Annotated in this window: 77 protein-coding genes (1 of these 77 running past the window's edge); 41 read left to right on the forward strand and 36 right to left on the reverse strand. The window is 34.5% G+C overall.

The features are described from left to right. Positions 1-16: 16 nt before the first annotated feature. From BOW57_RS06610 to BOW57_RS06640, 7 genes are all read right to left on the reverse strand, one after another. Positions 17-2,209: a GH92 family glycosyl hydrolase gene (locus BOW57_RS06610; protein WP_371413515.1), complete on the reverse strand. Its 2,193-nt coding sequence runs from the start codon at positions 2,207-2,209 to the stop codon at positions 17-19. A gap of 55 nt (positions 2,210-2,264) precedes the next feature. After that, positions 2,265-3,749: an alpha-L-fucosidase gene (locus BOW57_RS06615; RefSeq protein WP_129053467.1), complete on the reverse strand. Its 1,485-nt coding sequence runs from the start codon at positions 3,747-3,749 to the stop codon at positions 2,265-2,267. Positions 3,750-3,847: 98 nt separating this feature from the next. Continuing rightward, positions 3,848-6,169: a glycoside hydrolase family 20 protein gene (locus tag BOW57_RS06620; RefSeq protein WP_129053468.1), complete on the reverse strand. Its 2,322-nt coding sequence runs from the start codon at positions 6,167-6,169 to the stop codon at positions 3,848-3,850. 244 nt (positions 6,170-6,413) lie between these two features. Then, positions 6,414-7,493, reverse strand: coding sequence for a putative glycoside hydrolase (locus BOW57_RS06625; protein ID WP_129053469.1), 1,080 nt, complete (start codon positions 7,491-7,493; stop codon positions 6,414-6,416). A 6-nt stretch (positions 7,494-7,499) separates the two neighbouring features. Continuing rightward, the gene (locus BOW57_RS06630) at positions 7,500-8,567 is read right to left on the reverse strand and encodes a carbohydrate-binding family 9-like protein (protein WP_129053470.1); all 1,068 of its coding nucleotides are present in this window, start codon (positions 8,565-8,567) and stop codon (positions 7,500-7,502) included. A gap of 7 nt (positions 8,568-8,574) precedes the next feature. Next, positions 8,575-9,540, reverse strand: a complete 966-nt coding sequence (locus BOW57_RS06635) for a glycoside hydrolase family 130 protein (RefSeq protein WP_129053471.1) — start codon at positions 9,538-9,540, stop codon at positions 8,575-8,577. A gap of 216 nt (positions 9,541-9,756) precedes the next feature. Further along, complete coding sequence (locus BOW57_RS06640) at positions 9,757-11,634, reverse strand: sodium:solute symporter family protein (protein WP_129053472.1); 1,878 nt, start codon at positions 11,632-11,634, stop codon at positions 9,757-9,759. A 537-nt stretch (positions 11,635-12,171) separates the two neighbouring features. On the opposite strand from BOW57_RS06640, the gene BOW57_RS06645 reads away from it, so the two are divergent. Further along, the gene (locus BOW57_RS06645; protein ID WP_129053473.1) at positions 12,172-13,230 is read left to right on the forward strand and encodes a sensor histidine kinase; all 1,059 of its coding nucleotides are present in this window, start codon (positions 12,172-12,174) and stop codon (positions 13,228-13,230) included. Between the two features lie 64 nt (positions 13,231-13,294). Continuing rightward, on the forward strand, positions 13,295-14,008 hold the full coding sequence (locus BOW57_RS06650) for a LytTR family DNA-binding domain-containing protein (protein WP_129053474.1): 714 nt from the start codon (positions 13,295-13,297) through the stop codon (positions 14,006-14,008). Positions 14,009-14,018: 10 nt separating this feature from the next. Here the strand turns inward: BOW57_RS06650 and BOW57_RS06655 are convergent, their stop codons facing one another. After that, positions 14,019-14,351 carry a 2Fe-2S iron-sulfur cluster-binding protein gene (locus BOW57_RS06655; protein WP_129053475.1) on the reverse strand — a complete coding sequence of 111 codons (333 nt, stop codon included), beginning with the start codon at positions 14,349-14,351 and terminating at the stop codon, positions 14,019-14,021. Positions 14,352-14,359: 8 nt separating this feature from the next. Continuing rightward, the gene (locus tag BOW57_RS06660) at positions 14,360-14,713 is read right to left on the reverse strand and encodes a DUF488 domain-containing protein (protein ID WP_129053476.1); all 354 of its coding nucleotides are present in this window, start codon (positions 14,711-14,713) and stop codon (positions 14,360-14,362) included. Positions 14,714-14,979: 266 nt separating this feature from the next. Between BOW57_RS06660 and BOW57_RS06665 the strand changes: the two genes are divergently transcribed. From BOW57_RS06665 to BOW57_RS06715, 12 genes are all read left to right on the forward strand, one after another. After that, the gene (locus BOW57_RS06665) at positions 14,980-16,212 is read left to right on the forward strand and encodes an ROK family transcriptional regulator (RefSeq protein ID WP_129053477.1); all 1,233 of its coding nucleotides are present in this window, start codon (positions 14,980-14,982) and stop codon (positions 16,210-16,212) included. 474 nt (positions 16,213-16,686) lie between these two features. Then, positions 16,687-20,121 (forward strand): TonB-dependent receptor, encoded by a 3,435-nt coding sequence (locus tag BOW57_RS06670; RefSeq protein WP_129053478.1) that lies wholly within the window; start codon positions 16,687-16,689, stop codon positions 20,119-20,121. A gap of 17 nt (positions 20,122-20,138) precedes the next feature. Next, complete coding sequence (locus BOW57_RS06675) at positions 20,139-21,602, forward strand: RagB/SusD family nutrient uptake outer membrane protein (RefSeq protein ID WP_089054870.1); 1,464 nt, start codon at positions 20,139-20,141, stop codon at positions 21,600-21,602. 93 nt (positions 21,603-21,695) lie between these two features. Then, entirely contained in the window at positions 21,696-22,616 is a 921-nt protein-coding gene (locus BOW57_RS06680; RefSeq protein ID WP_129053479.1) for a dihydrodipicolinate synthase family protein, read from the forward strand. Positions 22,617-22,645: 29 nt separating this feature from the next. Beyond that, positions 22,646-22,912 (forward strand): hypothetical protein, encoded by a 267-nt coding sequence (locus tag BOW57_RS20775; protein ID WP_206734734.1) that lies wholly within the window; start codon positions 22,646-22,648, stop codon positions 22,910-22,912. 47 nt (positions 22,913-22,959) lie between these two features. Continuing rightward, positions 22,960-23,817: a galactose oxidase gene (locus BOW57_RS06685; RefSeq protein WP_206734735.1), complete on the forward strand. Its 858-nt coding sequence runs from the start codon at positions 22,960-22,962 to the stop codon at positions 23,815-23,817. A gap of 66 nt (positions 23,818-23,883) precedes the next feature. Beyond that, complete coding sequence (locus tag BOW57_RS06690) at positions 23,884-25,125, forward strand: MFS transporter (protein ID WP_129053480.1); 1,242 nt, start codon at positions 23,884-23,886, stop codon at positions 25,123-25,125. Positions 25,126-25,255: 130 nt separating this feature from the next. Further along, a complete protein-coding gene (locus BOW57_RS06695) occupies positions 25,256-27,361 on the forward strand; it encodes a GDSL-type esterase/lipase family protein (protein WP_129053481.1) in 2,106 nt (701 codons plus the stop codon). 108 nt (positions 27,362-27,469) lie between these two features. After that, positions 27,470-28,654, forward strand: coding sequence for an AGE family epimerase/isomerase (locus BOW57_RS06700; protein WP_129053482.1), 1,185 nt, complete (start codon positions 27,470-27,472; stop codon positions 28,652-28,654). Positions 28,655-28,737: 83 nt separating this feature from the next. Further along, entirely contained in the window at positions 28,738-29,880 is a 1,143-nt protein-coding gene (locus BOW57_RS06705) for an exo-alpha-sialidase (RefSeq protein WP_129053483.1), read from the forward strand. Positions 29,881-29,926: 46 nt separating this feature from the next. After that, positions 29,927-31,066: an N-acetylglucosamine-6-phosphate deacetylase gene (gene nagA, locus BOW57_RS06710; protein WP_129053484.1), complete on the forward strand. Its 1,140-nt coding sequence runs from the start codon at positions 29,927-29,929 to the stop codon at positions 31,064-31,066. 1 nt (position 31,067) lies between these two features. Beyond that, the gene (locus BOW57_RS06715; RefSeq protein WP_129053485.1) at positions 31,068-31,988 is read left to right on the forward strand and encodes a DMT family transporter; all 921 of its coding nucleotides are present in this window, start codon (positions 31,068-31,070) and stop codon (positions 31,986-31,988) included. A gap of 156 nt (positions 31,989-32,144) precedes the next feature. Here BOW57_RS06715 and BOW57_RS06720 read toward each other — a convergent pair whose 3' ends face one another. Continuing rightward, entirely contained in the window at positions 32,145-33,764 is a 1,620-nt protein-coding gene (locus BOW57_RS06720) for an arylsulfatase (RefSeq protein WP_129053486.1), read from the reverse strand. A gap of 539 nt (positions 33,765-34,303) precedes the next feature. Between BOW57_RS06720 and BOW57_RS06725 the strand changes: the two genes are divergently transcribed. From BOW57_RS06725 to BOW57_RS06735, 3 genes are read left to right on the forward strand one after another with little or no spacing between them, the layout of a single operon-like run. Next, the gene (locus BOW57_RS06725) at positions 34,304-44,716 is read left to right on the forward strand and encodes a gliding motility-associated C-terminal domain-containing protein (protein WP_129053487.1); all 10,413 of its coding nucleotides are present in this window, start codon (positions 34,304-34,306) and stop codon (positions 44,714-44,716) included. A gap of 28 nt (positions 44,717-44,744) precedes the next feature. Further along, on the forward strand, positions 44,745-45,668 hold the full coding sequence (locus BOW57_RS06730) for a type IX secretion system membrane protein PorP/SprF (protein ID WP_129053488.1): 924 nt from the start codon (positions 44,745-44,747) through the stop codon (positions 45,666-45,668). An 11-nt stretch (positions 45,669-45,679) separates the two neighbouring features. Continuing rightward, positions 45,680-47,608: an OmpA family protein gene (locus BOW57_RS06735; protein ID WP_129053489.1), complete on the forward strand. Its 1,929-nt coding sequence runs from the start codon at positions 45,680-45,682 to the stop codon at positions 47,606-47,608. 94 nt (positions 47,609-47,702) lie between these two features. On the opposite strand, the gene BOW57_RS06740 is transcribed toward BOW57_RS06735, so the two are convergent. After that, positions 47,703-48,104, reverse strand: coding sequence for a DoxX family protein (locus BOW57_RS06740; protein ID WP_129053490.1), 402 nt, complete (start codon positions 48,102-48,104; stop codon positions 47,703-47,705). Positions 48,105-48,328: 224 nt separating this feature from the next. Here BOW57_RS06740 and BOW57_RS06745 point away from each other — a divergent pair, with 224 nt between their 5' ends. From BOW57_RS06745 to BOW57_RS06760, 4 genes are all read left to right on the forward strand, one after another. After that, positions 48,329-48,922: a TetR/AcrR family transcriptional regulator gene (locus BOW57_RS06745; protein WP_206734736.1), complete on the forward strand. Its 594-nt coding sequence runs from the start codon at positions 48,329-48,331 to the stop codon at positions 48,920-48,922. A 12-nt stretch (positions 48,923-48,934) separates the two neighbouring features. After that, positions 48,935-49,144: a hypothetical protein gene (locus tag BOW57_RS06750; protein WP_129053491.1), complete on the forward strand. Its 210-nt coding sequence runs from the start codon at positions 48,935-48,937 to the stop codon at positions 49,142-49,144. A 4-nt stretch (positions 49,145-49,148) separates the two neighbouring features. Beyond that, positions 49,149-50,378: an MFS transporter gene (locus tag BOW57_RS06755; protein ID WP_129053492.1), complete on the forward strand. Its 1,230-nt coding sequence runs from the start codon at positions 49,149-49,151 to the stop codon at positions 50,376-50,378. Between the two features lie 421 nt (positions 50,379-50,799). Then, positions 50,800-51,396 (forward strand): Crp/Fnr family transcriptional regulator, encoded by a 597-nt coding sequence (locus BOW57_RS06760; protein WP_129053493.1) that lies wholly within the window; start codon positions 50,800-50,802, stop codon positions 51,394-51,396. Positions 51,397-51,548: 152 nt separating this feature from the next. Here the strand turns inward: BOW57_RS06760 and BOW57_RS06765 are convergent, their stop codons facing one another. The 7 genes from BOW57_RS06765 to BOW57_RS06795 all read right to left on the reverse strand — a co-directional run bounded on the left by BOW57_RS06765 (position 51,549) and on the right by BOW57_RS06795 (position 58,246). After that, positions 51,549-51,920 carry a group III truncated hemoglobin gene (locus BOW57_RS06765; protein WP_089054853.1) on the reverse strand — a complete coding sequence of 124 codons (372 nt, stop codon included), beginning with the start codon at positions 51,918-51,920 and terminating at the stop codon, positions 51,549-51,551. A 37-nt stretch (positions 51,921-51,957) separates the two neighbouring features. Beyond that, entirely contained in the window at positions 51,958-52,725 is a 768-nt protein-coding gene (locus tag BOW57_RS06770; RefSeq protein WP_129053494.1) for an ABC transporter permease subunit, read from the reverse strand. Next, positions 52,709-53,431, reverse strand: a complete 723-nt coding sequence (locus BOW57_RS06775; RefSeq protein WP_129053495.1) for an ABC transporter ATP-binding protein — start codon at positions 53,429-53,431, stop codon at positions 52,709-52,711. The genes BOW57_RS06770 and BOW57_RS06775 overlap by 17 nt, the downstream gene beginning before the upstream one ends. After that, entirely contained in the window at positions 53,428-54,660 is a 1,233-nt protein-coding gene (locus BOW57_RS06780; RefSeq protein ID WP_129053496.1) for a nitrous oxide reductase family maturation protein NosD, read from the reverse strand. Before BOW57_RS06780 ends, BOW57_RS06775 begins: the two co-directional genes overlap by 4 nt. 32 nt (positions 54,661-54,692) lie before the next feature. After that, positions 54,693-55,700: a nitrous oxide reductase accessory protein NosL gene (locus BOW57_RS06785; RefSeq protein ID WP_129053497.1), complete on the reverse strand. Its 1,008-nt coding sequence runs from the start codon at positions 55,698-55,700 to the stop codon at positions 54,693-54,695. Between the two features lie 61 nt (positions 55,701-55,761). Continuing rightward, positions 55,762-57,735: a Sec-dependent nitrous-oxide reductase gene (nosZ, locus tag BOW57_RS06790; RefSeq protein ID WP_129053498.1), complete on the reverse strand. Its 1,974-nt coding sequence runs from the start codon at positions 57,733-57,735 to the stop codon at positions 55,762-55,764. Positions 57,736-57,769: 34 nt separating this feature from the next. Next, positions 57,770-58,246: a cytochrome c family protein gene (locus tag BOW57_RS06795; protein WP_129023135.1), complete on the reverse strand. Its 477-nt coding sequence runs from the start codon at positions 58,244-58,246 to the stop codon at positions 57,770-57,772. Between the two features lie 124 nt (positions 58,247-58,370). Here BOW57_RS06795 and BOW57_RS06800 point away from each other — a divergent pair, with 124 nt between their 5' ends. The 10 genes from BOW57_RS06800 to BOW57_RS06845 all read left to right on the forward strand — a co-directional run bounded on the left by BOW57_RS06800 (position 58,371) and on the right by BOW57_RS06845 (position 68,648). Further along, positions 58,371-58,742, forward strand: coding sequence for a hypothetical protein (locus tag BOW57_RS06800; RefSeq protein ID WP_241687401.1), 372 nt, complete (start codon positions 58,371-58,373; stop codon positions 58,740-58,742). An 80-nt stretch (positions 58,743-58,822) separates the two neighbouring features. After that, a complete protein-coding gene (locus tag BOW57_RS06805; protein WP_129053499.1) occupies positions 58,823-59,674 on the forward strand; it encodes a FixH family protein in 852 nt (283 codons plus the stop codon). Positions 59,675-59,736: 62 nt separating this feature from the next. After that, positions 59,737-61,731, forward strand: a complete 1,995-nt coding sequence (locus BOW57_RS06810) for a TonB-dependent receptor domain-containing protein (RefSeq protein ID WP_129053500.1) — start codon at positions 59,737-59,739, stop codon at positions 61,729-61,731. A 246-nt stretch (positions 61,732-61,977) separates the two neighbouring features. After that, positions 61,978-62,910, forward strand: coding sequence for a quinolinate synthase NadA (gene nadA / locus BOW57_RS06815; protein ID WP_129053501.1), 933 nt, complete (start codon positions 61,978-61,980; stop codon positions 62,908-62,910). Between the two features lie 17 nt (positions 62,911-62,927). Continuing rightward, on the forward strand, positions 62,928-64,442 hold the full coding sequence (gene nadB / locus BOW57_RS06820) for an L-aspartate oxidase (protein ID WP_129053502.1): 1,515 nt from the start codon (positions 62,928-62,930) through the stop codon (positions 64,440-64,442). A gap of 23 nt (positions 64,443-64,465) precedes the next feature. Beyond that, entirely contained in the window at positions 64,466-65,197 is a 732-nt protein-coding gene (gene ric, locus BOW57_RS06825; RefSeq protein WP_129053503.1) for an iron-sulfur cluster repair di-iron protein, read from the forward strand. Positions 65,198-65,208: 11 nt separating this feature from the next. Further along, a complete protein-coding gene (locus BOW57_RS06830) occupies positions 65,209-67,332 on the forward strand; it encodes a ribonucleoside triphosphate reductase (RefSeq protein WP_129053504.1) in 2,124 nt (707 codons plus the stop codon). After that, the gene (gene nrdD, locus BOW57_RS21040; protein WP_123872374.1) at positions 67,313-67,480 is read left to right on the forward strand and encodes an anaerobic ribonucleoside-triphosphate reductase; all 168 of its coding nucleotides are present in this window, start codon (positions 67,313-67,315) and stop codon (positions 67,478-67,480) included. Before BOW57_RS06830 ends, nrdD begins: the two co-directional genes overlap by 20 nt. After that, positions 67,422-68,150, forward strand: a complete 729-nt coding sequence (locus tag BOW57_RS06840) for an anaerobic ribonucleoside-triphosphate reductase activating protein (protein ID WP_241687402.1) — start codon at positions 67,422-67,424, stop codon at positions 68,148-68,150. Before nrdD ends, BOW57_RS06840 begins: the two co-directional genes overlap by 59 nt. A gap of 51 nt (positions 68,151-68,201) precedes the next feature. Next, the gene (locus BOW57_RS06845) at positions 68,202-68,648 is read left to right on the forward strand and encodes a CopD family protein (RefSeq protein WP_129053505.1); all 447 of its coding nucleotides are present in this window, start codon (positions 68,202-68,204) and stop codon (positions 68,646-68,648) included. A 206-nt stretch (positions 68,649-68,854) separates the two neighbouring features. On the opposite strand, the gene BOW57_RS06850 is transcribed toward BOW57_RS06845, so the two are convergent. The 5 genes from BOW57_RS06850 to BOW57_RS06870 all read right to left on the reverse strand — a co-directional run bounded on the left by BOW57_RS06850 (position 68,855) and on the right by BOW57_RS06870 (position 74,128). Continuing rightward, entirely contained in the window at positions 68,855-69,454 is a 600-nt protein-coding gene (locus tag BOW57_RS06850; RefSeq protein WP_129053506.1) for a murein L,D-transpeptidase catalytic domain-containing protein, read from the reverse strand. A 239-nt stretch (positions 69,455-69,693) separates the two neighbouring features. After that, entirely contained in the window at positions 69,694-70,512 is an 819-nt protein-coding gene (metQ, locus tag BOW57_RS06855) for a methionine ABC transporter substrate-binding lipoprotein MetQ (protein WP_129053507.1), read from the reverse strand. A gap of 41 nt (positions 70,513-70,553) precedes the next feature. Beyond that, entirely contained in the window at positions 70,554-71,207 is a 654-nt protein-coding gene (metI, locus tag BOW57_RS06860; RefSeq protein ID WP_089054837.1) for a methionine ABC transporter permease MetI, read from the reverse strand. Next, a complete protein-coding gene (gene metN, locus BOW57_RS06865; RefSeq protein WP_129053508.1) occupies positions 71,200-72,231 on the reverse strand; it encodes a methionine ABC transporter ATP-binding protein MetN in 1,032 nt (343 codons plus the stop codon). Before metN ends, metI begins: the two co-directional genes overlap by 8 nt. A gap of 295 nt (positions 72,232-72,526) precedes the next feature. Continuing rightward, positions 72,527-74,128, reverse strand: a complete 1,602-nt coding sequence (locus BOW57_RS06870; protein WP_129053509.1) for a Na+/H+ antiporter — start codon at positions 74,126-74,128, stop codon at positions 72,527-72,529. A 307-nt stretch (positions 74,129-74,435) separates the two neighbouring features. Between BOW57_RS06870 and BOW57_RS06875 the strand changes: the two genes are divergently transcribed. The 3 genes from BOW57_RS06875 to BOW57_RS06885 all read left to right on the forward strand — a co-directional run bounded on the left by BOW57_RS06875 (position 74,436) and on the right by BOW57_RS06885 (position 78,195). Next, positions 74,436-76,787, forward strand: coding sequence for a TonB-dependent receptor (locus tag BOW57_RS06875; protein WP_129053510.1), 2,352 nt, complete (start codon positions 74,436-74,438; stop codon positions 76,785-76,787). A gap of 171 nt (positions 76,788-76,958) precedes the next feature. Next, complete coding sequence (ribB, locus tag BOW57_RS06880) at positions 76,959-77,621, forward strand: 3,4-dihydroxy-2-butanone-4-phosphate synthase (protein WP_129053511.1); 663 nt, start codon at positions 76,959-76,961, stop codon at positions 77,619-77,621. A 1-nt stretch (position 77,622) separates the two neighbouring features. Beyond that, positions 77,623-78,195, forward strand: coding sequence for a Crp/Fnr family transcriptional regulator (locus BOW57_RS06885; RefSeq protein ID WP_199170230.1), 573 nt, complete (start codon positions 77,623-77,625; stop codon positions 78,193-78,195). A 255-nt stretch (positions 78,196-78,450) separates the two neighbouring features. Here the strand turns inward: BOW57_RS06885 and BOW57_RS06890 are convergent, their stop codons facing one another. Next, complete coding sequence (locus tag BOW57_RS06890) at positions 78,451-80,148, reverse strand: ribonucleoside-diphosphate reductase subunit alpha (RefSeq protein ID WP_129023148.1); 1,698 nt, start codon at positions 80,146-80,148, stop codon at positions 78,451-78,453. A gap of 14 nt (positions 80,149-80,162) precedes the next feature. Beyond that, complete coding sequence (locus BOW57_RS06895) at positions 80,163-81,137, reverse strand: ribonucleotide-diphosphate reductase subunit beta (protein WP_129053512.1); 975 nt, start codon at positions 81,135-81,137, stop codon at positions 80,163-80,165. 724 nt (positions 81,138-81,861) lie between these two features. Here BOW57_RS06895 and BOW57_RS06900 point away from each other — a divergent pair. The 7 genes from BOW57_RS06900 to BOW57_RS06930 all read left to right on the forward strand — a co-directional run bounded on the left by BOW57_RS06900 (position 81,862) and on the right by BOW57_RS06930 (position 92,198). Continuing rightward, positions 81,862-83,361 carry an ankyrin repeat domain-containing protein gene (locus BOW57_RS06900; protein WP_129053513.1) on the forward strand — a complete coding sequence of 500 codons (1,500 nt, stop codon included), beginning with the start codon at positions 81,862-81,864 and terminating at the stop codon, positions 83,359-83,361. A 115-nt stretch (positions 83,362-83,476) separates the two neighbouring features. Then, positions 83,477-83,959 carry a DUF2271 domain-containing protein gene (locus tag BOW57_RS06905; RefSeq protein WP_129053514.1) on the forward strand — a complete coding sequence of 161 codons (483 nt, stop codon included), beginning with the start codon at positions 83,477-83,479 and terminating at the stop codon, positions 83,957-83,959. 102 nt (positions 83,960-84,061) lie between these two features. Then, entirely contained in the window at positions 84,062-86,245 is a 2,184-nt protein-coding gene (locus BOW57_RS06910) for a PepSY domain-containing protein (protein ID WP_129053515.1), read from the forward strand. Positions 86,246-86,335: 90 nt separating this feature from the next. Further along, positions 86,336-87,343 carry an FAD:protein FMN transferase gene (locus BOW57_RS06915; protein WP_129053516.1) on the forward strand — a complete coding sequence of 336 codons (1,008 nt, stop codon included), beginning with the start codon at positions 86,336-86,338 and terminating at the stop codon, positions 87,341-87,343. A gap of 318 nt (positions 87,344-87,661) precedes the next feature. Beyond that, positions 87,662-90,040, forward strand: coding sequence for a TonB-dependent receptor plug domain-containing protein (locus BOW57_RS06920; protein WP_129053517.1), 2,379 nt, complete (start codon positions 87,662-87,664; stop codon positions 90,038-90,040). A gap of 30 nt (positions 90,041-90,070) precedes the next feature. Further along, positions 90,071-91,405, forward strand: coding sequence for a hypothetical protein (locus tag BOW57_RS06925; protein WP_129053518.1), 1,335 nt, complete (start codon positions 90,071-90,073; stop codon positions 91,403-91,405). Between the two features lie 172 nt (positions 91,406-91,577). Beyond that, on the forward strand, positions 91,578-92,198 hold the full coding sequence (locus tag BOW57_RS06930; protein WP_129053519.1) for a hypothetical protein: 621 nt from the start codon (positions 91,578-91,580) through the stop codon (positions 92,196-92,198). 93 nt (positions 92,199-92,291) lie between these two features. Here BOW57_RS06930 and BOW57_RS06935 read toward each other — a convergent pair whose 3' ends face one another. The 11 genes from BOW57_RS06935 to BOW57_RS06985 all read right to left on the reverse strand — a co-directional run. Beyond that, positions 92,292-94,709 carry a sugar-binding domain-containing protein gene (locus BOW57_RS06935; RefSeq protein WP_129053520.1) on the reverse strand — a complete coding sequence of 806 codons (2,418 nt, stop codon included), beginning with the start codon at positions 94,707-94,709 and terminating at the stop codon, positions 92,292-92,294. A 192-nt stretch (positions 94,710-94,901) separates the two neighbouring features. Beyond that, on the reverse strand, positions 94,902-98,381 hold the full coding sequence (locus tag BOW57_RS06940; RefSeq protein WP_129053521.1) for a malectin domain-containing carbohydrate-binding protein: 3,480 nt from the start codon (positions 98,379-98,381) through the stop codon (positions 94,902-94,904). Between the two features lie 332 nt (positions 98,382-98,713). Beyond that, positions 98,714-101,443, reverse strand: coding sequence for a glycoside hydrolase family 20 zincin-like fold domain-containing protein (locus tag BOW57_RS06945; protein WP_129053522.1), 2,730 nt, complete (start codon positions 101,441-101,443; stop codon positions 98,714-98,716). Positions 101,444-101,602: 159 nt separating this feature from the next. After that, complete coding sequence (locus BOW57_RS06950) at positions 101,603-102,487, reverse strand: sugar phosphate isomerase/epimerase (RefSeq protein WP_129053523.1); 885 nt, start codon at positions 102,485-102,487, stop codon at positions 101,603-101,605. Positions 102,488-102,581: 94 nt separating this feature from the next. After that, positions 102,582-103,727 carry an exo-alpha-sialidase gene (locus BOW57_RS06955; RefSeq protein ID WP_129053524.1) on the reverse strand — a complete coding sequence of 382 codons (1,146 nt, stop codon included), beginning with the start codon at positions 103,725-103,727 and terminating at the stop codon, positions 102,582-102,584. A 143-nt stretch (positions 103,728-103,870) separates the two neighbouring features. Continuing rightward, complete coding sequence (locus BOW57_RS06960) at positions 103,871-106,621, reverse strand: glycoside hydrolase family 78 protein (protein WP_129053525.1); 2,751 nt, start codon at positions 106,619-106,621, stop codon at positions 103,871-103,873. 198 nt (positions 106,622-106,819) lie between these two features. Then, on the reverse strand, positions 106,820-107,443 hold the full coding sequence (locus BOW57_RS06965; RefSeq protein WP_129053526.1) for a HEAT repeat domain-containing protein: 624 nt from the start codon (positions 107,441-107,443) through the stop codon (positions 106,820-106,822). A gap of 19 nt (positions 107,444-107,462) precedes the next feature. Continuing rightward, positions 107,463-109,031 (reverse strand): glycosyl hydrolase family 65 protein, encoded by a 1,569-nt coding sequence (locus tag BOW57_RS06970; RefSeq protein WP_129053527.1) that lies wholly within the window; start codon positions 109,029-109,031, stop codon positions 107,463-107,465. A 191-nt stretch (positions 109,032-109,222) separates the two neighbouring features. Continuing rightward, positions 109,223-111,673 (reverse strand): glycoside hydrolase N-terminal domain-containing protein, encoded by a 2,451-nt coding sequence (locus BOW57_RS06975; RefSeq protein ID WP_129053528.1) that lies wholly within the window; start codon positions 111,671-111,673, stop codon positions 109,223-109,225. A gap of 180 nt (positions 111,674-111,853) precedes the next feature. Beyond that, complete coding sequence (locus tag BOW57_RS06980) at positions 111,854-113,272, reverse strand: acetylxylan esterase (RefSeq protein ID WP_129053529.1); 1,419 nt, start codon at positions 113,270-113,272, stop codon at positions 111,854-111,856. Between the two features lie 108 nt (positions 113,273-113,380). Beyond that, positions 113,381-115,343, reverse strand: the 3' portion of a protein-coding gene (locus tag BOW57_RS06985; protein ID WP_129053530.1) for a glycoside hydrolase family 78 protein. The gene runs 818 nt beyond the window's last position; only the last 1,963 of its 2,781 coding nucleotides appear in the window; the start codon falls outside the window, past its right edge; its stop codon occupies positions 113,381-113,383.

Raw genomic sequence — 115,343 nt, forward strand, 5'->3', positions numbered from 1 at the left:
GTGTTATTATTCTTAGTTATTCTTGAATCACTTTTAATGTAGTTCCATTTACAAAATCATCATGATTGATAAAAAAACTATTCAATGTTTTTCCGTTTAACTGAATTTCTTTTATTTTTCCATCACTGTTCATTGCCCTTTCAATTACTACATTTTCTTTATTGTAATACCTTGAATCTAGTTTAATTGTTACTTTATCAAACATTGGTGTTGTAACAGTATAAATTGGATCTCCTGGAGATATTGGATAAATTCCCATCATAGAATACACCAGCCAAGCCGACATCGTTCCTGTATCGTCATTTCCAGGTAATCCTTTTGGTTCGTTTCTAAAATATTCTCGAACCAATTTCTTAACCATTTCCTGACTCTTCCACTCCTCACCTTTTACATAATTAAATAAATAAGGATAAGCAATATCAGGTTCGTTTGCCATATCAAATTGTTTGATGTCAAAAATTTTCTGCAATTGATCAGAGAAAACCTTATCACCTCCCATTAATTTAATAAGTCCTTTTATATCATGCGATACCATAAAAGCATATTGCCATGCGTTACCTTCTATAAATCCAACATTTTCCTGAAAATTAGCTCCCGCATTAGGATCAAAAGGCTCATACCATTTTCCGTCAGCTGTTCGTGGGCGAAGTAATTTTAAATCTTTATCATATAATTTTTGATAGGATAAAGATCGTTTATAAAAACGCTTATAATCTTCTTTTTCTCCTAAAGCTTTTGCCATAAGCGCAATCGCATAATCTGAAGCATTATATTCTTCTGTTGTAGAAACTGACCCATGATAATTTGTAGACAAATATCCTTTTTGAAGGTATTCTTTAAGCCCCGGACGCAGCGGATTTTCTTCGATTTGATCTGCTCCTTTTAACATTGCATGATAAGCTTTATAAATATCAAAATCCTGAATTCCTTTTAAGCAGGCATCTGCTATAACTATACTCGCAGGATCTCCAACCATTGTAAATGTTTCCGTTGAATTTAATTCCCATTTAGGCAGCCAGCCGTTTTCATCGTACATTTGCAACATACTTTTTATCATATCAGATTGCTGCTTAGGATAAACTAAAGACGTTAAAGGATGCATATTTCGATAGGTATCCCATAAAGAAAATACGGTATATCGGGTACCCAATGTTTTTCCAATTTTGCTTCTTTTTATTTGAGGAAATTCTCCGTTAAGATCATTTAAAGTATTGGGATGAATTAAAGTATGATACAATGCCGTGTAAAAAATAACCTTATCTTGATAGGAACCGCCTTCGACCAAAATTTTAGAAAGTTCTTCGTTCCATTCGTTAAATGTTTCTTTATAAACATCATCAAATGATTTATATCCCGTTTCTTTTTCCAGATTCTCACGAGCGTTTTGAATACTTACATACGAAATTCCTATTTTTACTTCAACAGTTTCTTCTTTATCAAATTGATAGGTAAAATAAGTCCCAATACTATCTCCAACAACAGTTTTAATCGTGTTTTTCATCATTCGGGTTTTACCATTGTAACCCATCCATTGCGCTTCTGTACCTTCATATTTAGGGGTGTTTTTCCAAACGCCAAAATGATTTGCCGGTTTCGAAAACTTAGCTACAAAATATACAGGATAAGCATCTTCAGGACTATTATAGCAAAATGAACCTACAGAACGCATTCCTTCAATCTCTGTTGAAGAAACTACTTTTACCATCGCTCCTTCTTCATTTGTTAATCCTAAGCCAAGATTCAATAAAATATTAGACTGCCCTTTCGGAAAAGTGAATCTGCTTACTCCTACTCTTTTCGAAGCTGTAAATTCACCTTTAACTTTATATTTATCAATGTTTACACTATAATAAGCCGTTTTAGCCAATTCTTTAGAATAAGTAGAACCATATTTTAAATGATTGGTTTCGACCGCTCCTGTTGTTGGCATTAACAAAATAACACCTAAATCAGGGCAACCTACACCACTTAAATTTACTTGACTAAATCCGGTTAAAAATGTATTCTCGTTTACATAAGGATTCGACAACCATTGACTGTCTTTTTCTAAACTATTTTGTCGTCCAGCCACATTAAAAGGACTGATACTTGCCATTCCTCTTGGAGCAATCGGTCCGGGAAAAGTAGCTCCATAATTAGAAGTCCCTATAAGCGGATTTACAAAATCTGCGGGCTGCTGGGCAAAAGTATTTATGCTAAAAAACAGCATGCTGAAAAAACATGCTGCTTGTGTTATTTTACTATTAAAAATCATATTTAATTCTCTATCTGTTAATCGCTTCAATTTTTAAAGTCCAAGCTTCTTTACATGGTAAATTATTACGTAAATTTTCTGGAATTGTAACTTTAAATCCGTCCGCAAATTTAGTCCATTTCAATGGTATTTTCGAACCTAACATTGTAATTTTTGTTCCTTTTTTAGGATTGATCGATTTTAATGTAATCTCTGCAGGAATTTTATCTTCTCCTTCTTTTGCTAGATAAAACAAGTAAACACTTCCTGCTTTATTCTGTGTCATACAAATATTATCTTCCTTATAAGGTGCAATTGGTTTGGTGTCATAAATTGCAGTACTGTTTACTTTCATCCAATCTCCAAAAGAGGCTAATAAATCGTACGCTCCCTGCTGCCATTCTCCTTCTGGACTTGGAGCAACATTCAACAATAAATTACCGCCTTTTGCCACTACATCAATAAGCATATGAATCCCTTGTCTGCCTGTCATATATTTTGCATTTGGAGTGTATGACCAGCCTCCGCCAGAAGTAATACAAGATTCCCAAGGATAAGGAAGTGTTTTTTCAGGAACGCGGTTTTCAGGTGTTAAATAATTTTGATTTTTGCCATGAACTGCTCTGTCAACCACTATTAAACCAGGTTGTTTCTGACGCGCTTTTACTACCAATTCATCCATTTTAACATCTTGGCTGACAACTCTATGTTTTATAAATCCGTTTTTAGAAGTGTTTTCTAAAAACTTAGATTTATAGTGCTCGCTAATACTTTTTTGGTCTCCTTTTTCTACCCAGCCGCCATCAAGCCATAAAATATCAACTTTTCCGTAATTGGTTAAAATTTCTAAAATTTGATTGTGGGTAAAATCAACATATTTCTGCCATTTTTCAGGATATAGTGCTGGATCATAATTTACGTTTCTATCAAATGGAGGAAAATAAGGATCCCAATAGTTTTCGTTGTGCCAGTCTGGTTTTGAGAAATAGGCACCTGTAGAAATATTTTCATTTCTAAAGGCATTAAAAACTTCTTTCAAAGTATCCGCTTTTGGATTACTGCTGAAAGCACATTCTTTATCAGTTACCTTGTAATCTGTGTATTTAGAATCATACATCGAAAATCCGTCATGGTGTTTTGTGGTAAAAACCATGTATTTCATTCCTGCTGCTTTTGCCGCTTTTGCCCATTTTACAGGATCAAACTTTGTTGGGTTAAAGGTTTTCTTTAAACCTTCATACTCTTTTACATATTGACTGTAATTACCCGGATTACTGCCTTTTTTACGCTCGCACCATCCATAATCTTCAGGGCAAATCGACCATGATTCTACAATTCCCCACTGACTGTATGTTCCCCAGTGCATTAACAATCCAAACTTTTTGCCTTGCCATTGTTCTAAGTTTTTTAAAACTAATGGATCTGTTTCCGGTACATAACGCTCGTCTTCATAAATAGCCTGAGAGAACATTTGTGCAGAAAATAATACTGCGATTAATACTATTACTTTTTTCATCTTTGGTTTATTTTTTTTGGTTTGGTTTTACTGCAAAAATCTTATTTACGATGCTAAAATTTGTAAATCAAACTTTGTCAAAGTTTATTTCTTCTTGTTTAATTCACTAGAATCTCATCCACAAACAACCAAGAACTTTCGCCTCTTGGACTTTTCTTTAAGTTTGACCCAATTACTTTGATGAATCGAACATTCGTTTTTTCAAAATTGATTTTAAAATCTTTTAACTCTGAAGTTGGGTTAGATGCATATGGGCGTGATATTTTACCGACTTCTTTGTATTTGATACCGTCATTTGAAACTAAAACTTTTACTTGTATCGGGAAAAATATGCCTGCACCTTGACTTTCTAAAGTTCCAACAATTACTTCTTTTACACTTTCTTGTTTTTCTAGATCAATAACAAGTTCCATGTCGTTAACAAGCCAAGCCTGCCATTGTCCGTCATGAAAGTTCTTAGATCCACGAATTGTATTTACCATCGTAAAAGGACCGTCGCCTTTGTAACTGTTATTAAATGGTGTTAAGTAATTGACTTTATGTGCTACTGCTTTATGAAATACAATAGTGTCTGTAAACGTTTTTCCAACCGGTTTTTCGTTTTGAAATAAAGAAGCTTTTAAAACTGTTGTTTGATTAAACTGAATTGGATTTGTATATTTCAGAGCGTTTACATCCAAAGTTTTATCCCCTAATACATATCGAATATCTGGATTTGGAAATTCATTTTTCAAAGTCACATTAATTTGTTTCTTAGCAATATCTGCACTTGAAACTGCTGTAACTAAATAAGCACTTTTTGCATAATTGATTCCTAAATAATCGTAACGTTTTAATAACGGTGCTAATCTAGTTGTAAAGTCATTCCAATTACGGCTTTCTTTGGAGCTCCATAAAACTTCGGATAAAGCAGCTAATCTTGGAAAAATCATATACTCCGAATCTTTAGGCGCCGAAAGGAATTCTGCCCATAAATTAGCTTGTCCGCCCAAAACATGTGCAGCTTCTTGTGGTGTCATTCCAGTTACTACTGGATCAAACTCATAAACTTTATTTAAAGGATTGTAAGCATCAAAAGCTAATGGTTCTTCATTTTGAGGACCTTGGTAAAAATTAAAATAACAAGGAGATTCTGGAGTCATAATAACATCATGTCCTTGCTGTGCCGCTTCTGTTCCTCCTTTAGTTCCTCTCCAGCTCATTACGGTAGCTTCTGGAGCTAATCCGCCTTCTAAAATTTCATCCCAGCCAATAAGTTTTTTGCCTTTAGAATTGATGTATTTCTCCATTCTTTTTACAAAATAACTTTGCAGTTCATGAACATTTTTTAAGCCATGTTCTTTCATTCTTTTCTGGCAATGCGGACATTTTTCCCAATTTGTTTTTGTCGCTTCGTCACCGCCGATGTGAATATATTTTGAAGGGAATATTGTAATTACTTCATCAATTACGTTCTGAAGAAACTCAAATGTAGATTCTTTTCCTGCACAGTAAATATCCGTTATCGGCCATAATCCGCCAGATGGCACACCAATACGCTGATCAAAACACGCTAATTCTGGATATGCAGCAATTGCACTGCTTACGTGTGCCGGCATTTCGATTTCAGGAACAACTTCTACATTTTTTGTTGCAGCATATTTTACGATTTCTTTTAATTCTTCTTGTGTTAAAAATCCGCCGTAAGTACCTTTTTGATCAGGGTTTGTAAGCAATCTTGCATTCCATGCTAAATTTTCCTGATCGACTCTCCATGCACCAACTTCTGTTAGTTTTGGGTATTTTTTAATTTCGATTCTCCAGCCTTGATCGTCTACTAAATGCAAATGCAAAACGTTCATTTTGTGCATTGCCAAACGATCGATTGTTGCTAAAACATAATTTTTATCAAAGAAATGACGTGATAAATCCAACATTAAACCTCTCCATTGAAAACGAGGTTCATCCGTAATCGTTACATTCGGAATTTCCCATTTTGCAAGGTTTACAGCGTTTTTACTTTCGATCGCTGTTGGAAGCAATTGTCTAATGGTTTCTAATCCGTAGATAAAACCTGCATTCCCTTTTGCTGTAACAGTAATTGTATTATTATTGATTTCTAATTTGTAGGCTTCGTTGTGAAGATTTGAATCAACTTTAAACTGTATGTAATTATTCTTTGGCGCTTTTGTTCCAATAATTGGGCGCCAGCCTGCTGCAGCTCCAAATTTATTTATTAAAGCGTTCGAAATGTCTTTTTGAAAATCTGTTGTGGCAACAAATACGGTATTCTTAGAAAACTCAAATGATCCCGATTGTAAAACCAGCTGATTGGGTTTTGGAATGATTTGAATGTCTTTTTCTGTAAAAACTTTTTGACTGTAACCCGAACTTAAAAAGGCTAAAAATAGTAAGGTGAATAAGGGTTTTAATGTTCTCATAATTATTATTTTAAATAGGATATGATTTTAAACTACTGTATTTTTTTATCCTTCAAAAGATACTCTTTTTTAGAAAACGCTATGCATTTTTCTGTGTCATTGCAACATTCTTAAAAAACACAATAGGAAGCATTTATGGGCTCCCTATTATATTCCTTTATTTATTATTCTGCAAAACGTTTGGTATACGCTCGCAGCTATTATCGAAGTAATTTGTAACGATACTATGCTTTTGTTCTAAAGATTATTTTAAACTTGCTTTTGTTTCTTTAATTGTTTTAAAATTACTTTCAGACAAAGCATTTCCATCAAAGAAAGAAACTCCAACTGCTCCATTTTCTTTTGCATATAAAATTGCTTCTTTCAGCTCTTTATCTGTCTTTAAGCCTGGAACATAAATTCCTGTGTTGATTTTTGTTTTTTTATCTTTTAAATCAGCAACACCTTGTTTTGTAGCATAACCAACCCAGTCAATTTCTTCATCGTAAAAACTGTTGTAAATCATTGGATACACTTGGTCGATATTCCATTTGTCCCAACGCTGACGCACCATATGATCTGCCATTTCTGGATAAGGAAATACTGCTGCAGTTAGGTTTTTATTGTGTTTATGAACAATATCATAAGCATCATTTACTACAGCTTGAATAGCATTTAATCTAAAATTTTTCCACTCCATATCGATTGAAGTATTGTGGCTTTCTTTTGGATTTTTGTGATGGATCTTTTCGAATGCTTTTACACATTCATCACAGTAACAAAAATCAAATTGCGGCAATTCTACATCTTGAACTAAGTTGTATTTTGGCAATAAACTAATTGGTAAAAAGATGTCTGGGAAACGAATATAATCTAAGTGAACACTTTCGATTCCTTCCACTTTTGCTAATTCTTCCACTAATTTTAAAACATGCTCTCTAGATTCTTTTCTAGTTGGGCATAACCATTGGTAGTAATCTACATAAGGGCGTGTATCAAAGCATGATTTACCTTCTTTACTTACTTGATACCATTCTGGATGCTGCAATGCAATTGAGTCTCCAGGTCTGTTCATTGCCATAATCCAAGCGTGTACTTTTAAACCTTCTTTTGTAGCTAAAGGCACTAAGCGACTTAAAAGTTTTGGATCTGTCGAAGTGTTTATCAGCACTTCATCAATTCCTCCGTCTTTGTATTTTTTAAACTCTTTTGTATAATCTGCATCCGATTTTTTGGCATCGGCTGTTGTCCATACTCCAAATTTAAAAGTGGTTTGTTCTTCTTTTTTAGTACATGAAAAAATACTAAATGCTAATAAAAAAAGTAATAGTTTTGGTAGTTTCATAGTGGTTTATTTTGTGATTATTTTTCCATCCTGCCTTATCACAAATGTTGTATTGGTGAATGGACTTTTTACTAAAATATTATATCCTGATGAGTGATTTTCTATTGTTGGTTTTAAAACTTTACCATCAACAGTAATGCTTTTTGTGGTAAGATCTGCAATAGACTTTGTCCAAGTTTTATGTTTTTCAAAGTATCCTTTTTGAGCGCGGTATAGTGTATACAATTCCCATCTTACTTTTTCGTCTTGCGGAATTGTAAAGGTATCTTTTCCTTCTTTAGAGGAGAAATAAACATAACCCCATTTTTCTGGCTCATGCATGTTGATTACACCCATTGGCGACCAAACCCAGTTGTACTCAGGCAAAAATTTTCCTTCGGCATCTTTCTTTCGCTCGTAAGTTCCATTTTTAATGCTGTGCTGCCAGTTGACTCTCGAAAAATTGACTCTCCAAAATTTATCTGCTGGAACATTTTGATCAAAGAATGTGGTTTTGTAAGCTGCCCACGGAATGGCCATTTCTAAAACCCAGCCTTCATCTGTATCGTTCGGATTATTAAGTGTTCCGTTAACTTTTACTGCTGATTTTAAACCTGTAATATTCCAGTCGTTTGCCACGACAATATCGCTTTCTCTGTAGGGTTTTGTCAGAAACAAATCCCAAGCAGTATTTAAAGCGTTTATTTCTAATTCGTAATAGTTAAAGGTATCACTGTCTGGATCAACAAAAACTTCAAAATCATTGTTGTAAAAAATAATGGTATCGCGTTGTTTTAAATTTGCCCAAACGTGCGGTTCTTCCATTTTTGCTAATATATAGAAATTGGTTTCATCCCAAAGCATTTTTACTTTGGTTGCATACTTTGGTTTTACACCATTTTCAATATCTTCAAAAAGATCTGTCCAATCTGCTTTACTCCACGAAGCATCAGATTCGTCTCCGTCAATTACAATTGGTTTGGTTGTTTTTGCCGCAACATACGTTTTAGGAATAACCGGTTTCTTTGACTGTGAATATCCAGTTATCGAAATCAAGCCTAAAGCAACAGCAAGCCATTTAAGTTTTAAAACCATCTCTTTTTTATAAACTGTTATCTTTTGTAAACTGGACTACTTCACTTAATTTACCAAATGCAATGGCAACTACTGTATCAGCTGCACCGTAATAAACGGCTAATTTATCTTCTTCTGTATCATGCAACGCTGCACATGGAAAAACTACATTTGGTACATCTCCAACCATTTCATAAAGTTCTGCAGGTCCTAATAAATAAGGCTGTGTTCTGTATTTTACTTTGTCTGGAGAATCAACATCTAAAAGTGCTGAACCCATTGCATAACGGAAACCGTTGCAAGTATTAATAACTCCGTGGTAGATCATTAACCAGCCTTCGTTTGTAAGAATTGGAATTGGTCCTGCACCAATTTTGGTACACTGCCAAGCACTATCTTCAAAAGGAGTTGGTTTCATGACCAAACGGTGCTCTCCCCAATATTTCATATCCGGACTGTAACTAATCCAAATATCTCCAAAAGGTGTATGTCCGTTATCACTTGGACGACTTAACATAGCATATTTTCCGTTGATTTTTTGCGGGAACAAAACACCATTTCTGTTGAATGGCAAATAAGCATTTTCGCATTGAAAAAACTCTTTAAAATCAAATGTATATCCAATACCAATCGTTGGCCCGTTGTAACCATTACACCAAGTAATCCAGTAACGATCTTCGATAAAAACAACACGTGGATCATATTTGTAAGCAGATTCGATCATATCTGTATTACCTGCTTTCATTTCGATTGGTTCATGATTAATTTCCCAATCGATTCCGTTTTTACTAAAACCGGCAAAAATGTTCATTTGAACTGCTTTATTATCACAACGGAAAACTCCCGCAAACCCATCTCCAAAAGGAACTACAGCACTATTGAAAATACTGTTTGATGATGGTATAGCATATCTTTCAATAATAGGATTTTCAGTGTATCTCCACATTACATCATTACTGTTTTCGGGTCTGTCTTGCCAAGGAATAGTGCTCATTTTTATATTTTTTGTTTATTGTTTTTTTTCTGTTGTTTGTTGTAAAGACTTTATCAAAGCTTTCTATTTCTTAAACACATAGAAACATAGTTTTTAAAATCTAAAAAGTGGTTTTGGTTAGTTCAAAAGATGCAGCTATATGTGTGGAACCTTTCTTTTGTAATTTCTTCTTTTCTAATTATAAAAATCTATGTTTCTATCGTGTTTACTTTTTTCTTAATCCGTTATTTTTCGAACTTTATCCAGCCATGTGAATTTTAAAATTATCATTGTTACTAAAAATACCAATAACGCTGCAAACGCTTTTGGATAATCTCTGATAACAAAATAAATTGGAAGTAAAATCATGCTTGACTGCCACACAATTCCGATTACACAATTTAGCATATCTTTCCAGAAATCGTTGTTCTTTTCGAATTTTTGATCTTCTGCTTTTAATGTTTTATAAACTGGTCCCCACCATCCCCAAGGTCTAACATTAGTATAGAAAGATCTTAAAACTTCCATATCTGTAGGTTTGCTTAAAAACGTCCCTAAAAGACAACCTAAAATTGAGAATCCAAATATTGCTGGAAACAAGTAAATCGCCTGCACTTGTGATAAATCATACAAAAATGTTCCTTCGGCAAATGTTCCTTTATATTGTCCTAAAACAAATTGTAAAGAAGCTACGATTAAACCTGCAAACATTCCCCAGAAATATCCCCAGCCGTTAAAACGCCACCAAATCCATTTTAGAAAATTCGCTGCTACATAGCCTCCGTATAAAGCACTTGTAATCCATAAGGTTAAAGAATTAATCGATTCTGCGAAGAATCCCATGAAAACTCCTAAACCAACAACTACGAATGAAGAAATCTGACTTACTTTTATATAATGCGCATTTGATGCAACCGGCTTGAAGTACTTTTTGTAAATATCATTTACAATGTAAGCTGGTCCAGCATTTACAAAAGCAGAGAATCCAGACATAAAAGCAGCTAATAAACCAGCTAATAAAAGCCCTTTAATACCAACTGGAAGATATAAATTGACCACTTTTGGCATTAATAATTCTAAATCGGCTTCCGTTAAATTTAAATTAGCGTTTAATTCCGGCGCTAAATTTATCAAGGCAATTACAACAATTCCTGTAATTAATAAATATCTTGGAATGAATAAAATCAAGTTGGTAAAACCACTCATATAAGCAGCTTCTTTTACTGATTTTGTAGACAAAATTCTTTGTAAATCGTAGCTTGGCGTTGGTCCTGCAACACTGGCAAAGAAACCTTTAAACAATGTCATTCCGATAAAAGCGCCAAACATTTTATAACCCTCAGAATCAATTAAATTATTGAAAGTCTGAAACTTTTCACTCCACTGCGTTTCAAACTGCCAGCCAAAGAAGACGTTTTTCCATTCTTCCGTAATTACGGAGTTAATCTGAATATCGGTATAATTTACAAAGGCGTAACCTGCAATTAAAACACTGGCAATAATCATAATTAAATATTGTACAACTTCAGTTGCAACTACAGAGAACATCCCGCCTTTTACAGTATAAATTGTAGTTAAAAATATGATTATTAAAGCATAAGAACGCTCTGAGGTTAATAGAATTAAATCGCCAGAATGAAGCGTTAAATCCCAAGGAAGAATAATGGTTATAAATTTCCCAATTCCTTCAAAAAAGTAGGCAATGAAACCTATTGTAGAAATAATCGCAAAAATAGCGACAATAATATGAGATGCTTTTCCGGCTTTATCGTTTCCAAAACGAGTTAAAATCCATTCAGAGCCCGTCATTACTTTTGACCTTCGTATCCAAACGGCGAGAAACATCATTACAAAAATCTGATTCCAAATGGGCCAAAGCCACATAAACATAAAGCTTTTTACGCCATATAAAAACAATACTCCAATCATCCAGGAAGTTCCTGAAACATCAAACATTCCTGATCCGTTGCTTAAACCTAAAAAATACCATTTGATTGTTTTTCCGCCAAGGAAATAATCATCTAAACCTTTTGAAGCTTTTCTGGAAATCCAGATTCCTATTCCTACTGATAGCACAATGTATGCTATGATGATTGCTATGTCAATGATATTCATTAATTATTATATTGTTTTTAGGGGTTAGTTAAATTTATGTTGGTATTCCGTTTTTATTCGTAGCAATTTTAGACCAATAACATTGATCTATTATTTCGACTTTTATGACATAAACTACTATGTAAAGTCTCAGGTTTTGAAGATGTTAATCCTACATGGATTTTAGAATCTTTAAGAAAAACTTGGTAATAACACGGTATTGATCTTTTGTAAGCATGACTTGATATTTTATAATGTTGAGTGTTTTTCTTTGTTGCAAAAGCAAGTTTTTTTCCAGCGGTTTTAAATAAAAATTTTCTCAAATCACTAATTACTGTTTGTTGAACAAAGAAAGCTTGTTGACTATTATTTTTAATTTGCTTTATTTTACAGCTTACTTTTAGAATTACAACAAAACTTACAAGTAAGACCATTCATTAAAAAAATATAATTTAACTTTAAATTTATGCAAAATTGAATTTTACTTAAATTATTTTAGACAAACGACATCTAAACGAAGACAAACATCAAAAAAAGTCTCAAAACATACTTTGAATTATGAATTTCAGCACAAGCAAATTATATCGAATACCACTACAATATCATATCCTTTTTTGGCTTACTTATTTCTTGTTTAATACTTTTCGCTGGGGAATTTATTTTAATGATTACGGCTATTCTTTTAAGACTAATTTACTGGGCTTTCCTATTCATATGACCTTATGTTACTTGAATATTCTTGTCTTCATGCCTTATTTAGTTTATCGTAAAAAATACCTTTTATATATACTTGCTGTTTTGTCTTCGATATTTATAATGGTTATTATAAAATTCAATCTTACTTATTTGTTGATAAATCATGATGTTTGGCCGGAAGGACCTGAAACTATCGATAAACTTTCGCTCAATTACACGATTGATATGATGATTGGCGAATTGTATGTCATCACTTTTGTTACAGCTATTAAGATTACATTAGATTTCATGAAGGAGCAAAAACGTGTAACTGATCTTGAAAAATCACAATTAGAAACAGAATTATTGTTTTTGAAATCTCAAATATCGCCGCATTTTCTCTTTAATACACTTAATAATATTTATTCGCTGTCTGTCGAAAAGTCAAACAAAGCACCAAAAATTGTACTTAAACTTTCAGAGTTAATGCGTTATATGTTGTATGACACAAAAAGCACCAGACAATCGCTGGAAAATGAGATTTTATGTATTCAGAATTATCTTGATCTGGAGCGAATTAGGAACGACGATCGATTGATTATAAACATGTCTGTTTCGGGAGATATTCACGACAAAGAAATTGCTCCTATTATATTATTGACTTTTATAGAAAATGCTTTTAAACATGGTGTAAACAAAAACACTGGAAAAGTTGTAATTGATATAAATTTTAAGGTAAAAGGCAATTTCCTGCATTTTACAGTTTCGAACCCACAGCCTGAAACTACTGATCTTGAAGACAATTTTAATGTATCAAACGGTATAGGTATCGAGAATGTAAAAAAAAGGTTAGAACTAGGTTATAATAAAAACGAGTATAACCTTTCATTTAAAAAGAAAAAGAATATTTTTGTCGTAAAGCTTGTAATTAAAGTCACTTAGAACGACTTTTCTTATATTAAATTTATACGCTGGATTATTTTGCTTAAAAAGTAATAATAGAGAAATGAAAATAAATTGTTTGATTATAGATGACGAGCCATTGGCTATTAATGTTATTAAAAATTATTTAGAACCGCTTGAAAATTTTGAGGTTATAAATACTTTTAGTAATCCAATAGAAGGTTTAAATTTTGTAAAAAACAATAAAGTTGATGTTATTTTTCTAGACATTAATATGCCGGTTCTTGATGGTATTAATTTTATAAAAAGCCTGGAAGATCCGCCTTTACTAATTATTACTAGTGCGTACAGTCAATTTGCAATAGAAACTTACGAACTTGATGTTTTGGATTTCTTAGTAAAGCCTATCGAGTTTCCGAGGTTAATGAAGGCCTTGAACAAAATCAGTAAAAGACTGGAAAGTAAATCCAATCCTACTCCTGAAAATTCTGCTGAAAATCCTTTTATTTTTATCAAAATAGATAAGAAAAGAATGAAGAAGATTTTCCTGAATGAGATTTTGGTTATCGAAAGCTTGAAAGATTATCTAAAAATAAGCACCTTAACAGGTAAATACATTATACACAGCACCTTATCTGACTTTACCGATTTACTGCCGGAAAGAAATTTTTTAAGAATTCACAGATCATATACTGTCGCCATTGATAAGATCGACGCGGTTGAAGGAAACAGTGTAGAAATTGAAGGTTTAAGATATGTAATTGGCAGATCGTACATGGATCACGTAAAACAAAGAATTTTAAATTCTGCTAACTAACTTTTACAAACTACATTTCCATAATTTCAATCTGTGAATCTTCTAAATCAGTTGTAACATACAATTGACAGGAAAGCCGAATATTCTCAGCCGTATATCCTAATTTAGCTAATGTCGCTGGTTCGTTTCGATCTTTTTTTAACGCATTTTCTTTAATATCATTTAACTTGATAATACAAGTGGCACATCTGCCAACGCCGCCGCATTCGCCAAAATCATCTAAAAAAAGCTTATCTCGAAGCAAAAACATCAAATTGGGATATTCGTGTACATAAGTTTCAATTGTACGAATTGTACCGTTGTATATAACAGTAAAGCAAATACTCTTTCTATTTGTAATCAAAACTCAAGTTATTTATTGTTGAGCAAAAAATCTCTCAAAATTACTGCATGATTTATTATAGGATCTTTTGCGGCATATAATAATGTCAAAGATTTCTTTTCTGCCATATTTCTTAAACGTGCGATTTCTTCACTTTTTAAACTCAATTCTTGAATGTAACGTTTAGTAAATTCGGCGTAGCGCTCCTCTTTATGAGCAAACCATTTACGCAGTTCTGTCGATGGTGTAATTTCTTTAGCCCATTCATCAAAACTTAAATCTGTTTTACTAAGTCCGCGCGGCCATAATCGGTCAACAAGTATTCGGTACGTTCCATCACTTGTTTTATTATCATAAACCCTTTTTATAATTATAGTCTTCATTTTTATTAACTTCTTTTTGCAGCTGATTCTTTTAATTTATTAGAACCAAAATTCAAAAACAGCCACCATAACACCACATTCTATAAATTTACGAATTAATTGACAGTTTGAAAACATCATTTTATGGGTTCTTCATCTTTTATTAAAAAAGCCAGAAATTTAAAATACCTAAGTACTATTTTAAATAAATTTAATATTGTCTCCTATTTTTTAATTCTAATTTAAAAAATAAATTAAATTTGTGTCAACCCATAAAACACAAAGCAATGAGTTTAAAAGATTTATTAGACAATAGTAAAGACAAAAGTCTGTCAGAACAAAAGTGGCATATGTTAAGACAATTTATCACTAAACGTTTACTTACTGGCGGAAATGCAACCATTGCGGAATTAAGTGCTGAAATACAATCGAGCGTTCCTACGGTGACTAAAGCTGTTAACGAATTGCTGGCTGAAGGTTATGTTGTTGATATGGGAAAAATTACAAATAGCGGCGGCAGAAGACCTTCTTTGTTCAGTATTAATCCAACTTGTGCTTATTTTCTTGGTGTCGAAGTCGGATTGACAAGCATGTCTATAGGTCTTCAAAACATTAAAAATGAACTAGTAAGCATCGAACTTGGAACTTCATTTGCGTTAGAAAATACGCAAGAATCTTTACTAAATTTCTGTAACTTAATCAACTCTTTTATAGAAGACAGCTCTGTTGATAAAAAATTGATTGTAGGAGTCTGCATCAACTTTTCGGGGCGAATTAACTCAATGGAAGGTTTTAGCTATAATTACTTCTTTAGCGAAAACAGACCTTTAACCGAAATAATCTCTGAGCAGTTAGATCTTCCTGTTCATCTAGAAAATGATACTCGAGCAATGGCCTTTGGTGAATATTGTGAAGGAGTTGTCGACGATGAGCAAAACATAATTTTTGTAAACTACAGCTGGGGAGTTGCTATTGGGATGATTACCGATGGAAAGCTTTATTACGGTAAATCAGGCTATTCAGGCGAGTTTGGACATAGTACCATTTTTAATAATGAAATCATGTGTAAATGCGGAAAACTGGGTTGTTTAGAAACAGAAATATCGGGCTGGTCACTTGTAAACCAGTTTAAAGAAGCCGTAAAAGAAGGTAAACAATCTAAGGTAATTCTAGACGATTCTTCATCAGAACTGCAGCATCACGCTATTATAAAAGGCGCTGTAAATCTAGAAGACACTCTTTGTGTTGATCTCGTAACGCAGCAAAGCGAAAAAATGGGTCGTTATTTATCTATTTTACTTAACATCTTTAATCCTGACTTACTTGTAGTTGGAGGAGATTTCGCACAGTTAGGAGACTATTCATTATTACCGATTCAATCTGCATTAAAAAAATATTCACTTGGTTTAGTCAACCGTGATATGAAGCTTAAAAAATCTACTTTAGGCCGTCGCGCGGGCGTTATTGGCGCTTGCTGCGTCATAAAAGAAAAGATGTTATTTCCTCTAATCAACAACTAATTTAGAGATTCTTTTGTTAATTATTAAAATATTTTAATAACTAAACTTGTTATATTAAAATATTTTATATCTTTACTTCGTAATAATAAAATAATTTATTCATAAAGTTATCATAACCTTGGTTAAGCTGTTAAAATTTAATCAATCCATAATAACTTAAAAAATGAATAATGACTTATTATTACGAAGCGGCACACATTTATAAGTCATCTAACAAGAGGTTAATCAAATCCTCTTAAAAAAATACAGGAAGGAGAAAAAGGAGAATACAAATTTTATATACAATAACAATAGAATTAAAGATCATAGAGAATTATCAATAGAACCAATTGCATACCCTGTTTAATTTCTAATCATAAAAAAGCCAGCTAATGCTGGAAACATAGCTGGCCAAGTTCCATTTAGGAACAATGATTGGAGAATAAACACATAGACCTTTAACCAAGTTATTATTAACCTAACCATTACAAAAGTATGAAATTATTGCCTAAAAGTAAACCTAAAAATTGCAGGTTTACTCCTAAACACGTAAAAGTTATTAAATTAACGTCGACGTTACTTTTAGTTTTTACTATGCAGTTAGCTGCTGCAAAAACGGAAAGAAGTATTGTTTTTACAGATAAAAATGTAAAAAAGAACAACCCTATTCAAAAGAAAGTAACCGGAAAAGTGACCAACGAAAAAGGAGAATCACTGCCGGGTGTAAATATCGTTGCCAAAGGAACTAATGTAAGTACACAAACAGATTTTGACGGAAACTTTGCTTTTGAAGTTCCAGATAATGCTACAACTCTAATTGTTACGTATATCGGTTTACAAGATCAGGAAGTAACAATAACAGGAGGTTCTCTCAACATTGTTTTAAAAGAAATTGGACAGCAGATGAATGAGGTAATTGTTGTAGGATATGGTTCTCAGAACAGGAGAACTTTGAGTACTGCGGTTTCTAAACTAGACAAAAAAGTTTTAGAAAATGTTCCTTACTCAAACGTAACCCAGTCTTTGCAAGGAAGTGTAACAGGTTTGGTGGTTAAAACTTCATCTGGTCAACCCGGAAAAGCATCTAATGTGATAGTCCGAGGAGGTACATCTATCGACAACCCTTCTGGAGCAACACCTTTGTATATTGTTGATGGTGTAATTCGTACGCAGATTGATGATATAAATTCAGCAGATATTGCCTCGCTTCAAGTTTTAAAAGATGCTGCTGCTACCTCTATTTACGGTGCAAGAGCTTCCAATGGTGTAATTATCATTACTACTACAACAGGAAAAGCAGGCAAACTAAAAGTTACATATAATGCCTCTACACAAGTCAGCCATATTGCAAAAAAATATGATTTTATGGATGGCGGAGATTATATTAAATTTCAACGTCAGGGTTTATATAATGCTGCAGAACTTGCTGGACTTTCGACAACTACAGGTATTGCGCGATTAGGACAGTTAACAGGTGCTACGCCTGCAGGAACTGGAAATAATTTGCAGAATAATACTCCTTTTGCAACCTTACTAAAGTCTAATTTATCTGCCGATACCGTTAGTCAATTGCAAGCAAAAGGCTGGCAGGAAATTGCAGATCCATTAAATCCAAGTAATACTATTATCTACAAAAGCACAGATTGGAACGATGTTTTATTTCAAAGTGCTGTAACGCAAAATCATAATCTTGGTTTCAGCGGAGGTACTGATACCGGTGTTTTTGATTTGAGTCTTGGTTACTTAAAAGGCGATGGAATTACCATTTTTACAGGTTATCAAAGATTTACAAGTAAATTGAATGCATCATTAAAAGTTGCTGATAATTTTACTTTAAACGGACGTGTGTTATTTTCTAAATCGAGTAATAATCAAGTTGTTGCCAATAGTGTTGTTTTCAACAGATACTTAGGAAACTCACCTACAACAAAAATGTATTTAGAAGATGGTTCACTGGCTCCGGGGCAAAATAACATCAACGGAAATCCATTATATCAAATGGGTAAAGTAAAAGGAATTAACGAAAACAATAAACTGCAAATGAGTGTAGATGGTGAATTAAAACTGGCAACAGACTTTACCTTCACTCCTTCTATGTCTCTTTACAGTGAAAACGAAAACGACAATACTTTTCAACAGGCATTTTTAAGCGGAAGCAGCGGATTGGTAGACAATACACGTACTGCAACTCGATTAAGCAATCAAATTTATCAAGTACAATACGAAGGAGTTTTTGCTTATAAAAAAGGATGGGATGCGATTGGTGATTTTGATGCAAAATTGGGAGCTTCAAAATACGATCGAACAATTAAAGCTTTTAATGCTTCAGGAAAAGGAAGTCCTTCTGACTTAGCACAAACTTTAGACTCGTCTCCTGTTCCGGTTTCAGTTTACAGCAACAATACTAAATTAGTTTTAAACAGTGTATTTGGACGTTTAAACTATGATTATAAAAACAGATATTTTGCTACAGCTTCTTTCCGTTATGATGGTTCATCAAGTTTAGGACCAGACAATAGATATGGATTTTTCCCAGGAATCTCTGCTGGATGGAATATGCAGGAAGAAAAATTTTGGACAAAAGTAATGCCTAAATTCTTTTCATCTCTTAAACTTCGAGGGAGTTACGGTGTAAATGGTAACTTAGGAACTTTAGGCGATTTTCAGGCTGGCGGATTATATGCTGGTTCTACAAATGGTATAGCCAACAGTTACAACGGACAATCGGCAATTATTAATTCTCAAATTGCAAATCCAGGTTTAAAATGGGAACAATCTGAAACAATAAATGGTGGTTTTGATATCGGGTTTAATAACGATAAGATTAGAATTATTGGAGATTTCTACAACAAGTTAACTTCAGATTTATTAACGAATTTGACTTTACCTTCAAACAGTGGTTTCTCTACCGTTTTAACTAATTTAGGCGGATTAAGAAGTAAAGGTTTTGAGCTTGAAGTACAGGCAAATCTTTACAATCAAAACGATTGGAAAATCAATGTTGGAGCAAACGTTTCGCACAACACCAATACGGTTGAAAAGCTTCCATTTAATGGAAACACAAATAACAGAATTGGCGGAACTGAAATTTACGATGTAAAAAGCGGTACTTATAAATATGTAGGCGGATTACAGGAAGGTCAAAAAATTGGAGATTTCTATGCACACAAACAATTATACATTCTTTCGACTCAAGCAGAAGCCGATGCTTATAACTTAAAAGTTCAAGATACATATGTAACAAAAACAGCAGCAAACGGCGGAAACCCAACTGGTAAAAAATTTGCTGGAGATGCTGTATTTGAAGATACAGATAATAATGGTATAATCGACAGCCGAGACAGACAATACATGGGTAATATGTTCCCAACATTTGTAGGAGGATTTAATTTTGATGCAGCTTACAAAGGATTCTCTTTAACTGTAAGAACAGATTATTCGTTAGGAGCTACAATTTACAACGAAGCAAGAGCACGTTTCTTAGGTCAGTTTCAAGGAAACTATGGTTTATTAGCCGAAAGTGCACAAGCTTGGCAAAAAGAAGGTGATATTACAGATGTTCCTCGTTACCGTTGGGCAGATCAAACCAATCAAAATAATTTATTTAGATCAGAAGCGAGCGGTGCAGCTTACAACACAAACATGTTTCAAGGAAACAGCCGTTACTACGAAAGTGGAGATTACTTATGTATTAGAGAAATCACATTCAGTTACAACTTTCCAAAATCATTAGTTGAAAAAGCAAGATTATCATCACTTCGTATGTATGTAACAGGAAGTAACTTATACTACTTTACTAAATACAAAGGGTTAAGCCCTGAGGTGCAAGGTATCGACGGAGGATCTAGTTTAGGTTTAAACGCTGCAGGATCTACTGGTACTTATCCAGTACCTAGAAACATTATACTTGGTTTAAATATCAGTTTGTAAATTTTAATACTAAAATCATGAAAAAGAAATTTCTTTTATATACAATACTATTCGCTGGTCTTTCATTATTCACCTCGTGTCAGGATGAATTAGAACTAACCTCTGATAGTGTAATTACTTCTGATAGTTTTTGGAAAACAGAAGACGACGCAAAAGCTGGTGTAAACGGTATGTATGTTAACTTCAGAATCCAAACACAACAAAACTATTATCTTCTTGGAGGTGCAAGAAGTGCCGAAATAACTGGCGGAGTTCAATCTCCATTAACATTAGCAAATTATTACAATAACAATCTTACGCCGCAAAACATCGACGTAGATTGGGCAGGATTGTACACTACAATACATCAGGCAAATTTGATTTTAAAGTATGTACCGCAAATTCAATTTAGTCCAAGTACCGCAAAAGAGCAAAAAAGATACCTTGCACAAGCGTATACAATGCGTGCTTTATGCTACTTTATTATGGCGCGTTCGTGGGGCGGTGTTCCAATTGTTACAGAACCAACGGAAAACACAAATCAATCGCAATACATAATTCCTCGTAATACAATCCAAGAAACATTTGCATTTATTAAATCAGATCTAGACAAAGCAATTGCAAATTTTCCTGATACAGCGATTAACACAACGCAATTAGCAATGCCTTCAGTTCAAGCCTTAAAAGCTGATGTTTATTTGTGGACAGCGAAACAATTGGGCGGAGGAACGGCAGATTTAAATACAGCTTTAGCCGCTGTCAATGCAATACCAGGAACTCCAACTTTATTGCCTAACTTTAAAGATGTTTTTGCGTATGATAAAAAAGGAAATGCCGAAGTGCTTTTTGCTGTTCGTTATTCCCTAGCAGATTTACCATCTTCATTGTCTGACAACTGGAATCAATTTATGTTTGTTGGACCAAGTGATTTTGCTCCATTAACGGCAGCGCAGGCAACTGCAGTTTTTGGAACCTTAGGAACTGGAGCTGGTAATGCAGGAATCTCGAGAGTTCAACCTGATATTACAAGATTCAACTTTGCTGCTTCAGATACCAGAAAAGCAGCAACTTATTTAACTTTATACAATGGTACAACTCCTGTTGTTACAGGAATGGTTAAATATAATGGAACGGTTGACGGCACAATTAGACGATTTGTAAGTGATATTATTATATACCGCTGGGCTGATGTTTTATTAATGAAAGCTGAAATTAAAAACGCTTTAGGTCAAGATCCATCAACAGAAATGAATTTGGTTATGAAAAGAGCTGATGCAACGGCGTCTTTCACAAACGGTTCACAAACTGCAAATGATGATTTAATTTTAAAAGAACGTTTAAAAGAATTGGCTTTTGAAGGTAAATCATGGTGGGATTTAGTTCGTTTTAACAAAACAAGCTTAGTGCCATCTATGACAGCTGGTAAAGAAGTTCTGTTCCCAATCTCTCAGAATACCATTAATTTCAATCCAAAAATTGTTCAAAACCCGCTAAGTAAATAACATTTTAAAATACAAGTTTAAAATCAGGCTGAGAATCATAAAAGTTCACAGCCTGATTACAACAAAACACATCAATAATAAAAAAATACAATCATGAAAATTGAACATTTACAAGGTCTTATTGCTGCTCCTTTTACTCCGTTTGACGGCAGCGGAAAACTAGATTTAAGCTTGATTCCTCCTTATTACTCTTTCTTAAAAAGAAACGGAGTTACCGGCGCATTCATTATTGGTTCAACTGGAGAAGGTGTTTCTATTTCGCTTGAAGAAAAGAAAGCTGTTGCGCAGGCTTGGGCTGATTGCTCAAATCACGATGCTGATTTTAAAGTAATGGTTTTTCTTGGCGGAACTTCGCTTACGGACTGCATCGAATTAGCAAAACACTCTTATGAAATTGGTTTATATGCAGTTTCTATAACTGCACCATTTTATTTCAAACCATCAAGCGTTGATACCTTGGCAGAAATTTGTATTAAAGTTGGAGAAAGTGTTCCAAATATGCCTTTGTACTACTATCATATTCCAGTATTAACAGGAGTAAATATTGCAATGTATGATTTAGTTCGAGCCTTAGATGGAAAACTGCCAAACTTTGCGGGCGTGAAGTATACACATGAAGATTTCATGGATTTTCAAAGCTGTATGAGTTATGCTGATGGAAAGTTTGATATGCTTTGGGGACGTGACGAAAATATGCTTTCTGCATTAGTTTTAGGTGCAAAAGGTGCTGTAGGAAGTACTTTTAACTACGCTGCTCCATTATACTATGATTTAATCGACGCTTTTAATGCAAACGATTTGGTTAAGGCTCGCAAACTGCAGCAAAAATCTATTGATATGATTCGTTTCTTAGGGAAATACGGCGGAATTTCTGTTGGAAAAGCCTATATGAAATTGGTTGGACATAATTTAGGCGAATTTAGATTACCCGTTAAAAATATGAGCGCAGCACAATTTGAGTTATTCCTAAAAGATGTTGAAGGTTTAAATTTTGATGAATTTAAATCAAAATAATTAAGTTCGTTTTTCTAAAACAAGCCTTTATGAATACTATATTTTCTTCTCTAATTTTTACCTTTTTTATGATGTCAACAACAATAAGTTCTGCGCAAAAAACAACTATAAAAAGCGTCGAATGGCAAAAAGCCGCGCAATTACAAAATGAAGACGGAAGTTTGTCTCTAGGTTTTGCAGGTCCGATTAACGGAGTTTATAATGACGTTTTTATTACGGCTGGCGGAGCAAATTTTCCTGATAAAATGCCTTGGGAAGGAGGAAAAAAAAGTATTCGAAAAAAATTCATGTTTTAGAAAAAAGCAAAGATCAATATCAATGGAATAAGAAAAATTCCATTTCATTGCTAGAACCAATTGCTTATGCTGGAAGTACGTCAACAAGTCTTGGAATTGTGTATGTGGGAGGTGAAAACGAAAATGGACTTTCTAAAAAAGCATATCTTTTAAAATGGAACAGCAAACGAAATGAAATTGAACTAAAATCACTGCCCGATTTTCCAATCGCTGTAACCAATATTGCTCTGACTAATTTAGATAATGTAGTATATGCAATTGGTGGAGACGAAGCTTCAAAATCATCTGATTTAGTTTTTAGTATTGATTTAAATACTGCTGAACCACAATGGAAATCATTACCAAAATTGCCTTTTGCTTTAGCAAATGCAGTTGCAGTAGTTCAGAGAGATAAAAACGAAAATAACATTTATATCATTGGCGGAAGAACAAAAACACCATCAGGAATAAGTGATTTACACAATACTACATTGGCTTTTAATTTAAAAAGTCAAACTTGGAAAAGTAAAGCTATAATTACTGACGGTAAAAACACAACGAATTTTTCTGCAGGTGCTGGTGTCGCATTTGGGAATCAATACATTTTGATGACCGGCGGAGATAACGGAACTACTTTTCATAAAATCGAAACGTATTTATCGCAAATTTCAAAAGCTTCTTCAGAGGAAGAAAAATCAAAGCTTATTGCAGAAAAAAACATATTAAATACAACACATAAAGGTTTTTACAATGCTATTTTACTTTACAACACACAAACAAATAAATGGTCAAAAATTGGAGAACTTCCCTTTCTTGCACATGTAACCACACCGGCAGTGTTATGGAACAATAAAATTGTTTTATCAAATGGGGAAATCAAACCCGGAATACGCACGCCGGATGTTATGATAGGAAATATCAAATAATGTAACAATCTTAAAACCTATTAGATTTACCAAAACACAATCAAAAAATAAACCATATTAAAAGAAATGAAAAACTCTAAATATTATCCTTGGTTAGTAGTCGCCTTACTTTGGATTGTAGCCTTACTAAACTACATGGACAGGCAGATGCTTGCTACTATGAGACCATCGATGGAAAATGATATTCCAGAATTGGTGTCTGGTGAAAACTTTGGACGATTAATGGCTATTTTTCTTTGGATTTATGCTTTAATGAGTCCAATTTCAGGAATTATTGCTGATAAGTTAAACAGAAAATGGCTTATTATAGGCAGTTTGTTTGTTTGGTCTGCTGTAACATATGCAATGGGTTATGCCACAACCTACAATCAAATTTATTGGCTGCGAGCTCTTATGGGTGTGAGTGAAGCATTATACATTCCTGCTGGTTTATCTTTAATTGCCGATTTTCATCAGCAAAAAACGAGATCACTTGCCATTGGTATTCATATGACAGGTTTATATGTAGGTTCAGCATTGGGTGGTTTTGGTGCGACAATCGCCGCTAAATTCTCTTGGCACACTACTTTTCATCACTTTGGTATCGTGGGTATTGTTTATTCATTTCTATTAGTTTTTTTATTAAGTGAGAAAAAAGTCGAAACTAAAACTTTTGACCCTGAGTTTAATAAAACACATGAAAAAGATTCATTGTTCAAAGGTCTGGCGTTATTATTTACCAATATTTCGTTTTGGGTAATTCTGTTTTATTTTGCCATTATAAGTTTACCGGGTTGGGCAACTAAAAACTGGCTTCCTACCCTATTCTCGGACAACTTAGGTATTTCAATGGATCAGGCTGGACCTTTAGCAACAATTACCATTTCATTTTCATCATTATTAGGTGTTCTATTTGGAGGTATTTTATCAGACAAATGGGTTCAAAAAAATATAAAAGGAAGAGTTTATACCAGTGCCATAGGTTTAAGTTTAACAATTCCAGCATTAATGTTAATTGGTTTTGGACATTCTTTATGGCATGTGGTTGGGGCGGTTTTATGTTTTGGTATAGGATACGGAATGTTCGATGCTAATAATATGCCCATTATCTGTCAGTTTGTTTCTTCAAAACACAGAGCAACCGCTTATGGTGTTTTGAATATGACAGGAGTTGCCTGCGGTGCATTGGTTACGTCATTGTTAGGTAAATCAGCCGATACCGGCAGCTTAGGTTATGGTTTTTCCTTAATGGCCGGTGTCGTTCTGATTGCATTAATCGCTCAAATCAGTTTTTTACGCCCCAAAGTAAATGATTTTGCCGATGCCTAAAACGTAACGTAATCCCATAATTTATTTATCCTGAAAATTAATTAGTTGGCTTTTGGTTTTATAAGTCAGGGCGGAGCCTTGCGCTCTGCCCAGCTTATAATGTATTAAGTTTTAAAATTTTAGTTAGAAAATGAGAATACTAAATCGAAATTTACTCTTGCTCGCCTTGCTTTTTTTTGTGCTCGTTCACACTAAAATAAATGCGCAGCAAAATACTGTAAAAGTTGCCTGTATCGGAGATTCTGTTACAGCTGGATATCTTCTAGCCAATTCAAAAACAGAATCATATCCGTCGCAGCTCCAAATTTTGCTGGGTAATAAATTTGAAGTTCTAAATTTTGGACACAGCGGTGCAACACTCTTAAAAAAAGGCAGTAAACCTTATTACAAAACAGAAGAATGTGACAAAGCTATCGCTTACAAACCAGATATCGCCATTATTCATTTAGGTTTAAACGATACCGATCCTAGAAACTGGCCGAATTACAGAGAAGATTTTAATGCTGATTATTCTTGGATTATTGATACGTTAAAAAAACAAAATCCAAAAGTAAAAATTTACATCTGCCGCATGACACCCATTTTTAATGAACACAATCGTTTTAAATCGGGAACTCGAGATTGGTTTTGGCAGATTCAGGAACATATCTCTGAGATTGCAATCGCAAATAATGTAAAACTCATTGATCTACATGAAAAATTATACAATCGTCCAGATCTTTTTCCAGATGCTTTACATCCAACAAAAGAAGGCGCAGCAATCTTAGCGCAGACTGTTTATGAAAATATCTCTCAGAATTTTGGAGGTTTAAAACTTGGTCCCGTTTTTAGCGATAATATGATACTCCAACGTGAACAGCCAATTGTAATTTACGGAAACGCAAATGGAGGCAGTAAAGTTGAAGTACTTTTTGACAATCAAAAAGAAATCGTATCCACAAATGAATATGGAAAATGGAAAGCAGTTTTTCCTGCAATGAAATCTGGAGGAACACATCAAATTAAAATTTCATCAGAAAAGAAAAGTATTGTTTTAAAGAATATTTTAATTGGAGATATTTGGTTTTGCTCGGGACAATCGAATATGGCGTTTCCACTGAAAAACGCCGAAAACGGAACTTCAGTCATTAAAAATGCGCAAAACAATACCACATTACGTCTCTTAAATTTTGAAGTCCTTCGAGAAACAGATGAAAAAGCTTGGGACTCTACAGTTTTAGAAAAAACCAATCAATTGCAATACTTTTCAGGAAAATGGAAAGTCTGCGATTCTATAAGTGCTAAAAACTTCTCTGCAATTGCCTTTTATTTTGGTCAAAATATTACAAGAGAAGAAAATGTACCAATTGGCTTAATCGAAGTTGCAGTTGGCGGATCTCCTATAGAATCCTGGATAGACAGACATACTTTAGAACATGACGATAAAGTTGTAGATGTTTTGACCAATTGGCGAAAATCTGATTTTATAATGCCTTGGGTGAGATCACGTGCAGATGAAAATTTAAAAAATGCTGTAAACCCAAAACAACGTCATCCCTACGCACCAAGTTACAACTATGAGGCAGGAGTTGCACAATTTACAGAATTTCCCATAAAAGGATTTCTGTGGTATCAAGGTGAAAGCAACGCTCATAATATTGAATTATACCAACATTTAATGCCTGTAATGGTTCAAAGCTGGCGAAAAGCTTGGGGAGCTTCCCTGCCCTTTTATTACGTGCAATTATCAAGCATCGATCGTCCGTCTTGGCCCTCATTTAGAGATATGCAAAACAGAATTCAGAAAGAAATTCCAAACAGCGGTATGGCGGTGAGTATGGATTTTGGCGATTCGACAAATGTACATCCGATAAGGAAAAAACAAATTGGAGACAGACTGGCTCTTCTTGCCTTAAAATATACTTATGGAAAAAACATAATTGCGGAGGGTCCAGCTGTTTTAAAAGCGATACAAAAAGGAGATGTAATTCTAATTTCTTTTTCAAATGCAAAACAATTACAAACTGCAGAAAAAAAGGAATTAATCGGTTTTGAATTAGTAACCGAAAAAGGAAATAGAATGGAATGTAAAGCTGAAATAGTCAATAATCAAGTTGAAATTACTATTCCAAAAGCCGAAAAGATTAAAACAGTCTTATATGCTTGGAAACCTTATACAAAAGCCAATTTGGTAAATGAGGAAAATTTGCCTTGCTCGACTTTTCAAACAGAACTAATTTCTTCAAACACAAATTAGAATACATCTCCCACAATATATAAAACGTATCCAAAATACAGTACAAATAGTAAAACATAGTAAATCAAAGCCTAACGACATCGATGGGTATAAAAAAATACTTAAAAAATGAGCTATACAACAACAGACCTGATAGATTTAAAAGATTTTTATCAGAAGCAATTACTTAAAAACACAATTCCTTTCTGGTTTCCTCGCTCTATTGACGCTGTTCATGGCGGTTATTTGTTAATGCGAAATCAAACGGGTGAATTAATAGATGATGATAAATCGGTTTGGTTTCAAGGACGCACGGCTTGGCTACTTTCAACACTTTATAATACAATTGAACCTAAACAAGAATGGCTGAACGGTGCAAAATCTGGTATCGATTTTATAAACAAACATTGTTTTGATACGGATGGAAGAATGTTTTTTCATGTAACGCGCGATGGAAGTCCTATTCGTAAACGCCGTTATTATTTTTCTGAGACTTTCGCTGTTATCGCAATGAGTGCTTATGCAAAAGCCAGCGGTGATGAAAAAGTGGCTGAACAAGCACGTCATTTATTTGGAGAATGCATTAAATATGCCACTACACCGGGATTATTAGAACCTAAATATACTGCTGTACGTCCGGCAAAAGGAATTGGTTCTCCAATGATTATGATAAATACTGCACAACAGATAAGAGAAACAATTGGCGACCCTAGATGTGATGAATGGATTACTAAATGGATTGCTGAAATCGAAAATGATTTTGTCAAACACGATATTGAATGCGTGATGGAACAGGTTGCGCCAGACGGTTCTATTATTGATCATATTGACGGACGAACTTTGAATCCGGGACATGCTATTGAAGGTGCATGGTTTATCCTGCATGAAGCAAAATACAGAAATAATGATCCGCATTTAATTGAATTGGGATGTAAAATGCTTGATTATATGTGGGAACGTGGCTGGGATAAAGAACATGGAGGAATTTTGTATTTTCTTGATGTATATGGTAATCCTGTACAGGAATATTGGCAGGATATGAAATTCTGGTGGCCTCATAATGAAGTAATTATTGCCACGCTTCTCGCCTACACTATGACTGGAAATGAAAAATATGCAAAATGGCATAAAATGATCCATGACTACTCTTACAGTAAATTTCATGATAAAGAAAACGGAGAATGGTTTGGTTATCTGCATCGAGACGGAAGCGTTGCGCAAACTGCAAAAGGAAATCTTTATAAAGGACCTTTTCATTTACCACGTCAAGAATGGTACTGTCTGCAGCTTCTAAATGAAACTTTAAACCAATAATTTAGATATATTAGCAACAACAATTCGAATTAGATTGAATGTTTCTGAAATACAAAACCTAAAAATCTATTTTTATTTTAATTATGAAAAAATATTTCACATTACTATTATTAACTTCTGCAACAATTATTTATGCTCAGAAGGACACTTATAAAATTGCAGATGGCGTAATCACCAGTCAGGATTTATTTAATAAATCAATGGTAAAAGACGTTTCCTGTTTTCGGATTCCATCTATAGTTACGGCTCCAAATGGCGATTTAATTGCTGCTATTGACGAACGTGTTCCTTCGTGCGGCGATTTAAAATGGAGCAAAGACATTAATATCGTTATTCGCAGAAGCGCTGATAATGGAAAAACATGGTCGGAGATTGAAAAGGTAGCCGATTTTCCTTTCGGGCAATCTGCATCAGATCCTTCGATGATTGTTGACAAACAAACTAATGAAATCTTTTTGTTCTATAATTTTATGGATTTAGATAAGGAAAAAGATGTTTATTATCTGCATGTTGTAAAAAGCAGTGACAATGGTAAAACTTGGAGTAAAGCTCAAGATATTACGAGTCAAATTGCAAAACCAGAATGGCATAAGGATTTTAAGTTTATAACTTCTGGACGCGGAATACAAACAAAAAACGGAAAGTTATTACATACTTTAGTAAATTTAACAAGCGGCTTGTATATTTTTGGAAGTAATGATCATGGAAAAACATGGTTTTTTATTGACACACCTATAAAACCTGCTGACGAATCAAAAATTATAGAATTGGCTGATGGAAACTGGATGGTTAATGCAAGAGTAAATAAAGGCGGAATGCGATATGTCCATACTTCTACAGATGAGGGAAAAACATGGAGTACTAAACCAGAACCTAAATTAATAGATCCGGGCTGTAATGCCGAGATTATTCGATACACAGCTAAAGCTGATGGTTTTGATAAAAATAGAATTCTGTTTTCGAATGCTAAAATGGAAAAGGACAGAAAGAATTTAACGGTTCGTATTAGTTATGATGAAGGAAAAACATGGACAGAAGGAAAAACTATATATGGCGGCGGATCGGCTTATTCGTCTCTTACAATACTTGAAAATGGAGATATTGGGGTATTTTTTGAGAAAGATGATTATACTCAAAATACTTTTGTAAGCTTCTCATTAAAATGGCTTACAGATGGAAAAGACAATTATAAAAAACCTTCTAAAAAAGGAAAATTAAAGAAATAAGAAACTATTCAGAATTTATTGGGCAGTTTAATTTACAGATAAAACAATGAAACAAGCTATTGTTAATGCTATTGTGCATACGGGTGAGGAAATAATTGATAACGGAGTGATTATCGTAGAAAACGGAGTTATTCTTTCGGTTCAAAAGGAGATTCCTAACGATATACCTCAACTCGATTTAAAAGGAAAGCATATAGCAGCAGGATTTATAGATATTCAGATAAACGGAGGTGAAAAACTTTATTTCAGCCAGACGCCTACTGAAGAAACGATTCAGGATATTTATGATTCAAGTTTAAAATACGGTACAACTCATGTTTTACCTTGTTTAATTTCATCTTCTAAAGAAACTATTCTACAGGGAATTGAAGCGACTCGAAATTACATTAACAAACACAATAATGGTGTAATTGGAATGCATTTAGAAGGTCCGTTTCTAAATCCGTTAAAACGCGGCGCACACAGTATCGATCAGCTTCGTAAACCAACAAATAGTGAGCTTGAAGAAATTATTAGATACGGAAAAGATGTGATAAAAGTTATTACAATTGCACCTGAATGTTTTACTGACGAGCAATTGAATATGCTTTTAGAAAGCGGCATTACAATTTCGGCAGGGCATTCTACAATAGGTTATAAAGAAGCACAGCATTATTTTTCAAAAGGCATAAACCTTGTAACACATTTGTTTAATGCAATGACTCAATTTGGTCATCGCGAACCTGGATTAGTTGGTGCTGTTTTTGAGAATGAGAATGTTTATGCTCCCGTTATTTTAGACGGTGCACACTGTGATTATGCTGCTGCGAGATTAGCTTATAAACTAAAACAAGAGAAATTCTTTTTGATCAGTGATGCTACCTTTTTAGGACGAAAAGTAGAAAATTTTAAATGGGATAATTTTGATGCTCATCTTGAAAATGGCTTCTATAGAAATGACGAAGGTAATTTGGCTGGAGCTACAATCTCAATGTTAGAAGCAGTTCAAAATGCTTATAATCATTTAAATGTTTCTGTAGATGAAGCTGTAAAAATGGGAACGACACGTGTTGCAAATGCGATAGGTTTAGGAGATAAATTCGGAAAAATAAAAACGGGCTTTCCGGCAAGTTTTGTTCAATTCAATGCTGATTTATCCAATATAGAAACGCTTAATTTTTCTAAAACCTCAACGGCAGTTTTATAAAATGGTTAAAGAAAAACTGCTTCCGATTACTGCTAAAATCAAGGAATTTAAAATCATTTTTGCTGGAATATTATTTGCCTTTCTGTGGGCATCAGCATCGACCGCTACCAAAATAGGTCTTCATGCAGCACAGCCTTTTGTGATTTCAATTTTTAGATTTATAATAGCCGGAAGCATTATGCTTTTTATTTCTCATATTTTAATGGCGAAACGACTGCCTCAAAAAAAAGAGTGGATTCAAATTAGTATTTACGGTTTGTTTAATATTACTTTTTATTTAGGTTTATATGTTGTCGCCATGCAGAAAGTATCTGCCGGTTTAGGGAGTTTGGCTGTTGCGACTAATCCTGTTTTTATTGTTTTGATCTCGGCGATTTGGTTATCTCATAAAATTAAAATTAAAAACATACTTAGTTTGTTTCTTTGTTTTATTGGTGTGTTTTTAGCGGCATATCCATTATTGCAAAGCAGTTTTGCAACTCCCGGCGGCATACTTATTTTAGTTGCTAGTATGATTGCTTATTCATTAGGCACAATTTATTACTCTAAACAAAACTGGAACGGATTACACATTCTTACCATTAATGGGTGGCAAACCATTATTGGAGCTGTGTTTCTGATTCCAGTATTATGGATTACCTATCGATCTGATCAAAATGTTTTTAACAGTGATTTTTGGTTTTCGACTTCGTGGCTGGCCATTGCTGTTTCTATCGGAGCAGTTCAGTTTTGGTTGTATTTATTAAAAATTAATCCCATAAAAGCTTCTTACTGGCTATTTTTATGTCCTATTTTTGGTTTTCTAATTGCCTATTTTATGGTAAATGAACCGCTTACTTTGTATACTCTTTTTGGGGTAATCTTTGTAATAATAGGATTGTATACCAGCCTTTCTATCGATAGAAAAAAAACACATAAGTAAACTACAATTAAATTGATTTTTTGAAGAAGAGAAAAGCCTTTTTAGCCACAACTTTAAAGGCTTTCTTTTTTTACATATTGTCACGCAGTTGATTTTATTCCATAAAAAAAGCCCGACGTAAATCGGGCTTGGTAATATAAAGTAAGATAGAATTATTTAGTTTTTTGGATCGACACTCAAAGCCGGCATCGACAACTGCTTGCTATTTAGTAATTGCTTAGCCTGCTCAATAGTTCTGTATTTACCAATTTCCATTGGTCCTCCATACGAGCCGCTTTGTTGTGGTCTAGGAGGTATTGCAGCGTACGTTTTCATCAGTTCAAGAATAACTTGATCAAAAATTACCATTGTCCATGTTTTTTCTGTAAAACTGTTCATGAAAAGATCGTAACGTTCTTGAGGATCCTGCCATAAATCATATACAGCGGGAACAGTTGCTACATAAGTTTGATCTCCTCTCCAGCCTAGTTGTTGTCCCGGCATATCACTTCCTGCCTGCGCACCATTATCTCCACGTGTATTAAATACTGCTTTCCATTTTCCGATACGTGCGGCTCCAGGAGATAACTCGTTTTCTGTAAAATAAAACCATCTGTCACGAAGTGGTTTTCCTTTTTTGAATAAAACATTCGACATATCATAACTGTCAAAAACCATTGGTTTACCTTCTCTATCATTTTTAGGCAGTTCAACTCCTGCAAGACTTGCGAAGGTTGCCATCAAATCTAAACCTCCAACGATGTCATGACTTTGGCTTCCTGCTTCAATTTGACCCGGCCACCATGCAATTGCTGGAACTCGGCTTCCTCCTTCTCTATCAGTTCCTTTTGATCCTCTAAATGGCGTATATCCAGAATCTGGATGAACATCCTGCCATGCTCCGTTATCAACTGTATAAATTACAATGGTATTATCTGCAATTCCAAGCTGACGAATCTTATCCATAATTCGTCCAACATTATAATCCATTTCTACAACAGCGTCACCATATTTGCTTTTGGCTGGTGATTTTCCTTTAAATTGCTTAGAAGGTAAATTTGGCTGGTGATTTTTAGCAAAATTGATACACATAAAAAATGGATCTTTTGATTTTCCATATTCATCAAGCTGTTTTAGATTATTATCTACCATATTTATATCCAGTTCAGCAATATTTTCTTCTGTTACAGGACCTGTATCACGTGCTGGTTTTCCAGCTTCTCCCTCAAGAATACCTTTAGTCGCTTTTTTTATAAAATCAGAAATTTCAGGAGCCATATCTGGATTCCATGAAGGAAAACAATACGTATAAGCATTTAAGTGATATAAAACCACATTTTGCATTTTATCAAAACCATGCGCAATTGGCATCGCATAATCTGCTTCACCCAAATGCCATTTTCCAGAAAAGTATGTTTTGTAATTTGCCTTTTTCAAAATAGATGCCAATGTCCATTCAGCAGCAGGGAGCCCGCCTCCTTCACCTTGAAAAGCAACAGTCGTCATACCGCTTCTGTTTGGAATTCTACCAGTAATCATCGCAGCTCTTCCCGGAGTACAACTTGGCTGTCCATAAAACGACCAAAACTGCATGCCTTCCTTAGCCATCCTGTCTAAATTTGGAGTTGGCATTCCACGGCCAACACCGCCGCCATAAACTCCTAGATCTCCCCAGCCTGTATCATCAGAAATTACCATGATGATATTTGGCTTCTTTTTAGTTTGTGCTTGGATAACTCCAATCGAAGCTATGCAGAACAAACATGCAAAAAATATTCGTAAGGCATTTTTTTTCATAGTTTAAAATTTTAAAGGATTATAATTTATAAATGAAATTGTATGGGAATACGTTTTAATTATATGCGGAAGACTTTGTGCAGATAATTGATTCTCAAATTTAGATATTAATAAAAGTCTCTATAAGGAAATACTTCATAATAATGTTTCAAATTATAAAATGCAACCAATTTCTTAATTCACTTAAAAAAGTACACATAAATATCAGCCTTAAGCTGAGTTATAAATCAATCTTACACACAATTATAAAACACAAAAATACCAAAACACAACATATCAATTAATTACAAAACAAAAACAGTATTTATTATGAGTGTTTTCACTAAAAAAGATCTTTTTAAAAACTTAATTTATTCTGTTTTCTTGTTGCAAATTATAACTTGAAACATATAAATCAGCATCTTAAAGCTAACTTTTCATAAATTTGAGTACCCCCTATTTACAATTACCAATCATTCTTTTCGAAATTAACGAACAGCATAAATTTTAATTTAATGTGGTTATAAATTGTTCGTATCCACTTTGCAATCTCGAAGCCTATGGGACAATCTTTACAAATTAAGAAGTATTTTAAAAAACTTGTTCTGGCATTATTTATAGTTCTTTCTTACACTATAAATTCATATGCTCAAAATTGTACAGTTAACGCTGGAGTTTTAAATGTCACTATTTGTGAAACTGATGCTTTAGTTTTAGAAGGAAGTACTCCTTCGCCAATTACAGGTACAGTTTTGTGGTCTCAAATTTCAGGTCCTGCAGTTGTGATCAATTCTCCAAACAGCACAAGTACTACCGTATCTGGTTATACAGGAGGAAATACTTATATTTTTAGATATAGTGCCGTCTGCGGAGATGGAATTCTAACCTATCAAGATAAAGTTGTTAATGTTAAACCTATTACTGTGGCACAAGCAGGTGGAGACGTAGCAAGTTGTCCTAACAGCGCAGGAACGTTAACTATTACAGCAAATACACCTCAAAATACGGGAGAGACTGCTTATTGGGAAATTGTAGGCAATAATAATGCAGGGGTTGTAATTAATTTTCCCAACTTACCTACTTCAACCATAAATCTGCCCGCAACAAGCTGTGGAGTTACTACCTTACAATGGGTTATTGAAGGTCCAGAACTAGCTCCCGGAATTCGTTGCAGAACTACGTCGCAAATTACAGTGACTAATTATGGCGGTGTTAAACCTATTTCTGCAGGACCAAATCAAACATTAAGTAATTGTTACACTACTACACAAAGTACCAATTTAAGTGGTACATATGGTGGATGCGGATTAAACGGGCAAGGTGGATTATGGACATTTGTAAGCGGACCAAATACGCCAACGATAAACGATCCTACTTCAAATACTACTCAAATTTCAAATCTAACTGAAGGTACTTATACTTTTAGATGGACCGTAACAGGACCTTGTGCTTCTGGAAATGCTTCCGTTACTATTATAGTTCCTCCAGCAACACAAGATGTAACAACATTGCCTGGCGGTGCCGAAAATATATTTTTTTGTGACAATACCATCACTCAGGTTACACTAGTAGCTCAAACGCCATTGTATGCAGGTGAAACTGTACAATGGACACAAATTGCTGGGGATACTGGTGCTCAAATCATCTCACCTACAAATCCTACAACATTAGTTAAAAACATTTCTGATTCGGGAGATCCTTATACTTTCAGATACACTCTTACCAACGCTAATACAGGCTGTGTTTTTACTAAAGACTATAATGTACAGTATAATGGTGCAACGAGAACAATTGTTGCTAATAATGGCAATGATATTGTTGGCAGCTGTAATGCAACAGTTTTTACAATTCCGCTTACTGTAACTGGTACTGGAGTTAATCAATATAGAATCACCCATGGACCTGATAATTCTCCTTTAGCACCTTTCCCAACTGCGCTGAAAGATGTGGGTAATTCATTGACTTTAACACTCACTACTCCTGGAGATTATATTGTTGAATTTGTTAGAAGTCAAAATGGCTCACTAAATGTAGCATGTGATTATGGTTTTGACACTTTAAACATTCTTGTTTCAGGTGCGCCAACACCTTCTAATGCAGGATCAGATGTGAGTTTGCCTTGCGGCGATACCACCACGATGCTTTCTGGTGTTATGACGGACGACGGTTTGCATTTTTGGAGTCAGTTAAATGGTCCAAATGAAGCAATTATTGCAGATGTTTTTGCAACAGACACACAAGTAAGCGGTCTTATTCCCGGCACTTATGTTTTTCAATATATAACAAAAGGCGGCGGTGCTACCTGTGGTTTCTCAGTTTCAACTGTAACTATATATGTCTCTGGAAGTACATTAAGTAATACTGATGCCGGACCAGATCATGTTGTTTGTACAAAGTCTGATGTTCCTCTTACTGCCAAACCTGCAGAAAGTGGAGAAATAGGTGGATGGAGTCAAGTTTCAGGACCTGATACTTTAATATTTTCTAATGTACACGATCCTAATGCAATTGTTTCAGGATTATTGACTTCAAATGCTGTTTATGAGCTGAAATGGACCATTTCATATCTACATCCTGGACCAACATGTGGAGCCGATGTTTCAGATAACATGCTGATATATACTACTAATAGTATTGCTCCTACGAGTTCTGATGCTGGGCCAGATACTTGCTATCCTAATGGAACCAATACTTTTAACTTAAGCGGGAATACACCTGAGGGACAAGATTTTGGAACTTGGACAGTATCCCCCTCAGCAGGAGTTGTAATTGCAAATATTAATGATCCTAATACTTTGGTGACTGTTCCTAGTGATGGAACTTATACTTTTACCTGGGCAATAGCAAATAGACTGAGGATATGTATACCAAGTACAAGCAGTGTGAAAGTAACTATTGCAGGCACACCACCAGCAGCAGATGCTGGTCTTGATCAGGAAACTTGTGGCAGCGTAATAACTATGGCAGCCACAATAAGCAGCGGTGCGACTGGAACATGGACAAGAATATCTGGAGCTGGTAATTATACAATTAGTGACCCACATGATCCAAATGCTGTTTTCACATTTACATTCAGTGGCTACTATATTTTTAGATGGACAGTTAGTGCTGATATTTGCGGCGAAGCATTTGATGATATTAATTTAACTATCGGAATTCCGCCTCACGTTGCTGCAGCTGGACCAGATCAGAATGTTTGTAACAATACCACCGTAACAATGGCTGGAAATGCTTACGACAGTTTTTTCGAAGACGGACAGTGGTCTGTGCTTACTGGTGCACCAAATCAGCCTAATATTGTTAATCCATCTAACCCAAATACAGTTATTAATGGACTTGTAAAAGGAACTTATACTTTCAGATGGACAATTAATGCTAAAAGTGTGTTTTTATGTCCGCCAACATTTGATGATGTAATTGTAACTGTTCTGCCAGCAGCCAATGCTGGTCCTGATAAAACATACTGTGATGTAACCAGCATACAGCTTATAGGAAACGAAAACTCTACTGGAACTTGGACACTTACTACTACCTCCGGAAATGTTAATGATGTTGTTATTACCCAATCGCCTCCAAACAGTTATATTGCAAATGCTACAGTAGTTCCAGGAAATACATATGTTTTTACCTATACCATATCTTCTTCTGCCAATCCAGTTTGTCCTGGATCTTCAGATGATGTAAATATAGATGTGTTTAACGGTGCAAGTGTTGATCCTAATGCAGGAGCCGATCAAAATCTTTGTATTACTGATGTTACCGGCAAAACAATTTTGGACGGAAACCTTCCTCCTCCAGATGTTTCAAAAGCTGAATGGAGATTTGTTTATCAACCATCGGGAAGCGTTGCTGTTATTGAGACACCAACGGCACCAAAAAGTAATCTTTTAAACTTAACTGTTCCTGGACTTTATATTTTAGAATGGGTTTTTGAAAGTACCTCTTGTCGAACACTATCTGATATAGTTCGTATTGAAATGAATGCTCCGCCTAGTACTGCAGAAGCAGGACCAAATGATACTGCTGCATGTCAAACTACATACAAAACAGCCGCTTTGCCACCAGCAGTAGGTATTGGAACATGGTCTTTTGCTTTACCAGCAGATGATCCATCCAACGGATCTGTCGTAATAGACAATCCAAACAGCCCGGTTACGACTTTATCTAATATAACAACATTAGGAACTTACATATTAACATGGACAGTAACAAATGGTTCTTTTACAGATCCGTCGTCATGCCAGCCTTCTGTTGATAAAGTTTCGATAACCTTTAACGATATACCGCCTTCAAAAGCAGAAGCAGGACCTGATCAAGAATTATGTAATGTTGATTCTACTACCATGGCAGCAGTTCCTGTAACTTCTGGTATTGGTACTTGGACTAAGATGTCGGGACCTGCTGTCAATATTGGTGCTCCAAATGACCCTAATTCTATAATGCTTGGACTGCAGCCCGGAACTTATGAGTTTTTGTGGACGGTGACAACATTAAATAATAATGGTTGTATCTCTGAAGATTCAGTTATAGTTACCATTTACGACCAGCCTTCAACTGCTGACGCTGGACCAAATCAGATAGTTCCCCAATTCTCTCCCGTAAACATGAACGCCCTGCCTCCAACAGTGGGTACAGGAGAATGGACTCAAATAACAGGACCAAGTACTCTAGGTTTCGTTGACAGTAAATCGCCCACAACAGCCGTTAGTGGTACTATTGCTGGCACATATCAATTTCAATGGACGGTAAGTAATGGAAATTGTGCTGTCTCTTCTGATGTTATGACCCTTACAATACTTTCTGTTTCAGATCTTGAACTAACAAAATCTGTGTCTCCTACTCATGGAAGTGTGGGAGATGTAGTAACCTTTACAATTCAAATTTTTAATAACAATTCACTTGGAGGAACAGTAACCGCAACTGGTGTAGCTGTAAGAGATTATCTTCCTACTGGTTTTACCATAGTGCCGGGATCAGCCAATTTATCAGGACAATATAATGTAGGAGATAATACGTTGACTTGGTACAATCTTACAATCCCAAATGGAGGAAGACTAAATTTAACATTCAAAGCCACTATTAATACTGTTGGAAGCACATTAAATAAGGCTGAAATTGTAGAATCTGATCAATTTGATCCAGACAGTACACCAAACAACCAAATAGAAACTGAAGATGATCAGGATAGTGTATCTGTCTCAATAGACGTTGCCGATTTATCACTTCAAAAAACAGTTTCTCCAACTTCTGTAAGTATAAATGATAATGTAATATTTACGATTAGAGCAACTAACAGCGGTCCTAACAATGCCACAGGAGTAACAGTTTCAGACAAACTTCCTCCGGGTTATACGTATGTAAGTGACAATGGTTCTGGTAAATATAACAGTACTACTGGTATTTGGAATATAGGTAATCTAAACAATGGAAATTCAATCACATTACAAATTACCGCAAAGGTCAATGTTGCAACAGCAGCTAATTACAAAAACACGGCAGAAATACAAACTGCACGTCAATTTGACCCAGACAGTACACCTGGAAATGGTCTTCCTGAAGATGATATGGCGAGTGCTAATATTACACTTAAATCTGCAGATTTAGAGCTTACTAAAACGGTTACGCCAACATCTGCAGCGTCAGGTCAACAAGTAGATTTTATTCTTAATCTAATCAATAAAGGCCCTGGAAACGCTACAGGAATAGCCGTACAAGATGTTATTCCGGTAGGTTATACATTGATTCCCGGCTCTGTATCAATTGGAGGAACTTATCAAGTGGCAACAGCTACGCTTGAATGGAAAAATATAGCTTTAGCAAATGGTGCAAATACCAATTTAACTTTTAGTGCATTTGTAAATCCGTTAGGAAGTTATAAAAATGTAGCTCAAATCACCGCCAGTGATTTACCAGATCCTGACAGTACACCAAATAATGATGACGGTGATCAAAGCGAAGATGATGAATCTAATGCTGAAATTATCTATATTGGGCCTTCGGCAGATTTATCATTGGTCAAAAAAGTTGTTGCAGGAAATACTAGTCCAGTAGTAGGAAGTCAGATTTCATTTGAACTAATAATACAAAATGACGGACCAAATAGTGCAACTGGAATTGAGGTTAAAGATTTACTTCCAACAGGATATGAATTTGTAAATTACAGTTCCTCTGCTGGGCTTTATAACAATACTACTGGTATATGGAATGTTGGTACTGTTGATAAAGGAGTTGCAGAATCGCTTATTATTGATGTAAAAGTACTGCCTACGGGAGATTATAAAAATATTGCTCAAGTAACAGCCAGCAGTCTGCCTGATCCTGACAGTACACCAAATAACGATGATGGTGATCAAAGCGAAGATGACGAAGCCAATGCAATTGTTACCCCAATTCAACCAACTGCTGATTTATCACTTACTAAATCCGTAAACAGATCATCGCCTTTAATTGGCTCCAAAGTTACTTTTGAAATTATAGTTACCAATAATGGACCAAATGATAACACTGGCGTACAAGTAACCGATAAGCTGCCATCTGGCTATACCTATGATTCATTTACGGTATCTACTGGAACATATGACCCAGCAACAGGTGTTTGGATTATTGGAAATTTAGTAAATGGAAAATTTGAAACGCTTCAAGTTACTGCAGTCGTAAATCCAACAGGAGTTTATCTTAATTCTGCTGAGGTAACTGCCAGCGATCTTCCCGATCCAGATTCTACTCCAAATAACAAGGTGACTACAGAAGATGATTATGCCGAAATTTCAACAACTCCAGTAACAGCTGTGTCAGATTTATCTTTGACCAAAACAGTCAATAATACTAATCCAACAGTAGGTTCTCTTGTTACTTTTACAATTATTGTAACTAATGGCGGACCACAAGATAATACTGGTGTAGAAGTAACGGATTTATTGCCTTCTGGATATACATACAACAATTTTACACTTTCTACTGGTGCTTATAATCCAACTACAGGAGTTTGGACTGTAGGTAATTTAGTTAATGGGAAATTTGAAACACTGCAAATCACAGCTCGAGTAAATGCATCTGGTAATTACACGAATAGCACCGAAATAACAGCTGCTGATCTCCCTGATCCAGATTCAACTCCAAACAATGGAAATACAACTGAAGATGATTATTCAACAGCAACGACAGTTCCAATATATCAATCTTCTGATCTATCATTAACTAAAACCGTTAATAATGCCACTCCGCTTGTAGGTACATTAGTAACTTTTGAAGTAATTGTAACAAACAACGGCCCGCAAGATAATACAGGAGTTCAAGTAAAAGATTTATTACCTTCTGGATATATCTTAAATGGATATACAATTTCAACAGGAACTTACAATTCAACAACTGGTATTTGGAATGTAGGCAATTTGATAAATGGAAAATCTGAAACCTTACAGATAATTGCAATGGTAAACCCTGCGGGAGATTATACCAATATTGTAGAAATTACAGCAGCAGATCTTCCTGATTCTGATTCTACTCCAAATAATGGAATAACAACAGAAGATGATTACGCAGCTGTATCAACAACTCCAATAAATAAATCTTCAGATCTGTCATTATCTAAAATAGTAAATAATGCTACTCCTGTAGTCGGTTCAGTAGATACTTTTGAAATTGTAGTAACTAACAGCGGGCCACAAGATAACACAGGTGTTCAGGTAACTGATTTATTACCTTCTGGGTATACATACAGTGGATTCACTGTTTCAACTGGAACTTATAATCCGACCACAGGAATATGGAATATAGGGAACTTAAATAACGGAAAATCTGAAACTTTACAAATAACTGCAATTATAAATCCAACTGGAAATTATGTTAATTCTGCCGAAATAACAGCAGCAGATCTTCCAGATCCAGATTCAACTCCAAACAATGGAGTAACCACTGAAGATGATTATGATACTGCATTTACAGTCCCAATATTAAGAGGAACTGATTCAGACTTATCGCTGACAAAAAAAGTAAACAATGCCACTCCTTTAGTCGGGTCTCAAGTTATTTTTGAAATTATTATCAGTAATAATGGTCCATTAGATAATACCGGCGTTAAGGTTCGAGATTTGCTTCCAAGCGGATATACTTTTAATGGCTATTCCATCTCTACAGGAACTTATGATTCTACAACAGGAGTTTGGACTGTAGGCGGTTTGGTTAATGGAAAATCGGAAACTTTAGAGATAATGGCAACAGTAAATCCTAATGGAGATTATACTAATGTTGCAGAAGTGATAGCAGCAGATATTAAGGATCCTGATTCTACACCTAATAATGGAGTTGTTACCGAAGATGACTATTCAACTGCGACAACTACACCAATCAATCAAACCTCTGATTTATCTTTAACAAAAACTGTAGATAATGCAGCTCCGATAATAGACACAGAAGTCACTTTTGAAATCGTAATAACCAATAGCGGTCCACAGGATAATACTGGTGTTCAAGTAACTGATTTACTGCCAGTAGGTTTTACTTTTAACCGCTATACTGTTTCCACAGGAACATATAATGCAACTACAGGATTATGGAATGTAGGAAATTTAAGAAAAGGACAATCTGAAACACTTCAAATCAATGCAATAGCTAGTATAGTTGGAGAATTTGTGAATACTACTGAAGTAATTGCCGCCGATCTTCCTGATCCAGATTCAACACCAAATAATGGAATTACAACAGAGGATGATTTTGCTTCCGTTAAGATATTAATAGTAGACAAAACTCCGCCTCCACCTCCATTCTCTGATTTATCAATAACTAAATCTGTCAACAATGCAACTCCTCTTGTGGGCTCTCAAGTTACTTTTGAAGTTGTGGTGACTAATGGTGGAAAAGATACTAATACTAACGTGCAAATAACAGATTTACTCCCATCTGGGTATACTTATAATTCATTTACAATCTCTACGGGAACTTATAATCCGTCAACTGGATTATGGACTGTAGGAAATTTGATAAACGGTAAATCTGAAACACTGCAAGTAACTGCAACGGTAAATCCTGCAGGCAACTATACTAATATCGCTGAGGTAACGGCAGCAGATCTTCCTGATCCTGATTCAACTCCTAATAATGGGGTTACTACAGAGGATGATTATGCGACAGTTAGTACTACTCCAACAAATCAGGCATCAAATTTATCTTTAACCAAAACGGTTAATAATCCAACACCTTTAATTGGGGCACAAGTTACCTTTGAAATTGTTGTAACCAACAGCGGCCCGCAAAATACATCGGGAGTGCAGGTCAAAGATTTACTTCCGCCAGGTTATACTTTTAGCAGTTTTACCGCTACAAAAGGATCCTATAATAAAAATACAGGAATCTGGAATATCGGCTCTTTTGTAAATGGTGATTCACATACATTGCAAATCACCGCTATTGTTAACGCTGCAGGAAATTATCTCAATATTGCCGAAGTAACGGCGAGTAACATGCCTGATCCTAATTCAACTCCAAATAACGGAGTTGCCACAGAAGATGATTATGCAACTGCGTTTGTAACACCTTCAGTTCTTATGGCCGATTTATCGATCAGTAAAACTACACAAACGGGCAAAACAATTTATGAAATTGGTTCGACTGTTATTTTTAATATCACAGTAACAAATGATGGTCCCGGTGATGCAAGCGGTGTGAAAGTAAAAGACTTACTTCCAGCTGGATTTACTTATCTAACCAATTCGGCAACAAGCGGAATTTATAATTATGCTACGGGAATTTGGACTACTGGAACTGTTAACAATGGAGAAACTCAAACTTTAGATATTTACGCTAAAGTAAATCCGCCAACAGGTGCCGCTAATGAATATACAAATGAAACAGAAATTATTGCCAGTAATATGCCTGATCCTGATTCAACACCAAACAATGGAGTTAAAACAGAAGACGATTACGACAGCATTCAAATCAATGTTTCTATCGCTGATTTAAGTTTAGATAAAACAGTAAGTAATAAAAATCCAAATGTAGATGAGGTAATAACCTTTACCTTGCAGCTTAACAACGAAGGACCAAGTCAAGCAACTGGAGTCGCCGTTGATGATATAATTCCGTTAGGCTATCGAAATATTACTAATATCTCAAACGGAGGATTATTTAGAGGTAACATCATAAAATGGACTAATTTAACTGTTCCAGTTGGAGGTATTACTTTAACCTATCAAGTTACCGTTGCAAGTCCACATGGACTTGACGGTTACGATTATTTAAATGTTGCCCAAGTTACTGCAAGTGATCAATACGATCCTGACAGTAAGCCGAATAACGATAATGGCGATCAAAGCGAAGATGATGAAGACTCAGAATTCATCAACATTTCGTCAACAGATATTGCTATAAACAAAGAAGTTGACAAAACAGATGTGCCAATGTACAGCACCGTAACCTTTACTATTACAGCTGAAAATCTTGGAAACCTTACTGCTACAAATGTCGAAGTTCAAGATATACTTCCTAAAGGTTATAAACTAGATACATTCACCGTATCGTCTGGAGTATATAACAGTACAACAGGAACTTGGACAATTCCATCTGTAGCTGTAAAAGGTTCTCAAACTTTGACAATTACTGCAAAAGTGGTTGATTTTAATGACTATTTAAACACAGCTCATTTTGTTAAAATGGATCAAATTGACAGCAACTCGTCAAATAATCAAGACAGTGCAACCGTTGCTCCTAATTGTTTGAAAATTTTCAATGAATTTTCGCCAAATGATGATGGTCAAAATGATACTTTCTATATCGATTGTATCTCACAATATCCAGACAATCAGCTCGAGATCTTTAATCGCTGGGGTAATTTAGTGTATTACAAGAAAGGGTACAATAACACTTGGGACGGCAAGGCAGACGGATCTGCAAAAACACTTCCAGAAGGTACCTATTTCTATATTCTTGATCTAGGAAATGGTTCCCCAAAAACATCTGGATGGCTTTATTTAAAATAAAATAGCAATAACCAAAATAGAATTGGCTATGATTAAAAGTATAAAAAAGATTTTCACAATCCTTACAATGCTTTCTGTATTTGGTACGATGGCTCAGCAAGATCCCCAATACACACAGTATATGTATAATACGCTTAGTGTTAACTCTGCGTATGCCGGCTCATTAGGGCATTTAGCTATAACTGGTATATATAGAACACAATGGGTTGGACTTGAAGGGGCACCAAACACACAGTCTTTTACACTCGATACTCCACTTGGAAAAAACGTAGGTCTGGGATTATCCGTAGTAAGCGAAGAAATAGGCCCTTCGGAAGAGCAATATCTTGATGCTAACTTCTCTTACACCATTCCATCAGGACAAACCCATAAATTGTCTTTCGGAATTAAAGGAGGCGGGAGAGTAATAAATATTGACTGGACAAAAGGAAGTTATAGAGATCCAGATGTTCAGTTTCGTGAAAACATCACCAATAAATTCCTTCCGGTAGTTGGTGCGGGATTATATTGGCACGGCGAAAGAGATTATATCGGATTGGCTGTTCCAAATTTTATGACTAGAGAACGATACAATTATGATGATATTGCCGATGATCTAGTCAATGAACGAATGCATCTTTATCTTATTGGAGGAATTGTTTTTGATCTTTCAGCTCACACTAAGTTTAAACCAGCTGCAATGGTAAAATATGTAGCCGGAGCTCCATTAATTGCCGATTTCTCAGCTAATTTTATGTTTAATAATTGTGTAACTCTTGGTGTTTCTTATAGAACAGCAGATTCTGTAAGTGCTCTTGCATCGTTACAAATCACACCGCAATTCCTTGTAGGTTATGCATATGATTATACTACTACAGAATTACAAAACTACAATAGCGGCACACACGAAATTATGCTTCGATTTGAATTAGTATCACGCAAAAAGGGATTAAAATCTCCTAGATTCTTTTAATACTAGCAGTTATGGAAAAAAGAATTATTATACTCGCCTTGCTAATCATCCAAATGGTTAATGCGCAAACAAAGAACAAAACGGCCGATGCTCTTTTTGATAAAATGTATTATATAGATGCCGCAAAATCATATGAACTATCCGTAAAAAATGGCGATACTTCAAAAGAAATTTTGCAGCGTTTAGGAGATGCACACTATTTTAATACCCAAATGCAAGATGCCAGCAAATGGTACAGCAAATTGCTTGCTGATTATTCTGCCGAAGTTTCAGCAGAATATTACTTTCGTTATGCACAATCTTTACAGGGAATAAAGAATTATGATCTGGCAAAAAAATGGATGAAAAATTTCTCCGAGAAACAAAAATCATCTGATTCTAGAGCTAAAAACTTCTCTCTAAAAACCGTAACTCTCGAAGATATAAAGAAAATAAAACCACAGTTTATCCTAGAAAATCTAGAAATAAACTCCGATTACTCCGATTTCGCACCAATGTTCTATAAAGGCGACTTAGTTTACTCAACAACAGTAGATTCTTCCTTTTTAAAAACAGCAAAATACGGGTGGAACGATCAGCCCTATTTAAATATGCAGCTGGGAAAAATAAGTCCGACACAAACAAACGTAACTTTTAAGGAACGTTTCGCAAAAGAAATTACAACCCAATATCATGAGGCTTGTGTCGCTTTTTCTCCAGATGAAAAAACCATTTATTTTACTAGAAACAATTATAACGGCAAACTAAAAAGAGACGATAAAGGTGTAAATAATTTAAAATTATACTCTGCCAAAGCAGTAGAAAACAGCAATGGCACCGTTCGATGGGAAAATGTAAAAGAACTTCCGTTTAACAGTGACAACTATTCTGTTGGACAGCCAACTATAAGCAAAGACGGTAAAAAACTCTATTTTGTTTCTGATATGCCGGGAACAATTGGTTCTACCGATATTTTTATGGTAGACATTTTAGGCGAAGACCAATATTCGAACCCTAAAAACTTAGGCGAGAAAATAAATACCAGCGGACGCGAAATGTTTCCGTTTATAACAGACAAAGCCTTGTACTTTGCCTCCGATGGTTTTTTAGGTTTAGGCGGTCTTGACGTTTTTGAAAGCCGATTAAATAATGAAGTTTTTGATTCACCGGCTAATCTTGGTGCACCTTTAAACAGCAGTTTAGACGATTTTGGATATATTGTGAATGAAGAAACCAACAAAGGTTTCGTATGCTCAAATAGAAAAACAGGTAAAGGCGATGATGATATTTACTCTTTCGAAAGAAGCTGTACACAATCTATAGAAGGTTATGTTTTTGATGCCATTTCTAATAAAAAAATTCCAGGTGCCATAGTTACACTCAAAAACAATGAAAATCAGCAATTGCAGCAAACCGTTTCTAGAATGGATGGAAAATTTGAGTTTGAAGAAAATATCAATTGCAATACTCCTTACGCTATAGAAGCAGCTAAAGATAACTTTACAACCTCATCAAAAGCAATCGTTACTGCCGAGAATTCAGGAATAACCGAAGTACCAATTGGACTTGATCCAAGTCTTATAGAACGTAAAAATGGTATTCTAAAAATCAAAATCGGAATTATTTTCTTTGACCTCAACAAATCAGATATACGATATGATGCTGCAATAGAACTTAATAAAGTAGTTTTATTAATGAATCAATATCCTACGGTAGTCATTAAGATTGAATCTCACACAGATTCAAGAGCCAATGATCAATACAATCTTGAATTATCTGATCGAAGAGCAAAAGCAACCAGAGATTATATAGTTTCTCAAGGAATTGCTGCAGAACGAATTGAAAGCGCAATTGGTTACGGTGAAACCCAGCTTATCAATAATTGCTCAAACGGGGTTCCTTGTACTGAAGCACAGCATCAAATGAACAGACGAAGCGAATTCATTATTACAAAAATGTAAAAACCTTAAATTACAAAGTTTAAACTTTAGAATATGGAATAAAAAAAAACGGTATTAAACCGTTTTTTTTGTTTGAGTTCTTATCAAGAATATATTAATCCCAATTACTTTTTGTAGAAGCACTATACTTTCCTCCTCCAGTAAAAAATAAAACAAGTGCAGTAAAAAAGTACAAACCAAGCAATTCTAGAGCCCAGCCTCCATGCTCACCCATTTTAAATATGTCAGCACTATGAGCCATTAATGCAGCAACAAAACAATTAAAAGCGTAAATTAATGCTGCGATTCTGGTTCTAAAACCAACTATAATAGCAATTGGAGCTAGAATTTCTCCCACTAATACACCATACGAAAAGAAACCTGGAAGACCTTTTTCTACTAACATTCCCGAAATATAGTCTAAAGCTCCATTGAACTTTGCAAAACCATGCAAAAGCATTAATAATCCAATTGTAATACGAAGTATTAAAAGACCAAAATCATTGTTTTTTCTCATTTTTAAAGAATTAAATTAAGTCAGACAAACCAGTTTTATTCACAAAATTCACCATTTTGTACGATAACTGCTGTTAGTAAAAATAGCAAAAAAAACATACAATCTAAATTTGTAAAAAAATTTCTATTTTTTATTTTAAATAACGTTGGATATTTTTTTTATCATAAATAAGCAAACGTTCATTTATTATTATATCTTTGTTTTCAATTTAAATATCCTTTCATTTGAGAACTAGAGATAGTAATAAAGAAGAATTAGTTAAGCAAAAAACGATAGAAATGATTGTAAAGTATGGCATTGAAGGCTTTGCAATGAATCGTTTAGCAAAAGAATGCGGTATCTCTGTCGCGACCCTTTACATTTATTATGCAGATAAGGAGGATCTCATAAAAAAAATAGGGATTGAGATGGGAACATTCTTTTTTAAAAGCTCTTTAAAAGACTTTACTCCCGATATGCCTTTTGCAATAGGGCTTGCTAAGCAATGGGAAAATCGGTCTGCATTTATGATGAACAATACTGATAAACTGGTTTGCTGGGAAATTCTCCAAAATTCAAACTACGGTGATTTTATAGTAAATGAAAGCTTGATGGAGCTAAAAGAAATTATGACAAAGTTTCTAAATGGCGCCATCGAGAGAAAAGAAATCGTACCAGTTACAAAAGAAGTCTTTTGGAGTATCGCTTACGGTCCTTTATACAATTTACTGCGTTTTCATGAAAAAGGAAAAGGATTGGGCGGAACCACTCCGTTTAAATTAACAAACGATGTACAACAAGAAGCATTACGTTTAGTAATCAAAGCACTAACCCCCTAAAAATTAATAGCCATGAATGTCATGATATTTGCTACTAATATAAAAACAGAAACCAGCAAAAATAAAATTGCAGCATTCTTTAATACAAACAAATCAATCCTGCAATGGAGTATCGATCAAGAAGATATTGATTGTGTACTCAGAATTATAAGTAAAAATCTAAACGCAGATCAAATAATCGAAATGTTGAATTTTCTTGACTTTGACTGCAAAGAACTTTAAATAAATGAACGAAAAACAAACACTCGAAACAGGTTTCAACGGCTATCAAAAACTTGTTATATTTCTTTTAGCCCTTACACAATTTACAGTTGTGCTCGACTTTATGGTAATGTCGCCTCTTGGAGATATTATGATGAAAACACTAAAAATTACGGCATCACAATTTGGTATTGCCGTTTCGGCTTATGCCTTTAGTGCTGGAATTTCAGGACTATTTACAGCAGGATTTGCTGATAAATTTGATCGAAAAAAACTTTTACTATTCTTCTATATTGGCTTTACAATAGGAACTGTATTTTGTGCCATAGCACCAAACTTTATATTACTTGTTGCAGCGCGTATTTTCACCGGTATATTTGGCGGTGTAATTGGTTCTATTTCTATGGCAATTGTTGCCGATTTATTCAGCCTGAAACAAAGAGGAAAAGTAATGGGATTTATTCAAATGGGATTTGGAGTAAGTCAAGTTTTAGGAATTCCGATTGGGCTATACATTGCTAATGCTTGGGGCTGGCACGTACCTTTTTTATGGATTGCCGCTATGGCAGCGATTATAACTTTGGTTTTATCCTTTAAACTACAGCCAATCGTGGAGCATTTAAGTTTAAAACAAGAAAAAACACCTATTCAACATTTGTGGCATACTATTTCAAAACCACACTATCAAGTTGGTTTCTTGTCTACTGCCCTGCTCTCTATTGGAGGTTTTATGATGATGCCATTTGGAAGTGCCTTTGCTATAAACAACTTAAAAGTAACCACTGATGAGTTACCTTTACTTTTTATGATTACTGGTGTTGCAACATTAATTACTATGCCTATTGCAGGAAAATTAAGTGATAAATTCAGCAAATTTAAGCTTTTTGCTTTTGCTACTTTATTTGCTATAATTGTAATGAATGTTTATGCGCATTTTGCCGCTACTCCATTTTGGATTGTATTAGTAACTAACATCTTAATGATGATGGCCATTATGAGCAGAATGGTGCCTTCAACAACATTAACCTCAGCAATACCAGAACCTCAGGATCGAGGAGCATTTATGAGTATTAACTCTTCTTTACAGCAAATGGCAGGAGGTTTTGGTGCTATGATCGCTGGATTAATCATTGTACAAAAAGACAATTATGCACCATTAGAACATTATGATACTCTAGCAATGGTAGCTTCGGTTATTATGCTTATAAGTATTTATTTAGTCTCTCGCGTGAGTAAAATTGTTTACAAAAAGTGATAAAGTTGTAAGCTTTTTTAAAGCAAAATAAAACCTCAACTAAAAACTTTAAACTCCTGCATTATTTGTAGGAGTTTTTTATTTGTCTGTAGGGATAAAAACTAAAAAATAAGATTTTTTCTGTTTTTGGAAAACGAAAATGTCTTTAGAAAACACCTTACAGATTCATCAAATACAAAGAAAACCCACTATACCTGACTTCACATAAAAAACTAATAATTAACAAATTACAAATATTTTTAAATAATAAATTACTTCAAGAAACTAACAATTATCATGTTTTTACTATTGATGATTTCTTTCCTTTGTTAAGCTAAAACAATACCACAAACCAACCAAAACATAATGAATAAGAGTGTTAAACGTAGAATTAAAAAGGCAGAGCATATATCATTTATTAATAAATTAATTATTGATAAAAATGCACATTGATACTGATTTGCTCTATACGTGGGGAGCAATTGCAAAAAAAGTTCCCAAAAACGCAATCATTTTTTATGAGAATGATCCCGCGTTATCCTTTTTTCAAATTTTAGAAGGAACCGTAAAAATGAGCTACACTAACGAAGATGGTAAAGATCTTACTATTGGTGTATTTAATAAAGGGGATAGTTTTGGAGAACCGCCGTTAATTATTGGTGAGCCATATCCTGCATCGGCATTAGCTCAAACAGACTGTGTGATTTTAAAACTTTCTAGACTTAATTTTTTCTCTTTTCTTGAAGAAAATCCTGAAGCACAAAAGAAAATATTGAAATTATTTGCCTCAAGAATTTATAATAAAATTGTTTTCTCTAAAAATATTATTAACCATAAACCAGAACATCGCATACAATATTTTTTAGATAATTTTAAAAGACAGCATTGCACAAAATCGAATCAAAAAATAAAAATTCCATATACTCGTCAAGAAATTGCTGATTTTACAGGATTAAGAGTTGAAACCGTAATTAGAACTTTGACTCTCATGAAAAAGAATAAAAAAATTGAAATCATTGATCACAAATTATTCTACTAGAATGTCTAAAAAATTGCAGCAGTATGACTCAAATCATAATCTATGCTTCAAATATTCACGTCCTTTGAGAAAAGGTTAAATGATAAATTATTAATTCAAATTTCATAACGTTTTAAAGTAAAAAAGCGGGAACTTCAATAGTTCCCGCTTTTTTAACTTATTACTTTGTTCATCATTGCTTTTGAGATATTATCAGCCCTAATTTTGACTTCTCTAGCCTTTTCTCCTTCAAACAAATCATCGACCGTTTTTTTCCACAACTTTGTCCAGTGCTTAAAATGAGCCTCCGTCAAAAGGCTTTTCTGATTTAACATTCGGTGTTTCATCATCGGATTTCCATCAAAATTTCCCGTATGAAATAAAATATTATCCCAAAAATCATACATTATTGGAAGGTGTTTTTCCCAGTTTACCGCTGCTACTTCTGTAAACAAATAACCAATAGTAGGATCACTTCTAATTTTTAAATAAAAAGCATCTACTAAGATTATAATATCGTCTTTGTCTTTAATATCTGTTTTCATCTTTCAATTTATTTCTTCATTTGTGTTCAAAATATTTTTACAAATCTTTTTTATTAAACTTTTTAAGAGATATAAAAAACGGAATTACGATCCATAACAACAATAATAAAAAAGAGAGTATCAGTCCAATTGTTGTTCCAAAAAAATCTTTAAAAATCGCTCCTGTATACCCCATCATTGCCGATTGATCGAGATGCAGTAATATTTGAATACGTGCCAAATCTATAGGACTCAATGCGGTTACACCTACCATAGCTTTCTCTATAGGATATTCGGAAAACTGAAAAAGCAAAAACAATACTACGGCATCAAAAAGCATGGCAAAATACAGCCAGAACATTATGGCAACTCCAATTCCTTTTGCTTTGTCTCTTGCATAAATACAGCTTAAAAAAGCCAATGAAACAAAAACTACTGAGATAAGACAGCCCACCAAAAGCATCATAAATCCAACTACACCTGGCGCATTTATTATTAGCGGAATTCCAGCTCCAAGAAAAAACGCAGTAACCATTGCAATCGAAAGACCTGCAAATAAACTAATCCAGATTTTTTTCCTCTTTAAAGGCTGACTTAGTAAAAGTTCAATAAATTCGGCACTATTATAAAGATAAATCGTCGAAAACAATATCGATACTAAAGGTACTGTAAACAAAATTACATTCAATATAGTAAGAAGTCCTTTAGCTGAATTGTCTTCTAATCCAAAAGATCCCCAAGAAAGTAATGCTAAAATAATGGTGTAACTAACAACAATCTTATTTTTAAGTATATCGAGTAAAACAATTTTAATTATTCTGTTCATGATGTTTCTCTTTTAAGATTGCGGCTATGGCTTTTGAGATTTTGCTTTCGCCTGTATATTCAAGTAAATCGCTGATCGTTTTATGAAAATGTACTTTTCCATCCTGCATGAAAATAATCTGAGTAATCATATCATCGAGTTCACTTAATAAATGTGATGTTATTAAAATTAATTTTCCAGCGTCACGTTCTTTTAGAATCTTTTCTTTCAGAATTTCAGATGCTAATGGATCTAATCCAGCTGTAGGCTCATCAAGTATAAGAACATCAGGATTAAAAAGAAAAGCCAGTGCCGCACTCACTTTTTGAGTTGTTCCACCAGAAAGCGTGCGCATTTGTTTAGCATACATTTTGTCAAGATTAAAGGCTTTTATCAAATCTTCGTCTAAAACTGTTTTTGAATTTCTAATTTCTTTAATAATACTAATTATCTGGCCTATTTCCATATTGTCAGGATATCTCCCAATCTGCGGCATATATCCAATTTTATTTCTGTAATTAAACTCTTTTAAAATAGAATTTTCTTGAAACAAAATATCGCCGTTATCAGGAAGTACCATTCCAAGAATAGATTTAATGAGAGTTGTTTTTCCACATCCGTTAGGACCAATTAATGCAATACATTCTCCCTTTTTAAATTCAAGGTTTACATTTTCTAACACTTGAAGTTTTCCAAACTTTTTGCTTATATTTTTTATCGTAATCATAAAATGAGAGATTTCATAAATGGGGTTTCATCAATAAAATTATCAGGTGTAATACTTGGCAGTACTTTTTCCGATTTATCTAACAGCGTAATCATAAAACTCCTAAATAAAAGCATTGCCGAAGGATTATTCTCAGTAAGAACAGCGAAAAGGCTCAATGGATGAAAAGGCACATCGCCAATCCCGTCTTTATTAAGATCATATCCCTCATACTTATCCCAATAATTACTATTGAAATGATTTAAAACGAGACTTCCGTTAGTACTGATATCAAAAGTATTGGCAAGAAAGTTATTGAATGAAATTTCGTTATCCATACAACTTGCTTGAATTTTCATTCCCCAGCCATTGTCTTTAAATATATTATGATTAAGCATTACTCTGCTCGTGCCTTCCATATAGATTCCTGAAGTATTACGTATAAATTTGTTTCCAATAATATAACTGTCTGCAATCTCTTTCAGCAGTAAACCATAGGCAGCGTCTCCCCAGTTTTCTTCAAAATAATTGTTGAACATTTTTACATTTTTGGTAAACATTACTGCCACTCCTGCCCCATTGTTTTTAAATACATTTGAGATGTACGAATCGTCATTAGAAAACATAAAATGCAGTCCGTATCGAATATTTCCTTTAGAAATGTTTCTCCAGATAATCGAATTCGAAACAAACTCAAAATAAATACCATCACGATGTCCGGAAATTCTGTTCCCGATAATCTTCATACTATCGCTTTTCCAGCAATGAATACCGTTTCCTATGCGCTGTTCTTCTTTTTGATATGCTTTTATGGTGTTATTTTCAATTATGCAGCTACTCCCTTTTTGAGCGTAAATGCCAAAAAAGTTATTCTCCAGTATATTATTCTTTACCGTTACACCTATTTTATCATAAATTTTAATACCGCAAGGATCGTTAAGAGAACCGTAACCAGAATCTATTACCTTAAAACCAGATACAACAACACTATCAGCTTTGATAGAAACCACTTCATATTTTCTTTGTCCATCAAGAATTGGAAAATCCTTTCCTTGCAGCACAATTCTTTTATTGATCTCGATATTTCCCTCACGATACACTCCTTTATAAACCAAGATTGTATCGCCAGGGTTTGCCAGATCAATAGCTTTTTTTATACTTTTTATTACCTTGTTTTTCCCAACCTCAATAGTCTGAGACTGCAGATTGAAAAAAAACAGCGATAGAAAAAGACCTAGAAATAATTTCATATTTTTTAATTGTGTTTTGAATTGTTGTACTCTTATTTTTCAATAAAAGTGCTCCATTCCTTTTCTTGTCCGTGAGATTCTGCTTCAAATGCTTTGGCTTGACTTTTATTAGAAAATGCAGCAACATTTCCATTCATAGGACTTTTGATTACACCTCCAGAGACATAAAAAGCTTTTTCGGCAGGAATTAATTCATTTTCTAAAGTATAATCATGAACGTAATAACCTTTAACTTTTAACTCTGGGTTCTCTTTGGTATAATTTACCATGCAAGCCAAATCATCAAATTTATAAGCTCGGCCTTTTTCAGTAATAATCTCTGCTCCATGTTTTCCATCGGTAATTCCCATTTTGCAAAAATCGCAGTTGTCCGTATTCAATTTAATTGGAACAGGTTTATCATTTGAACATGAAGAAAATAGAACGGCTATTATTGCAATACTTAATACTGTTTTTGTTTTGAAAAAAAGCATTTTCTTTTCTTTTAGTACAGCCAGAAAAAGTAAAACTCCAGCAGTAATCAACATCCATCCGCCAATATCTGGAATCGAATAAGCACCAAAATTAAGCAGTTGTTTATAACCTAAAACAGGCGGCTGATATGCCATTCCGGGTACACGTATGGCTGCATTTGGATCAAGGTTGTGACCATATTCATAATTCCAACGGTAAAAATCAAGACCTGCAGCAATTCCAAAAAGGACAAAGGAGCCAAAGAGTGTAAATAAAATTTTCTTATTTTTATAAAATATACAGCCCAAAGCGATAACTCCAAAAAAACCTAGAATGATAGGGAGAATTGTAAACTCAATAAAATCTTCAGTATGCAAAGTTTTCATACCAATATAGTGATTAAGCCCATTGATAATGTCAACATCACCAGCAATTTTAGAAGCATGAAGTTTTAAAACCAATCCTTCAGGATATTGAGGTGCAGTTAATTCAATTTTCCACATGGGCACAAAAATGGATCCAATAAAAAGTAATCCTGATAACAAGAGAACTATTTTAGAAAATGTCGAAATTGTATTATTTCTCATAATAATTCAAAATAAAAAAGGGAACAAAGAATATGCTCTGTCCCCTTTACTTGGTTAGTAGTTATTCTTTTGGTAAATTAGTTCCCAGACTGTAGCTAATTGGAACGTTACTTCCTGCTGGTGAAACTCTAACATAACCCTGCATTTCTTGATGCAATGCACTGCAGAAATCTGTACAATAGAATGGGAATATTCCTTTTTTCTGAGGTGTCCATTTTAAAGTAAGTGTTTCTCCCGGCATAATCAGCAATTCAGCAGTATTAGCTCCTTTAATAGCAAATCCGTGAGGAACATCCCAATCCTGTTCAAGATTAGTAACATGGAAATAAACCTCATCTCCTACACGAATTCCTTCTATATTATCTGGAGCAAAATGAGAACGAATACACGTCATATAAATATGTACTTTATTTCCTTCTCTAACCACTTTAGTTTCTTTTTCACCTTTGGCTGCAAAAGGATGTTTGTTATCGGCCATTTTGTAAAACTTCAACTGTCCGTTGTTACGAATCTTATCTGCTGGAATTCCTTGTGCATAATGCGGTTCTCCGATTGTTGGAAAATCAAGGAGCAGTTTCATTTTGTCTCCGCTGATATCAAACAACTGTGCACTTTGTGCTAATTCAGGACCTGTTGGCAAGAAACGATCTTTTGTAATTTTATTATAAACTACCATATATTTCCCAAAAGGTTTTTCTGTATTACCACCTGGAACCATAAGGTGACCCGGAGAATAATAAGTCGCTTTTCTATCTAGAACTTTAAGATCTTTAATATTCCATTTTACAACCTCTGAAGAAACAAACATTGTTGTATATGCATTTCCTTTACCATCAAATTCAGTATGTAAAGGTCCTAATCCAGGTTTTTGAACTTCACCGTGCAGTGCAGCTTCATATTTCACTACTGGAATACCAGCATAAGATCCATCAAATTGTTTATTAGCAATCGCTGCTTTCAGTTTTGTAAAACTAAATACAGGAATCAAAGCTGCTAATTTTCCACTTCCAATAATGTATTCACCTGTTGGATCAATATCACAACCGTGAGGTGATTTTGGACAAGGAATCATATAGCAGATATCTTTAAGTTCTGCAGCATCAAGAATCAGCACCTCTTTTTTAATTTCAGATTTTGCCGTTTGTGTTTTTTCATCCCAAGTATTATGAGCATAGTTTGCAGGAACACGTTTTCCTTTTCCAGCTTTAATATATTCCTCTGCTTTTTTCCAGTTAACCGCCATGATAAAATCTTTATCATTTTTAGATGCATTTACCTCAAGTAATGTATTTGCTTGTTCAGTATTATAGCAAGAGAAAAAGAACCATCCGTGAGATTCTTTTTTACCTGGGTGGCTAAGATCAAAATTAACTCCAGGCGTTACAATTTGGAAAGCAAGATTTAACTCACCCTCTTTCCCAACTTTTACAAAGCTTAAGTGTCCTTTAAAGTTTTTCTTGTATGTATTGATAGGCACATCACCATTATCATTATCGGCAGGCACACTAAAACGGCTTGCTCCAACCACGTATTCTGTATTTTGAGTAATAAATGGTGAAGAGTGATTTCCTCCACAATTTGGAAGCTCGATAATTTCAGCCGTTTTAAAAGTTTTAAGGTCAATACGTGCAATTCTAGGCGTATTGTTTGCATTGGCAAAAAGCCAGCGTCCGTCTACCTCACCATTTGTCTGTGACAAATCAAGGTGATGCTGATCATCCCATGGCACATATCCGTGAGAAGTGTTTAACATTGGTTTTGTTTCCTCACTATAGCCGTAGCCGCTTTGAGGATCTTCAGAAAATACAGGCATTACTCTAAGCAGTCGCCCGCTTGGAAGCCCGTAAACACTCACTTGACCGCTGAATCCGCCAGAGACAAAGTTGTAAAACTCATCGTACTTACCGGGAGCAACATATACTTTACTGGCTACATCGCCGTCAACAGTATCTGAAGAGTCTTTGGGCTTGCAAGAAACAAAAAAAGCGCAGCCCAAAGTAATGGCAAAAACTGATTTTAAAAAGTTATTTTTCATAAGGTTATTATTTAGAATTCGATTATTTTGGTGTTTATTTTACCCCATCATTCTGACGCATATATTCTAGAATACTTCTAGCTTCATCATCACTTAAACCTTGATTAGGCATTCTAATCATGCAAAGCTCTAATTGAGCCTGCAATTCTGGATCTTTATCAATCATAGGATCAGGATTTGTGATAAAATTCATAATCCATTGTGGTGTTCTTCGTTCCGTTACACCTTTCCATCCCGGACCAACAAGTTTCTCATCTGTAGGTTTGTGGCATGAAGTACATTTTACTTCGGCTGCTTTAAGCCCTTTTTCTGCCATTGCTTTATCTAAGGAAGCTCCTAATTCTACAGTAGAGTATTTCCCGAGACCTCTTTGGGGATCGTATGATTCAGCTTCAGCAGTTTTTTCTGCTGGCGGCGGAGTCGAAAAATCTTCATCTGTTTTTGATTTATCCTTTCCGCAGGACACGAAAAAGAAAATGCCAAACATTGCTATTAAAAATAATTTGTTCATGTGTTTGCTTTTTTTATTTGTTAAACTACAGGTCAAAGTTCCACAACATGTATTTCTTAAATTATGATTACGATCATACTTTAAAGAAAAAGTTGATGATACCTTCGTACTCTAAAATAAACAGATGAAGTTTTTTGTTTACATATTTCTCTTTTCAGTGGTTTTTAGACCTGCGTTTCCATTTTTGGATTATGTAGTAAACTACCATTACATTGTTACCGAATTATGTGAAAACAAAAATGCTCCAGAACTAAGCTGTAATGGAAAATGTCATTTGAAAAAAGAGCTGGCAAAAGCGTATAAAAATGATGTTCCTGCGTCTAACGAGAAAAAAACAGAAACTGCTGAAACAATTGTACTTTTCATCGTAAACCTTCCAGTATTCTGTTTTGAAACAGAACATACAATCCACTCAAAAATAAACTCAGTCTATAAAAACCTATACTCCCATTTAGACGCAGTTTCTGTTTTTCGTCCTCCAGCTTTCAACTATTAATTTTTCAATGTTTTACACTTTATTTTCTCCGAAATCTATTTCGGCAGAAATCGTATTATCCTTATTTAAATTAATATTCTATGAAAACTTTAAAATACATTACCCTTTTCCTTTTAGCAATTACCTATATTTCATGTTCTTCTGATGATGATTCTTCAACTTCAATTCCTGCTGATGAAACACTTGGACTTCAAAAAATTCAAGAATTAACAAATGACAATCATGTTGTTGAACTGTACTCAAAAAAAGGCACTCTAATTCAAGGCTACAATACCATTACAATTAGAATAAAAGACAAAAAAAGCAGCGCCTATATTACAGATGCTAAAATTGATTGGACACCAATTATGCATATGACTTCGATGCAGCATTCTTGTCCAAAATCAGCTGTGACTAAAACGGCTGATAAAAAAACCTTATACTCAGGTGATATTATTTTTCAGATGGCACAAAACGATAAGGAATTTTGGGAACTTAAAATTAATTACACAATCAACAATGTTGTTTATACCGTTGCAGATACTATTGCTGTAACTGCATCGCCAAAACGCACTGTAACCTCATTTAAAGACAATAACGGCAATAAATATGTACTGGCTTATATCGCACCCGAAAATCCGAAAGTAGCCGTAAATGATGCTGCTGTTGGACTTTATAAAATGGATGATATGATGACGTTTACTGCAGTAAACAATTTTAAAATAAAAATAGATCCTAGAATGCCAAGTATGGGAAATCACGGATCACCAAATAACACCGATTTAGTACAATCTCAAGCGGGAGGTTTCTATAAAGGAAAACTTTCATTGACCATGACAGGATATTGGAAAATTAATATGCAGCTTTTAAATGCCTCAGATGAAGTCCTAAAAGGAGAACCTGTAACGACAGAAAATCCAGCAAGCAGTCTTTATTTTGAAATTGAATTTTAAGCATTTATTATTAACAAGGAAGAGGCAGTTCTAGTTGTCTCTTTCTTATAATTTATCTAGTGATGAAAAAGATAACAGCATGTATTCTAACTATTTTTTCAACAATCTGCTGGGGACAAGAACAACAAAAAGACAGTCTTTCGGCTCAAAATTTAAATGAAATTATTGTTATTGGAAAAAAAGCAGCTTTACATCAAAAACAGCCAAAATCATTGACTTCTGTAGAAGATTATCTGCAAAAATCTACAAAAGTAAATATGATAAAAAGAGGCGCTTATGCCTGGGAACCTACAATTAACAACATGTCTACAGAACGCACTGTTATTACTATTGATGGAATGCGCATTTTTGGAGCTTGTACTGATAAAATGGATCCTATAACCTCATATGTTGAAGTTTCAAATTTATCAGAAGCTGCAGTTGCCTCTGGTCAGCAGGCAAGCTGTCATGGTGCGGCAATTGGCGGTTCTATAGATCTAAAACGTTCTGTTTTTAGTCAAAATACTTTGGGGTGGACTGGCAGTTTTAACTCAGGTTATGAAAGTAACAATCAACAAAAAATTATTGGAGGTTCATTAGGCTACAATAACGAGAAGTTTTACGCTCATGCAGATTTTATGCATCGTGATGCTGAGAATTATAAAGCCGGCGGAAACCAAAAAATTAATTTTTCTCAATTTACAAAATACAACATTGCTGCAACTGCCGGATATCTTATAAATAAGAAAAATAATCTCGAAGCTTCACTAATTTATGATAACGCAACAAATGTAGGTTATCCCGCTCTGCCAATGGATGTTTCACTGGCAAAAGCCGAAATTGTGTCTCTAAGTTATCGTTATACACCCGATTCTGGTATTATTTCAAACTGGGAAACAAAGGTTTACGGAAACAGCATAACTCATAAAATGGATGATACTAAAAGACCATCAGTTCCAATTCATATGGATATGCCGGGCTGGTCTGACACCTATGGATTTTATTCTAAACTAAAAGGGAAATATAAAATACACGATTTTACGGCAGACTTAAATGCTTTCTACAACAAATCGATTGCCGAAATGACAATGTATCCTGCTGATCCCACAGAAAATTTAATGTTCATGTACACTTGGCCTGATGTACGAACTTTTTACAACGGCTTGTCTCTTGAAGATTATATTAAAATAGCATCAGAAACTACTTTGAGAATTGGAACTTCTGTTGGATTTCATTCAAATAATGTTGCAAATGATTTCGGATTACAGAGCCTTCGTATTTTTTATCCTGAAATGGAGGCTTCAAAAAATCGTTTCTTAAAAAGTTTCTCTGCAAACTTTACTCAAAAAAAAGGCAGATTTGAATATGGTTTTGGAGGTGCTTATGCTGAAAGGGCTCCTTCGGTTTCTGAAGGTTATGGTTTTTATCTTTACAACAGCAGTGATTTTTACGACTACATTGGAAATCCATTTTTAAAGAACGAAAAAGCCCTAGAAGCCAATCTTTTACTGGGTTATAAAACAAATCAATTAAGCACAAAAATTACAGCATCATACTTTCATATTAATGATTTTATTGTAGGTCAAATTGATCCTAATATTCTGCCTATGACAATTGGAGCGTCTGGTGTAAAAAAATACGAAGCTTTAAGCTATGCCTCTATCTTTAATGCTGATTTAAATTTAGAATATTCTCTATTTGAAAACTGGCTTTTAAAAACACAGCTGGTTTATAGTTTAGGCAAAGACAATCAAGGAAACAATCTTCCTTTTATAAGTCCAATACGATACAGTGCAGGAATTGACTATAAAAAGCAAAACTTAAATTTAGGAATTTCCGCTTTGGGAAATCTTGCTCAAAAAGAATTTGCAGCAACATACGGTCAAACAAAAACGCCGGATTATTTGATTTTTAATTTCAATGCTGGATATGTGTTTCATTTCAATCAAAATTTAATAAAACTGCAAACGGGTGTCGAAAATATTTTTGATAAATATTACACCACTTTTTCAGATTGGAATAAAATTCCGCGAATGGGACGCAACGTCTTTGTCAATCTTACTTTCAGCTTTAGATAAACCTTTTTTGAACTACATTTTTCCAGTTTTACGTTTGACTTTTAAAAACAGAACATAAAAAAATAAAAATAATACAGTATGACTGGAATCATAGTTTGAAAATTTTGATGGCAATATATTTACGATATCAAAATTTACAATCAAGCATCCTAAAAACTACCAAATTCTTTAAAATCTTCAGTCTTACCAACTGCAGTATTTCTTTAGTACAGCTTGATTTTTTTTCAAAAAAACAGATTAAAAAAAATGGATAAACAATTCTTGATACAGGAAATAAACCGCCTAAAACAGCAAAAAAATGCTGTCATTCTAGCTCATTATTATCAAAATGAAGACATTCAAGATATTGCAGATTTTGTTGGCGACAGTTTAGAATTATCCAAAAAAGCACAGGCAGCCAATGCTGATGTTATTGTTTTTGCCGGAGTTCATTTTATGGCAGAAACCGCAAAAATCCTTAATCCTTCAAAAAAAGTACTCGTTCCAGATTTAAACGCCGGCTGTTCACTTGCTGATGGCTGTGATCCGAAAGATTTTAAAATATTCAAAGAAAAATATCCGGATCATGTTGTGGTAACCTACATCAATTGTTCTGCCGAAATAAAAGCGATGAGCGATCTCGTTTGCACATCATCTAATGCAAAAAAAATAATAGGATCAATTCCTCACAACAAAAAGATAATTTTTGCTCCCGATCAAAATCTGGGAAATTATCTTAAAAAAGAAACTAGGCGTGATTTGGTTCTCTGGGAAGGTTCTTGTGTGGTTCATGAAGCCTTTTCATTAGACAAATTAATTGAAATTTATATAAAAAATCCAACGGCAAAAATTGCCGCTCACCCGGAGTCGGAAAGTCATATTTTGAAAACGGCGCATTATATTGGCTCTACTTCGGGTATTATTAACTTTATTAAAACGGATCCTGCTTCCGTTTTCATCGTGGCTACGGAGGCCGGCATTCTGCATCAACTTTCAAAAACTGTACCTGATAAGACGTTGATCCCGGCCCCATCCACAGAAGACAACAGCTGTGCCTGCAGTGAATGTGCTTTTATGAAAATTAATACACTTGAAAAACTCCTGCAATGCCTAAGTAGTGAAAGTCCAGAAATTAAAATATCTGAACCTTTAAGAGTTAAAGCTCTTAAGCCAATTGAAAGAATGCTTGAATTATCATAGAACCAAAAAATAACAAAATGCTTAAAACTGACATCTTAATAATTGGCTCAGGTATTTCGGGACTTTTTCTAGCTATGAAAACAGCTCAAAAAAGACCCGATTTGTCAATTGTAATTATGACCAAAGAAAGTGCTCAAAATACTAATACACAATTAGCACAAGGCGGTATTGCGGTTGTAACCGATTTGATAAAAGACAGCTTTGACCAGCACATTAAAGATACACTGCAAGCAGGCAACGGAAGCTGTGATGAAACTATTGTAAATATGGTAATTAAGCAGGCGCCCGAAAGGTTAAAAGAACTTTTAGACATTGGAACTTCCTTTGATAAAGATGAACTCGGACAATGGAATTTGGGTTTAGAAGGCGGTCATTCTAATCATCGCATATTGCATCATAAAGACAGTTCTGGTTTAGAAATTGAAAAAAAACTTCTAAGTATTATAAAAGAACTTTCAAACATACAGTTACTCGAAAACCATCAAGTTATTGATTTGAATACCGAAAAAATCGGAGAAGAAAATCTTTGCACTGGTGCTTTTTATTATGACAAAAAAAGCAACTCTGTAAAATACATACAAACCCGAACTATTATATTGAGTACAGGCGGCTGCGGCCAGCTTTTTGAGAACACAACCAATCCTGAAATTGCCACAGGTGACGGTATTGCAATGGCTGCCCGCGCTGGGATCGAAATTGAAGACCTCCAATACATCCAGTTTCATCCCACCGCCTTGTATGCCGGCAGTAAAAATCCGTTTTTTCTAATTTCAGAAGCAGTTCGTGGTTTTGGCGCTTATGTTGTTAATGAAGATCAAAAAAGATTCCTTTTTAAATACGATTCACGAGGCGAATTAGCAACACGTGATATCGTTTCTCATGCCATTAGCAGCGAAATGCTGCATACTAATAAAAAACACGTTTATCTTGATTGTCGCCACTTAGATCCAGTCGAGTTTTACAAAGAGTTTCCTGTAATTGCAAAACAATGCAATTTAGCAGGTATAAAGCCCGAAAAAGATTTAATTCCAATTGTACCGGCAGCTCATTATCAATGCGGCGGGATAAAAGTTGATCGCAACGGTTTAACGGCAATTCAAAATCTATATGCCATAGGAGAATGCGCAAGAACTGGATTACATGGCAAAAATCGTTTAGCCTCCAATTCGCTTTTAGAAGCCTTAGTTTTTGCACATCAAGCCTCACAACAAATAGATAAAACAATACAAAATTTTGCATTTTCATCAAAAATACCTCGCCCAAAGTTTTCCGAAACAGACACAAGCACATACGAAGCTTTTGCTATTCTAAAAAAAGAACTGCAAGTATTAATTACCCTTTTTTATACCAGCGAAAATCGTGATAAAGATCAGGCATTAGAAAAAATTAAAATGCTGAAAAATACAGCGGTTTCTCTAATCGAAAAAGACAAAATCACAATTCCTTTTATTGAATTCAGCAATATGCTTATCACAGCCCTAATTATCATTAAACAATGTAAAAAAATAAAAGAACCCATTCTAACTAATTGAATGACTAAAACCTCTCAAAGAAAATGGAAATAACACCAAAAAATACAATTGGCGAAATCGTGGCAGATGATTTCAGAACAGCAGCAACTTTCTCTAAATACAGTATTGATTTTTGTTGTAAAGGACACCGCACGATCGAAGAAGTATGCAAAAGAAGAGCTATTGATGAAGAGTTATTAATTGCAGAAATTGAAAGAACACGAACAAGCGAAGCAAATCAATCGTTTGATTATAAAACCTGGCCGCTTGACTTGCTTACCGATTATATCGAAAAAACGCATCATCGTTATGTAAAAGAAAAAACGCCCGTAATATTTCAGTTTTTAAACAAACTATGTAATGTTCACGGGGAAAGACATCCAGAATTATTCGATATTAATTCTCTTTTCTCTGCATCAGCCGCAGATCTTTCGGCACATATGAGAAAAGAAGAGGTTATACTTTTTCCTTTTATCCGAAAAATGAAAACGGCTCAAATAAAAGGTGATTTTCTTGAAATGCCGCACTTTGGAACTATCGAAAACCCAATAGCAATGATGAAACAAGAACATAATACAGAAGGTGATCGTTTTAAAAAAATTGCTGCTTTGACCAACAATTACTCACCTCCTGCTGATGCTTGCAATACCTACAAAGTAACATTTGCAATGCTGGAGGAATTTGAAAACGATCTGCACAAACACATTCATATGGAAAACAATATACTGTTTCCAAAAGCTATTAGTCTCGAGAAAAAATTTGAGAAAGTTTCTTAAACATACAAAACATGGAAAAATATGTGATCAAACGTAACGGCGATTACAAACCTTTTGAAGCCTATAAAATTAAAGATGCCATTGAAAAAGCATTTCAGAGCGTAAATCTGCCAGTTGACAAAAAGATATACAAACTGGTTTCTTTAGGTCTTGAATCAAAATACTCTTGGCCGGTAGAAGAAATTCAGGACATTATAGAAAGAGTTCTTTTTGAAAATGGTTATTTTAAAACCATGCGTTCTTTTATTATCTATCGCCATACCCGAAAACTGCAGCGAGAACATATTGATGGTTTCAATGACAGTACAACGTATGTCGACAGTACACAAACTATCGAAGAATATATCAACCAATCTGATTGGCGTATTAATGCCAATGCCAATACCTCTTATTCTAATGCAGGATTGGTTAATAATACCGCAGGAAAAATAATTGCGAATTACTGGCTGGATAAAATTTACAATAAAGAAGAAGGTTTTGCACATAGAAATGGCGATTTACACATTCATGATCTCGATTGTTTAACTGGTTACTGCGCTGGTTGGAGTCTGCGTGTTTTATTAAACGAAGGATTCAACGGCGTGCGCGGTCGTGTCGAAAGCAGACCTCCATCGCATTTTAGAGAAGCGCTTGGACAAATGGCTAACTTTTTAGGAATTTTGCAAAGCGAATGGGCTGGCGCTCAAGCTTTCAGTTCATTTGATACTTATCTTGCGCCTTACGTTTTTAAGGATCAGCTTAGTTACGAGCAGATTCTAAAAGCGATTCGAAGTTTTGTTTACAACCTAAATGTGCCTGCAAGATGGGGACAATCTCCTTTTACGAATATAACTTTAGATTGGACTGCTCCTGATGATTTAAAAGAACAGATTCCTACAAGAAATAACGAACATTTATTTCTTACTGCAAATGATCCAATCCTAATAAAAAAGGCAAATGAAAGAGGAGTTACAACTCTAACGAATTTAAAATATGCCGATTTTCAAGAGGAAATGAACTTGATTAATAAGGCTTATTATACCATCATGACCGAAGGCGATGCAAATGGTCAGCCTTTTACATTCCCAATTCCTACGGTTAATATAACAGAGGATTTTGACTGGGAGGGTAAAAATGTAGATTTACTGTTTGAAAATACAGCTAAAATTGGTTCTTCATACTTTCAAAATTTCATTGGAAGCCAGTATATATTAGATGAAAATGGCAACAGAATAGAAAATCCAGAAGCTTATAAACCAAATGCTGTTAGAAGTATGTGCTGCAGACTTCAGCTTGACTTACGCGAATTATTAAAACGAGGAAACGGTTTATTTGGAAGTGCCGAAATGACTGGAAGCATTGGCGTAGTAACAATCAATATGGCCCGTTTGGGATATTTACATAAAGGGAATATTATAAAACTATTTTATCATTTAGATGAACTGCTGCAGAAAGCAAAATCGACTTTGGAGAAAAAAAGAATCTTTATTCAAAAAATGTACGATCGCGGACTTTATCCTTATACGCAGCGTTATTTGGAACATTTCAGAAATCACTTTTCAACCATCGGCGTTAACGGAATGAACGAAATGGTACTTAATTTTACTGATGGAAAACAAGATATTACCACTAATTCCGGGATTCATTTTGCAACAGAAGTTTTAGATCATATTCGATCAAGAATGAAAGAGTTCCAAGAAGAAACAGGAAACTTATATAATCTAGAAGCTACTCCTGCAGAGGGAACTACTTATCGTTTTGCAAAAGAAGATAAAAAGCGTTTTCCAGAAATTTTGCAGGCAGGTCAAAACAATAATATCTATTATACTAACAGTTCACAAATTCCAGTAGATCATACCGAAGATCCGTTTGAGGCCTTATTACTTCAGGACGAATTACAATGTAAATATACCGGCGGAACAGTACTGCATCTTTACATGCGCGAAAAAATAAGCAGTCCCGAAGCCTGTAAAAACTTTGTAAAAAAGGTATTGACAAATTTTAAACTGCCTTATATAACTGTTACACCAATTTTCAGTATCTGCCCTATTCACGGATATCTTAATGGCGAACATGAATACTGCCCAAAATGCGACGAAATTTTACTCAGCGAGAATAATCAAAAATCCGAAATATATGAAAACACAATGTCATGAAATTCTAGCACAGCAGCAAGTTAAAAGAAGCAAATGTTTAGTTTACACAAGAGTAATGGGCTATCATAGACCCGTAGAAAGTTTTAATATTGGAAAAAAAGGCGAACATCAACAGCGTACCCATTTCAAGGAATCCACTATCCAATAAGGCAGTTTACAACATTACGCCCTTTACTTTATTAGATTATCCGGATAAGACAGCCTGCATTGTATGGCTTGCAGGCTGTAATATGCGGTGTTTATATTGTTACAATCCTGATATTGTTCTTGGTAAAGGAAATACTGATTTTGAAACTGTTCTTGCATTTCTAAAAACTCGTAAAGGATTATTAGACGGTGTAGTACTAAGCGGCGGAGAATGTACCATGCATCGAAGCATAATCACTTTTATAAAAGAAATAAAAACACTAGGTTTTAAAATCAAAGTTGATACTAATGGTTCGAAACCAAATGTTCTGAGAAAACTGATTTCTGAAAAACTGATCGATTATGTTGCTTTAGATTTTAAAAGCCTTCCAGATGCCTTTAAACAGATTACAAAATCAAATCTGTTCTCAGAATTTGAAGAAAGTTTATTACTTTTAATAGCCTCTTCAATTCAGTTTGAAGTGCGCACTACAATACATTCTAATCTTATCAATAAATCTGAATTATTAAAGATGAGAACCTATCTTGAAACTCAAAATTTTGAAGGAAACTATTATATCCAGCATTTTAGAAATAATGTGCCAACACTAACATCTCTAGGTCGTTCTGATCAAAAAATGAGTAGCACCGATTTTTCTGCATCAAAAGTAAAAATTGTTTTTAGAGAATAATTTCTAAAAAACTTCGCTCTTACCTTTTACCAATCTAAAACTAAATAACTCATGAAACTGCATCATTTTCTTTTGATAATTCACCTTATCTCCGCAACAATCTGGGTGGGCGGACATCTTGTTTTAAGTATTCGATACCTTCCTTTAGCTTTAAAGCAAAAAGACCCTGCAATTATTTTAAACTACGAGAAAAAATTTGAAGTGCTAGGCATGAGCTCTCTCCTTTTACTAATTATTACAGGAATCATGATGGCGTATGATTTTGGAGTTTCTTTTGATTCTTGGTTTAGTTTTTCCAGCGGAATCGAAAAGGTAGTTTCTATAAAACTCTTATTATTACTCTTTACTTTTTTACTGGCACTCATTGCTCAATTTAGTGTAATACCAAATCTCAGCAAACATAATATCAATAAAATGGCGGTATTAATCGTAAGTGTTACTTTAATAGGTCTAACAATGCTTATTCTTGGATCAAGCGTTCGATATGGAGGCATATAATACTTAGATGCAATTTAACTGGCTCTAACTATTTTATTTAAAAAGACTGCCTTGTCCCGAATTTTTGAAATCAGTATGGGTTTTCTTTTCAAAAAAAGTTAATTGAAAGAAACTATTTTCTAATACATAGTACTCAAAGTTTGTCATTTCAACGTAAGGAGAAATCACACACGAAATTCCGTAACAAAAAGCCTCAAAGCTTTCAATTAATAAAAAATATGCAAGATGATGTTCGATTTTGAGCCGTCGATAATCTTTTCTAATCTTTTAAAGAAAACCTCACTTACCATAGGGCATCCTTGACTATTGGATATATAGTAATCCTGTTCATCATTTGGAACAGCAGAATACGAATGTAAAACGACAGCTCTTTTAGCCGCGTTACTATTAGTTTCATCAAGACCGCTTAATTTATAGGCTTTGCCAAACATTCCTTTATACGATTTACCTACAGAATATCTGCCTAACGAAGTGCATTTAGAATTGGGTTCATTACTAAATTTCAAACCTCCTTTTACAGCTGTTTCAGATCCTGATCCATTCGCCACAAGTCCTTTATCTAAAATTTTATTATTGGCTATATCATAAACAAAAAACCTATTGTACCCAGATTTGATTTTCATATCAACCAGAAAAACAATCTTATCATTGTATCCAGCCCGATTCTTTAACAATGCTTTTATTTCATCAAGTTGCTGCGTCAGTCTTGTCTCTTCAATATTTACAGTTGGCTTGTCACTTATATATTCTACAGGAGCATTAAAAAAACTTACAATAAAGAATAGCGTTAAATTGAATATTTTCATAACAGAATTAATTAAGAATACTTTTTACTTCATAACAAATGATTCAGAATGTTCTAAATCATTTTTCTCAGCAGCAAAAATAAATGTAAACCTTAATCTAAATAATCCTCAAACGTCTGAAAAACAACAAAATAAGACTTATTTCACTCGAGATCAAATAGTTCTGTTTTCAAAACTTAAAATAAGAACATAAAAAAAGGCCTCTAAAGGCCTTTAAAATAATAGTTTTTTATGTTTTTTTACCAGCCTTTTACAGCACCGCCTTTAAACTCTCGAATGGCAGCCTGTTCTACTTCTGGTGATTGAAAAGCTTGTAAAAACTGCTTTACTTTTTCTTCATTTTTATTGTCCTCGCGGCTTACAACAAGATTCACATAAGGCGAATCCTTATCTTCTACAAACAATGCATCACGAGCAGGAACTAATCCAGCCTGAGAAGCAAATGTATTATTGATAATTGCAATCGTTACATTTTGATCCTCTAAAGCACGAGGTAATTGTGGTGCTTCTAATTCTAATATTTTCAAGTTTTTAGGATTACTTACTATATCTGTTACTTTAGGTAATAAACCAATACCAGATTTAAGTTTAAGCAAACCATTTTTCTCTAAAAGCAATAATGAACGACCTCCATTTGTTGGATCATTTGGAATAATAACTGTGCTTTCGTTTTTCAATTCAGAAAGACTTTTTATTTTTTTAGAATAACCAGCAATTGGGTATACGAATGTTTTTCCAATTATTGCCAATTTATACCCACGTTGTTTAGACTGTTCGTCAAGATAAGGTTTATGCTGAAAAGCATTTGCATCAATATCTCCCTGACTCAAAGCTTCGTTTGGAATCACATAATCATTAAATGTAACGAGTTCAACTTCTAGACCGTATTTATCCTTTGCTACTTTTTGCGCCGCCTGAGCAACAGCAAATTCAGGTCCTGCTGCTACACCCACTTTGATATGATGCGGATCATTATTTTTGCTTTTTCCGCAATTCGATAAAACTAATGACAATGCTATAATTCCACCCGTTTTAAAATAACTTTTAATATTTTTCATTCGTATGTTTTTAATTTTTAATACTTAATTTTTAATTGAAATTATCTGTGGTCAAATCGTTTTGATAAAGCATCTCCAGCAAACTGAATCAGGAATACCAAAAGTACCAGTAAGGCTAATACTGAATTCATTGTTACAGCATCATAACCAATATATCCATATTGATAACCAACTTGTCCTAAACCGCCGGCGCCAACTGCACCACCCATTGCAGAATAACCCACAAGCGTAATTAATGTTATAGATGCAGCGTTTATTAATGATGGCAATGCTTCTGGAAGTAATACTTTATATACAATCTGCAAAGGAGTTGCTCCTAAAGCTCTTGCAGCTTCAATTAATCCTGATGGAAGACTTAAAAGACTGTTCTCTACCAGACGGGCAATAAACGGTGCGGCACCAATACTAAGTGGTACCAAAGCTGCGCTCACACCTATAGAAGTTCCTACGATTGCACGTGTAAACGGAATCATCCAAACGATTAAAATAATGAATGGAATAGAACGAAAAACATTTACTAAAACAGACAATATTCTATTTAAAACAGGTTGTTCTAGTATTTGATTTTTTCGGGTAAGAAAAAGTAAAATCCCTGTTGGAAGACCTAATAAAAAACCAAAAAAGCCAGACACAAATGTCATCACTATAGTTTCCAGAGTTCCCTTTAATAATAAGTCAATAATGGATTCAGACATAACCTATAATTTCTGTTTTAATATGTTTTGAAATAAAATATTCGATGGCAGCATTGTAGTTCTCACGTTTACCAGATAATTCAATCAGCATTACACCAAAATTAACATCCCCCGCTTGATCCATCTGAGCGCTGACAATTTTAAAATTAGTGTCGAAAAGCCTAGAAACTTCTGAAATAACTGGCTCATTAACTGATTTTCCAGTCATTTCAAGTCTTAGTAGTGGATTTAAATTTCCGTTATCCTCTTTTTGCAATTTTTCAAGATAAACAGCAGGAACATCAAGATGCAATGATGAAGCAATAAACTCCTTCGTTAAATCGTGTTTCGGATCTGCAAAAATTTCTCCAACACTTCCCTGCTCTATCAATTTTCCGTGACTAATTACTGCTACTTCATCGCAAATTGATTTTACAACTTCCATTTGATGTGTAATTAATAAAACCGTGATATTTAAACGACGGTTTATATCTTTCAGCAAGTTTAAAATTGATCGTGTTGTTGCAGGATCCAGTGCGCTTGTAGCTTCATCACAAAGCAAAACTTTAGGATTATTAGCTAATGTTCTCGCAATGGCAACTCTTTGTTTTTGACCGCCGGAAAGACTTGCAGGATAATCGTTTGCTTTTTCTGCTAAACCTACTAACTGAAGTAACTCTAAAACACGTGTTTTTACAACTGATTTTGAAGTGCCGACAAGTTCTAACGGAAAAGCAACATTCTCGAAAACGGTTCTAGAAGAAAGTAGATTAAAATGCTGAAAAATCATTCCTATTTGTCTTCTTTCAATTGCCAATTGAGCATTTGACAATTGCATCAAAGCTTTTCCATCTACAATAATATCCCCTGAAGTTGGTCTTTCTAAAAGATTCACACATCTTATCAGCGTACTTTTCCCTGCCCCAGAAGTTCCAATTACACCAAAAATCTTTCCTGGTGGAACTGTAAGCGAAACATCAGATAAAGCAGTTACAATCCTGTCTTTTTGATGAAAAGTTTTAGTTACATTTTTTAATTCAATCATTTTGTCTATTCAATTTTACTTAGAATATGGAAATTTTAAATAAAAAAGCCTTTCAATTAAATCATGAAAGGCTTTCAAATAAATATCATTATTTTTATATCCAAGCCAGATCAATCAATCCTACAGCAACAACACAGCACATCATCATGCTGCAGCTATAATATTTTTTTCTCTGGTTATAATTTTTCATTGGTGCGGCAAATTTAAAGAGTTATTTTGAAATAAAAAGCAAAAAACATCAAAACTTTTATTAACCTATCAAAATAATAGGTTATTCTGTTTTTCTTAAAGAAAACTACTCCTCATACATTTCCATCCATAATCTCGTTTCTTCAAGATCAAGCTCTTTTTCAATTTTTCTAAAAATCTCTTCATTAACAGATCCTCCTTTATGCATAACTTCAAGTTTCCCTCGCTCTACATTTAAAAGATCAATTTGAAGTTTTGTAAAGTCATTAAAAATTTCTCCTCCCAGCATTTTACCATTTCCAAAAAAATTAGCCGGCAGTTCCGTTTTTTGCAAACGATTAAATTTTACTTCATATTTACTTTTAATATTGTGCAGTAAATCACCATCTAATAATGAAAAATTATCTTCAATATGAGCTATAGTTTCGGACACAATTACATTTCGAATATTATATTCCTCTGCAAGTATAGAATAACGCTCAATTTTTAATTTCTTAATCACCCAAGGAAGCGTAAGACCTTGAATTACTAAAGTCGAAAGGATAACACAAAAAACCAGATAAATAATCAAATTTCGCAACGGAAATGCTTCCGTTTCATTCAGCATAAGAGGAAGTGCTAATGCTGCCGCCATAGAAACAACACCGCGCATTCCAGACCAGCCAAAAATAATCATATTGCGATAGTCAAACTCCTCTTTCTGTCTGATTCGTTTACTAAGCCATCTAGGAATCAAAGTTGCAGGAATAACCCATAAAAAACGAACCAAAATAACAACCGCACTAATAACTGCTCCCCAAATAAATAATGAAGTTCCAGAATAATTACTAATACCAGCCATAATCTGTCTTAACTGAAGTCCAATTAAAATAAAAATCAAACCGTTTAAAATATTAGTTAAAACACTCCAAATTGTCCCAGTCATAATTCGGCTTTCATGCGTAAAAATTGTACCTGATCGTGCCGATAAATAAAGTCCTGTAGCAACAACGGCCAAAACTCCGGAACCATGAAAATGCTCTGCCAGCAAATACGACGCAAATGGTGTTAGCAGCGTAAGAGTAACCTCGATTATTTCATCGCAAACAAACCGTTTATGAATATAACTCATTATAAAACCAACAACTAAACCAATTCCAATTCCAATTAGCGACATCAGCACAAAATTTAATCCTGCCTGCCACAATACAAAGTTTCCAGCTGTGATGGCTGTAAGTGCATATTTATAAGCTACTAAACCACTTGCATCGTTTACAAGGCTTTCTCCTTCAAGAATCGAAATAAGCCTCGGATTCAATCCTAAACCTTTTGTAATCGAAGTAGCAGAAACAGCATCGGGAGGAGAAACAATTGCTCCAAGCAAAAAAGCCAGCGGCCACGAAACATCATCTATGAGCATATGCGCCGCAACTGCAACCGCGAGTGTAGTAAATAAAACTAGTCCAACCGCTGCCAAAGTTATAGGTCGGATGGATTGCTTAAAATCTGACCAGCTTGTGTACCAAGCAGCATGATACAACAAAGGAGGTAAAAATATAATAAAAACAACTTCTGGACTAAGCGATATTACTGGAAGTCCTGGAAAAACGCTGATAATTACACCACAGAGAACAAGCACTATTGGAACCGGGAAATTATATCTTTTGCTTACAAGACTCAAAAAAGCGACGCCAAACAGCAACATTATAATTACGGTGACATTTTCCATTTATTACTGATTTTTAGTGGTTTTGGATTATAATTTCTAGGTGCTAAATTAAGATTTTATGATAATTAAATAAAAATATCGCAAAGAAAATCAAAGCTGAATTTTTTATCAATTATTACATTAAAGTACACAAATTGTAATAGAACTATTACACCCTTTCTACAACGTAATTTACAGATTTAAAACTCATTAATCATATTCTGCATTTAATCTAGAAAAACATTAGGATGATTTATTTTAATTTCTACATTTGCACTGTTTTTATTTAGTCTAAATAATTTTAATTAAAATCAAACCATTAAAAACCATGAATATTAACAAACTAAGAATTACCAAATTCGCATTTTCAGTATGCTTATTTTTTTCTGTACTGATTGCACAAGCGCAGCAGAACAATGGAAAAATCAAAGGGACTATTACCACATCTGATGGTGATCCCGCTTCATTTGTAAACGTTATTTTAAAAAACACCCGATTTGGAACTATAACTAATGAAGACGGAACTTTTGAATTTAATAAAGTAAAACAAGGCACATACACTATCCAAGTTTCGCTTACTGGATATGAAACCTTACAAGATGAAGTTTCAGTAACAGAAAACAATACAACTGCACTAAGCTTGCAATTAAAGGTATCCAATAAAGAATTACAAGAAGTTATTGTAACAAATAATCGAAAAAAGCTGTCTTCTAAAGAAAGTGTTTATGTAGCCCGAATGCCTCTAAAAAATCTCGAAAACCCACAAGTATATTCAGTTATAAACTCAAAAATAATCGAACAGCAGGTTTTAACCAATTTTGATGATGCTTTAAGAAGCGCAGCCGGAGTAGTTTCTGGCGGCTCCGAACCTGGAGTAAGATCAGGTTCTTATTTAAGAGGGTTTGATGAACAGGCTTTTTTTAGAGATGGAAAAATGCTTGGAAACTGGACCGAAAATGATATGGCAAATATCGAAAACATTGAAGTGATTAAAGGTCCTTCAGGAACTTTGTTTGGAGGTCATGGACGTGCTAATTACGGCGGAGTTATCAATCGTATTACCAAAAAACCGTATGAAACTTTTGGCGGAAACATTAATTACATTACCGGAAGTTACGGTTACAATCGCTTAACTGCCGACATTAATACACCGCTAAGTGATGACGGAGCTTTTCTAGGACGTGTAAATGCAGCCTATAGAAAGGAAAAAAGTTTTCAGGATTACGGCTGGGCCGAAAGTTATTTTGTAGCTCCAGCATTTACATATAATGCGAGTGAAAAACTAAAAATTGTCTTAGAAGCCGACATCTACAAAATTCAAGGAACTCAAAGACCATTTTTAAGTGCAGGAGGCATAACAAATGTAAATGAGCTGAACCCTATTCATGATTTGTCTTTTACGACAAATGAAATTATATACGAAAAAGCATCTTCTATATTTTCTGTTGATGCCATTTACAAACTAAATGATCAATGGACTTCAACCACTTCATATGGACATTCTTATAGTTTATATAATCCAAATTATATCAGTGCCAGCGTAACGGGACAAACTGTGCAGCGTTCTGTGGGAACGGCACGTTATGATATCGATTTTACAACCATTCAACAATATGTAAATGGCGATTTTAAAATTGGAAAAATGCGTAACCGTTTATTGGTTGGTGTTGATTATTTAAGAGATGACGAACTTTATGTAGGAGGTTCATCAGCTTATGACACCTTTCAATATACTGCAATTGCACCTTATCTCTCTAAACAAGATTTTGACAAGGCTATCGAAGCCAGCACATTCTGGACCGGCGGATATGTAAACGATCGTTACAGTGCTTATTTTTCAAACGTGTTAGACATTCTGCCACAGCTGCACTTAATGACAAGTCTTCGTTATGAATATTCTAAAGAAGTATCTCCCAGCGCAACAGTTCCAAATGCTAAAAATCCAGATGCTTCATACAATCAAGGTGCATGGACACCAAAATTTGGACTAGTTTATGAAATTCTTCCTGATCAATTATCGGTATTTGGAAATTATCTGGGCGGAAATAAAAACATCAACAGTTTCTTGAAAGATGACGGAAATGGAAATGGAGTTATGCAAAAAGCTGATCCTGAAAAAGCAACACAATGGGAACTGGGTATTAAATCGAGTTTATTTCAGAATCGCTTAACCTTGATGGCCAGCTATTTTGATATTAAAGTTGATAATAAACTGCGAATGGATCCAAACAATCAGTTATTTAGCTTACAAGACGGAACTCAGGCAAATAAAGGTTTTGAACTGGAATTATTTGCCAGTCCAATTACTGGATTAGATATTATGCTAGGATATGCAAATCTTGATGCTACTTTCTTGAACGGAACTGATGCAGGAAAACATGTTGCTTATACTCCAAAAAATACCATTAATTACTGGATAAGTTATACGGCAAAACAAGGAAAAACAAAAGGTCTTGGAATTGGTTTCGGCGGGAATTATAGAGATAATAGTTTTTTAAGTTCATCAAATGATGTAACCATTTCAAGTGTACATCTTTTAAGCGCTTCTGTATTCTACGAGAAAGCTAAATATCGATTTGCTATTAAAGCTGATAATCTTACTGATGAAGTATATTGGGGAGATTACTTCAATCCGCAGTCACCTAGAACCATTAAAGCTTCTTTGGCTATTAAATTTTAAAATTAGTTGTGAATTAGTTAGTTGTGAAAATCTCCAGAATCGCTGCCTGATTTTGGAGATTTTCTATTTTATATCCTTTGAATTTATTGACTTATATCAAACTTTTACATTACAAACAACTTTAGATTTGCTGATTCCATTATTTCTAAAACAATTTCAAAATACAGTAAAATGATTAGTACAGAATTAAGTCCGTTAGTGCAATTTGGAATGACAAGCAAAGAACGTGTAGAAAATGCTTTAGAACAGCTTAAAAGCGGAAAAGGAATTATTGTAACCGATGATGAAAATCGCGAAAACGAAGGCGATTTAATCTTTTCGGCCGAACATATTACAGTAAAAGACATGGCACTTATGATTCGCGAATGCAGCGGAATTGTTTGTCTTTGCCTTCCGAATGAAAAAGCAGATCAATTAAATCTTCCTTACATGGTAAAAGAAAACACCAGCAGTTTTCAAACGCCTTTTACCATTACAATTGAAGCAAAAAACGGTGTCACAACAGGAGTTTCTGCTGCTGATAGAATTACAACAATTAAAACGGCTGTTGCGCAAAATGCAAAACCCGAAGACTTAGCTAGACCAGGACATATATTTCCGCTTCGTTCCAAAGATAATGGAGTTCTAGAACGAAATGGCCACACTGAGGGAAGTGTAGATTTAATGAAATTAGCCAATTTAAAACCTGAAGCTGTTTTATGTGAATTAATGAATGAAGACGGCAGCATGGCAAAACTTGACAAAATCGTTAGCTTTGCACAACAGCATGATTTAGTAGTTCTATCGATAGAAGATATTATCTATTACCGTAAATTCGTGCGAGATTACAACTAAAATGATATACGAACAGCTTGGCAATTATATTAGAAAAAGCATTGCTATTTCTGATGAAGATTTAAAAACGATATTCTCCTATTTTAAGCCTTTAAAGAAAAACAAAAATGAGATACTGCTCGAACAAGGACAAACTAGTCAGCAGACTTTTTTTGTTGGTAAAGGCTGTGTCCGAATCTTTTTTATTAATGAAGAAGGAAAAGACGCCACTCGATATATTGCTTTCGAAAATCAATTTGCCACAGCTTTAGTTAGTTTTATTACTAAAATGCCTGCCGTAGAAAATATTCAGGTAATCGAAAAATCTGAATTGCTTGCGATAACACATGAAGATTTCAATCATTTGATGAAAATCATTCCGCAATGGAGGGAATTTTACAGTAATTATTTAGAGAAAGCGTATGTAAATAATGCCAATCGATTAATGTCGTTTACCACTATGGATGCCTTGGAGAGATATAATCAGCTTTTAAAAATCAATCCAACTATTGTCAAAAGGCTTCCAAATAAAATTGTAGCATCGTATATCAATATTTCGCAGGAAACTTTGAGCAGATTGAAGTCTAAAGTTTAGTTTTTAATTTAAACACCTAGTCCCAATTTTTTTCTCGTTTTTGTCATTTCGACGTAAGGAGAAATCTCCACCAGTAACTCCGCCACAGTAAACCAATCTTTGTAGAGTTTCTCGTGGAGATTTCTCCTTACGTCGAAATGACAAATAGCAACGTTTTATTGCTACACTAAACTTTCTGGAGCTTCTGTCGAAGCCATTGATAAATAAATATGAACAAAAAAGCCGAATCTTAATTTTAGATTCGGCTTTTGATATTTATGATTCGCAGCTGCTGCAACTAACCAAACTTGTTACTAATTCTTTAGAAACACTTTGGCTTCTTTGGTAGTACAAACTCTTTACTCCCAACTGCCACGCTTCTATCATTAAACGGTTTACTTCTTTAATTGGAAGTTCTGCTGGAATATTAAGATTCAAGCTCTGCCCTTGATCTACAAATTTCTGACGAATTGCTGCCTGCTGTACAATTTCAAGCTGACTGATTTCTTTAAACGTTTTAAAAACATCTTTTTCAGCTTGAGAAAGCTGTGACATATGCTGAACACTTCCGCCATTTAGCATAATTTCTCTCCAAACTTCTTCGTTATCTAAACCTTTTTCTTCAAGCAGCTTTTTCAGATATTTATTTTTACGCATAAAATTACCTTTGCTTAAACCTGCTTTATAATAATTACTGCTAAAAGGTTCAATTCCTGGAGAAGTCTGTCCTAAAATCGCTGATGATGATGTTGTGGGAGCAATTGCCATTGTTGTTGTATTACGTTTTCCGTAACCTTTTAACAATTCTGGTTCACCATAAATTCTAGCCAATTCCTGCGTTGCTTTATCTGCTTTATCACTTATATGTTTGAAAATTTCTGTCGTTTTCATTTTAGCTTCCATTCCTTCAAACGGAATCATATTTTTCTGCAAATACGAATGCCATCCTAAAACACCAAGTCCAAGCGCACGGTGTCTTTTTGCAAATTTATTTGCTGCAGAAAGGTAATAGTTCCCTTCTGTCTTTTCGATGAATTCCTGCAAAACAGCATCCAAGAAAAATATCGCCAATTTTACAGCTTCAGTATCTTTCCATTCTTCATAAAGCTCTAAATTCATTGAGGATAAACAACAAATAAATGATTCGTCGCTTGTTGACGGAAGCATAATTTCGCTGCATAAATTACTAGCGTTAATTCTTAGATTCTTGTCTTTATAAACTTGTGGTTTGCTTTTATTTACATTATCACTAAAGAAAATATACGGCAGTCCTTTTTGCTGGCGGCTTTCTAAAACTTTTGCCCAGATTTGTCTCTTATCGCTGTCACCGTCAATCATTTCCTGCATCCAATAATCAGGAACACAAATTCCAGTAAACAAATTCTGAATAGGATTTCCGATACTTTTAATTTTCAAGAATTCCTCAATATCCGGGTGATCAATATCTAAATATGCAGCAAATGCGCCACGACGTACTCCACCTTGTGAAATCGTATCCATTGCAGTATCAAAAAGCTTCATGAAACTTACTGCCCCGCTACTTTTTCCGTTATCTGTTACAGCACTTCCGCGTTCACGCAGTTCACCAAAATAACCAGAAGTTCCTCCTCCAATTTTGGTTTGCATAATCACTTCGCCCAGTTTATGCGTAATTCCTTCAATTTTATCTGGAACGTGTACATTAAAACAAGAAATTGGAAGTCCTCTTTCGGTTCCCATATTTGCCCAAACCGGCGAACTAATACTCATCCAGCCACGTTCTATCATTTCAACAAAAGATTCTTTTAACTCCGGTTTATAAAGTCTTCTAGCCGCTGCAGTACATATTCTGTCAATTGCGCCTTCAACAGTTTCTCCTTTTAAAAGATAACCACGATTTAAAATTTGTTCACTCTCTGAGTTCTTCCACCACATTTTAGATCCATTTTCATTTTGCGGAAGATCATTTACTTCATTTATGTCTATTGTATTCATATGTATTTTTGCTTTTAGAAAAGATCGTTTGCCGTTATACTTTTGTCGTGTTTTGTATATTCTACAGGACGTTTAGCAAAAAAATCATCCAAACTGTTAGCAAAAACTTCTTCTTCAAACCAAGCCAAAGCTTTGTAATCTTCCACTTTTACATCAAATATGGTCGGAATATTAATTTGTTTTAAACTTTCATCAATTCTAAATTTCATGAAGTTGACTAAATCGCCTTTTTTGATGCTCTCAATCTCACCTTCTTCAAATATCCAATCTAAAATATCTGCTTCAACTGCAATTGAATCTTTTACTGTTTCTCTAACAAGAGTTAAAGTTGCTTCGTCAAAATAATCAGGAAACTCCTCTCTAATTTTATTGATGATATAAATTCCGCCGTTAGCATGAATTTGCTCATCGATTGAAGTCCACGCGATAATATTGCTCACATTTTTCATGTAACCTTTAAATCGTGTAAATGAAAGCAAAATTGCAAACTGACTGAAAAGTGAAACGTTCTCGATTAGAATACTGAATAATATCAGCGAAACCATATATTTTCTGTTGTCTTGCGAACGAGTATCTTTAAGTACATCTGACAAATATTCTACACGTCGACGAATAACTGGAACGTCTAAAAGTTTCTCAAATTCATCATTGTATCCTAACACTTCAAGCAGGCGGGAATATGCCTCTGAATGTCTGAATTCACATTCTGCAAAAGTACTTCCTAAACCATTAAATTCAGGTTTTGGGAAGTGCTCATAAATATTTCCCCAAAAGCTTTTTACGGCTACCTCAATTTGAGCAATAGCCAATAAACTATTTTTTACTGCAGTTTTTTCTGCTGATGTTAAATGCGCATGAAAGTCTTGAGTATCAGCAGTAAAATCAACTTCTGTATGAACCCAATACGCTTTATTTATAGCTTCGGTAAATTGTAAAACCTCTGGATATTCAAAAGGCTTATAATTGACTCTTTTATCAAATATAGACATAATATATACTATTTAAGTGGTGACTAAAAAAAGATAAAAAACGAAAGTCTAGAAGTGGTAATTACTTTATTTTTTATACTTACAAAATTAACCCACAGTTCCATTTTTGACCAAAGATTGATGTTAAAAAACCAATCAATTATCAACAGCCAAAAGCAGCCCAAAAAAGTGGTAAAAAAACTACTTATCAACAGGTGCATAATTTTCAGTACTTGCTGAACTATCAGCTATTTATACTAAATCTAAATAGAGTTGTCAACAATTAAAACTGAAATAATACCAAATTTTCAAAAACACTTATCAACAGCTAACTTCAAATTTTACCTCTAAAATCTGTTATTTAATAAAACACAAACGTCAATAATTCATAAAAAAAGCCTGTCCCTTTTTCAAACTAAAAATCAAAAAAAGCAATCTACATTATAAAAAAAACAAAACATAAAAAACTATTTATCAAGAACTTAAGCAACTAAAAACCAAAAACCTCTAGATCTCTTTAAACCAAAATATAATATTGATATCTAAGCTTTCTAAAAAAGATAATCCACGGTTTTACAAAAGCGTCTAAAAAGGCAACATTAAAAAATCATTAGAATTATTTTTTTTGACAGCAATAAAACTTGATTTAAAACTATAAATCTTTACATTTGTCCTTTATTTTTATTTATTCTAAATAGATCATTATCCCCATATATAAAGGGACGTTAAACAACAATAATAAATTATGAAAAAGAATCTTTTTATTTCATTGGCTTTAACAGCTGTTTTGTTTGTTAATGCACAGCAAAAAAACACTTTACTAGAGCAATCTTTCTGGAAAAACTCACCTGATGTAACTGTAGTAAAAGCAGAAATAGCAAAAGGCAGCAATCCTGCAGAAGCAAATGCAAATGCTTTTGATGTTACTACTTTAGCTATTAACAATGATGCTCCTATTGCAACCATCAAATTCTTGCTGGATCAATCTGGGAATCCAATAAATAAAATGACTCATGATAACCGTATTTACCTGCATTGGGCTGCTTATAGAGGTAATACAGAATTAGTACAATATTTAATTGCAAAAGGTTCTGATGTAAATTATGAAGACAGTCATGGCACAACTCCTGTAGATTTTGCAGCATCTAATGGTCAATCTGATCCTGCTTTGTACGAAGCTTTTTTTAAAGCTGGAGTTAATCCGAAGAAAAAATACCAAGGCGGTGCTAACTTATTACTTTTAGCAATTCCTGCTGATAAAAATTTAAAAGCAGCGGAGTACTTTACTACTAAAGGAATGTCTCTTAAAGATGTTGATAACGACGGAAACACTGCTTTTACATATGCAGCAAGAACTGGAAATATTGATCTTTTAAAGAAACTTTTGGCAAAAGGTGTAAAACCAACTGACAATGCTTTGCTTTTTGCAGCACAAGGAAGTCGTAGAGAATCAAATACGCTGGAAACTTATAAATATTTAGTTGAAGAAGTAAAAATTAAACCTACAGCAGAAAACAAATCAGGCGAAAATGTACTTCATTTCTTGGCTGGAAAACCAAATCAAACTGAAATTGTAAAATACTTTTTAAGTAAAGGTGCTGATGCAAATAAAGCGAATAAAGAAGGTACAACACCATTAATGATTGCTGCTTCGGCAAAAGATACTTCTGTATTAGAATTATTACTTCCGCTTGCAAAAAATGTAAATTCTCAAAACCTAAAAGGAGAATCCGCTTTAACTTTTGCGGTACGTTCAGGAACTCCTGAAGCTGTATCTTTATTATTGAGCAAAGGTGCTGATGTAAATGTTACTGATAAAGATGGAAATAATTTAGGTGTTTATCTTGTTCAATCTTACAGACCAGCTGGAAGAGACAGAGAAGCTGGACCAAAACAAGATCCTTTTGACGCCAAAGCAAAATTACTTCAAGATAAAGGATTAAATTTAGCTGCTGCCCAAAAAGACGGTAACACTTTATATCATTTAGCAATTCCAAAAAATGATATTTCTCTTCTTAAAAAAATAACGGACTTAAAAGTTGATGTCAATGCTAAAAACAAAGACGGCTTAACAGCATTACATAGAGCTGCCATGGTTGCAAAAGACGATTCTATTCTAAAATATCTTGTTTCTGCAGGTGCTAAAAAAGAGGTAACCACAGAATTTGATGAAAGCGCTTACGCATTAGCAAAAGAAAACGAGTCGCTTACAAAAAACAACGTCTCAGTAGAATTTTTAAAATAACCCTTAAAAGTTTTCAGTTTTGAGTTGTAAGTTTGCGTATAGATTTATTTTTTATATCAAACAGAACTCAAAACTCAAAACTTATAATTCATAACTTATAACAACTCATATTTCAATGAAATCAATACTTAAAATCGCTCTTACAGGCGCTCTTATCTGCCTAATTTCATTTCAGGCAAACGCACAAACAAGCAAATACAAATGCATGCTTCAAATGGCTAATTATATGGGCGAAGGAGCTTATATTGTGGTATCACTTGTTAATGCTAACGGCGACTACGAAAAAACTCTTTATGTAATGGGAGATGATAAAAAATGGTACAAATCGTTAAAAGAATGGAATAAGTTTCAAACTAAGAAAAACGAAGATATCAGTGCCAAAACAGGTGCTTCTGTAACTGGCGGAGATCGAAGCATAACAACAATAGAAATTGACAATTCTAAAATAAACAAAGGTTACAAACTAAGATTTGAATCAGCTGTTGAAGATCAAAAATACTATGTAAGCGATCTTGAAATTCCTCTTACTACTGAAGGTTTAGCCGCAAAAACAGATGGTAAAGGTTATATCAGATACGTTCGACTAAATAAAATATAATTTATTCAAGCATTTAATTTGCTTGAAATTCAAGCTTTGTCAAGGTTTTCAAACTTTGGCAAAGCTTAAAACATTTGATTACATTTCAATAGATTACACTCAATGACTCTTTCATTCTGGCGTTACGCACATTTGGCCTTGGCCCTATTTTCTTCGATATTTCTGCTTTTAGCTTCTGTAACAGGTATTATTCTTGCCGTTGATGCTCTGCAGGAAAAAACACTTCCGTACAAAGTCGAAAATTTTGATGCGATAACCTTGGAGCAAACGCTGCCAGCATTAAAAAAAATATATCCTGAAATTACAGAATTAAGTGTCGATTATAATCAATTTGTTACACTTCAGGCAATTGATGAAGATGGAAATGATATTAACGCTTACATTGACCCAAGAACAGGTAAAACTTTAGGAACACCTGCAAAAAAAAGCGAATTTATTCAATGGATAACTGCTTTTCATCGTTCTTTAAACCTGCATGAAGCAGGGCGTTTTTTTGTTGGTGTTATTTCTTTTCTATTAGTGCTTATTTCTATTTCGGGCTTTGCTCTTGTTTTGAATAGACAAAGAGGAATTCGTAATTTTTTCTCCAAAGTCATTAAAGAATACTTCGCACAGTATTACCATGTTGTTTTAGGGCGATTGACTTTAATTCCGATTTTGATCATCGCATTAACAGGAACTTATTTAACGCTTGAAAGATTCAACTTCTTCATGGGCGATGAAAAAGCCAAACCTGTAAAAACGGAACTTTCGGCAGAAGCCAAAAAAACTTCAATCTTTAAAAGCACACTTCTTTCAGATGTAAAGAAAATCGAATTTCCTTTTACTGATGATCCAGAAGAGTTTTATATTATACAATTAAAAAATAAAGAGATTGAAGTAAATCAAGTTACAGGAACTGTCGTTACTGAGAAACAGTCGCCAATTACTGCTCAATTTGCCGCTTTAAGTCTTGATCTTCATACAGGAAGAATTAATGCTGTTTGGGCTGTAATATTGGCCATTGCTTGTATTAATATTCTTTTCTTTATTTATTCGGGTTTTGCGATTACTTTAAAACGCAGATCAAGCCGAATCAAAAACAAATTCAAAGCACACGAAAGCAATTACATACTTTTAGTAGGTTCTGAAAACGGAAGCTCTTTTAGATTTGCAAATGCAATTCATAAACAATTAATAGATCAAGGTCAAAAAGCTTTTATTACAGAATTGAATAGTTTTTCGGTTTATCCAAAAGCAGAACATATTATAGTTTTCTCTTCAACACATGGTTTAGGAGATCCGCCGTCAAACGGAAGCAAATTTAAAGCCTTGCTGCAAAAGCAAAATCAAGAACAGAAAATTAAGTTTTCAGTAGTTGGTTTTGGTTCTACTGCTTATCCTGATTTTTGCAAATTTGCTGTTGAAATCGATCAGCTTTTAGAAAATCAAAACTGGACAGAACGTGTTTTAGAAATACAGACTGTGAATGATAAATCGGCTGTTGAATTTGTAAACTGGGTAAAATTATGGAGCGCCAAAACTGGAATTTCTTTAGCCACAACACCTTCTTTATACAATCATGTTCCAAAAGGTTTGCAGAAATTAATGGTTTTAGATAAAACTGCAATTTCTGAGGAAGAACATACTTTTCTTGTAACATTACGTGCTAATATGCGCGCCAAATTTAACTCTGGAGATTTATTAGCCATTTATCCTGCTAATGACACACGAGAACGCCTCTACTCGATTGGAAATCATTCTGGAAATGTACAATTAGTTGTAAAACTGCATCCACACGGATTGGGTTCTGGTTACCTAAATAATCTTACTCCGGGAAATGTAATTAAAGCTAGAATTATCAATAATAAAGCTTTTCATTTTCCGACAAAAGCTCCAAAAGCAGCTTTAATTTCAAACGGAACTGGTATTGCTCCTTTTCTAGGAATGATCGAGCAAAACAAGAAAAAAACCGAAACGCATTTGTATTGCGGTTTTAGAATGGAAACAGAAACTGTAACGGGTTACAAAAAGTTTACAGATGAAATGATTGAGAAACAAAAGCTGTCAAGTTTTCATTTGGCTTTTTCACGAGAAGCTGAACATATTTATGTAATGGATCTTATAAAAAGAGACGCTGCATTTTTTATAGATTTACTAAAACAAGGCGGCGTTATTATGATTTGCGGTTCACTTGCCATGCAAAAAGATGTTGAAACTATTCTTGATGAATTGTGTCTGGTAAATGGAACCGAAAATCTCATGCATTATAAAAATAACGGACAATTATTAACGGATTGCTATTAGATTGTAGATTCTTAGTACTTCATTATTGTTTTTATAAATAGTGCTCCACAGCAACTTTTAATATAAAATTTTTATCAAAAAAGATTTTTCATGCTTAGAAAAAACGGGAACATATATTTAATTCTTTTTGTCCTAATATGTGGTTTATCAGCACATTCGCAGGTTTTGAGAAAAAGAACTACACTGCTTATGGGCGGTCGTTTTGATATTAGTATTGTTGCCAAAGATTCTCTAACTGCCGAAGAAAATATAACCGAAGTAATTGCCGAAATTACCCGAATTGAGAATTTAATCTCAGATTGGAAATCAACCTCACAAGTTTCTGAAGTCAATCAAAATGCAGGAATTAAACCAATTATAGTAAATCGAGAAGTTTTTGAACTAACGCAAAGAGCAATCAAATTTTCTGAAATAACAAATGGCGGCTTTGACGTAAGTTTTGCTGCGATGGATCGAATTTGGAAATTTGACGGATCAATGACCGAAATGCCTTCGGCGGAAGCCATAAAAAAATCTGTAGAAAAAGTTGGTTACAAAAACATTATTCTAGACAGTGTGCAATCGACTATTTTTCTAAAATTAAAGGGAATGAAAATTGGTTTTGGCGCTTTAGGCGAAGGCTACGCTACCGATAAATGCCGCACAATGATGCTTGAAAAAGGCATTAAAGCCGGTATTATTAATGGTTCTGGAGATATGAGTACTTGGGGAAAACAACCTAATGGTCAAGACTGGAAAATAGGTATTACAAATCCTTTTAAACCCGAAAAACTCTTGGCAGTTGTGCCTTTAAATCAAGGTGCTGTAACTACTTCCGGCAGTTATGAAAAGTTTGTTGTTTTTAATGGTAAACGATATTCTCACATTATAAATCCTGCAACTGGTTATCCTGTAACTGGATTATGCAGTGTTACCATCTTTGGCCCAAATGCAGAAACTGCAAACGGATTAAGCACTTCATTAATGGTATTAGGTCAGAAGGACGGTCTGCTCTTGTTACAAAAATTTCCAGAATACAGCTGCCTTATGATTACGGACAACGGAAAAGTGATCAAATCGAAGAACTTCAACATTAAACATTTCAAGGCAAAACTTTAAGGATAGTCTCTAATTTTAAAAGATTAAAACATTCGATTATTGATACTTTTTAACTTTCTTTCTCGTTTTATCTGTTCTATTTTGCCAAATACAAAACAAGTAAAAAACTAATAACAAGACACTTACATTTTACCTTAAGGCCTTTGTTTTCTTGTTTTTCCAACATTAGAAACTCTAATTCTATTCTAATGATTTTCTAATGTAAATCTAATGATTTTCTAATTCGTTTATTTAGATTAAATTTAAATAAACTCATAAGTTTGCTGCACAATTTATTTACTACACGCAGTTATGAGGTTTATTTATTTTATCTTTTTCATGGTAACAATTACCGGATGGTCACAAACCGGAACGATTACAGGAAAAGTGACATTTGGCAAACATGAAACAGCTTTTGGAGCAACAGTATTAGTTTCAGGAACACAAAAATTCGCTATTGTTGACAATGACGGTAAATTTCAAATCAAAGGTCTTCCTTTTAAAAAATACACTTTAGAAGTTTCTTCACTAGAAGCAAATACAAAAATGATCGAAGTTCATTTGAATCATTCTTCACATCAAGTTGCAATTACATTAGAGAAAAAAAATGATACTAAACATTTAAATGAAGTAGTAATTACTAAAAAGACAGCTAAAAAAGAAATTATAGATAAAGGTTTTTCTGTAAACGTAATCGAAACGCAAGAAGCAGCAAAAAGAAACATTCAAACTAATGATTTATTAGCACAATCGGTTGGTGTTCGTGTTCGACAAAACGGAGGTTTAGGTTCAAGTGTAAATTATAACCTAAACGGAATGACGGGTAATTCAATCCGAATATTTATTGATGGTATTCCAATTTCAACTTACGGTTCCTCATTTAGTTTAAACAGTATCCCGCCAGCATTAATTGAACGTATTGAAGTTTACAAAGGTGTTGTTCCAGCATATTTGGCAGATGACGCTTTAGGCGGTGCAATTAATGTAATACTAAAAAAAGGAGCTAAAAACACCCTAAACGCATCTATATCTTATGGTTCATTTAATACGATTCAATCTAATTTTAACACTACTTATCGAGATAAAAATGGTTTTACTTTAAAAGGTTCCGGCTTTTATAATTACTCTGATAATGACTATGAAATTTGGGGAAAGTTTGCCTATAACATTTTATCAAACGGACAAAAAACACCTATTAAAGCAAAACGTTTTGAAGATGCTTACCGTTCTTATGGAGGTCGAATTGAAGCGGGTTTTACAAACGTTAATTGGGCAGATACGTTCTTGATAGGTTTTAATACTTCTGATGATTATAATGAAATTCAGCACGGACAGGCAATGTCAAGACCTTATAAAGGTCGATTTACCGAGTCTGATGCCAAAGTAATAAGCATTAATTACAGTAAGAAAGATTTTCTTGTAAAAGGACTTGAGTTTACAGTTAATTCTGTTTTCAGCCAAAGAAACGAAGTACTGAGCGATACGGTCAAATGGAATTACAACTGGTTTAATGAAAAAACATTGGGGCTTCGCGGTGAACCTATTTTATCACCTTACGGAGCGCAACAAGGCGCACCTACTATCTTGCATATCAACAGTAAAATTTTTAGCACCAGAGGAGGTTTAAATTATTCGCTGAATGAGAATCATAAGTTTGTATTCAGCAGTATGCTTTACTCTTTTGAGCGAGACGATTATGACGAAATGAAATCTGAACTGGAAAGGAATTTTCAGCAAAAACGAGACCTTGAAAAAAGCGTTTTATCATTAGCTTACGAACTAGAAGCGTTTAATTCTCGATTAAGAACCAGCTTATTTGGAAAAAGATACAATCAAAAAACAGAACAAAGAACACCAGTAATAGTTAATTCTGGAGAGCAAACCACTATTCAAGAAAAATTAGAAAAGAACAATACCACTTTTTACGGTTACGGATTAGCTTCATCTTATTTTATTTTTCCGAAAATGATGTTTAATTTATCTGCAGAAAGAGCAATAAGACTTCCTTCAGAAGGTGAAATCTTTGGTAATCCTAGTGAAAATCAAACACCAAATAGTGGATTAAGACCAGAACAAAGTGATAACTTAAATATAGGCTTACGATTTGGGCCGTATAAAATTAACAATCATAAATTTAGTTTTAACGGTTCTGGGTTTTGGAGAAATTCTAAAGATAAAATTATACTTGCATTTAGTAATCGTGTAAATGAAGCCTTGCAGACATCTCCATTTGTAAATTTAGGAACAGCGCAATCTTTGGGTTATGAATTTTCGGCTGAATACTCTAATAATAACAGATTGTTTGTATCGATGAATATGTCGAAATTTAATTCACTGTATAAAACGAAATACGATGAGAAAGGACTGTTGTTAGAATACTACAATCAGCAATTACCAAATGAGCCGTATTTTACTGTAAATGGTAATATTCAATATAATTTTAAAGACATCCTGCAAAAAAATTCAGAATTAAATCTCTATTACAATGCAGGTTATGTAGGTGCATTTTATACAACATGGCAAGAAAGTGAAAACGATCAAACACCAAATCAATTTCCGCAGGATTTAGGGATAACTTATACATTTCCAAACAAGAAATTTATAGCAAGTTTTGATATCAAAAACCTTACAAATGTTCAGGTCTACGACAACTTTGCTGTTCAAAAACCTGGAAGAGGTTTCTACTTAAAATTAAATTACACTCTCAATAAATTTTAGTAAATAATTAATTTTTTAATACACATAGATATGAAAAAAAGTACATTTAAACTACTTGCATGTGGATTGGTTTTAACCACATTTGCCCTTACTACAAGCTGCAGCAGTGATGATAATAAAGAGGGACCATCTGTATTGCCTCCAGTTACTGAAAACCGATGGATAACGGTTGCAGGAGCTTTAATGCAAACGATTCCTGGAGACGGAAACGGTGGTACAAGAATTTTTTCTGTTAGCAAAGAAGATGCAAAGAACCCAAACATTTCTATTAATGCTTTTGATAATGGTGAGCCTGTACAATCAACAAGAACAGCTCGTTTACAATCGTCTGTAGATGGAAGCACACTTTTTAATATTACCTATAGTGGTGCTAATGGTGGTGAATTCATGACTTACAAAGTTAATGGAGGAAAAAGCTTTACACAATCAGGAACAACAGTAAATATCTCTCAATATGCAGGAATAACTCCTAGATGGGTAAAACTTTTTGACGGTGATAAAACTGGTGTAGCAGTAAACGTAACTACTCCTACAGTTATTACACAAACAGATGGAAAAACATATAAATATACAAGAGGTTCTGCAACCGTTTTAAGCCTTGATTTACAAAAGTTCTTAATTTCTGATTACAGACAATATGAAATTGCATTAACTGCAGCTGAAGAAGCTTTAGGTCACCATATTTTCCGTTTAGATGCACCAACATTAAACAAAGCAGGAAACAAATTAATCATTGGAACTTGGATGCGTAAAACGAATCCTTCTACAGGATTGGTCGAAAGTGATTATGAGCGTTTAGGATCTAAATCTGTTGTTGTTGATTATCCTTCATTACAAAACCCTAAAGTAATTACTTCGACAGTTGGTTTTGGAGATACAAGCGGATACAGAAGTTTCAACAGTTTTGTAGCAAATGATGGAAACATCTACCAAGCAACTCAAAGAGATACTAAAAAAGGTTCTTATATCTTAAAAATCAACCAAAGCAATGAATACGACAACTCTTATGTTTTCAGTTTAGACACTGCCCTTGGAGTTAAAGGTTCTTATATTGATGCATGGAGATACGTAGGAAACGGAATTGCTTATGCTGTTTATACTTATGAAGGTACAAACCAAGGTTATGTAGCGAGAATCGACCTTAATACAAAAACTGCTAAACTAGTTGAAGGTATTGCTTATGATACAGCTTTAGATTTTGGTCAATACCAAGGTTTTGTAGTTGACGGAAATGAAATATACATTGCAGTTACACCAGTTGGTAAAGATGGAAATATTTACATTATTAATGCTGCAACAGGTGCTGTTACAAAAGGTGCAAAATTGGTTAACAAAGCAGGAAACCACTACATTGGTGTTTTCTAAGAACGATAACTTGAGTTATAGCGATAATTCTTGATTTTTTTTTAAATGGTAAATATTCCGCTCCTATTTTGGGGCGGAATATTTTTTTATACAAGAATTTGATTCAAATATATTTGTTTAAAGAACATAACATTAATTCATTACTTTTACTTTAAGACGTTAAAATCTAGACATGAAAAAACCAATTCTTTACATACTGCTTATTTTTGCTTTTTGCAGCTGTCAAAACAAAAAAGAGAAAACCAGCATAGCCTCTGGGCAAATTAAAGATATCAACGAAATTGTAGAAGCAATTATAATTCAAGATAGTTTAGATGTTTTTTCTAAAAGTGAAGATTCAACTGCTTTTTGCAGTGAACTTAGAAAGCTTAAAATACATATTCCACAGAAAAAAAACAGCGAAGATTTTATACTACTTCCTCCTCTCTCTGGCGGTATATATATTACTCAATTGGCACCTAGTAAAATAAAAGGGCAAACTTTTTTCTCCTCTAAAGATTCTTTGTATCTGTTAGAACAAAATTCAAATCCAGATAAACTAAAAATTGGAAAATCTATCGTTGAAAAATTAAACACAACTACAATTGAAAAAACCAAAATTAGACGTAAAAATAGGCAACGATCAAGATTTTATGAAATGACGATACCTATTTTCTCCGCTGACAAACAAAATGCATATGTCGAATTAGATTACGAATGTGGTGGTTTATGCGGAAGTGGGCAAGCCATATATTTGAAAAAAATAAACGGTAAATGGAAAATAATTGTACAATGGCAAAGTTGGATAAGTTAGTTCAAAAAAATATAAGTTATGTAAGTTCAATTAAGCCAAAACTTAAAACAACCTACATAACTTATATGGTTCACTAACTTTGCGAGAGAGCGTTTACTGTACCTTTACTTCAATAACAGAAACTGGTAAACTGCCTGTAGCAGCCTTCAACTGAATATTTTCTTTCTTACCATTCGACTGAATTATAGCAATACATTTTCCGCTGAATAACTTGCAGGAATTAGCTTTAAAAGAATCTAAATTGGCCTGATAACCATTATCGACTCCAACCAATTTTCCACCGCCAGTCACTTCAAAATTAATTAAATCTGTTGCGTTTGGTAATAAATTTCCAGCTGCATCAACTGTAGAAACGGTTACATAAACCAAATCGTAAGTGTCATTTTTGATTATTGTTTTGTCTGCTTTTAAATCAATTTTAGAAGCATCTCCCGCTGTGTGAATTTCTTTTTCTAAAACTACTTTTCCGTTCTTTCTTGAAATTGCCTTTAAAGTTCCTGGTTCGAACTTCACTTTCCATGAAATATGCAAATCATCATTTTGTTTTGATTGCTTTCCAAGAGATTTTCCGTTTAAGAATAATTCCACTTCATCAGCATTATTGTAATACGCCCAAACTTCAACTTCCTGATCTTTTTTCCAATTCCAATGCGGAAAAATGTGCAAAACAGGTTTTGTCGACCATTCACTTTGGTACATATAATACACATCTTTTGGAAGTCCAGCCAAATCAACAATTCCGAAATACGAACTTCTTGCAGGAAACGGATATGGATCAGGTTCTCCGATATAATCAAATCCAGTCCAAATAAAAGTTCCCGCCATGAAATCTTGTTTCTTGATCGTTTTCCAATTTTCTTCGTGCGTCGCTCCCCAATACGATTTTACCTGATCGTAAGCCGAAACCGTCCAATCAGCATTTCCGTCAAACGGCGCACCGTGTTTTGTCGGCCATGCTTTAATTCCATCTGGAAAATCATAATGTCCGCGTGTTTCTAAAGCCGAAACACTTTCAGATGCCAATATTTTTTGTCCTTTAAAACGTGTTGGAAAATCTTTGTAATCTTCGTGTTTATAATTGAATCCTAAAAGATCTAAAGCTCCAGATTGGTAAATAAAATTCTTCTCAATTACATTTTCAGTCAAAGCAGAAGTTACTGGACGAGTTGTATCTAATGATTTTACGATTTTAGACAATTCTCTCGTAATTGCAATTCCAGTTGAATCAAATTGCTCTCTAATTTCGTTACCAATACTCCACATCATAACCGATGGATAATTACGATCCCTTTTGATAAAATCTTCCAAATCTTGTTTGTGCCAAGCATCCCAATCTTTGTGATAATCATTGGTTACTTTTTTCTTTTTCCAAACATCAAAAGCTTCGTCTTGAACAATGAATCCCATTTCGTCGCACAATTGCATCATTTCCAAAGAATGCGGGTTATGAGACATTCTAATAGCATTGGCTCCCATTTCTTTCATTAAAGTCAGTTTTCTTCTAACCGCATGAATATTTTCTACCGCACCCAAAGCGCCATTATCATGATGCAGACAAACTCCGTAAATTTTAGTTGGAACACCATTTAATGAAAATCCTTTCTCTGAATCAAAATTAAAATAACGGAAACCTAACGGCGTTTCGTAATTGTCGACAAGTTTAGATTTCTCATAAACTTTAGTAATAACTTTATACAAATACGGATTCTCTGTACTCCACAATTTTGGCTGCTTTAAAACCAAATTATGAACCTTTTTTTCAGATGTTTTAGCGCCAATTTTTTCTGTTGAAGTAAAATTAGCAACTTCTTTATTCTCTGCATTTACAATTGAAGTAACCAATTTAAATTCTTTTGCAGAAGCATTATCATTGTCAATAGTAACTTCTAGATGTATTTTTGATTTTTCTGCTGAAACTTCTGGAGTTGTTACATAAGTTCCCCACTTCCCTACATGCAGTTTTTCGCTGGCAACCAATCTCACATTTCTATAAATTCCAGAACCTGTATACCATCTAGAATTTGGCTGCGCATCATTATCAACTTTTACAGCAATTACATTCTCTTTTCCAAAGTTCAAATATTGGGTCAAATCATAACCAAAAGAAATATATCCGTTCGGACGTATTCCTAAAGACTTTCCATTTATGAAAACTTCGCTGTTTTTAAAAACACCGTCAAATTCAACTGAAACTGTTTTGTTTTTCCAATTCGCAGAAACAGTAAAAACTTTACGATACCAGCCTTTTCCAGCTGGTAAAAATCCCTGTGCTTGCTTTGTTTTACTGTTTTTATCGAAAGTCCCTTCAATACTCCAATCATGCGGTAATTGAAGTGTTCTCCAATCAGAAGAATTAAAATTAGCATTTGTCGCTTCTGGATGATCGCCTAATTTGAAGTTCCAGTTTTTATTAAAATCTTCTACAATTCTTGCTTGTTTTTGTGCAAAAATGGATACTGAAAACAATAACGCAATTGTAATTTTTTGAAATATGCTTTTATGTTTAATCATAAATATGTTTTTTTATTCTAATCTAATTTTTACATCTTTTTGTCATTTCGATCGAAGGGAGAAATGACAAATCAGACTTCGTATCAACTTTGCGCGGGCTTCGACTTCGCTCAGCCTGACAAAAATACTTTCGCAGTACGGAGAAAAACCTTTGTCCCTTTGCTTCTCTGTAACTTTGAACCTCAAAAAAACTTATTGAAACTCAAAATTATCCAACATTAATCCCTTCAAATCATCTCCCTCCAACGTTATTTTATAGGTTCCTGCATTAATATAACCTCCAGAAGTTGTATTCAAAATCTTCCATTTTTCTGGTGAAGGAAAAAACTCAATCGTATCATTTCGCATCAAAATTCCGTACGCATCTTCCATTTTGAATTTGACTTTTAATGGTGTCTCATTTTTATTCATAAAACGAAAACGCATTAAATAAATTCCTGCAACGCCTGGTTTAACTTCAAACTCAATACTGTTGTTTGTCTTTTTTGTGAACTCGATATAATCAGCTTTTTTGAAATTTCCTTTTTCGATTCCGTCTCCCGTTGTTTTTGTTTTCTCAGCTTCAATAATTACAACTGGTCTTGAATCGTCTTTCTCACCCATATCATAAGTTGGAACAACAGCAATTGAAGATATTGTTTCAGCATTATCAAAAATAACTTTCTCACCTTTTTTTACTTTTTTAGTAAAAACATCAAATAAAACCCCGTTGCTGTTTTTCGCTTTTTCTTCTATTTTCTTATAATCAGAAAGCCAATTTAATGTTTTAGTGATTTTACTGTCAATTAGAACATAAACCGTCGATTCTTCTTTTGCTGTAAATGAACCTAAAACTTTTGAATTGCTTGAAAACTGTAAATAATCTGCTCCAAAAACTTCCGAAGGCAATTCAGTAAAAATCACTTCTGAGTTTGTGAATTGCTTCGAATTAATATCTAACCAAGAAGCAATTTTAAAATCTTTAGAATCTAAACTTACATTCTGAATACTTCTAGGTGATTCATCTGCTGGTTTTACATTTTTATTTTTTGTCGCAATCGCAATCGCAGAAATAATTGCCTGCGAAGCTTTTGCAGTAGGAAACGAAATCACGATTTTCCCGTTTATACTTTTTGCAACAAAAGTTTTCTTTAATGCATTGTCATGCCCTGCTTCAGCCCAAATATCAAAATCTTTTAAAACAACATTGTTGTTAATAGAAACATCAAACAATCGCCATCCTTTGCAGTCTAAACCTCCGCCAGTACCATACCAAGGTTCTGTAAAATAAAGTTCTACCAAATATTCTCCGTCTGGTGCAGGAAATTCATAACTCAGTTTATCAACACCATATCTAAAACTTTGAAATAATGCTGAATCCTTTGTTCCGTTTATTGGATCAAAAGTTGTTCTTTGACTTGCAAAAAAATCAGGAAGTTTTTCAAAATTATCTGTCCAAGATAATGATCCCCAAGTATTTTGTCCATTTTTGTGCGTATCAGAAAGCCAAGTATTTCCTGATGAATCTGTTAATTCAGAACCGCCGCAATTTACTCTGTAAATATAATTATAACCGCTTTTCGCTTTTGTAATATCGGCTTTATCAGTTGTTAAAACATCAAAATTCGGTGCTTTGGACAAGTTATTTAAAACAATATAATCTTTCGCAACTGCTTTTCCGTTTACATACCCCACCGCATACAAAACATTGTATTGAACATTGACATTATTAAACTGAAAATGCTGTCCGATTCCAGGATTTTTTAGTTTCCCTAAAGAAGATTTATTAACATCGTTAAACAATTCTACTTCTTCACAATTCGAATAAATATCGATTCCGTTTTTGATACCAGGTTTTTCCCAACGGCTTGGCCAAGTATGCGAAACGATATAAACCATCGGATTGGTTTTATTCGAAACGTAATTAGCTCGATACATATAGAAAGCATCCAAAGGTTCTCCCCAAATTGTAAAAAGTCCTTTGTAATTTACCGGACCAACTTTGTCAATATCTCTAAATCCTTCTCCGTTTTGAACACGTCCCGGATTTTCATGTGAAGCAAAAAGCCAGTTGAATTGTCCTGCAATTTTATCTTTTACCGATTCGGCTTCACGGACTTTGATTTCCATTAGCTGAGAGAATCTGTTTTCGCTCAAAGTACCTTTTTGATCAAATTCACCTTCCGTATGTAAATCGGCTGAACGCCATGCGCCGTATTCTCCGTTTAATAACTGAGTAGTCATTTCCAAATGATACTTTAACGGATCTCCGCCATAAGTTCCTGACCAGTTTTGTACGACATTCCAATCTGTTCCTTCTCCACCGTTACAAGTGGTTACAATGCGCTGTGAAGCTGATAACGGATCCATTTCCCGGATTATCTGTGTGCATTCTTCTGCAAATTCTTTCGGAATGGTACTTTCATTCTGCAATCCCCACATTACTACTGATGGGCTGTTTCTGCGTTCTTTAATCCATTCACGTAATAAGGTTTTGAAGTTCTCTTTGAACTCAGGCGTATCGTACCAAATATGTGCAGAAAACTGACTCCAAAACAAGATTCCGTTTTTGTCTAATTCCTCCTGATATTTTAAGTTATGAGGCTGATGTGCTTCTCTAAACGCATTAAATCCACCTGCTTTTATTTGTTCAATTCTAGAATGAATCATTTCATCTGAAAACGAATGACTGTTTCCTATTAAATGTTCGTATTCACAAGTTCCGTTGATGAATAAAGGTTCATCGTTGATAAAAAAGCGATTGTCTTTTCCGTCACGACTAACAGGCCAGCTCACCCAACGGATTCCATAAGGCGTTGTTAATTGGTCGATTATTTTTCCATTTTCATAAACTGAAGTCACCAATTTATACAAATACGGATTAGATGGCGACCATAATTTTGGATTCAAAATTTCAGGAAGTGTCTGTGTTATTTCTTTTGTTTCTCCTGAAACGTTTTTGGCATTACTTTTTGTAACAACAATTTTCTTTCCTGTAGCATCAAAAAGGACATTTTCAATCGTTACATTTCGATCTGAAGTGCCATAATTCTTAATTTCTGTAGTCGTATGAAGAATCGCTTTTTGTTTAGAAACCGATTTATCATTCCAAATATGAACTCCAAACGGCTGAATTCTAACGTCGTTTGTAACAACCAAAGTAACAGGCCTGAAAATTCCCATTGGCTGCGAACCCTCTGAAAATCCCCATTCGCCAGAACAGCCTCCACAAACCCAAGGAAGATCTGCAATAAAAGAAGGATGTGCTGCTTTTACTAAAATAGTATTTTCTTTGTCAAAAGAAATAGCTTTTGTTATGTCTAAAGTAAAAGTAGTTCGTCCGCCTTTATGTTCACCTACTTTTTTGCCGTTTACCCAAACGGTTGCGTACGAACTAACACCTTCAAAATATAGAAAAAGCTGTTTTGAAATGTCTTTTTTATCAAGCTTTAAAGTCTTTTTATACCAAGCTGTACCATGCAAATTCCCATGTTTTGTTCTTCGAAAACCATAGTACTGATCCCAGTTGTGAGGGACATTTACATTTAACCATTGATTTGATTTTGGATTTTCAACAAAAGATTTCTCGTCTTTCGGATTATCCAAAATAATGGTCTCCCAAGATGAGTTCAGCGAAACTTCCTTTCGAACTTTCGCCGAACCTTTTGTGCTTTGACTCCAAACAAAGCATATACTTGAAAAAAAACAAAAATAAAAAAACTAATCTATTCATATTTTTTTTATTGAACCATATAAGTGATATAAGGTTGTTAAAGTTGTTCTACGAATCTTACCTCGTTTTTTTGTCATTTCGACGGAGGAGAAATCCTCCCAAGAGCTCGACAAAGATTGGCAAAATTTATGGACGGAATTTCTAGTGAGATTTCTCCTCCGTCGAAATGACAAACTATGTAGAGTTTCTTGCGAAGATCCCTCGTTCCTCGAGATGACAATATTTTGTTTATATTTTACGAGCAAACCTGTCAGGTTTTAAAAAACCATCATGTTTAACTTTTTCACTATTCTTAATAAAACAACCAGTCAATCGCTGCTTTTTCTCCTGCATCAATATATCCAACATCACGTGGTGTTATAGTCTGGTCTGCGTCGATAAAGCCTAAAATCAATACTTTTCCTTTTCCTAAATCTAATTTATTCTCGCCTGGTTGAAATGTATATGTATGAATGTTTACACGAGGTAATTCTTTTAAATTCATCGCACTTGCCAGAATAACTTCGGCTTGACCATGAGCATTTCCTGCAGCATCAGTTTCTAAACTTGGCGGCAGCAAAAATCTCTTTTGATCTGAATTGAAATATCCAACCACTAACTTAACTGCTTTTGTGTTTCTAAACTTCAAATGCGTTCCTTTTTCATTTTGATCGTTTTCTATAAACGAATATCCTCTTAGATTTTGAAGTTCTGGAGCAACTTTGGTTAACTCAGAAATATCTGTTCCGTAAACTTTTGTTCCTTTTTTTACTAAATAAGTTCCTGGTTTTTCATCGATAAAACTTACTTCTGCCGTTTTCCACGGTTTTCCTTCTTTGGTTTCAATTTTACCATCTTTAGAAGCTTTTAACTTTTCTAGATTTCTTTTAAAATTGGCTAATTCACGCTCATAATGTGGTAATAATTCAGCCCAAGTTTTGTTGTTTCCGTCGTCTCCTCCAATTGGAATTCTACGTTGAGCAGTCTGCATACTGTTTGCATAATAGTACGTATCCTTTGTTAAGTTTACCAATAATTCGTAGTGCTCGATGCTTTTCTCTAAATGAGGCATCGCTTTGTCTAAATCGGTAATAACGTTTGAATAACTGTATCTTAAAACCAACAAGGCTGCTTTTACTTTTTCTGAGAAGAAATCAGCGAAAGCCTTATAAGCATGCATATCATTTTTAAGACGCGCAAATTCTTCTTTATCTTTGGTTACGCTTGCTTCGGCTTTATCAATGGCTTCAACGGCCAATCTTCCGTGTTCTGTAATTTCGGCAATAATCTGCGTTGGAAGTTCGCCAGAATGCGGTTCTTTATTCCATTCTTTTTTAGCATATTCTAAAAGCAATTCACCTGCAGGCCCGCAAGATTCATGGAATCCCGGATAAACACGCCATTTTGATGGATTTACCAATTGGCTTTCGAACATTCCTAATAACAACGTTTGACGGTTTCCCTCTGTGATTCCAAAACGTCTTAATGTTTTTGGAGCGATTTCTCCTGTTTCTTCGTAAGCTTTTAGAATATTATTTGCCGCTTCTTGAGTTGTTCCGAATTTTGCAGCTAAATCTTTATCCCAATATTTAACTTCTTCATTACGGTCCCTTTTACTGTCCCAAGCGTATCTTGCCCAAGCTTTATACCAAATCCAGTCACGATCCATTTCTAACAAACGTTCCCCTGATTTTGTTTTATCTGCCGAATATGGCCAATCCCAATACGATGCCTGCGGATATAAATGCAGTGCATTAGCTCCGTGCACGCTGTGCATTGCTTTTACCGTTTTCTGAATAAAATCTGGCGAACCATATCTGAAAGGTTCTAAGTTTGCCAAAATATGAACATTCTCAATATGAATTGATTTAAGAGCACTCAATTGTTTGTGTGTTTCTCCCCAAGGCCCGCCCGGCGTGTAAGTCGTTAAAGATTCTCCTGTATATTTACTTTCTGTGTATAGATTTTTATATAACGGAAGTGATTTTTCCATTACCAAAGGCCCATCTGTATCGTGAGAACGCAGAATAATTGGCGGTTCTTCCGTTTTCCCTAATGCTTGTAAACCGTCACGAACACCTGGAATAATCGTTTTTGTAAACCATTCTACGTCATCATCAACAGTATTGATGGCTTCTCCCAAACAAACCATTAATCCTACGTTTGGATATTTTTCGATAAAAGCTGCGATAGATTTTCTTGTATAATCTGATAATAAAGGCGTAATTGGACGTGAACGATCCTGTGTTTTAATGTTGTAATGCTCTGCAAAAGGTTTGGAAACAAGAATATTATAAAACATCTGAATTACCCAGATTCCACGCTTGTTTGCTTCAACGGTTAAGAATTTATATATCTCTTCATTCTTTTTGAAATCCTCATCGCTTACTTCAACTGCAAACGGATAATCCTTTAATTTTACTAAAGAAGCAAACGGATGTCCGTTCCATAAATATAGCGAGTTCATGCGGTTTTCTACCAGCATATCCAAATACTTTACCCATAAAGCTTTATCATAAAACCACGGAAAAGTTTCTGGTGTATATGGATATTCGTAAACATCACGTCCCGGAAGATAAACAGGTTTCTGCATTCCAATACAAGCTCCACGCAAAACCATTTCTGGACTGTCTTCAACATTAATTTCTGAAGGAAGCTGACTTGAAGCTTTAATTTTATCTGTTAATTCTAATGCTCCATACAATGCTCCGCTCGCATCTGTTCCTTCAATATAAATTACATTGTTTTGAGTACGAATTTGAAAACCTTCTTTTTTAGTCAGTTTGTTGTCGTCGATTTTAGCGCTTTTAGTATTTTGTTTCCAAAAATCAGTTCCTTTTTCACCAATGACAATTACTTTATCTTTTGATTTTTTGAATTTATCAGCAAAAGCTACTTTGAAACCTTTAGATGAAAGCGTTTCTGATAATTTCTCTGCTCCAAATTTTGCTCTCGGTGAACTCGCATCACTTACAATAGTGATATTTTGCGCTGTCGTGAAAGAGACGTAAAAACATAAAAAAAGTAATTGTAAATATTTCATAGTATGCTGTTTTTGGGTATTCATTTTAAAAATAATCTGCTTAAATCTGGATGATTTTATTCACGCAGATTAGGCAGATTTAAGAAGATTTTATTTCGATCTTTTTTTGCTACAGATTAAAAAAAAACTAATTAATCATTTTAATCTGCGGCTATAAAATTAATTTTGGAAAATTTTCTTTAAATAAGCCACATTTGCTCCATAATTGGCTTTTACATTATGCACTTGTGTCACGTCACGAGAACGCTCTACAATTAGCCATCCACTCCATTTCATTTCATCCAAAGTCTCTTTTATTTTTGGCATATCAATCGCTTTATCATTTTCTAACCAAAATTGATCGGTGTTTGAAGCATGAATCTGCGCTAAATATTTCTTTCCTAAAATTTTCAATTCTGATGAAATATCTCTTTTATTATCTAAAGCATTCGCAAAATTGAAAGAGCTTTTAATATATTTTGAACCTACCTCATCTAAAAGTTTTTTCTCTTCTGTCGCACTCAAAGAAGTCTCAATTGCGATCACACCACCTATTTTTCCAACTTCTTTTCCTGCCCATTGCAGTCTTTTAATTACTTCTGGACGCAGTTCCGGATTTTTAACTAAATCGGTCTGCGTTCCTAATGGAAGATACGCCACTTTTACATTCATATCTTTCATCGCTTTTATACAATCGGTAATCATTGGTGTGATTTCTCTTGTGGCAAATGACTGTGCATAAAATCCAGACATGGCAATGGAACTGATTCCAACACCAGTTTCTTTTGATTTATCTAAGAACTTTTGTCTTTCAACTGGATCACCAAGTTTGCTCTCAAAAGAGGGACGGTTTCCTAAACCTCCCATATCCAGTTCAATTCCGTCCGCTTTTATTTCTGCTGCCAATCCAAAAGCGCCTAATTTTTGTCTTTTTAAAATCATCCAGTCGCAAACCGCCACTTTATATTTTTGCTTTTTATTGGAAGTCTGAGCCATTGCACAGCTGTTGAATGTTGCTGATAGAACAACAAGCAGTGCAATAAATAAATTTCTATTTGATACCATGCTATATATTTTTTACCACTAATTCCACGAATTTTCACGAATTAGTATTTAAAAAAATTTGTGAAAATTAGTGAAATTCGTGGCGAACTTTATTTTACTCTTCCTCCGCTTTTACTGCGGTTACTACCTTTCCTTCGTCGCCCGGCCAGATTCCGTTTTTGATTGGAAGTGCAATCAATTTACTTGGATCCACTTTTACATATTTCAGTTTTTCTCTTCTCCAAGTGTAAACAATATGCACCATTCCATCAGAACTCTGAATCATCGAAGGGTAAGAATATTGACTAATTTTTGAATCTTCTAAAACCAATGCAGCATTCCAATTGATTCCATCTTTAGAAACTGACACATTTAATGGTGTTCTAGGTCCTTTTGCTTCCTTTCCCGGAGGAAGAACGTGATTGTAAACCAACAAATGTCTTCCATCTTTTAGTGTTACAGCATCTGTTCCTGAGTTGTTATTTGGAAGCCCGATTAACTCAACATCCGACCATGTTTTTCCGTTATCTTTTGAAAATGTGCTGAAAATCGCTCTATTTCTTGTTCTTCCAATTGCTTGAATGCTTCCGTCTTTATGAAATAAAATACTTGGCTGAATGGCATTGATTTTTTGTTTTCCTCTTGAAAGCGTATCGCCCATTACCCAAGTTTTTCCGAAATCTGGAGTAGATTCCATACGAAGTCTCCAGCCATCGCCTTCTATACTTGACGGACATAACAATGTTCCGTTGCTCAATAAAACTGGTTTGTTTTTGATTGGTCCTAAAAAACCGTCTGGCATTTTTTGTGCTTCAGACCATGTTTTTCCGCCATCAGATGAAGTTCTGATTACGCCCCACCATTCTGATGGTTTTGGGCCTATTTTGTAGAATAACATTAAATCGCCACCAGGAATTTGATATAAAACAGGATTCCAAGTTGGTAATCTCGGTCCTTCTTTCATTACTCCATCAGCTACTTTAACTCCCTCGCCCCATTTATCACTTCCTTTAGGTTTAATACTTACATAAATACAAACGTCAGGGTTTCTTTCATGTGTGCCTCCAAACCAAGATGAAACTAAATCACCATTTGTCGCTTCAACAATTGTAACAGCGTGGCAAGACGGATAAGGTGCTTTATCATAAATAAATTCATCTACAAGAATTCCTTCTTTCCAAGTCTTTTTCTCTAAAGCCGACTTACAACTTCCTAAAAGGAAAAGTCCAAACAAGACAAATGCTAATTTTGTTATTTTCATTCTCAATTTTATTATGAATTAAAATTTTCGATTATAAATACATACCTAACATTTTTTTAGGTTAAAATATTTATTAAGTGTAAAAATAACACTAAAAAATTAACAATCTATCCTGTACTGTCCCGAATTACTAAAAATGTAAATTATTTAACGTTTATAGCAAAATTTCCTGACGAAAGTGTAACTAATAATTGATTTTTCTCTGTTGAATGAATATAAGAAGTTTTATCTAACCTTTGTTTATTGATCGAAATAGCAGAGACGTTGTCTGTTGGAAGATATACAACTGCAGAAGTATTCGCGGGAATAGTAATATTCCAAACCAAAGCTTTTTTATCTTTTTTCCAGTCACTTTTTATCGTTCCGTAAATCGATTCGTAAGAAGCATTTACATAAGTCAATCCTGCGTTAAAATCAGGTTTCATAATGATTTGCTTGAAACCCGGAGTTTCAGGATTGCTTTTAATTCCAGCCATATTTTCGTAATACCAAATCAATAAATCTCCTAAAAGCATCACGTGGTTTTGTGAATTCATAGCAGGATCGGCAGTGTTTCCGTTCCAAAGTTCCCAAATGGTTGTTGCGCCGTTTTCGACCATATAACCCCAACTTGGATAGGTTTTGTTTGATGCCAGTTTGAAAGCCAAATCGCCACGACCGAAATTAGTCAGCGTTCGCATTAAAAACTGCGTTCCGATAACACCTGTGCTTACATGACCATTTTTAGTTACTTCTACTTCATGCACTAAATTTTCAAAAACTTTTTGCTGTAATCCTTCTGGAGTCATTCCGAATGTTAAAGGCAGTAAATTGGCTGTTACAGTATTATTAGCGTAATTGTTTTTTGATGCATTAAAATATTTAGCGTTAAATGCTTTTTTGATTCTTGAAGCTAATTCATCATAATGTATAATATCTTTTTCAGCATTTGCAATCACAGCAAACTTCTTCATGATATTTAAAAGCTGGTAATAAAACGCACTCGAAATCAATTCGCCGTCAGTTAAACGAGAAGGATCTTTAGAACGAATTAATTCCAGAGATTCTGGCGGAACACACCAATCGCCATATTTGTCTTTGGTCATAATATCATCAACCAAATAGTTTTCCTCCATATAATCCATCCATTTTTTCATCGACGGATATTGTTTTTCTACTACTTTTTTATCGCCAAACTGCTGATACAGCATATCGGCAACTGTAATATAAGTTCCCGGCCAAGTCACATTATCGCCGTAGTAACGCCAAAACGCAGGCGCCACATCTGGAATTCCGCCATCAATAGTTTGTGCATTTTTAATATCGTCTAACCATTTTGCATATAAAGTCTGATTATCAAATAAGAAACTTTCGCCGTAAGCTCCTGTTGTTCTATCTCCCAACCAAGGCTGACGCTCATTTCTCTGCGGGCAATCTATTGGCATTCCTTTATAATTCCCACTGATTCCCCACCATGCATTCTTAAAAATCTGATTCATTATTGAGTTCGAAGAATCAAAAGTTCCCGTTGTAGCAATATCATCATAAACGACTTTTCCAATGAAATTTTCTAATGTCGGTTTTGTTTTGAAACCCGAAATTTCAACAAATCTGAAACCGTGATAAACAAAACGAGGTTCCCAGACTTCTTCGCCTTCGCCTTTTAACGTGTAAATATCAGTCGTTTTGGCATCACGAAGATTGGCAATATACAACGAACCATTTGGCTGAAGCGATTCTGCAAATTTCATTGTGATTTTTTCGCCTGCATTTCCTTTTACTTTCAATTGTAACCAGCCCACCATATTTTGCCCCATATCTAAGATATAAGTTCCTTTTGAAGTCTCTTTGATCGAAATCGGTTTTACTTCACGTTTCACCTTCATATTCGCTGACATCTGTCCTTCATAGAATCCGCCTGGTTCCTGAACATATTCTGCCGAAAGCCATTTTTTATCATTAAAATTGACGGTATTCCAGCCTTTCATTTCTTTTCGAGCATCGTATTCTTCTCCGTCATATTCGTTGTTCGATAAAATTGGACCGTCGGTTGTTATTTTCCAAGTATCGTCAGTGCGAATAACGTCTTTGCTACCGTCGGTATATTCTACAAATAACTGCAGAGCCATTTTCGGATAACCAAAAGTTTTGATTTTATAGGGTTTGTAATCCTGACGCATGGTAAAAAAACGTCCATTTCCTAAAATCGTTCCCAATGCATTTTTTCCTTCTTTCAATTGCGAAGTCACATCAAAAACATTATATTTTACATTCTTCGTATAATCCGTTGGAACGGGAGCTAAAACCTGATCTCTAATTTTATTTCCGTTGATATATAACTCATACAAGCCCATTCCAATTATATAAACTTTGGCACTTTTGACCTTCTTTTTTAAGTCGATTTCTTTTCTTAAATATCTAGCAGATAATCTGGAATATTGCGAAATACTATCTCCTGGAGACGTTTTTTCATATCCAATCCAGCGAGTTGATTTCCAGTCAGCATAGGTTAAAATCCCAATACTGAAATGAGCCGTTTCTGCCGATTTTAGTTCGCCTTTATTCGTAAAAACAATTACTTTCCAGTAAACATCTTGTCTGTCTTTTAATTTTTTTCCATTATAAATCACATTTACAGATTCATCGCTTTTTACCTTTCCGCTGTCCCATAAATCTGCATTTCCTGCATTTAGTTTTTCTAAAGACGAAGAGGCTAAAATTTGATAAGCAGTTTGTTTTACATCGTTTACATCTGCTTTTATTTTCCAGCTCAATCTTGGCTGTAAAACATCAATTCCTTCGGGATTGGTCAGCATTTCGCATTTTAAATCACTCACAATGATTTTGTTTTGGGCTTTCGCCGAAATGGTGAAAAGTGAAATGATTAAGGTAAGATGTAAAAAAAACTTTTTCATAATGTTATTGTAACCAATGTAAAGTCCCAGAGGGGACGATATATTTATAGATTTATAATAGTTAGTTCAATAAGCCCCGGCGGGGCGATATAATTTTTCTATAGGTATCGCTTCGCTGGAGCTTTTTATCATTTGGGTTTGTATTTTCTATAAATATTATGCTTCTCCGAAGCTTAATACCTAATTATTCCTAAAAAATTAAGCATTTATAAATCGTCTTAATTTATCCAATGTGCTTAAACTTTCAAACGCAATTTTATTTTGTTCTAATATTTTACTTGCTCCCCAGCGCATTTTCCATTCAGGATCTTTCAACTTTTGCCTCAACTTTGATACTACAGCTGGATTACTTTGCAAAACCTGTTCATCAATCCAATCTGGGAGAAATTCTAAAGCGTTTAAACGAGTTTCCAAATCCATATGATCCAAACCCTTTAATAATGTTTCCCTAACTCTGTCTGCATTATATGAACTTATATCCTCAACTAAAATCTCAATTAAAACAGGCGAAAGTTCTTTAATTTTATTTTGGTTCAGTGCTATTTGATACACTCTGCTAAATTCATCAGATAAAAAATCTGCCCATTTATCAATATCTTCATCTTCGCTTAGCGAATAATAAACAAAGCTAACTTTATCAGACTGTGCAAAAAGTTGATTTTCACAGAAACGTTTTACGCCATCGAGATCTTTTACAGCTAATTTCTGAATATCTTTAATCGCTTTTTCTGATTCTTCATGTTCAAGTTCATAATACTCATCGAGAGTAATGATTTGATCAAAATCATGTATAGGTTTGTAAATTACTTTTTTTTCAATCATAAGTCTTAGAATAAATTTTCTATTCTGAAATTACTCTCTCCAATTTATCAGAAGCTGCAATTTCTCTTCCGTTTTTAAAGATTCTGAAACCTTTACCTTTTTTATATTTTTCTCCTGTCTTATCCCAAAGAATCGTAATAATATTGCCATGATATAGAACATTATCCAAACAAAACCAATCCCATTTTTCTTGTGGAATCAACGGATTTACTTCAATTTTTTCATCTGCTCTCGGGCGCAACCCAACCAAACCTGTAATCACTAAATCGTTGAATGTTGAATGATTATAATAACGGCTTCTTTCTTTGTCGCCCATTAACCAATAACCCGTTGTTTCGTCTAAATATTCGCCAAGATAAGGTTTCCCCCTATAATATTGCGATTGTACATACAAATCCATTTGTTTGAAATAATCGGTTTTCGCCACAAAATTCTGATTGTAATTATTCAAAACATTGGCTAAAGCTGTTAACGTCTGCGAACTTGCAAAAGGCCAAATCGCTCCATCCCACTCGCAGGTTCCCGTTCCGTGCGTTCTAAATCTCGGACTTCTTCTTTCTGCCGTTGTTAAACCAAACGGAGCAGAAAATCCTTTTTCATCTTTAATCTGCTCCCAAGCTTTTTCAAAACTTTTCCCTTTTTCAGGAAGATTAAAATACCACGGAATAAATCCGATCGCTTCCCTAACTTGTGCTAATGTATCTTTTTCTGTTAAAGTTTCAAAAAATTCGCTTTTCTTATTCCACAATTTCGTTTCTACTAATTGCTGCAAAACATCAGCTTTTGCTTTGAATTTGGTTTCTGTTTCCTTATCGCCTTTTAATTCAGCCATTTTAGAAATTGCTACAGCATTTCCATACATATAACTGTTTATTGTTGGTCTAGCATTTTGTACTTTGCGGCCACCACTTAAGGATTCTTCCATTCCGTCTTTTACATCGTGCTGCCAAAACAAACCGTCCTTGCGCTGACGCTCTTTTTCCCAAACGGCATAATCCGTAACCATATCCGGGTATAAATCCAACAAGAATTTCTCATCTTTATTCACCAAATAACGATTGTATAAAGCATCAGCCGTCCAACTGCTGAATTTATACAATTTGTTCATTGGTTTCCCATCATTTCCTCGGTACCAAAGTTTCAGATCCTGCTCAATGTATTTCGGATCATGAACCCATCTAAATTCGTTAATATGATGTCCCAAAGCACAACTAATCATATTGTATTTATCGGCATACGAACGGTCAACTAAAAACTCCGTAATCGCAAACCCTTGTGGTGTTTTTTTGATATGCTTACGAACGCTCCACCATCTGAAATAATAAATCTCCTCAAAATTCTGCTGTGGACATTCAAACAACGGAATATTCTTTTCCATCCAAGCCCAAGCACTGTCATTCGGAATCGCAAATTTTAAATTCTCGTCTTCCATCGTGTTGAAATAATCCACATAATGCTTGAAGTTTTCTTCTTTCAAAACAACCGATTTCCCCTTTTGAGAATGTCCCGCACCCGATTTGCAACTGCTGTTTATACAAGCAATTACTATTGAAAGTGCTATTATTTTATGTTTGAGATGTTGTAACATATTCTGTTTTTTATTTTGTTCTTTTCATACTGTTTTGTCATTTCGACCGAAGGGAGAAATCACACGCGGAATTCGACAAAGGTTGGCGACATTCTGTGCGGAGTTTCTAGTGTGATTTCTCGTTCCTCGAAATAACAAACTGTACGTAAACCCGACAGGTTTTTGAAACTTGCCGGGTTTGATTGGTTATTTTAATTCCCCGTAAAAATATACGTCTGCCCCGCTTTCATATTCACATCGTAAATATTGTAATTTGGCAATTGTACTTTAGGCAATTTTGCTTCTTTAGAAATAATCGGTTTCTTCACTTCCACATCATAAAACAACGGATTCGGATTTTTTCCTTTTGCTTTTTTTAGCGAAGAACCTTTTAAAATATTCTCAACTTTCAATCGGCAGTTTCTTCCAATTTTCGAATAGATTTTCAACTCCGAAACTTTATTGTTTTTCCAGGTCATATCGATTACAAATCCACCTCTAGCAACCAAGCCTTTTATGCTTCCATCTTTCCAAACACTTGGCAAAGCTGGCAATAAATGGATCGCATCTTCCTGACTCTGCATGAGCATTTCGGCAAAACCGGCTGTGCATCCAAAGTTACCATCAATTTGAAAAGGCTGATGTGCATCTAACATATTCGGATATGTTCCGCCGCCTTTTCTTTGATCTGCTGTTACTAAATGCAATTGATCTTGAATTAATTTATAAGCATGATTTCCATCTAGTAATCTCGCCCATAAATTCACTTTCCAGCCCATTGACCAGCCTGTAGATTCGTCTGTTCTGTAAATCAAGGATTGTTTTGCTGCTTCAAATAATTCAGGTGTTTTGATTGGCGAAATCTGATTACTCGGATATAATCCGTACAAATGCGAAACATGTCTATGATTATCTTTTGGGTTATCCCAATCGTCCTGCCATTCCTGTAATTGATTATGTTTACCTACTTTCATTGGAGGCATTTTTGCCAAAGCATCGCTTACTTTTTTCACATAAACAGCATCTGGCGAAACCAAAGCCGAAGCCTCGATAACATGCGTAAACAAATCAAAAACAAGTTGATTATCCATTGTCGTTCCCGATGCAATTGTTGCTTTTCCTGTTCCGCCTGCATGTGTATTTTCAGGCGAACTTGACGGAACAACAACTAAATACTTTGTATTTGGATCTATAACCATGAAATCCAAAAAGAAATCGGCAGCGCCTTTCATGATGGGATAAATTTCAGCTAAATATTTTTTATCGCCAGTATACAAATATCTTTCCCATAAATCCTGACAAACCCATGCACCGCCAGTTGGCCACATTCCCGAAGCAGCTGAATCTACCGGAGCAGTAACACGCCAAATATCCGTGTTATGATGCAAAACCCAGCCATTTGCATTGTACATCATTTTTGCGGTTTCTGCACCTGTGACACTTAATTCTTTCGCCATTTGAACAAACGGTTCGTGCATTTCCTGAAGATTGGTTACCTGTGCAGGCCAGTAATTCATTTCAGCATTGATGTTTGTCGTGTATTTACTGTCCCAAGGCGGTGTTACCATATCATTCCATATTCCTTGTAAATTGGCTGGCTGTCCGCCAGGCTGTGAACTTGAAATTAAAAGATAACGTCCAAACTGGAAATATAAAGCAGCCAATTGCGGATCGAATTGTTTTGAGAAATCTCTGATTCTTTCGTTTGTTGGTTTCTTAATCAAATCATTTGAACCTAAATCTAAAGATACTCTGTTGAAGAATTTTTGATAATAATCGACATGAGCTTTCTTTATCGTCTCAAAATCTTTTGTTTCCGCTTTAGCTAAATAATCTTTACTTTTCGCAATTTCATCGCCCGAAATATCCTGATAGTTTTTGAAGTTGGTTCCAATCGAAATGTACAAAGTCACTTCATCGGCTTTATTAATGCTTAAAACGCCGTTACTGACATCGATTTGCCCACCGCTGTTTTTAGCTGTTAATCGTCCCTGAAATTTTACTTTTCCTTTTACGCCTTCAAAGTTAGTTCCAACTCCCGAAAGTATAATCTGGTTTCCTTCTGTCGAAGCGACTGTTTTATCAATCGGACTGTTCATGAAAACATTACAAGTAATCTGTCCCGGCTGGCTCGCAGACAGTTTTACTGCAATTACCTGATCTGAAAATGAAGTTAGAATTTCTCTTGTAAACTCAACGCCTTTTACTTTGTATTTTACTTTCGCCGTCGCATTGCTGATGTCTAAATCACGGTAATAATCAGTGTATTTTTGATGTCCTGCGAATGAAATATAAACACTTCCGAAAGTCTGGTACGGCATTCCGTCATTGGTTTGCGACATAATATCTTTCGTAGCCAAATCTTGTGCTTCATCAAATTTCCCATCAAAAATAAGTTGTCTTACTTTTGGTAAAGCTTCGATTGATTTTGAATGTGCATTGCTGTTTGGAGAACCTGCCCAAATGGTTTCTTCATTCAATTGCAAACGTTCTACTGCTGGATCACCAAAAACCATCGCGCCCAAACGTCCGTTACCTAATGGTAAAGCTTCGTTCCAGATTGCAGCTGGTTTATCATACCATAATTTTAGGTCGCTTTGAGCTGTTGCTGAAAAGGAAAAAATTCCTAGACAAATTGCCGTTATTTTAATTTTTAACTTCATAGTATATATTTTTTTGCTACGAATTTCACGAATTGGCACTAATTTCTTTTTAATTTTTAGCCACAGATTAAAAGGATTATTTGCATTTCTTTTTTAATTAAATAATCTGTGTAAATCATTTTAATCTGTGGCAGAAAAAAAATAATTCGTGCCAATTCGTGAAATTAGTGGCAAACTCTATTACTTCTTAACCTCGTAAATTTTCAGATTTTTTTCTCCGAACATTTCATATAATTTGTTGATGTCTTTTAGAGCATTTTTTGGTAGATTTTCAGCTTTGTTTCCAAAAACATATAATTTCTCATAAGGTTCAATCACACAAGTCGATTCGTCGATTTCGCCTTTTTCGTTCTTCACTTTATTCAAATCTAAATTTAAATATTTCGCCATAAACGGATACAAAGCCATACGTTTTGAGATTCCAAAATCGTGACCTTCTTTTGCAAAATGGGCATTTTCGACCAAATCTTTCTTTCCGTACAATTCATACGTTCTTTGGATAAAAGGGAATTCCAATTCGGGAACTGCGAGCGTCCAGTCTTTTCCGTCAGAAACAATCAATTGTGGTTTTGGCGCCATCATTGCAGAGATTTCGGCATTGTTTGTTCCGTTTCCGCAAAGGTGGATTCCGCGACCGCTTTCGCAGGGACAACCGCCAGAAAAATGAGAAGAAACCATGACAACCGGAGCCGAAACTTTCACTCTGTCATCAATCGCTGCTAAAAACATCGTATGTGAACCTCCACCAGAACCTCCAGTCACACCCACTCTAGACATATCGGCATTTTTTACGGTTTCCAAATAATCTAATAAACGAATTCCTGTCAACAATTGAACTGTCGATGCAATGCTGTTTCTGTGTGTTTCTTCTGGAAACTGCAATAACGATTCTCCCCAAGCAAATAAATCGTAACCTACCACAATGGCGCCCATTTTGGCCATCATCGCACAACGGTACTGCTCATCTTTTCTGTATCTTCCGTCTCCGAAATGCCCGTCAGGAGTAATAATTACAGCTGACTTTTTATTTAACGGATACGGTTTGTAAATCGATCCTGTGGCATAAACTCCAGGCAGGATTTCTAAAGCAATATTTTCAACACTGTAATCTTTGTAAATTCTTTTTGGCGTTAGAATTGGCTTTGATTTTGGCATTGGAGGTGCTTTATCCAATCCAAATGAAGTGATCATACACGCTTTTAATTCCATTTTGCGTTTCTCCCATTCTTCTTTGGTTGAATAAAGACTTTCCAAGTAAAACAAACGTTCTTTTCCTTTATCTACCGAAACTTTATGGTTTTCATACTTACGTATGATATAGGTTCCATCGGGTTGTTTAAAATATATCAATTCAAACGGCGCTAAAATATTAGTCAGCGAAAGTGGCAGATTTCCAGGTTCAATTCTCCAATCTGCATAGTCTAGTTCTTTTCCTTTTAATAAACCTCTGTCATCGTTGATTGTAACGTTAAAAACAGTTTCTATTTTCTTTAAAGTCTCTGAAACTGGTTTTCTAAAATTAGTATCAGAAGTACTTTGTGCATTGGCAAATGTCAAAGCAAAAATGAAAACTAAGATGATGTATTTTATTTTTTTCATTATTATATTTTTTTGAATTGTCTCTTTCTTTAGCTGGAGGCAATTCATTTTTATTTTTCTTATTTATGGAAAAGTAATTAAACATTTTTACAAATCACATTTCACATTTTACAACTGACATTCTATTGTATAAACTCCTGATCCTAATTCTAAAACAGGTTTTTGAACTTTTTCATCAAAACCTATCCTAACCTTTTTATTATCAATTTTTATTTCTGAATTTTTAGCAACAGGCAGTTTAATTGTCGCTGTTGTATTTACTGGAATCTGAACTGTCAGAATAAATTTGCCGTCTTTCTTTTCCCAAGAAGAAGTGATTTTTCCGTAAACCGATTGATAATCTGCTTTTGCGAAAGTCATATCACCCACTACTTCGGGCTGAATAAAGAAATGTTTGAATCCCGGTTTTTCAGGATCAGACATAATTCCAGCTAAACTTTGGTAAAACCATTCTTCGATCTGACCTAACATAAAGTGATTCCATGAATTTCCTTTTCTCGGATCCCATTGTTCGGTTAAAGTCGTCAAGCCAAATTTAATTTGAAAACCATAACCCGGCGCATCGTAATGATTATGCATTTTATACATCGTTTCGTTTTCTCCGTTTCTTGCTAACGTTTGAAATAAGTAACGATTTCCAACATCTCCAGTCGTTAAACGATCTCCTTTTTCTTTGATATCTGCTAGTAAATTCTGCATTACTGCATCTTTGTACTGCGGTTCTACGATGTCCATAAAAATTGGAACGGCATTGCTAAACTGACTATTTGTTCCGTATTGTTTGGTTTCTTCATTAAAAAACTCCTTATTGAAAGCTGTTTTAATCTCAGAAGCCAACGTATTGTATTTCTGAAAATCTTCGGTTTTACCTAATAATTTTGACGCTTTTGCAACTAAATAAGCACCATAATAGTAATGAGAAGTAGCTGAAAGCGCAATCGGACTATTTTTAGAATATCCTGCTGGATGCGTTCCGTAATCGTACCAATCGCCTAATCCGTGCGAAACGATATGGTTTGTTGCTTTTGTTCCTAAATAATCCACATAGTTTTTCATTACAGGAAAGTATTTCTCTAACAATGAAGCATCTCCGTAATATTCATAATACATCCAAGGCAGAATTACCCCTGTAACTCCCCATTCTGGAGAATCTGTAAAATCGCCTCCAAAAATTACATATTCGGGAACAATTGTCGGAATTAAACCATTGTCTCTTTGTGAATCTGAAATATTCTGCATGGTTGCAGGAATGAAATTCTGAAGGTTGTAATTGAACATTAAACCTGGACCATTCAACTGAATTTCTTCCAGCCAGCCTAATTTTTCACGTTGAGGACAATCGGTAAAAACACTTTGGAAATTACTTTTGATCGAGTTATTTATCAGTTCGTGTGTTTTGTTGAAAATCTCGTTCGAACATGAAAAACTTCCTGCTTCTCCAGCTGAATTGTAAATGAAATTCGATTTTAAATCAACCAGAGTCGGAAGCTCTTTACTCTTATCTTCTTTATAATTAATGTTTTCAATTTGAACATATTGATAGCCGTAGAAACTGAATTTTGGCGTCCATTCTTCAACTCCATCGCCTTTTAAAGTATAATCGTAATAGTATGGTTTCCCAGATCTTCCCTGCGCAATTGTACCTTCTTCATTTAATCCTTCGGCGACCCAAACACGAATCGTTTGTCCTTTTTTTCCTTTTACTTTGATGGTTGGAAATCCTGAAAGATTTTGTCCCATATCAAAAACATAGAAATTCGGTTTCAGTTCTTTTACGGTTTTCACTTCGTATTGCTTCTGAATTGTAACCGGCGGAGCTGTCTGCGGTCTCAAAACTCCTTTTGGTGCTTCCTGAATCACAACTTTTTTCCAGTCCGAATCTTTGAAACCTTTTCTATTCCAGCCTTTTTGTTCTAAATTGGCATTGTAATCTTCTCCTCCAAAAATGCTGTTGTAGGTAATCGGACTTTTGCTGTATTTCCAAGTTGCGTCTGACTTTACAATTTCTTCAGAACCATCATTATATTTAATTTTCATTTTAAAGAACAAAGTCGGCGGTCCAAAACTCACG

Origin of the sequence: Flavobacterium sp. YO64, assembly GCF_004119505.1 — a bacterium.
Lineage (GTDB): Bacteria > Bacteroidota > Bacteroidia > Flavobacteriales > Flavobacteriaceae > Flavobacterium > Flavobacterium oncorhynchi.

Excerpts from the sequence above, each read along its gene's own strand:
- BOW57_RS06610 (WP_371413515.1), bottom strand. The coding sequence starts at position 2,209 with ATGCTGTTTTTTAGCATAAATACTTTTGCCCAGCAGCCCGCAGATTTT.
- BOW57_RS06615 (WP_129053467.1), bottom strand. The coding sequence starts at position 3,749 with ATGAAAAAAGTAATAGTATTAATCGCAGTATTATTTTCTGCACAAATG.
- BOW57_RS06620 (WP_129053468.1), bottom strand. The coding sequence starts at position 6,169 with ATGAGAACATTAAAACCCTTATTCACCTTACTATTTTTAGCCTTTTTA.
- BOW57_RS06625 (WP_129053469.1), bottom strand. The coding sequence starts at position 7,493 with ATGAAACTACCAAAACTATTACTTTTTTTATTAGCATTTAGTATTTTT.
- BOW57_RS06630 (WP_129053470.1), bottom strand. The coding sequence starts at position 8,567 with ATGGTTTTAAAACTTAAATGGCTTGCTGTTGCTTTAGGCTTGATTTCG.
- BOW57_RS06635 (WP_129053471.1), bottom strand. The coding sequence starts at position 9,540 with ATGAGCACTATTCCTTGGCAAGACAGACCCGAAAACAGTAATGATGTA.
- BOW57_RS06640 (WP_129053472.1), bottom strand. The coding sequence starts at position 11,634 with ATGAATATCATTGACATAGCAATCATCATAGCATACATTGTGCTATCA.
- BOW57_RS06645 (WP_129053473.1), top strand. The coding sequence starts at position 12,172 with ATGAATTTCAGCACAAGCAAATTATATCGAATACCACTACAATATCAT.
- BOW57_RS06650 (WP_129053474.1), top strand. The coding sequence starts at position 13,295 with ATGAAAATAAATTGTTTGATTATAGATGACGAGCCATTGGCTATTAAT.
- BOW57_RS06660 (WP_129053476.1), bottom strand. The coding sequence starts at position 14,713 with ATGAAGACTATAATTATAAAAAGGGTTTATGATAATAAAACAAGTGAT.
- BOW57_RS06665 (WP_129053477.1), top strand. The coding sequence starts at position 14,980 with ATGAGTTTAAAAGATTTATTAGACAATAGTAAAGACAAAAGTCTGTCA.
- BOW57_RS06670 (WP_129053478.1), top strand. The coding sequence starts at position 16,687 with ATGAAATTATTGCCTAAAAGTAAACCTAAAAATTGCAGGTTTACTCCT.
- BOW57_RS06675 (WP_089054870.1), top strand. The coding sequence starts at position 20,139 with ATGAAAAAGAAATTTCTTTTATATACAATACTATTCGCTGGTCTTTCA.
- BOW57_RS06680 (WP_129053479.1), top strand. The coding sequence starts at position 21,696 with ATGAAAATTGAACATTTACAAGGTCTTATTGCTGCTCCTTTTACTCCG.
- BOW57_RS20775 (WP_206734734.1), top strand. The coding sequence starts at position 22,646 with ATGAATACTATATTTTCTTCTCTAATTTTTACCTTTTTTATGATGTCA.
- BOW57_RS06690 (WP_129053480.1), top strand. The coding sequence starts at position 23,884 with ATGAAAAACTCTAAATATTATCCTTGGTTAGTAGTCGCCTTACTTTGG.
- BOW57_RS06695 (WP_129053481.1), top strand. The coding sequence starts at position 25,256 with ATGAGAATACTAAATCGAAATTTACTCTTGCTCGCCTTGCTTTTTTTT.
- BOW57_RS06700 (WP_129053482.1), top strand. The coding sequence starts at position 27,470 with ATGAGCTATACAACAACAGACCTGATAGATTTAAAAGATTTTTATCAG.
- BOW57_RS06705 (WP_129053483.1), top strand. The coding sequence starts at position 28,738 with ATGAAAAAATATTTCACATTACTATTATTAACTTCTGCAACAATTATT.
- nagA (WP_129053484.1), top strand. The coding sequence starts at position 29,927 with ATGAAACAAGCTATTGTTAATGCTATTGTGCATACGGGTGAGGAAATA.
- BOW57_RS06715 (WP_129053485.1), top strand. The coding sequence starts at position 31,068 with ATGGTTAAAGAAAAACTGCTTCCGATTACTGCTAAAATCAAGGAATTT.
- BOW57_RS06720 (WP_129053486.1), bottom strand. The coding sequence starts at position 33,764 with ATGAAAAAAAATGCCTTACGAATATTTTTTGCATGTTTGTTCTGCATA.
- BOW57_RS06725 (WP_129053487.1), top strand. The coding sequence starts at position 34,304 with ATGGGACAATCTTTACAAATTAAGAAGTATTTTAAAAAACTTGTTCTG.
- BOW57_RS06730 (WP_129053488.1), top strand. The coding sequence starts at position 44,745 with ATGATTAAAAGTATAAAAAAGATTTTCACAATCCTTACAATGCTTTCT.
- BOW57_RS06735 (WP_129053489.1), top strand. The coding sequence starts at position 45,680 with ATGGAAAAAAGAATTATTATACTCGCCTTGCTAATCATCCAAATGGTT.
- BOW57_RS06740 (WP_129053490.1), bottom strand. The coding sequence starts at position 48,104 with ATGAGAAAAAACAATGATTTTGGTCTTTTAATACTTCGTATTACAATT.
- BOW57_RS06750 (WP_129053491.1), top strand. The coding sequence starts at position 48,935 with ATGAATGTCATGATATTTGCTACTAATATAAAAACAGAAACCAGCAAA.
- BOW57_RS06755 (WP_129053492.1), top strand. The coding sequence starts at position 49,149 with ATGAACGAAAAACAAACACTCGAAACAGGTTTCAACGGCTATCAAAAA.
- BOW57_RS06760 (WP_129053493.1), top strand. The coding sequence starts at position 50,800 with ATGCACATTGATACTGATTTGCTCTATACGTGGGGAGCAATTGCAAAA.
- BOW57_RS06765 (WP_089054853.1), bottom strand. The coding sequence starts at position 51,920 with ATGAAAACAGATATTAAAGACAAAGACGATATTATAATCTTAGTAGAT.
- BOW57_RS06770 (WP_129053494.1), bottom strand. The coding sequence starts at position 52,725 with ATGAACAGAATAATTAAAATTGTTTTACTCGATATACTTAAAAATAAG.
- BOW57_RS06775 (WP_129053495.1), bottom strand. The coding sequence starts at position 53,431 with ATGATTACGATAAAAAATATAAGCAAAAAGTTTGGAAAACTTCAAGTG.
- BOW57_RS06780 (WP_129053496.1), bottom strand. The coding sequence starts at position 54,660 with ATGAAATTATTTCTAGGTCTTTTTCTATCGCTGTTTTTTTTCAATCTG.
- BOW57_RS06785 (WP_129053497.1), bottom strand. The coding sequence starts at position 55,700 with ATGAGAAATAATACAATTTCGACATTTTCTAAAATAGTTCTCTTGTTA.
- nosZ (WP_129053498.1), bottom strand. The coding sequence starts at position 57,735 with ATGAAAAATAACTTTTTAAAATCAGTTTTTGCCATTACTTTGGGCTGC.
- BOW57_RS06795 (WP_129023135.1), bottom strand. The coding sequence starts at position 58,246 with ATGAACAAATTATTTTTAATAGCAATGTTTGGCATTTTCTTTTTCGTG.
- BOW57_RS06800 (WP_241687401.1), top strand. The coding sequence starts at position 58,371 with ATGAAGTTTTTTGTTTACATATTTCTCTTTTCAGTGGTTTTTAGACCT.
- BOW57_RS06805 (WP_129053499.1), top strand. The coding sequence starts at position 58,823 with ATGAAAACTTTAAAATACATTACCCTTTTCCTTTTAGCAATTACCTAT.
- BOW57_RS06810 (WP_129053500.1), top strand. The coding sequence starts at position 59,737 with ATGAAAAAGATAACAGCATGTATTCTAACTATTTTTTCAACAATCTGC.
- nadA (WP_129053501.1), top strand. The coding sequence starts at position 61,978 with ATGGATAAACAATTCTTGATACAGGAAATAAACCGCCTAAAACAGCAA.
- nadB (WP_129053502.1), top strand. The coding sequence starts at position 62,928 with ATGCTTAAAACTGACATCTTAATAATTGGCTCAGGTATTTCGGGACTT.
- ric (WP_129053503.1), top strand. The coding sequence starts at position 64,466 with ATGGAAATAACACCAAAAAATACAATTGGCGAAATCGTGGCAGATGAT.
- BOW57_RS06830 (WP_129053504.1), top strand. The coding sequence starts at position 65,209 with ATGGAAAAATATGTGATCAAACGTAACGGCGATTACAAACCTTTTGAA.
- nrdD (WP_123872374.1), top strand. The coding sequence starts at position 67,313 with ATGAAAACACAATGTCATGAAATTCTAGCACAGCAGCAAGTTAAAAGA.
- BOW57_RS06845 (WP_129053505.1), top strand. The coding sequence starts at position 68,202 with ATGAAACTGCATCATTTTCTTTTGATAATTCACCTTATCTCCGCAACA.
- BOW57_RS06850 (WP_129053506.1), bottom strand. The coding sequence starts at position 69,454 with ATGAAAATATTCAATTTAACGCTATTCTTTATTGTAAGTTTTTTTAAT.
- metQ (WP_129053507.1), bottom strand. The coding sequence starts at position 70,512 with ATGAAAAATATTAAAAGTTATTTTAAAACGGGTGGAATTATAGCATTG.
- metI (WP_089054837.1), bottom strand. The coding sequence starts at position 71,207 with ATGTCTGAATCCATTATTGACTTATTATTAAAGGGAACTCTGGAAACT.
- metN (WP_129053508.1), bottom strand. The coding sequence starts at position 72,231 with ATGATTGAATTAAAAAATGTAACTAAAACTTTTCATCAAAAAGACAGG.
- BOW57_RS06870 (WP_129053509.1), bottom strand. The coding sequence starts at position 74,128 with ATGGAAAATGTCACCGTAATTATAATGTTGCTGTTTGGCGTCGCTTTT.
- BOW57_RS06875 (WP_129053510.1), top strand. The coding sequence starts at position 74,436 with ATGAATATTAACAAACTAAGAATTACCAAATTCGCATTTTCAGTATGC.
- ribB (WP_129053511.1), top strand. The coding sequence starts at position 76,959 with ATGATTAGTACAGAATTAAGTCCGTTAGTGCAATTTGGAATGACAAGC.
- BOW57_RS06885 (WP_199170230.1), top strand. The coding sequence starts at position 77,623 with ATGATATACGAACAGCTTGGCAATTATATTAGAAAAAGCATTGCTATT.
- BOW57_RS06890 (WP_129023148.1), bottom strand. The coding sequence starts at position 80,148 with ATGAATACAATAGACATAAATGAAGTAAATGATCTTCCGCAAAATGAA.
- BOW57_RS06895 (WP_129053512.1), bottom strand. The coding sequence starts at position 81,137 with ATGTCTATATTTGATAAAAGAGTCAATTATAAGCCTTTTGAATATCCA.
- BOW57_RS06900 (WP_129053513.1), top strand. The coding sequence starts at position 81,862 with ATGAAAAAGAATCTTTTTATTTCATTGGCTTTAACAGCTGTTTTGTTT.
- BOW57_RS06905 (WP_129053514.1), top strand. The coding sequence starts at position 83,477 with ATGAAATCAATACTTAAAATCGCTCTTACAGGCGCTCTTATCTGCCTA.
- BOW57_RS06910 (WP_129053515.1), top strand. The coding sequence starts at position 84,062 with ATGACTCTTTCATTCTGGCGTTACGCACATTTGGCCTTGGCCCTATTT.
- BOW57_RS06915 (WP_129053516.1), top strand. The coding sequence starts at position 86,336 with ATGCTTAGAAAAAACGGGAACATATATTTAATTCTTTTTGTCCTAATA.
- BOW57_RS06920 (WP_129053517.1), top strand. The coding sequence starts at position 87,662 with ATGGTAACAATTACCGGATGGTCACAAACCGGAACGATTACAGGAAAA.
- BOW57_RS06925 (WP_129053518.1), top strand. The coding sequence starts at position 90,071 with ATGAAAAAAAGTACATTTAAACTACTTGCATGTGGATTGGTTTTAACC.
- BOW57_RS06930 (WP_129053519.1), top strand. The coding sequence starts at position 91,578 with ATGAAAAAACCAATTCTTTACATACTGCTTATTTTTGCTTTTTGCAGC.
- BOW57_RS06935 (WP_129053520.1), bottom strand. The coding sequence starts at position 94,709 with ATGATTAAACATAAAAGCATATTTCAAAAAATTACAATTGCGTTATTG.
- BOW57_RS06945 (WP_129053522.1), bottom strand. The coding sequence starts at position 101,443 with ATGAAATATTTACAATTACTTTTTTTATGTTTTTACGTCTCTTTCACG.
- BOW57_RS06950 (WP_129053523.1), bottom strand. The coding sequence starts at position 102,487 with ATGGTATCAAATAGAAATTTATTTATTGCACTGCTTGTTGTTCTATCA.
- BOW57_RS06955 (WP_129053524.1), bottom strand. The coding sequence starts at position 103,727 with ATGAAAATAACAAAATTAGCATTTGTCTTGTTTGGACTTTTCCTTTTA.
- BOW57_RS06960 (WP_129053525.1), bottom strand. The coding sequence starts at position 106,621 with ATGAAAAAGTTTTTTTTACATCTTACCTTAATCATTTCACTTTTCACC.
- BOW57_RS06965 (WP_129053526.1), bottom strand. The coding sequence starts at position 107,443 with ATGATTGAAAAAAAAGTAATTTACAAACCTATACATGATTTTGATCAA.
- BOW57_RS06970 (WP_129053527.1), bottom strand. The coding sequence starts at position 109,031 with ATGTTACAACATCTCAAACATAAAATAATAGCACTTTCAATAGTAATT.
- BOW57_RS06975 (WP_129053528.1), bottom strand. The coding sequence starts at position 111,673 with ATGAAGTTAAAAATTAAAATAACGGCAATTTGTCTAGGAATTTTTTCC.
- BOW57_RS06980 (WP_129053529.1), bottom strand. The coding sequence starts at position 113,272 with ATGAAAAAAATAAAATACATCATCTTAGTTTTCATTTTTGCTTTGACA.